Annotated in this window: 99 protein-coding genes and 1 riboswitch (2 of these 100 only partly in view); of the genes, 37 read left to right on the forward strand and 62 right to left on the reverse strand. The window is 70.6% G+C overall.

Annotated elements, in window-relative coordinates; all coding sequences use genetic code 11:
* The 3 genes from feoB to HJ588_RS17730 form a co-directional block, all read right to left on the reverse strand.
* Window positions 1-1,372, reverse strand: the 5' portion of a protein-coding gene (feoB, locus tag HJ588_RS17720) for a ferrous iron transporter B (RefSeq protein ID WP_171158114.1). The gene continues 566 nt to the left of window position 1, outside the view; only the first 1,372 of its 1,938 coding nucleotides appear in the window; its start codon is at window positions 1,370-1,372; its stop codon lies off the left edge, out of view.
* Window positions 1,372-1,677 (reverse strand): FeoA family protein, encoded by a 306-nt coding sequence (locus HJ588_RS17725; RefSeq protein WP_171158116.1) that lies wholly within the window; start codon window positions 1,675-1,677, stop codon window positions 1,372-1,374. Before HJ588_RS17725 ends, feoB begins: the two co-directional genes overlap by 1 nt.
* A 110-nt stretch (window positions 1,678-1,787) precedes the next feature.
* On the reverse strand, window positions 1,788-2,681 hold the full coding sequence (locus tag HJ588_RS17730) for a heme o synthase (protein WP_171158593.1): 894 nt from the start codon (window positions 2,679-2,681) through the stop codon (window positions 1,788-1,790).
* A 268-nt stretch (window positions 2,682-2,949) separates the two neighbouring features.
* Between HJ588_RS17730 and tkt the strand changes: the two genes are divergently transcribed.
* The 9 genes from tkt (at window position 2,950) to HJ588_RS17775 (ending at window position 14,254) form a co-directional block, all read left to right on the forward strand.
* The gene (gene tkt / locus HJ588_RS17735) at window positions 2,950-5,109 is read left to right on the forward strand and encodes a transketolase (protein ID WP_171158118.1); all 2,160 of its coding nucleotides are present in this window, start codon (window positions 2,950-2,952) and stop codon (window positions 5,107-5,109) included.
* Window positions 5,110-5,142: 33 nt separating this feature from the next.
* Window positions 5,143-6,258, forward strand: coding sequence for a transaldolase (gene tal / locus HJ588_RS17740; protein ID WP_171158120.1), 1,116 nt, complete (start codon window positions 5,143-5,145; stop codon window positions 6,256-6,258).
* Complete coding sequence (locus HJ588_RS17745; RefSeq protein ID WP_171158122.1) at window positions 6,255-7,886, forward strand: glucose-6-phosphate isomerase; 1,632 nt, start codon at window positions 6,255-6,257, stop codon at window positions 7,884-7,886. Before tal ends, HJ588_RS17745 begins: the two co-directional genes overlap by 4 nt.
* Entirely contained in the window at window positions 7,883-9,424 is a 1,542-nt protein-coding gene (zwf, locus tag HJ588_RS17750; protein ID WP_171158124.1) for a glucose-6-phosphate dehydrogenase, read from the forward strand. Before HJ588_RS17745 ends, zwf begins: the two co-directional genes overlap by 4 nt.
* A complete protein-coding gene (locus HJ588_RS17755; protein ID WP_171158126.1) occupies window positions 9,421-10,683 on the forward strand; it encodes a glucose-6-phosphate dehydrogenase assembly protein OpcA in 1,263 nt (420 codons plus the stop codon). The genes zwf and HJ588_RS17755 overlap by 4 nt, the downstream gene beginning before the upstream one ends.
* On the forward strand, window positions 10,680-11,417 hold the full coding sequence (gene pgl / locus HJ588_RS17760; protein WP_171158129.1) for a 6-phosphogluconolactonase: 738 nt from the start codon (window positions 10,680-10,682) through the stop codon (window positions 11,415-11,417). Before HJ588_RS17755 ends, pgl begins: the two co-directional genes overlap by 4 nt.
* Window positions 11,395-11,865, forward strand: a complete 471-nt coding sequence (locus HJ588_RS17765; protein WP_171158132.1) for a GNAT family N-acetyltransferase — start codon at window positions 11,395-11,397, stop codon at window positions 11,863-11,865. The genes pgl and HJ588_RS17765 overlap by 23 nt, the downstream gene beginning before the upstream one ends.
* Window positions 11,862-12,302: a VOC family protein gene (locus HJ588_RS17770; RefSeq protein WP_212756128.1), complete on the forward strand. Its 441-nt coding sequence runs from the start codon at window positions 11,862-11,864 to the stop codon at window positions 12,300-12,302. Before HJ588_RS17765 ends, HJ588_RS17770 begins: the two co-directional genes overlap by 4 nt.
* 95 nt (window positions 12,303-12,397) lie before the next feature.
* A complete protein-coding gene (locus tag HJ588_RS17775; RefSeq protein WP_171158134.1) occupies window positions 12,398-14,254 on the forward strand; it encodes an HNH endonuclease signature motif containing protein in 1,857 nt (618 codons plus the stop codon).
* Between the two features lie 154 nt (window positions 14,255-14,408).
* On the opposite strand, the gene srmL is transcribed toward HJ588_RS17775, so the two are convergent.
* A complete protein-coding gene (gene srmL, locus HJ588_RS17780; protein ID WP_171158136.1) occupies window positions 14,409-15,554 on the reverse strand; it encodes a PheS-related mystery ligase SrmL in 1,146 nt (381 codons plus the stop codon).
* Between the two features lie 411 nt (window positions 15,555-15,965).
* Here srmL and HJ588_RS17785 point away from each other — a divergent pair, with 411 nt between their 5' ends.
* From HJ588_RS17785 to HJ588_RS17795, 3 genes are read left to right on the forward strand one after another with little or no spacing between them, the layout of a single operon-like run.
* Complete coding sequence (locus tag HJ588_RS17785) at window positions 15,966-16,394, forward strand: ArsR/SmtB family transcription factor (protein WP_171158138.1); 429 nt, start codon at window positions 15,966-15,968, stop codon at window positions 16,392-16,394.
* Window positions 16,391-16,897: an SRPBCC family protein gene (locus HJ588_RS17790; protein WP_171158140.1), complete on the forward strand. Its 507-nt coding sequence runs from the start codon at window positions 16,391-16,393 to the stop codon at window positions 16,895-16,897. The genes HJ588_RS17785 and HJ588_RS17790 overlap by 4 nt, the downstream gene beginning before the upstream one ends.
* Window positions 16,897-17,349, forward strand: a complete 453-nt coding sequence (locus HJ588_RS17795; RefSeq protein WP_171158142.1) for a VOC family protein — start codon at window positions 16,897-16,899, stop codon at window positions 17,347-17,349. The genes HJ588_RS17790 and HJ588_RS17795 overlap by 1 nt, the downstream gene beginning before the upstream one ends.
* Window positions 17,350-17,398: 49 nt before the next feature.
* Here the strand turns inward: HJ588_RS17795 and HJ588_RS17800 are convergent, their stop codons facing one another.
* The 11 genes from HJ588_RS17800 to uvrA all read right to left on the reverse strand — a co-directional run bounded on the left by HJ588_RS17800 (window position 17,399) and on the right by uvrA (window position 30,378).
* Window positions 17,399-17,749 (reverse strand): RNA polymerase-binding protein RbpA, encoded by a 351-nt coding sequence (locus HJ588_RS17800; RefSeq protein ID WP_171158144.1) that lies wholly within the window; start codon window positions 17,747-17,749, stop codon window positions 17,399-17,401.
* A 40-nt stretch (window positions 17,750-17,789) separates the two neighbouring features.
* A complete protein-coding gene (gene secG, locus HJ588_RS17805) occupies window positions 17,790-18,032 on the reverse strand; it encodes a preprotein translocase subunit SecG (protein ID WP_171158146.1) in 243 nt (80 codons plus the stop codon).
* A 151-nt stretch (window positions 18,033-18,183) separates the two neighbouring features.
* A complete protein-coding gene (gene tpiA / locus HJ588_RS17810) occupies window positions 18,184-18,996 on the reverse strand; it encodes a triose-phosphate isomerase (RefSeq protein WP_171158148.1) in 813 nt (270 codons plus the stop codon).
* Complete coding sequence (locus HJ588_RS17815; protein ID WP_171158150.1) at window positions 18,996-20,198, reverse strand: phosphoglycerate kinase; 1,203 nt, start codon at window positions 20,196-20,198, stop codon at window positions 18,996-18,998. Before HJ588_RS17815 ends, tpiA begins: the two co-directional genes overlap by 1 nt.
* Window positions 20,199-20,203: 5 nt before the next feature.
* Window positions 20,204-21,199, reverse strand: a complete 996-nt coding sequence (gap, locus tag HJ588_RS17820) for a type I glyceraldehyde-3-phosphate dehydrogenase (protein ID WP_171158152.1) — start codon at window positions 21,197-21,199, stop codon at window positions 20,204-20,206.
* 217 nt (window positions 21,200-21,416) lie between these two features.
* Window positions 21,417-22,397 (reverse strand): DNA-binding protein WhiA, encoded by a 981-nt coding sequence (gene whiA, locus HJ588_RS17825; protein WP_171158154.1) that lies wholly within the window; start codon window positions 22,395-22,397, stop codon window positions 21,417-21,419.
* 70 nt (window positions 22,398-22,467) lie between these two features.
* Window positions 22,468-23,412 (reverse strand): gluconeogenesis factor YvcK family protein, encoded by a 945-nt coding sequence (locus tag HJ588_RS17830; RefSeq protein WP_171158156.1) that lies wholly within the window; start codon window positions 23,410-23,412, stop codon window positions 22,468-22,470.
* A gap of 7 nt (window positions 23,413-23,419) precedes the next feature.
* Window positions 23,420-24,307, reverse strand: coding sequence for an RNase adapter RapZ (gene rapZ / locus HJ588_RS17835; protein WP_171158158.1), 888 nt, complete (start codon window positions 24,305-24,307; stop codon window positions 23,420-23,422).
* Window positions 24,304-26,454 (reverse strand): excinuclease ABC subunit UvrC, encoded by a 2,151-nt coding sequence (gene uvrC, locus HJ588_RS17840; protein WP_171158160.1) that lies wholly within the window; start codon window positions 26,452-26,454, stop codon window positions 24,304-24,306. The genes rapZ and uvrC overlap by 4 nt, the downstream gene beginning before the upstream one ends.
* Before the next feature lie 109 nt (window positions 26,455-26,563).
* Window positions 26,564-27,103, reverse strand: coding sequence for a Rieske (2Fe-2S) protein (locus HJ588_RS17845; RefSeq protein WP_171158162.1), 540 nt, complete (start codon window positions 27,101-27,103; stop codon window positions 26,564-26,566).
* A gap of 77 nt (window positions 27,104-27,180) precedes the next feature.
* Window positions 27,181-30,378 (reverse strand): excinuclease ABC subunit UvrA, encoded by a 3,198-nt coding sequence (gene uvrA, locus HJ588_RS17850; protein WP_425483565.1) that lies wholly within the window; start codon window positions 30,376-30,378, stop codon window positions 27,181-27,183.
* Between the two features lie 61 nt (window positions 30,379-30,439).
* Between uvrA and HJ588_RS17855 the strand changes: the two genes are divergently transcribed.
* Genes HJ588_RS17855 through HJ588_RS17875 form a run of 5 tightly spaced genes read left to right on the forward strand, consistent with a single transcriptional unit; the run spans window position 30,440 to window position 35,776 of the window.
* Window positions 30,440-32,311, forward strand: coding sequence for a glycoside hydrolase family 15 protein (locus HJ588_RS17855; protein ID WP_171158166.1), 1,872 nt, complete (start codon window positions 30,440-30,442; stop codon window positions 32,309-32,311).
* Window positions 32,298-32,975, forward strand: coding sequence for an MBL fold metallo-hydrolase (locus HJ588_RS17860; RefSeq protein WP_171158168.1), 678 nt, complete (start codon window positions 32,298-32,300; stop codon window positions 32,973-32,975). The genes HJ588_RS17855 and HJ588_RS17860 overlap by 14 nt, the downstream gene beginning before the upstream one ends.
* 35 nt (window positions 32,976-33,010) lie before the next feature.
* The gene (locus HJ588_RS17865) at window positions 33,011-33,766 is read left to right on the forward strand and encodes a C40 family peptidase (protein ID WP_212756129.1); all 756 of its coding nucleotides are present in this window, start codon (window positions 33,011-33,013) and stop codon (window positions 33,764-33,766) included.
* On the forward strand, window positions 33,763-34,674 hold the full coding sequence (locus tag HJ588_RS17870) for an EamA family transporter (protein WP_343036787.1): 912 nt from the start codon (window positions 33,763-33,765) through the stop codon (window positions 34,672-34,674). Before HJ588_RS17865 ends, HJ588_RS17870 begins: the two co-directional genes overlap by 4 nt.
* Window positions 34,675-34,720: 46 nt before the next feature.
* Window positions 34,721-35,776 carry a tartrate dehydrogenase gene (locus HJ588_RS17875; RefSeq protein ID WP_171158171.1) on the forward strand — a complete coding sequence of 352 codons (1,056 nt, stop codon included), beginning with the start codon at window positions 34,721-34,723 and terminating at the stop codon, window positions 35,774-35,776.
* 64 nt (window positions 35,777-35,840) lie between these two features.
* Here HJ588_RS17875 and HJ588_RS17880 read toward each other — a convergent pair whose 3' ends face one another.
* Together HJ588_RS17880 and HJ588_RS17885 are read right to left on the reverse strand one after the other, a co-directional pair.
* Window positions 35,841-37,295, reverse strand: coding sequence for an MFS transporter (locus HJ588_RS17880; RefSeq protein WP_171158173.1), 1,455 nt, complete (start codon window positions 37,293-37,295; stop codon window positions 35,841-35,843).
* Window positions 37,296-37,328: 33 nt separating this feature from the next.
* Window positions 37,329-38,594 carry an aspartate aminotransferase family protein gene (locus HJ588_RS17885; RefSeq protein WP_171158175.1) on the reverse strand — a complete coding sequence of 422 codons (1,266 nt, stop codon included), beginning with the start codon at window positions 38,592-38,594 and terminating at the stop codon, window positions 37,329-37,331.
* A gap of 57 nt (window positions 38,595-38,651) precedes the next feature.
* On the opposite strand from HJ588_RS17885, the gene HJ588_RS17890 reads away from it, so the two are divergent.
* Window positions 38,652-40,130 (forward strand): NAD-dependent succinate-semialdehyde dehydrogenase, encoded by a 1,479-nt coding sequence (locus HJ588_RS17890; RefSeq protein WP_171158177.1) that lies wholly within the window; start codon window positions 38,652-38,654, stop codon window positions 40,128-40,130.
* 25 nt (window positions 40,131-40,155) lie between these two features.
* On the opposite strand, the gene HJ588_RS17895 is transcribed toward HJ588_RS17890, so the two are convergent.
* From HJ588_RS17895 to HJ588_RS17910, 4 genes are read right to left on the reverse strand one after another with little or no spacing between them, the layout of a single operon-like run.
* A complete protein-coding gene (locus HJ588_RS17895; protein WP_171158179.1) occupies window positions 40,156-40,827 on the reverse strand; it encodes a GntR family transcriptional regulator in 672 nt (223 codons plus the stop codon).
* Window positions 40,828-40,851: 24 nt separating this feature from the next.
* Window positions 40,852-42,114: a M20 family metallopeptidase gene (locus tag HJ588_RS17900; RefSeq protein ID WP_171158182.1), complete on the reverse strand. Its 1,263-nt coding sequence runs from the start codon at window positions 42,112-42,114 to the stop codon at window positions 40,852-40,854.
* Window positions 42,111-43,310 carry an aminotransferase-like domain-containing protein gene (locus HJ588_RS17905; protein ID WP_171158184.1) on the reverse strand — a complete coding sequence of 400 codons (1,200 nt, stop codon included), beginning with the start codon at window positions 43,308-43,310 and terminating at the stop codon, window positions 42,111-42,113. Before HJ588_RS17905 ends, HJ588_RS17900 begins: the two co-directional genes overlap by 4 nt.
* A 1-nt stretch (window position 43,311) precedes the next feature.
* Window positions 43,312-44,535, reverse strand: coding sequence for a M24 family metallopeptidase (locus HJ588_RS17910; RefSeq protein WP_343036788.1), 1,224 nt, complete (start codon window positions 44,533-44,535; stop codon window positions 43,312-43,314).
* Window positions 44,536-44,599: 64 nt separating this feature from the next.
* Here HJ588_RS17910 and HJ588_RS17915 point away from each other — a divergent pair, with 64 nt between their 5' ends.
* Both HJ588_RS17915 and HJ588_RS17920 read left to right on the forward strand, forming a co-directional pair.
* Window positions 44,600-45,577 (forward strand): NAD(P)-dependent oxidoreductase, encoded by a 978-nt coding sequence (locus HJ588_RS17915; protein WP_171158187.1) that lies wholly within the window; start codon window positions 44,600-44,602, stop codon window positions 45,575-45,577.
* A 4-nt stretch (window positions 45,578-45,581) separates the two neighbouring features.
* A complete protein-coding gene (locus tag HJ588_RS17920; protein WP_171158190.1) occupies window positions 45,582-46,562 on the forward strand; it encodes a pyridoxal-phosphate dependent enzyme in 981 nt (326 codons plus the stop codon).
* On the opposite strand, the gene HJ588_RS17925 is transcribed toward HJ588_RS17920, so the two are convergent.
* The 7 genes from HJ588_RS17925 to iolD are packed head-to-tail and all read right to left on the reverse strand — an operon-like array spanning window position 46,550 to window position 54,752.
* A complete protein-coding gene (locus tag HJ588_RS17925; protein WP_171158192.1) occupies window positions 46,550-46,906 on the reverse strand; it encodes a DUF3817 domain-containing protein in 357 nt (118 codons plus the stop codon). The two genes, HJ588_RS17920 and HJ588_RS17925, sit on opposite strands and share 13 nt — an antisense overlap.
* Window positions 46,907-46,935: 29 nt before the next feature.
* Complete coding sequence (gene uvrB, locus HJ588_RS17930) at window positions 46,936-49,053, reverse strand: excinuclease ABC subunit UvrB (RefSeq protein ID WP_171158194.1); 2,118 nt, start codon at window positions 49,051-49,053, stop codon at window positions 46,936-46,938.
* 57 nt (window positions 49,054-49,110) lie between these two features.
* The gene (locus HJ588_RS17935; RefSeq protein ID WP_171158197.1) at window positions 49,111-50,079 is read right to left on the reverse strand and encodes a Gfo/Idh/MocA family protein; all 969 of its coding nucleotides are present in this window, start codon (window positions 50,077-50,079) and stop codon (window positions 49,111-49,113) included.
* Complete coding sequence (locus tag HJ588_RS17940) at window positions 50,076-51,002, reverse strand: TIM barrel protein (protein WP_171158199.1); 927 nt, start codon at window positions 51,000-51,002, stop codon at window positions 50,076-50,078. The genes HJ588_RS17935 and HJ588_RS17940 overlap by 4 nt, the downstream gene beginning before the upstream one ends.
* Window positions 50,999-51,907, reverse strand: coding sequence for a 5-deoxy-glucuronate isomerase (gene iolB, locus HJ588_RS17945; RefSeq protein ID WP_171158202.1), 909 nt, complete (start codon window positions 51,905-51,907; stop codon window positions 50,999-51,001). Before iolB ends, HJ588_RS17940 begins: the two co-directional genes overlap by 4 nt.
* A complete protein-coding gene (gene iolC / locus HJ588_RS17950) occupies window positions 51,904-52,851 on the reverse strand; it encodes a 5-dehydro-2-deoxygluconokinase (protein ID WP_171158204.1) in 948 nt (315 codons plus the stop codon). The genes iolB and iolC overlap by 4 nt, the downstream gene beginning before the upstream one ends.
* Window positions 52,848-54,752, reverse strand: coding sequence for a 3D-(3,5/4)-trihydroxycyclohexane-1,2-dione acylhydrolase (decyclizing) (gene iolD, locus HJ588_RS17955; protein ID WP_171158206.1), 1,905 nt, complete (start codon window positions 54,750-54,752; stop codon window positions 52,848-52,850). Before iolD ends, iolC begins: the two co-directional genes overlap by 4 nt.
* 72 nt (window positions 54,753-54,824) lie before the next feature.
* On the opposite strand from iolD, the gene HJ588_RS17960 reads away from it, so the two are divergent.
* The 9 genes from HJ588_RS17960 to HJ588_RS18000 all read left to right on the forward strand — a co-directional run bounded on the left by HJ588_RS17960 (window position 54,825) and on the right by HJ588_RS18000 (window position 62,775).
* Complete coding sequence (locus HJ588_RS17960; RefSeq protein WP_171158208.1) at window positions 54,825-56,081, forward strand: threonine/serine exporter family protein; 1,257 nt, start codon at window positions 54,825-54,827, stop codon at window positions 56,079-56,081.
* 21 nt (window positions 56,082-56,102) lie between these two features.
* On the forward strand, window positions 56,103-56,855 hold the full coding sequence (locus tag HJ588_RS17965) for an SDR family NAD(P)-dependent oxidoreductase (RefSeq protein WP_171158210.1): 753 nt from the start codon (window positions 56,103-56,105) through the stop codon (window positions 56,853-56,855).
* Window positions 56,848-58,146, forward strand: a complete 1,299-nt coding sequence (locus tag HJ588_RS17970; RefSeq protein ID WP_171158213.1) for a cation:proton antiporter domain-containing protein — start codon at window positions 56,848-56,850, stop codon at window positions 58,144-58,146. Before HJ588_RS17965 ends, HJ588_RS17970 begins: the two co-directional genes overlap by 8 nt.
* 28 nt (window positions 58,147-58,174) lie before the next feature.
* A riboswitch (TPP riboswitch) is annotated at window positions 58,175-58,286 on the forward strand.
* A 36-nt stretch (window positions 58,287-58,322) separates the two neighbouring features.
* A complete protein-coding gene (gene thiO, locus HJ588_RS17975; RefSeq protein ID WP_171158215.1) occupies window positions 58,323-59,402 on the forward strand; it encodes a glycine oxidase ThiO in 1,080 nt (359 codons plus the stop codon).
* Entirely contained in the window at window positions 59,399-59,608 is a 210-nt protein-coding gene (thiS, locus tag HJ588_RS17980; protein ID WP_246242754.1) for a sulfur carrier protein ThiS, read from the forward strand. Before thiO ends, thiS begins: the two co-directional genes overlap by 4 nt.
* 1 nt (window position 59,609) lies before the next feature.
* Entirely contained in the window at window positions 59,610-60,383 is a 774-nt protein-coding gene (thiG, locus tag HJ588_RS17985) for a thiazole synthase (protein WP_171158218.1), read from the forward strand.
* Window positions 60,384-60,388: 5 nt separating this feature from the next.
* Complete coding sequence (locus HJ588_RS17990) at window positions 60,389-61,003, forward strand: thiamine phosphate synthase (RefSeq protein WP_171158220.1); 615 nt, start codon at window positions 60,389-60,391, stop codon at window positions 61,001-61,003.
* Window positions 61,004-61,102: 99 nt separating this feature from the next.
* Window positions 61,103-62,302 carry an MFS transporter gene (locus HJ588_RS17995; RefSeq protein ID WP_171158222.1) on the forward strand — a complete coding sequence of 400 codons (1,200 nt, stop codon included), beginning with the start codon at window positions 61,103-61,105 and terminating at the stop codon, window positions 62,300-62,302.
* A 41-nt stretch (window positions 62,303-62,343) separates the two neighbouring features.
* Window positions 62,344-62,775: a MarR family winged helix-turn-helix transcriptional regulator gene (locus tag HJ588_RS18000; RefSeq protein WP_171158225.1), complete on the forward strand. Its 432-nt coding sequence runs from the start codon at window positions 62,344-62,346 to the stop codon at window positions 62,773-62,775.
* Between the two features lie 3 nt (window positions 62,776-62,778).
* Here HJ588_RS18000 and lplAB read toward each other — a convergent pair whose 3' ends face one another.
* The 9 genes from lplAB to HJ588_RS18045 form a co-directional block, all read right to left on the reverse strand.
* Window positions 62,779-63,828 (reverse strand): lipoate-protein ligase LplAB, encoded by a 1,050-nt coding sequence (gene lplAB, locus HJ588_RS18005; RefSeq protein ID WP_171158227.1) that lies wholly within the window; start codon window positions 63,826-63,828, stop codon window positions 62,779-62,781.
* Window positions 63,829-63,941: 113 nt separating this feature from the next.
* On the reverse strand, window positions 63,942-65,378 hold the full coding sequence (locus HJ588_RS18010) for a DHA2 family efflux MFS transporter permease subunit (protein ID WP_171158229.1): 1,437 nt from the start codon (window positions 65,376-65,378) through the stop codon (window positions 63,942-63,944).
* Window positions 65,375-65,806 (reverse strand): MarR family winged helix-turn-helix transcriptional regulator, encoded by a 432-nt coding sequence (locus HJ588_RS18015; protein ID WP_171158231.1) that lies wholly within the window; start codon window positions 65,804-65,806, stop codon window positions 65,375-65,377. The genes HJ588_RS18010 and HJ588_RS18015 overlap by 4 nt, the downstream gene beginning before the upstream one ends.
* Window positions 65,807-65,850: 44 nt before the next feature.
* Window positions 65,851-66,927, reverse strand: a complete 1,077-nt coding sequence (locus tag HJ588_RS18020) for an ABC transporter ATP-binding protein (RefSeq protein WP_171158233.1) — start codon at window positions 66,925-66,927, stop codon at window positions 65,851-65,853.
* Between the two features lie 2 nt (window positions 66,928-66,929).
* Window positions 66,930-68,249, reverse strand: coding sequence for an ABC transporter substrate-binding protein (locus tag HJ588_RS18025; protein ID WP_171158234.1), 1,320 nt, complete (start codon window positions 68,247-68,249; stop codon window positions 66,930-66,932).
* A 27-nt stretch (window positions 68,250-68,276) separates the two neighbouring features.
* Window positions 68,277-69,176: a carbohydrate ABC transporter permease gene (locus HJ588_RS18030; RefSeq protein ID WP_343036789.1), complete on the reverse strand. Its 900-nt coding sequence runs from the start codon at window positions 69,174-69,176 to the stop codon at window positions 68,277-68,279.
* On the reverse strand, window positions 69,169-70,128 hold the full coding sequence (locus tag HJ588_RS18035) for a carbohydrate ABC transporter permease (protein WP_343036790.1): 960 nt from the start codon (window positions 70,126-70,128) through the stop codon (window positions 69,169-69,171). The genes HJ588_RS18030 and HJ588_RS18035 overlap by 8 nt, the downstream gene beginning before the upstream one ends.
* Window positions 70,129-70,196: 68 nt before the next feature.
* Complete coding sequence (gene coaE / locus HJ588_RS18040; RefSeq protein ID WP_171158237.1) at window positions 70,197-70,832, reverse strand: dephospho-CoA kinase; 636 nt, start codon at window positions 70,830-70,832, stop codon at window positions 70,197-70,199.
* A 10-nt stretch (window positions 70,833-70,842) separates the two neighbouring features.
* Complete coding sequence (locus HJ588_RS18045; RefSeq protein ID WP_171158239.1) at window positions 70,843-71,448, reverse strand: TetR/AcrR family transcriptional regulator; 606 nt, start codon at window positions 71,446-71,448, stop codon at window positions 70,843-70,845.
* A gap of 74 nt (window positions 71,449-71,522) precedes the next feature.
* On the opposite strand from HJ588_RS18045, the gene HJ588_RS18050 reads away from it, so the two are divergent.
* Window positions 71,523-72,065 carry a hypothetical protein gene (locus HJ588_RS18050; protein ID WP_171158608.1) on the forward strand — a complete coding sequence of 181 codons (543 nt, stop codon included), beginning with the start codon at window positions 71,523-71,525 and terminating at the stop codon, window positions 72,063-72,065.
* 507 nt (window positions 72,066-72,572) lie between these two features.
* On the opposite strand, the gene rpsA is transcribed toward HJ588_RS18050, so the two are convergent.
* Window positions 72,573-74,066, reverse strand: a complete 1,494-nt coding sequence (gene rpsA / locus HJ588_RS18055; protein ID WP_171158241.1) for a 30S ribosomal protein S1 — start codon at window positions 74,064-74,066, stop codon at window positions 72,573-72,575.
* Between the two features lie 179 nt (window positions 74,067-74,245).
* Here rpsA and HJ588_RS18060 point away from each other — a divergent pair, with 179 nt between their 5' ends.
* Window positions 74,246-75,079, forward strand: coding sequence for a class I SAM-dependent methyltransferase (locus tag HJ588_RS18060; protein ID WP_246242755.1), 834 nt, complete (start codon window positions 74,246-74,248; stop codon window positions 75,077-75,079).
* Here the strand turns inward: HJ588_RS18060 and HJ588_RS18065 are convergent.
* The 5 genes from HJ588_RS18065 to HJ588_RS18085 all read right to left on the reverse strand — a co-directional run bounded on the left by HJ588_RS18065 (window position 75,076) and on the right by HJ588_RS18085 (window position 79,477).
* Window positions 75,076-76,065 carry an NAD-dependent epimerase/dehydratase family protein gene (locus HJ588_RS18065; protein WP_171158243.1) on the reverse strand — a complete coding sequence of 330 codons (990 nt, stop codon included), beginning with the start codon at window positions 76,063-76,065 and terminating at the stop codon, window positions 75,076-75,078. The two genes, HJ588_RS18060 and HJ588_RS18065, sit on opposite strands and share 4 nt — an antisense overlap.
* Window positions 76,066-76,071: 6 nt before the next feature.
* Entirely contained in the window at window positions 76,072-77,139 is a 1,068-nt protein-coding gene (gene pgfA / locus HJ588_RS18070) for a cell envelope lipid trafficking protein PgfA (protein ID WP_171158246.1), read from the reverse strand.
* A gap of 63 nt (window positions 77,140-77,202) precedes the next feature.
* Complete coding sequence (locus HJ588_RS18075; protein WP_171158248.1) at window positions 77,203-77,778, reverse strand: D-glycero-alpha-D-manno-heptose-1,7-bisphosphate 7-phosphatase; 576 nt, start codon at window positions 77,776-77,778, stop codon at window positions 77,203-77,205.
* Entirely contained in the window at window positions 77,763-78,392 is a 630-nt protein-coding gene (locus tag HJ588_RS18080) for a D-sedoheptulose-7-phosphate isomerase (protein WP_171158250.1), read from the reverse strand. The genes HJ588_RS18075 and HJ588_RS18080 overlap by 16 nt, the downstream gene beginning before the upstream one ends.
* Window positions 78,392-79,477 (reverse strand): GHMP family kinase ATP-binding protein, encoded by a 1,086-nt coding sequence (locus tag HJ588_RS18085; protein ID WP_171158252.1) that lies wholly within the window; start codon window positions 79,475-79,477, stop codon window positions 78,392-78,394. The genes HJ588_RS18080 and HJ588_RS18085 overlap by 1 nt, the downstream gene beginning before the upstream one ends.
* 151 nt (window positions 79,478-79,628) lie before the next feature.
* On the opposite strand from HJ588_RS18085, the gene HJ588_RS18090 reads away from it, so the two are divergent.
* Window positions 79,629-80,780 (forward strand): acyltransferase family protein, encoded by a 1,152-nt coding sequence (locus HJ588_RS18090; protein WP_171158254.1) that lies wholly within the window; start codon window positions 79,629-79,631, stop codon window positions 80,778-80,780.
* On the opposite strand, the gene HJ588_RS18095 is transcribed toward HJ588_RS18090, so the two are convergent.
* The 3 genes from HJ588_RS18095 to HJ588_RS18105 are packed head-to-tail and all read right to left on the reverse strand — an operon-like array spanning window position 80,665 to window position 86,101.
* Window positions 80,665-84,534: an alpha-(1->3)-arabinofuranosyltransferase domain-containing protein gene (locus HJ588_RS18095; RefSeq protein ID WP_171158256.1), complete on the reverse strand. Its 3,870-nt coding sequence runs from the start codon at window positions 84,532-84,534 to the stop codon at window positions 80,665-80,667. The genes HJ588_RS18090 and HJ588_RS18095 overlap by 116 nt on opposite strands.
* Window positions 84,531-85,238 carry a class I SAM-dependent methyltransferase gene (locus tag HJ588_RS18100; protein WP_171158258.1) on the reverse strand — a complete coding sequence of 236 codons (708 nt, stop codon included), beginning with the start codon at window positions 85,236-85,238 and terminating at the stop codon, window positions 84,531-84,533. Before HJ588_RS18100 ends, HJ588_RS18095 begins: the two co-directional genes overlap by 4 nt.
* Complete coding sequence (locus HJ588_RS18105; RefSeq protein ID WP_171158260.1) at window positions 85,238-86,101, reverse strand: class I SAM-dependent methyltransferase; 864 nt, start codon at window positions 86,099-86,101, stop codon at window positions 85,238-85,240. Before HJ588_RS18105 ends, HJ588_RS18100 begins: the two co-directional genes overlap by 1 nt.
* A 66-nt stretch (window positions 86,102-86,167) precedes the next feature.
* Between HJ588_RS18105 and HJ588_RS18110 the strand changes: the two genes are divergently transcribed.
* The gene (locus HJ588_RS18110) at window positions 86,168-87,403 is read left to right on the forward strand and encodes a glycosyltransferase family 4 protein (protein ID WP_343036791.1); all 1,236 of its coding nucleotides are present in this window, start codon (window positions 86,168-86,170) and stop codon (window positions 87,401-87,403) included.
* Between the two features lie 148 nt (window positions 87,404-87,551).
* Here HJ588_RS18110 and HJ588_RS18115 read toward each other — a convergent pair whose 3' ends face one another.
* The 5 genes from HJ588_RS18115 to HJ588_RS18135 are packed head-to-tail and all read right to left on the reverse strand — an operon-like array spanning window position 87,552 to window position 95,764.
* On the reverse strand, window positions 87,552-87,704 hold the full coding sequence (locus HJ588_RS18115; protein ID WP_171158261.1) for a hypothetical protein: 153 nt from the start codon (window positions 87,702-87,704) through the stop codon (window positions 87,552-87,554).
* A gap of 59 nt (window positions 87,705-87,763) precedes the next feature.
* The gene (locus tag HJ588_RS18120) at window positions 87,764-89,527 is read right to left on the reverse strand and encodes an MmpA family trehalose lipid delivery protein (protein WP_171158264.1); all 1,764 of its coding nucleotides are present in this window, start codon (window positions 89,525-89,527) and stop codon (window positions 87,764-87,766) included.
* The gene (locus HJ588_RS18125; protein WP_246242756.1) at window positions 89,524-90,612 is read right to left on the reverse strand and encodes a glycosyltransferase family 4 protein; all 1,089 of its coding nucleotides are present in this window, start codon (window positions 90,610-90,612) and stop codon (window positions 89,524-89,526) included. The genes HJ588_RS18120 and HJ588_RS18125 overlap by 4 nt, the downstream gene beginning before the upstream one ends.
* Window positions 90,609-91,439: a glycosyltransferase gene (locus HJ588_RS18130; protein WP_171158266.1), complete on the reverse strand. Its 831-nt coding sequence runs from the start codon at window positions 91,437-91,439 to the stop codon at window positions 90,609-90,611. Before HJ588_RS18130 ends, HJ588_RS18125 begins: the two co-directional genes overlap by 4 nt.
* Entirely contained in the window at window positions 91,436-95,764 is a 4,329-nt protein-coding gene (locus HJ588_RS18135) for an alpha-(1->3)-arabinofuranosyltransferase domain-containing protein (RefSeq protein WP_171158268.1), read from the reverse strand. The genes HJ588_RS18130 and HJ588_RS18135 overlap by 4 nt, the downstream gene beginning before the upstream one ends.
* Window positions 95,765-95,908: 144 nt before the next feature.
* Here HJ588_RS18135 and HJ588_RS18140 point away from each other — a divergent pair, with 144 nt between their 5' ends.
* Window positions 95,909-97,195 (forward strand): oligosaccharide flippase family protein, encoded by a 1,287-nt coding sequence (locus HJ588_RS18140; protein ID WP_171158270.1) that lies wholly within the window; start codon window positions 95,909-95,911, stop codon window positions 97,193-97,195.
* 9 nt (window positions 97,196-97,204) lie between these two features.
* On the opposite strand, the gene HJ588_RS18145 is transcribed toward HJ588_RS18140, so the two are convergent.
* From HJ588_RS18145 to HJ588_RS18170, 6 genes are all read right to left on the reverse strand, one after another.
* Complete coding sequence (locus HJ588_RS18145; RefSeq protein WP_171158273.1) at window positions 97,205-98,908, reverse strand: hypothetical protein; 1,704 nt, start codon at window positions 98,906-98,908, stop codon at window positions 97,205-97,207.
* A gap of 4 nt (window positions 98,909-98,912) precedes the next feature.
* Window positions 98,913-99,743, reverse strand: coding sequence for a class I SAM-dependent methyltransferase (locus tag HJ588_RS18150; protein WP_171158275.1), 831 nt, complete (start codon window positions 99,741-99,743; stop codon window positions 98,913-98,915).
* 55 nt (window positions 99,744-99,798) lie between these two features.
* The gene (locus tag HJ588_RS18155) at window positions 99,799-101,841 is read right to left on the reverse strand and encodes an acyltransferase family protein (RefSeq protein ID WP_171158277.1); all 2,043 of its coding nucleotides are present in this window, start codon (window positions 101,839-101,841) and stop codon (window positions 99,799-99,801) included.
* Window positions 101,838-103,913 (reverse strand): acyltransferase family protein, encoded by a 2,076-nt coding sequence (locus HJ588_RS18160; protein WP_171158279.1) that lies wholly within the window; start codon window positions 103,911-103,913, stop codon window positions 101,838-101,840. The genes HJ588_RS18155 and HJ588_RS18160 overlap by 4 nt, the downstream gene beginning before the upstream one ends.
* Entirely contained in the window at window positions 103,856-105,811 is a 1,956-nt protein-coding gene (locus HJ588_RS18165) for an acyltransferase family protein (protein ID WP_171158281.1), read from the reverse strand. The genes HJ588_RS18160 and HJ588_RS18165 overlap by 58 nt, the downstream gene beginning before the upstream one ends.
* Before the next feature lie 124 nt (window positions 105,812-105,935).
* On the reverse strand, window positions 105,936-106,910 hold the full coding sequence (locus HJ588_RS18170; RefSeq protein ID WP_171158283.1) for a nucleotidyltransferase family protein: 975 nt from the start codon (window positions 106,908-106,910) through the stop codon (window positions 105,936-105,938).
* 81 nt (window positions 106,911-106,991) lie between these two features.
* Between HJ588_RS18170 and HJ588_RS18175 the strand changes: the two genes are divergently transcribed.
* Both HJ588_RS18175 and HJ588_RS18180 read left to right on the forward strand, forming a co-directional pair.
* Window positions 106,992-108,671: a hypothetical protein gene (locus HJ588_RS18175; RefSeq protein ID WP_171158285.1), complete on the forward strand. Its 1,680-nt coding sequence runs from the start codon at window positions 106,992-106,994 to the stop codon at window positions 108,669-108,671.
* Window positions 108,672-108,808: 137 nt separating this feature from the next.
* A complete protein-coding gene (locus HJ588_RS18180; protein WP_171158287.1) occupies window positions 108,809-109,393 on the forward strand; it encodes a hypothetical protein in 585 nt (194 codons plus the stop codon).
* A gap of 74 nt (window positions 109,394-109,467) precedes the next feature.
* Here the strand turns inward: HJ588_RS18180 and polA are convergent, their stop codons facing one another.
* Window positions 109,468-112,149: a DNA polymerase I gene (polA, locus tag HJ588_RS18185; protein ID WP_343036792.1), complete on the reverse strand. Its 2,682-nt coding sequence runs from the start codon at window positions 112,147-112,149 to the stop codon at window positions 109,468-109,470.
* Window positions 112,150-112,168: 19 nt separating this feature from the next.
* Here polA and HJ588_RS18190 point away from each other — a divergent pair, with 19 nt between their 5' ends.
* On the forward strand, window positions 112,169-112,624 hold the full coding sequence (locus tag HJ588_RS18190) for a PaaI family thioesterase (protein ID WP_171158291.1): 456 nt from the start codon (window positions 112,169-112,171) through the stop codon (window positions 112,622-112,624).
* 47 nt (window positions 112,625-112,671) lie between these two features.
* Here HJ588_RS18190 and HJ588_RS18195 read toward each other — a convergent pair whose 3' ends face one another.
* From HJ588_RS18195 to HJ588_RS18210, 4 genes are all read right to left on the reverse strand, one after another.
* Window positions 112,672-113,838: a DUF6596 domain-containing protein gene (locus tag HJ588_RS18195; protein ID WP_171158293.1), complete on the reverse strand. Its 1,167-nt coding sequence runs from the start codon at window positions 113,836-113,838 to the stop codon at window positions 112,672-112,674.
* Window positions 113,835-114,242, reverse strand: coding sequence for a YciI family protein (locus HJ588_RS18200; RefSeq protein ID WP_171158295.1), 408 nt, complete (start codon window positions 114,240-114,242; stop codon window positions 113,835-113,837). Before HJ588_RS18200 ends, HJ588_RS18195 begins: the two co-directional genes overlap by 4 nt.
* A 21-nt stretch (window positions 114,243-114,263) precedes the next feature.
* A complete protein-coding gene (locus tag HJ588_RS18205) occupies window positions 114,264-114,761 on the reverse strand; it encodes a pyridoxamine 5'-phosphate oxidase family protein (protein ID WP_171158297.1) in 498 nt (165 codons plus the stop codon).
* Between the two features lie 110 nt (window positions 114,762-114,871).
* On the reverse strand, window positions 114,872-115,343 hold the 3' portion of the coding sequence (locus tag HJ588_RS18210; RefSeq protein WP_171158299.1) for a GNAT family N-acetyltransferase. It continues 116 nt past the right edge of the window; the window shows 472 of its 588 coding nt (coding positions 117-588); its start codon lies beyond the right edge, outside the window; its stop codon occupies window positions 114,872-114,874.

Here is a 115,343-nt window from a genome sequence, read left to right on the forward strand (position 1 = left end):
CGTCCCAGACGGCGACCGCGACCGAGCGGGCCCGCGGCAGCCGGTAGCTCGGCATCTCCATGTAGAACGGCAGCACCGGTCCGTGCCGGCCGGTGAACTTCTTGAACAGCCAGGCGGTGCCCATCGCGGCGAGCGCGCCGCCGAGGTAGAGGCAGAACATCACCAGGCCCTGCGCGCCGACCGGCCCGAAGCGGGTCGACGGGTCGACGAGCAGCCCGACGAGCAGGACGTAGACGGTCAGCCGCGCGGAGCAGGTCATGAGCGGCGCCGCCATCATCGTGGCGATCCGGTCGCGCGCCGACGGCAGCGATCGTGTCGCCATGATGCCCGGTATGGCGCAGGCGAGCGCCGACAACAGCGCCACGAAGGCCCGGCCCTCCAGCCCGGCGCGCGCCATGATGCGGTCCATCAGGAACGCCGCCCGCGACAGGTAGCCGCTGCCCTCCAGCACGGAGATCATGAGAAAGAGCAGGACGATCTGCGGGAGGAAGACCAGGACGCTGCCCACGCCGCCGATCAGGGCGTTGGACAAGAAGGCCCCGAAGATGCCGTGCACGTGCTCGGCGGTGAGCCCGGCCAGCCAGTCGAAGCCCGACTGCACCAGATCCTGCAGCGGCGCCGCGAAGGTGAAGATGACCTGGAAGAAGAGGAACATCGTGACGAAGAACACCGCGGTCCCCCACACCGGGTGCAGCAGCACCGAGTCGATGCGGGCGGTGCGCCGGTCGGCCTCGGGCAGCCGGTAACCGGCCGCGTCGAGCACCGAGTCGACCCATTCGCGCAGCTCGGTGCTGTCCACCGGCGGCGGCACGATCGGCGACGCCCAGGACTCCGGGCGGCCGAGGGCCTCGCGCAGGGCACCGAGGTCGTCGCGCGCACCGGCCACGACCGGCACGACCTGCACTCCCAGTGCGCGCTGCAGCGCGGAGACGTCCACACTGCCCTGACGGCGGGCCAATTCGTCGCGGAAGGTGAGCACGACGGTCGTCGGCAGGCCGACCTGCAGCACCTGGGCCAGCAGCCCGAGGGAGCGGCGCAGCGTGGTCGCGTCGAGCAGCACCAGCACGGCGTCGGGCGTCTCGACGGTGGTATCCCCCGCGTCGAGCACCTGGGTGACGATCTGCTCGTCCGGGCTGATCGCGTCGAGGCTGTAGGTGCCCGGCAGGTCCTCCAGCACCAGCTCGCCGTCGGCGGTGCGGACGGTCCCCTCGAACCGCGCCACGGTGACGCCCGGGTAGTTGCCGGTCTTGGCGCGCAGACCGGTCAGTGCGTTGAAGAGGGTGGTCTTGCCGGAGTTGGGGCTGCCGACGAGCGCGACCCGTGCGGTGCCGCTCGCGACCTTGACCGCCGCACCGCCGTGGTGGTGACCCATCAGGCGTCGACGCGGATCAGCTTCGCCTGTTCCCGGCGCAGCGCGATCTCGTAGCCGGCCACCCGGAAGACGACCGGGTCGCCGAGCGGCGCCTTGCGGACGACGTCGACCGGCGCCCCGGGGGCGAAGCCGAGGTCGTGCAGCCGGCGGGTGGTGGCCGCGGGCGCGGCCGCGGCGAACCCGGTCACGACCGCCTCGTCGCCGACCCGCAACCCGGCCAGCGAGGCAGCGTCCGCCCCGGCTTCGGCGGTGGCTTCCACGGCCGGCAACTGCCGGCCGGCGAGGATCTCGGCGACGAGTGACATGGGCGACCTTCGAGAGACGATGTGGAACGTTAGGGAAGGCTACCCTGCCTTCCTGAAATGTCCACCGTCCCCGGCAGGTTCGCCGGACGGAATGCCCGACCAGTGCCCCATCAGTGCAGGGTCAGGTGCACCAGCGGGTCGATCGCGACCGCGACGAAGACCAGCGTCAGATAGCTGATCGAGTAGTGGAACAGCCGCATCGGCTTCAGCTCGGCGTATGACGCGCCGGCCCGCGCCTTGGCGAGCAGCGTGTGCGCCTCGCGCAGGAACACGCCGCCGGCGACGAGCGCGACCGCGGTGTAGATCAGGCCCATGCCGGCGACCGGCACCAGCACCAGCGTGGTGAGCACGGTGACCCAGCTGTAGATGACGACCTGGCGGGCGACGGCGACGTCCTCGGCGACCACCGGCAGCATCGGCACGCCGGCGCTGGCGTAGTCGTCGCGGAACCGCATCGACAGCGGCCAGTAGTGCGGCGGCGTCCAGAAGAAGACGATCAGGAAGAGCACGACCGCCGACCAGCTGAGCGAGTTGGTGACCGCCGACCAGCCGATGAGCGCCGGCATACACCCGGCGACGCCGCCCCACACGATGTTCTGCGAGGTACGACGCTTCAGCAGCAGCGTGTAGAAGCCGACGTAGAGCACGATCGCGGCCAGGGAGAGCGCCGCCGACAGCCAGTTGACGAGCAGCCCGAGCCACAGCACGGAGACGACGCCGAGCACCAGCCCGAAGGTGAGACCGGCCCGCGGGCTGATCGCGCCGGTGGCGAGCGGCCGGCCCTCGGTGCGGTGCATCAACCGGTCGATGTCGCGGTCGAGGTAGCAGTTGAGGGCGTTGGCCGAACCGGCCGAGAGCGAACCGCCGACGAGAGTGGCGAGGATCAGCCAGAGCGACGGCACGCCCCGGTCGGCGAGGAACATCACCGGGAACGTCGTGACCAGCAGCAGCTCGATGATGCGGGGCTTGGTGAGCGAGACGTAGTCGCGAATCACCGCGCCCATCGGGCGCTTTGGGCGAGAGCCGCGTTCGGCGTCGGCTCGGCCGTCGGCCGGGCGCGGCTCGATCGCGGTCACGTGTCTTCAGTCTCTTTCGTCGCTGCGGTGGTGCAGGTCGTCTCGCCATACGGCGACGGCAAGTCTAGCTCGCGTGAATACCCCTTCGAGCGGGCGGGTATCCGGGATTGACCACCCTGCGCGGGCACCGGCCGCGGGTCTAGGCTCGTGGCGAAAAGTCAATCATCGCCGACTTCCCTCGAAGGAGCAGTCCGTCGTGAGCCAGGACACCTCAGCCACCACCACGGGACGCGACGCGTCCCTGTCCGAGCCGATCGCCACCAATGCCGGCTGGACACCGACCGACGTGCGCGCGGTCGACACCGTCCGTGTCCTCGCGGCCGACGCGGTGCAGAAGGTCGGCAACGGTCACCCGGGCACCGCGATGAGCCTCGCGCCGCTGGCCTACCTGCTCTACCAGAAGGTCATGCGCATCGACCCGTCCGACCCGACCTGGATCGGCCGTGACCGCTTCGTGCTGTCAGCCGGGCACTCGAGCCTGACGCAGTACATCCAACTGTTCTTCTCCGGTTACGGCCTGGAGCTGAAGGACCTGGAGTCCCTGCGCACCTGGGGCTCGCTGACGCCGGGCCACCCGGAGTTCCGGCACACCGACGGCGTCGACATCACCACCGGCCCGCTCGGCTCGGGCATCGCTTCCTCGGTCGGTATGGCGATGGCGCAGCGCCGCCAGCGCGGCCTGTTCGACCCGGACGCCGCGCCCGGCACCAGCCCCTTCGACCACCGCATCTGGGTGATCGCCTCCGACGGTGACCTCATGGAAGGCGTGTCGGGAGAGGCCGGTTCGCTCGCCGGCCAGCAGCAGCTCGGCAACCTGATCGCCTTCTACGACCAGAACCAGATCTCGATCGAGGACGACACCGACGTGTCGTTCAGCGAGGACGTCGCCAAGCGTTACGAGGCCTACGGCTGGCACGTGCAGACCGTCGACTGGCGCACCGGCGACGCACCCGACAGCAACAGCAAGACCTACACCGAGAACGTCGACGAGCTGCTCGCCGCGATCGAGGCCGCCGAGAAGGTCACCGACAAGCCGTCGCTGATCGCGCTACGCACGATCCTCGCCTGGCCGGCCCCCACCAAGCAGGGCACCGGCAAGGCACACGGCAGCGCCCTCGGCGACGAGGAGGTCGCCGCGACCAAGAAGCTGCTCGGCTTCGACCCGGAGAAGAACTTCGAGGTGTCCGACGAGGTGCTGCAGCACGTCCGCAAGGTCAAGGACCGCGGCGCGCAGCTGCACAAGGAGTGGCAGGCCGGCTTCGACAAGTGGCGCGAGAGCAACCCGGAGGGCGCCAAGCTGCTCGACCGGTTGCTCGCGCACAAGCTCCCCGACGACTTCGACAGCGCCTTCCCGACCTGGGAGCCGGACCCGAAGGGCATCGCCACCCGTGCGGCGTCGGGCAAGATCCTCACCGCGCTGGCACCGGTGCTGCCGGAGCTGTGGGGCGGCTCGGCCGACCTCGCCGAGTCCAACAACACCACGATGGAGGGCGAGCCGAGCTTCCTGCCCGAGGACCGCCAGACCAACGAGTGGAAGGGCGGCCCCTACGGCCGCACCCTGCACTTCGGCATCCGCGAGAACGCCATGGGTATGGCGCTCAACGGCATCGCGCTCGAGGGCCTGACCCGGCCCTACGGCGGCACCTTCCTGGTGTTCTCCGACTACATGCGCCCGGCGGTGCGGCTGGCCGCGATCCAGCAGCTGCCGGTCACCTTCGTGTGGACGCACGACTCGATCGGCCTCGGCGAGGACGGCCCGACCCATCAGCCGATCGAGCACCTCGCGGCGCTGCGCGCCATACCGGGCCTGGCAGTGGTGCGCCCGGCGGACGCCAACGAGACGTCGGTCGCGTGGAAGACGATCCTGGAGCACTTCGACAACCCGTCCGGGCTGATCCTGTCCCGGCAGGCGCTGCCGATTGTGGACCGCAAGGAGTTCGCGTCGGCCGACGGCGTGGCCCGCGGCGCCTACGTGCTGGCCGACACCGACGGCACGCCCGACGTGATCCTGATCGCATCCGGCTCCGAGGTGAGCCTCGCGCTCGAAGGCCGGAAGGCTTTGGCGGACAAGGGTGTTAAGGCTCGTGTGGTGTCCATGCCGTGCCGTGAGTGGTTCGAGCAGCAGGACGACGCCTACCGCGAGGAAGTGCTGCCGGCCGCCGTCAAGGCACGCGTGAGCGTCGAGGCCGCCAGCCCCTTCGGCTGGCGCGACCTGATCGGCGACGCGGGCCGCACGGTGTCGATCGACCACTTCGGTGCCAGCGCGGCCGGCTCGGTGCTGATGGAGAAGTTCGGCTTCACGCCGGAGCACGTGGTCTCCGCAGCCGAGGAGTCCATCCAGGCCGCCACCCGCTGACTTCAATCTCTGCAATCTTCTAGGAGGCACGTGATGAGCAACGACAACACACAGGCACTGAGTGACCTCGGCGTCTCCATCTGGCTGGACGACCTCAGCCGCCCGCTGATCAACGGCGGCGACCTGCAGAAGCTGGTCGACGACAAGAACGTCGTCGGGGTGACGACCAACCCGACGATCTTCGCGACCGCGCTGTCGGACGGTTCGGCATACAACGAGCAGGTGGCGCAGCTGGCCGCCAAGGGTGCGACCGTCGACGAGGCGGTCTTCGAGATCACCACCCAGGACGTGCACAACGCCGCGGAGCTGCTGAAGCCGGTCTACGACGCCACCGACGGCCAGGACGGCCGGGTGTCGATCGAGGTTGACCCGGGGATCGCGCGCGACGCCGACGCGACCGCCGAGATGGCCGAGAAGCTGTGGGCCAAGGTCGACCAGCCGAACACGATGATCAAGATCCCCGCGACGCTGGAGGGTATCCCGGCGATCGTCAAGACACTCGCCGCGGGCATCAGCGTCAACGTGACGCTGATCTTCTCGCTGGAGCGCTACCGCGAGGTCATGAACGCCTACCTCACCGGTCTGGAGCAGGCCAAGGAGAACGGCCACGACCTGAGCAAGATCCGGTCGGTGGCCTCGTTCTTCGTGTCGCGGGTCGACACCGAGATCGACAAGCGGCTGGACGAGATCGGCTCGGAGGAGGCCAAGGCGCTCAAGGGCAAGGCGGGGGTCGCCAATGCGCGGCTGGCCTACCAGGCGTTCGAGGAGGTCTTCTCGACCCCGCGCTGGCAGACGCTCGCCGACGACGGTGCGCACGTGCAGCGTCCGCTGTGGGCCTCGACCGGCGTGAAGGACCCGGCATACCCGGACACGTTGTATGTCGTGGACCTCGCGGTCAAGGACACCGTCAACACCATGCCGCCCAAGACCCTCGACGCGGTCGCCGACCACGGCGCCGTCAAGGGCGACCAGGTGACCGGCCACTACGCCGACGCGGCGAAGGTGCTCGACGACCTGGAGAAGCTCGGGGTGAGCTACGCCGACGTGGTCGAGGTGCTCGAGAACGAGGGTGTCGACAAGTTCGACAAGTCCTGGGCGGAGCTGCTCGGCTCGGTCGACTCGGAGCTGAAGAAGGCGGCTGAGAAGTGAGCGAAGAGTCGCAGGCAGAGCTCACCGTCAGCGCGGTCGGCTCGGCGGCCGACGCGATCGCGACCAACGTGCCCGGACTGGTGTCGGACAAGTTCGCCAGCAAGCTCTTCGCGCAGGACCCGACGCTCTGGGGCCCGGCCGCGGAGGACGAGTCGAGCAAGCGGCTCTCCTGGGTCGGCCTCGCGTCGTCGTCGCGTCCGTTGCTCGACGAAATCGCCTCGCTGCGCAGCAAACTCACCGACAAGGGCGTCGACCACGTCGTGCTCTGCGGCATGGGCGGCTCGTCGCTCGCGCCCGAGGTGATCTGCGCGACCGCCGGGGTGCCGATCACCGTGCTGGACTCCTCGCAGCCCGACATGGTGCGCGCCGCGCTCGACGACCGGCTCGAGCAGACGGTCGTGGTGGTCTCCTCCAAGTCGGGTTCGACGGTCGAGACCGACTCGCAGCGCCGGGCGTACGAAGCCGCGTTCAAGGACGCCGGCATCGACCCGGCCGAGCGCATCGTGGTCGTGACCGACCCCGGCAGCCCGCTCGACAAGGAGTCCCGGGGGGCCGGCTACACCGTCATCAACGCCGACCCCGCGGTCGGTGGCCGCTATTCGGCGCTGACCGCCTTCGGCCTGGTGCCGAGCGGCCTGGCCGGCGCCGACGTCGGGCAACTGCTCGACGAGGCCGCGGCTGCGACGCCGATCCTCGCCGCCGATGACGAGGGCAACCCGGGGCTGCAGCTCGGCGCTGCGCTCGGCGGCACCAAGCCGCTGCGCGACAAGGTCGTGCTGATCGACGCCGGCACCAAGGCCGTCGGCTTCGGTGACTGGGCCGAGCAGCTGATCGCCGAGAGCACCGGCAAGGACGGCAAGGGCCTGCTCCCGGTCGTCGTCGGCGACTCCCCCACCGGCGACCAGCTCGACGACGAGCTCTGGGTGCGCCTGGTCGCCACCGACGACGACTCGCAGCCGCAGGGCATCGCGACCGTCGACGTGGGCGGCACCCTCGGCGCCGCGTTCCTGCTGTGGGAGGCCGCGGTCGCCGCGGCCGGCCGGTTGATCGGCATCAACCCGTTCGACCAGCCCGACGTGGAGAGCGCCAAGGCGGCGGCTCGCGAGCTGCTCGGCAAGGGCACCGGCTCGGCCGACGCCCCGGCGTTCACCGACGGTGCGGTCGAGGTGCGCACGGCCGGACCCGACTTTCTCGACGGCGCGTCGACCGTGCCGGAGGCCCTCAAGGCGCTGCTCGCGCAGCTGCCGGCCAGTGGCTACCTCGCGGTGATGGCCTATGTCGACCGCATCGCCGACCAGTCGCTCGCCGACGTGCGGATTCCGTTGGCGCGCAAGCTGAATCGGCCGGTCACCTTCGGCTTCGGCCCGCGCTTCCTGCACTCGACCGGGCAGTACCACAAGGGCGGTCCGGCGGACGGCATCTACCTGCAGATCACCACGGCGCCGGCCGAGGACCTGTCGATCCCGGGCCGGGAGTTCACCTTCGGCGACTTCATCGCCTCGCAGGCCGGCGGTGACGCCAAGGTGCTCGCCGACCACGGCCGGCCGGTGCTGCGGCTGCACCTGACCGACCACGACGCAGGCATCGCCCAACTGCAGCAAGCCATTGCGGAGGTAACCGGTTCATGAGCCCCGCTCGCGTAGCGAGGGGCAACAACCCGCTGCGGGACGCCGACGACCGTCGGCTCCCGCAGATCGCGGGACCCTGCGCTCTGGTGATGTTCGGCGTCACCGGCGACCTGGCCCGCAAGAAGTTGCTCCCCGCCATCTACGACCTGTCCAACCGCGGGCTGCTCCCGCCGGGCTTCTCACTCGTCGGTTTCGCCCGGCGTGACTGGGACGACCAGGACTTCACCAAGATCGTGTATGACGCCGTGCGCGCCGGCGCGCGCACTCCCTTCCGGGAGGAGGTGTGGCGGGGCCTCGAGGAGGGGCTGCGCTTCGTGCACGGTTCGTTCGACGACGACGAGGCGTTCGACGAGCTGGCGCGGCAGTTGCAGGAGCTCGACGAGCAGCGCGGCACCGGTGGCAACACCGCGTTCTACCTGTCGATCCCGCCCAGCGCCTTCTCCACCGTGACCTCCCAGCTGGAGCGCTCCGGCCTGTCGACACCGCGGCCGGGGTCCTGGAAGCGGGTGGTCATCGAGAAGCCGTTCGGTCACGACCTGGCCAGCGCGCGGGAGCTCAACAAGACCGTCGAGCGGGTCTTCCCCGCCGACGCGGTCTTCCGCATCGACCACTACCTCGGCAAGGAGACCGTCCAGAACCTGCTGGCGCTGCGCTTCGCCAACCAGTTGTTCGACCCGGTCTGGAATGCCAACTACGTCGACCACGTGCAGATCAGGATGGCCGAGGACATCGGCATCGCGGGCCGCGCCGGCTACTACGACGGCATCGGCGCGGCGCGCGACGTCATACAGAACCACCTGCTGCAGCTGCTCGCGCTGACTGCCATGGAGCAGCCGAATTCCTTTTCGGCAGACGAGCTTCGGGCCGAGAAAGAGAAGGTGCTGTCGGCGGTCCGGCTGCCGAAGGACCTGTCGACGGCGACCGCTCGCGGGCAGTACACCGCCGGCTGGCAGGGCAGCGAGAAGGTCAAGGGCTACCTGCAGGAAGACGGCATCGACCCCAAGTCGACGACCGAGACGTATGCCGCGCTGAAGCTCGACGTGCACAACCGCCGGTGGGCGGGCGTGCCGTTCTACCTGCGCACCGGGAAGCGGCTCGGCAAGCGGGTCACCGAGATCGCGGTGATCTTCAAGCGGGCCCCTGCGTTGCCGTTCACCGACACCGCGACCGAGGAGCTCGGGCAGAACGCGATCGTGATCCGGGTCCAGCCCGACGAGGGCACCACCATCCGGTTCGGGTCGAAGGTGCCCGGGGCCTCGATGGAGGTGCGCGACGTGACGATGGACTTCGGCTACGGCACCGCCTTCAATGAGTCGAGTCCTGAGGCGTACGAGCGGCTCATCCTCGACGTGCTGCTCGGCGACCCGCCGCTCTTCCCGCGCCACGAAGAGGTCGAACTGTCCTGGCAGATCCTCGACCCGGTGGAGCGCTACTGGGCACGCAAGGGCAAGCCGGAGGGTTACGAGGCCGGCACCTGGGGTCCGGCCAGCGCCGACCGGCTGATGGAACGCGACGGAAGGGAATGGCGACTGCCGTGATTGTGGATCTTCCCAGCACCACGACCAAGGACGTCAGCAAGCAGCTCGTCCGGTTGCGCGACGAGAGCGGTGCGGTCGCCCTCGGCCGGGTGATGACGCTGATCATCGTCACCGACGAGGAGGGCGCGGACGACGCGCTCGAGGCCGCGACCCACGCCAGCCGTCAGCACCCCAGCCGGATCATCGCGGTGGTCACCGGCAACCCGCGCGGCAAGAGCCGGATGGACGCCCAGGTCCGCGTCGGCGGCGAGGCGGGCGTGAGCGAGATCGTCATACTCCGCCTGCACGGGGAGTTGTCGAAGCACGGCGCGAGTGTGGTGACGCCGCTGCTGGCGGCGGACACGCCCGTGGTCGCCTGGTGGCCCGGCGCCGCGAACGACGTGGCGTCCTCCCCCATCGGCAAGCTCGCGAGCCGGCGCATCACCGATGCGTCGCTCGCGAAGGATCCGCGAAAAGCGTTGCAGCGCAGGCGTGCCGACTACGCACCGGGCGACACCGACATGGCCTGGTCGCGCAGCACGCGGTGGCGCGGGCTGCTCGCGACGGCTCTCGACCTGCCGCCCTACGAGCCGGTCACCTCGGTGACGGTGACCGGGGCATCCGACTCGGCGAGCAGCGATCTGGTTGCCGGGTGGCTCGCCGTACGCCTGAAATGCCCTGTGCGGCGGGCGCGTTCGCGTCCTGGCACCGGTCTGGTCAGCGTGCGCATGGAGCGCGCCTCCGGGCCGATCGACCTGGTGCGGCCGGATCGCCGTACGGCGACGCTCAGCCAGCCGGGACAGCCGATCCGGCGGCTGGACCTGACGCGTCCCGGCACGGCGGAGTCGTTGGCCGAGGAGCTCGGCCGGCTCGGCGAGGACGATCTCTACCGCGATGCGCTGGTGCGCGGTCTGCCGATGGTGTCCAACGTCAGCGTGACAGCCAGCAAAGCGGTCGCCTCCGGCGATGCACCGTCGCCGCAGAAGGCGGCCCGCGCCGCCCGCAAGCGGACCACGGACGGCCCGGATCTGACGGTGAAGCAGCTCGAGGAGATGCCGCTGCCGAAGGGGGCCCCGGCCGAGTCGCGTCGCCGGAAGGCGAAGAAGACGGCTGCGAAGGCTGCGGCGACGCGGAAGGCGGCCGCGACCCGGAAGGCCGCGGCGGGGAAGGCGGCCGCGAAGGCGCCGGCTTCGAAGTCAGCCAGCAAGAAGGCGACCGCCACAAAGGTGACCGGCAAGAAGGCCGCGTCGAAGGGCGCAGCCAAGAAGGCGACCCGATGACCGTCGAGCGGCGCGCGACCAAGGATGAGCTCGGCGCGGCGATCGCGTCGGCGCTGGTGTCGGAAATCGTTGCGGCACAACGTGATCGCGGCGTCGCGCACGTCGTACTCACGGGTGGTTCGATGGGTGGCCTGTCGCTCCAGGATCTGCCGTCGGCGTCCGGCATCGACTGGTCGAAGGTCCACTTCTATTGGGGCGACGAGCGATTCGTGCCGTCGGGCTCGGCCGACCGCAATGACGTCGAGGCGGACAAGGCCGCGCTCGACGCGCTGCCGGTGCCCCCGGAGAACGTGCACCGGGTGGCCTCCTCCGACCAGGCGCCCGACGCCGAGACCAGCGCGCGCGAGTACGCCGAGACGATCCGGGGCACCGAGGGTGACGGGATGTTCGATGTCGTGATGCTGGGCGTCGGGCCGGACGGGCACGTCGCGTCCCTCTTCCCGCATCATCCGGCACAGCGAACCGAGGGCGCCATCGCGGTCGCCGTGCACGACTCCCCCAAGCCGCCGCCGGATCGGGTGTCGCTCACCTTCGAGGCCCTCAACCGCAGCCGCCAGGTGTGGCTGATGGTCGCCGGCGCCGAGAAGGCCGATGCCGTGGCCGCCGCCCTGGCGCCCGGCGCGGACCGGTGGGATGTGCCGGCGAGCGGTGTGCACGGCACGGATTCGACGATCTGGTGGGTTGACGCGGATGCCGCGTCGAAACTGGACGATGGCGACGGTTCGGCGAGCTGACTTCGCCGACCCGCAGCTCGTGGGGTTCCTGAGCGCGCACCTCGCCGAGCTGGCACCCACCTCGCCACCGGAGAGCCGGCACGCCCTCGACATCGACGCACTGCGCGCCCCGGGCGTGCGGCTCTGGACCGCGTATGACGGTGAATCTCTTGTCGGCACAGTCGCTCTCGCTCCGGTTGACACCGGACACGAGGAGCTGAAGAGCATGCGCACCGACCCCGCCCGGCGCGGGCGAGGGATCGGTGCACTACTGCTCGATCACGCCCTGAGCGACGCTCGCTCGCGAGAGGTGACGCGGGTGTCCCTGGAGACCGGCAGCGCGGACTACTTCGCCCCGGCCCGGGCGCTCTATCGCCGGCGCGGGTTCGCCGAGTGCGAGCCGTTTGCGTCATACACGGTGGATGTGCATAGCACCTTCATGACGCTCGACCTGCGAGGGACGGCGTGAGCGGCAGCAACGTGGTCGGCGTGCTCGCCCGAGTGTTCGTCGATGATCTGGACGGCGCGGTCGACTTCTACACATCGCTGACCGGCGTTGCGGCACAACGGTTCTCGTTTCAGGACGTCGAGCTGGCGTGGGTCGGCAACTTCCTGCTGCTCGCCGGCGACGCTTCGGTTTACGGCGATCGGACCGCCACTGTTCTGGTGCACTCTCTCGCGCCGGTCATCCGCGATCTCGCCTCCTACGACGGTGCGATCATCGAGGGCCCGACAGCCGGCCCCAACGGTCGCCGGTTGATCGCGCGACACCCGGACGGGTCGGTGTTCGAGTACATCGAGGAAGCTGGTCATCCGGCGCCCTTCATTCCAGGAACGCCGGACGATTTCACGAGCGTGCGCCGCACCTCCCATTCCGCCACGCAACACCATCCCACCGGCCACTGACAAGTCTGCCGAATCCCACGAATCACACTGGAAACACATCGGATTCGTCGCGCCGGACCCTTCCCATGTGATTCGAACAGATGTATGGTTTCGGTATGTCGAACCTGCAGCACGCACTCACCGATCAGGTGATCGCCGCTGCCACCACGACCGAAGTGTTGGAGACGGCACAGACGCTGCTGCGCGCCGCGTTCGACAAGACCCGCGACGACACCACCAGCGCACGAGGCGACGGGTCGGACCTCTCAGATGACGAGCTCCTCGACCAGGTGCTCGCGACGCAGCGGGTGCAGAACTCCGCCTGGGCCACCCAAACGCTGCGGCTGGAGCAGCTGGCGCAGCGTGAGTTCGACAAGCACCCGGAAAGCCCGGACACGTGGACGCCGTTGGAGGTGGGTGCCCGGTTGGGGTGGACCGATCGGCAAACCAGCCTGCGACTGACCCAAGCGGTCGAGAGCGTGCGCTACACGCCGCAGCTGCTCCACCACGCCGGGACCGGCGAACTGGAGTCGCGGAAGGTGGTCGCGGTCAGCGACGCCCTCGCCGACGCAATCCCCGCAACCGACACACCCGGAGCACCCGACAGTGTCGAGGCACCTGAGTCACCCGAGGCGCCTGAATGTCCGGCCGACCTCGCCGCGATCGTCGAGGCCGAGATCCTGGCCAGTGACCCGGAGGCATCCACTTCGACGAAGCTGCGCCGGCGCGCGCAGCGCTTGTTGGTGCAGCACGCGCCGGTCGCGTCCGATCAGGCGTCCGCGGCGCGGCGGCGCGACTGCACCAACGTGACCGTCGAACCGCACTGGGAGCCGGGCATGTCCATGCTCACCGCCGTCCTGCCGTCGTTGGACGCGGCGAAGCTGATGGCCGCAGTCAACGCCCACGCCCGCCTGCTCCACGACTCGACCACCACCAGCAAGAGCCTCGGCGAATGCCGCGTCGACGCCCTGACGGACATGCTCCTGTCGAACGCGCAAGTGACGACCGAGCTCGTCTTGCACGTCCCGTTCCACCCGGACACCGCGCCGTCCACCAACGCGAGCCCGGGGACCGGCACCGGCGTGAGCGGGACCGAAGCGCCCGGCTCGCACGATGCCACGGGCACGAGTGACGCGACCGGCACGGGCGACGCGACGAGCGCGAGCGACGCAAACGGCACGGGCACGGGCGGTGGGGTTGGTGTGCTGGACCGACTGAGCATCATTGACGACGCAGCAGCAGCGAACGGCGCGGCGCCCGGGGTCGTCGGCGCGTGGATGTCGAAGGTGCGACCGCCCGGTCCGCCGAAGGTCATCCTCCCGGTCAACCGGAGGGTCCTCGATCTCGGCGGCTACCGACCGATCAGTGAGGCGGAACGCCAACTCCAAGCGATGTTGCTCGAAGCCACGCTAGGCACTGGCACCCGGCCACCGCCTGACCCAGCGCCATCGGCGGGTCCCGTACGCACCACTGATCTCACTGATACCCGGCGAGCCGGTGATCGAGCGTGTCTTCCCCACAGACTTCCCGCGCCCACCGTGGACCCGGTGCGTTACCGACTCGGCGATGTCCAGGTCCCGGGTGTCGGTGTCATCCCCGCCACCGTGATCCGTGAACTCACCCGTCTCCTCGGGGTGAAGCTCACCCGCGCCCTCGTGGATGCCGAGACCGGGATCGTCGCCGAAACCAGCTGCCACTCGTACACACCCGGCGCCGGGTTGGCGCGGTTCGTGCGGGCCCGTGACCAGCACTGCCGGTTCCCCGGCTGCACCCGACCCGCAAAACTCACCGACCTCGACCACGTCACCCCGTATCCGGACGGTCCGACCGCAGCCCACAACCTGCAGTGCCTGTGCCGGCACCACCACCGCGCCAAACACGAAGCCGGTTGGACTGTGTCCATGACAACTGATGGCGTGTGCAGCTGGACCAGCCCCGCCTGGCACACCTACACCACTCGACCCGCCGACTGAGGACTGCTGATCTCGATACGGCCTCGCCTAGCGGCTCGGCCTACTCGATCAGCACTCGGGGCGGGTTCGGGCTGCTCGACCAGCATGAGGAGGGCTCGACCTACTCGATCAGCGCACGGGAAGCGGCTCGGGCTACTCGAACAGCACGCCGGGGTCACGCCAACTCCACCACCTCACCGTCGTGCAGGGCCAGATAGACGTCGTTCCGGAGCGCGTTCGCCTCGGCAGCGGTCAGCGTTCTGTCGAGGGGACGGATGACCAGGCGCACCAACGCATTCACCTGGTTCGGCCGGAGACCGAGCCGCGCGCGTGCCGGCTCCGGCAGGTCCGCATACGCAGTCCTCGACAGCAACTGCACCGACTCGAGCTCGGGCGCGCGGTCACCAAGCGCAGCACGCACCCGGTCCCCGAGCAGCTCCTCGTCCGACCCGCTCGACAGCACCAGCGACAGATCCCGGCGCACCGCAGGCATAGCCGAAACCGGTTGATACGTGGACAGATCCAGCATCTGCCTCGCAATCCGCGGGTCGGTGGCGCGCAGCAACCGGATGTCGCCGATCGACTTGCGCAACATCAGCGCCCGATCGAGCCCGATTCCGACCGCGACACCGGCCCACTCCGCAGGCGAAAGTCCCGCGCGCCGAAGCAACCAGGGTGCGATCAGACCGCCCTCCGCAAGTTCCAGCCACTCCCCCTGACCTGCACCCGGCCCTCCACCCGACGCATCCGTCCGCCGAACGTCGAGCTGCAGCCCACCTTCGGTGTAACTGTGCGGCGAATCGACCACGCGCCACTCGCAACCCGGCAACGCAACCCCGGCCACGGCACCGAGCGTCGCGACCAGGTCGTCCCGGTGCACCGGTGACCGCGTCACCCGCCACAGGTCGAGTTGGTGCGGCTCCCCGGTGTGCGTGCGGTCGATCGCATCCCGCCGATAGGCAAGACCGGCCGCGGCATACAGCGCATCCGCCGGACCACCACGCTCCAAGTGCCGGGCAAGCGCCGGCGGCAGCATCGCGCTGGTGTGACTGCGGAGCATCACCGACGAGCTCACATAACGTGAATATCGTTCACTACGAGTGATATCCGACGGCGCGTAACCGAGCGCGTCATAGTTCGCGGCGGTCGAGACGAGCGCACTCTCCCGCAGCTGTATGACGGGACATCGCGCCAACTCGCGCACGCTCTCGACGAGCGCACCGAGCAGTTGCTGCATCGCGTGCGGCCCCTGCCCCGGGTCGGTCAGGTCCCGGATCAGGAGCGCGTCGATCAACTGGGTGGTGCTGAGACAGGTGGACATGGCAAATCCTTCCGGCAGTGAGGGGAATGAACGATCTCCCTCGGCCGGCCGCCCCGGTCTCAGCCGCGCGACGCGACGAGCCCGCGGCCGAGAACCGGCCGAGGGCAACGAAATCGCCGCGTGAGTGCCATGCGTGTCTCCTAGGTCGAATCGCACGCTAGCCGGGCGGCCGGACACCCGTCGACCGCTTTTTCGCGGCGGGACCGCGCCCGACCGATGATTCTCCGCTCCCGCGCAGGTCGGTAGGGGTGACACCCATCGTCGGCACGAAGGAGACCACATGTTCCGCGCCGCACCGCCGGCAACCCCTACGGGGCGCCCACTTCATTCAACCAACGGGTTGAACATGCGTGAGCCGCGTACTACGGTTCCGGTATTCAACCAATCGATTGAATACCGGAGGTGGCACCGATGGACGAACTGTCCCTGGTCTTCGCCGCGCTGGCCGACCCGACGCGCCGCGACATGGTCGCGAGGCTCACCGAGGCCGATGCCACCGTCAGCGAACTCGCCGCGCCCTACGACGTCAGCATCCAGGCGGTCTCCAAGCACCTGAAGGTCCTCGAGGACGCCGGCCTGGTCACCCGCAGCCGCGATGCCCAGCGCCGGCCGGTGCATCTGGAGGCGGAGGTCTTCGACCTGATGACCGCGTGGATCGAGCGATACCAGCAACGCGCCGAGCTGCGCTACCGGCGCCTGGACGCCGTGCTCGACGCGCTCAACGACACCGACAGCAACGACCCTGACAGCAAAGACTCTGACAGCACAGACTCTGGCAGCACAGACGCACACAGCAACGACACGCACACCGACACCACCAGGAAAGGACACGCATCATGAGCACCACCGACGCCACCGATGCCGCCGACATCACGGAGGCGGTCATCGAGGCGGACCCGAAGCTGCCGATCATCCGGATCACCCGTGATTTCAAGGCAACTCCCGCGCAGCTGTTGCGCGCACACACCGACCCGGAGCTCTACGCCCGGTGGGTCGGCCCGGACGACATGACCACCGAGATCGACTACTGGGACGCGCGCACCGGCGGCAGCTGGCGCTTTCTCAACCTGCGCGGCGGCGAGGAGTTCGGCTTCCACGGCAGCTTCCACGAGGTCAGTGACGACCGTGTCGTGCAGACCTTCACCTGGGAGGGTATGCCGGAGGGCGTCTCGCTGCAGACCCTCACCTTCGAGGACCTCGGCAACGGCCGCACCCGGCTGCACGCCCAGTCACTGGTCGACTCCTTCGAGGCCCGCGACGGCTGGCTGGCCAGCGGCATGGAGGTCGGCATCAACGACGGTTACGCAAAGCTCGACAACCTACTCACCCAAGGAGCCATCTGATGGACGCCAACACCCTCACCACCTGCCTGTGGTTCGACGATGACGCGCAGGCAGCAGCCGAGTTCTACACCGGCCTGTTCCCCAACTCCAAGATCGGCCAATCATCACCGATGACAGTCGAATTCACGGTAATGGGCCAGCCATTCCTCGGGCTCAACGGCGGCCCGATGCACGCCCGGAAATTCAACGAGTCGATCTCGTTCCAGGTCCCCTGCGCCGACCAGCAGGAGGTCGACCGGTTGTGGGCCGCGCTCGGCGACGGCGGCACCGAGAGCAACTGCGCCTGGGTGCAGGACCGCTTCGGTGTCTGGTGGCAGGTCATCCCGACCCGGCTGCCGGAGCTGCTGGCCGACCCCGACCCGGCGCGCGCAGAGCGCGCACTCCAGGCCATGTATCAGATGCGCAAGATCGACGTGGCGGCCTTGGAGGCGGCGGCGGACGCCACCACCTGAGCGATCACGCAAGAGAGCGGAAACCCGCCACTGGATCGTTACGTTGTGGCTACTTGATCAGGCCGCGCTGGCGCAGGGTGTCGAGCGCCTCGTCGAGGATGACCGCACCCTCCTCGTCGCTGCGCCGCTCCTTCACATACGCCAGGTGCGTCTTGTAGGGCTCTGCCTTCGGCGGCGCGGGCGGGTTCTCCTGGTCCTGACCGGCCGGGAACCCGCACCGCGGGCAGTCCCACGTCTCCGGCACCGACAGGCCCGGCTCCTGCGCGAAGCTCGGCCGGGTCTCGTGCCCGTTGGAGCACCAGTAGGAGACGACGACGCGTGGCGCGGCGTCACCACGCTCGGCCTCGCCCATGGGACCGGCGCCCACCCGGCTCCCGCGAATTGCATTGCCTCCGGCCACAATTGCTCCTAAACGCGTCGAGTTGTCGGGGGTGTGACGGTCACGCGAAGCGCGCGACCAGGCCGAGACCCACGATGGCGGCGAACCAGATCAGGCTCGCGATGATGGTCAACCGGTTGAGGTTGCGCTCGGCGATCGAGGAGCCGCCGAGGTTGCTGCTCACGCCGCCGCCGAACATGTCGGACAGGCCCCCGCCCTTGCCCTTGTGCATCAGGATCAGCAGCACCAGGAACAGGCCGCTGAGGACGACCAGTGCCTGCAAAGCGATGCGCAGCACGTCCACGCTGGAGACTCACCTTCGGTTGATTGCATGCGTATGGCGCTTCCGCGCCTCGGACAAGATTACACGTCGCATGGCGACCGCCCCGACAACGCCGGCCGACCATCCCGCCAACGTCGGCCGACCAGCCTGACGACGTGCGCCGGCCGGCGCGTCAGCCGACCATCCCCTGGTGCGCCTTGTACCGGCAGATGGCCGCGAACTCACCAGCATCCAGCGACGCACCGCCCACGAGGGCACCGTCGACGTCGTCCTTGGCCATGATCGAGGCGACGTTGCCGGACTTCACCGACCCGCCGTAGAGGAAGCGCACCTGGTCGGCGACGTCACCGGAGTAGAGCTCGGCGATCGTGTCGCGCAGCGCGGCGCAGGCCTCTTGCGCGTCGTCCGGGGTGGCGACCTCACCGGTGCCGATCGCCCAGATCGGTTCGTAGGCGACGACGAGCTTCGCGACATCCTTGGCCGGCACTCCCGCCAGGTCGGCCGTCAACTGACCGACGATGTAGGGGATCTGCTCCCCCGCCTGCCGCACCTCGAGCGGCTCGCCGACGCACAGGATCGGGACCAGGTCGTGCCGGAACGCGGCCTTGACCTTGGCGTTCACGGTCTCGTCGGTCTCACCGTGGATGGTGCGGCGCTCACTGTGCCCCACCACGACATACGTGCAGCCGAGTTTGGCGAGGAACGCACCGGAGATGTCACCGGTGTAGGCGCCGGAGTCGTGCGGCGACAGGTCCTGCGCCCCGAACTTCAGCTTGAGCCGGTCGCCGTCGATCAGCGTCTGCACCGACCGGATGTCGGTGTATGGCGGGAGCACCGCCACCTCGGTCTCGTCGTGGTCGTGCTTCTTGTCCCGCAGCGTCCAGTCGAGTTTCTGCACCAGCACGGTGGCCTGCTGGTGGTCCAGGTTCATCTTCCAGTTGCCGGCGATCAGCGGGGTGCGGCCGGCCTTCGTCTCCTTCGCCATCAGGACTCCAGCACCTCCAGGCCGGGGAGGGTCTTGCCCTCGAGGAACTCCAGGCTGGCGCCGCCACCGGTCGAGATGTGGCTGAAGGCGTCGTCGGAGAAGCCCAGCTGCCGCACGGCGGCTGCCGAGTCGCCACCGCCGACGACCGTGGTCGCGCCCTTCGCGGTCACGTCGGCGAGGGCCTGCGCGACGGCCTGGGTCCCCGCGGCATACGGCTGCATCTCGAAGGCGCCCATCGGGCCGTTCCAGAAGACCGTCTTGGCGGTGCCGATGGCCTGCGCGAACGCGGCGGCCGACTCGGGGCCGATGTCGAGCCCCATCCGGTCGGCGGGGATCGCGTCGGCGGCGACGACCTCGTGGTCGGCGTCGGCCGAGAACTCGGTCGCGGCGACGATGTCGGTCGGCAGCACGATCTGCACGCCGCGGTTCTCCGCGTCGGCCAGGTAGCCGCGCACCCGGGCGACCTGGTCCTCCTCGAGCAGGCTCTTGCCGACCTCGTGGCCCTGTGCGGCGAGGAAGGTGAAGACCATGCCGCCGCCGATGAGCAGCAGGTCGGCCTTGCCGAGCAGCGCCTCGATGACGCCGAGCTTGTCGCTCACCTTGGCGCCGCCGAGCACCACGGCATACGGCCGCTGCGGCTTCTCGGTGAGCTGCCGCAGCACGCCGACCTCGGTCTCGACCAGGCCGCCGGCCGCCTGGGGCAGACGCTCGGCGATGTCGTAGACGCTGGCCTGCTTGCGGTGCACGACGCCGAAGCCGTCGGACACGTAGACGTCGGCGAGGTGCGACAGCTGGTCGGCGAAGGCAGCGCGCTCGGCGTCGTCCTTGCTGGTCTCCCCCGGGTTGAAGCGGAGGTTCTCCAGCACCGCGACGTCACCGTCGTTCAGCCGGTCGACGGTCTCGTTGGCCGACTCCCCCACCGTGTCGGTGGCGAAAAGCACTGGGGTGCCGAGGAGTTCGGCGAGCCGGTCGGCAACCGGACGCAGCGAATACTTCTCCTCCGGCACGCCCTTCGGACGGCCGAGGTGCGCACACACGACGACCCGGGCGCCGGCGTCGCGCAACCGCTGGATCGTCGGCACGGAGGCGCGGACCCGACCGTCGTCGGTGATCGCGCCCGCGTCGTCCAACGGCACGTTGAGGTCGCTGCGCAGCAGCACGGTCTTGCCCTGGAGCTTGCCCAGGTCGTCGATGGTGCGCATCGGTCTCAGAGGTCCTTGCCGACGAGTCCGACGAGGTCGGCGAGGCGGTTGGAGTAGCCCCACTCGTTGTCGTACCAGCCGACGACCTTGACCTGGTTGCCGATCACCTTGGTCAGGCCGGAGTCGAAGATGCAGGACGCCGGGTCGGTGACGATGTCGGTGGAGACGATCGGGTCCTCGGTGTAGCGCAGGATCTTGCCGTCGGCGGCCTTCTTCACCGCGGCGTTGACCTCCTCGACCGTGGTCTCCCGGCCGGCCTCGAAGGTGAGGTCGGTGGCCGAGCCGGTCGGGGTCGGCACGCGCAGCGCGTAACCGTCGAGCTTGCCCTTCAGCTCGGGCAGCACCAGGCCGATGGCCTTCGCGGCGCCGGTGGAGGTCGGCACGATGTTGAGCGCGGCGGCGCGGGCGCGGCGCGGGTCCTTGTGCGGGCCGTCCTGCAGGTTCTGGTCCTGGGTGTAGGCGTGCACCGTGGTCATCAGACCCTTGACGATGCCGAACTCGTCGTTCAGCGCCTTCGCCATCGGGCCGAGGCAGTTGGTGGTGCAGGAGGCGTTGGAGATGATGTTGTGCTTGGCCGGGTCGTAGTCGCCGTCGTTGACGCCCATCACGATCGTGATGTCCTCGTTCTTGGCCGGCGCCGAGATGATGACCTTCTTGGCGCCCTGGTCCAGGTGCACCTTGGCCTTCTCGGCGTCGGTGAAGATGCCGGTCGACTCCACCACGATGTCGGCGCCCAGCTCACCCCACGGCAGGTTGCTCGGGTCGCGCTCGGCGAACGCCTTGAACGTCTTGTCGCCGGCGGTGATCTCGGTCTCGGTCGCGCTGACCTCACCCGGGAAACGGCCCAGGATCGAGTCGTACTTCAGCAGCATCGCGAGCGACTCGTTGTCGGTCAGGTCGTTGACACCGACGATCTCGATGTCGGCGCCGGAGGCCACGACGGCTCGGAAGAAGTTGCGGCCGATGCGGCCGAAGCCGTTGATTCCCACGCGGACGGTCATCTTCGGGACCCATCCCTTTCTGTTTGAACTTCTGTTTGAACTTGGCTCGATGGAGGCAGTAACGAAGCTGTTGAGCTCTGGGGTTGAGCTCTGGTGTGAACTCTGGGTCGAACTCTGGAGTGGATCGACGCCTCGACCCTAGAGGATGACTTGCCGGTAACCGGAACCAGCCCGATCGGCTGTCCGGCGACCGGACAGTAGGCGGGTCAGGTGCAGGTCAGCTCTCCAGCATCTCCTGGGTCAGGTTGGCGTCGGTGCCCGGTATGCCGAGCTCACTCGCGCGCTTGTCGGCCATCGCGAGCAGGCGGCGGATGCGGCCGGCCACGGCGTCCTTGGTCATCGGCGGCTCGGCCTTCTGGCCGAGCTCCTCGAGGCTGGACTCCTTGTGCTCCAGCCGGAGCCGGCCCGCCTCGGCGAGGTGATCGGGCACCTCGTCGCCGAGGATCTCCAGCGCCCGCTCGACGCGGGACCCGGCGGCGACCGCGGCCTGCACCGAACGCCGCAGGTTGGCGTCGTCGAAGTTGGCGAGGCGGTTGGCGGTGGCGCGCACCTCGCGCCGCATCCGGCGCTCCTCCCAGGCGAGGAACGCGTCGGTCGCGCCCAGCCGGGTCAGCATCACGCCGATCGCGTCGCCGTCCCGGATCACCACCCGGTCGACACCGCGCACGTCGCGCGCCTTGGACTGCACGCCGAGCCGGCGGGCGGCGCCGACCAGGGCCAGCGCGGCTTCCTGTCCGGGGCAGGTGATCTCCATCGATGACGACCGGCCGGGCTCGGTGAGCGAGCCGTGGGCGAGGAACGCCCCGCGCCAGGCCGCCTCGGCATCGCAGACGGCGCCGTTGACCACCCGGGGCGGCAGGCCGCGCACCGGGCGGCCCCGGTGGTCGATCAGGCCGGTCTGGCGCGCCAGCGCCTCGCCGTCCTGCACCACCCGCACGATGTAGCGGCTGCCCTTGCGCAGCCCGCCGCTGCTCATCATCAAGACCTCGGGTGTTTGACCGTAGAGGTCGGCGATCGCCTGCCGCAGCCGGCGGGCCGCGGCGGCGGTGTCGAGTTCGGCCTCGATCACGATGCGGCCGCCGATGATGTGCAGGCCGCCGGCGAACCGCAGCATGGCCGAGACCTCGGCCTTGCGACAGCAGGTCTTGGTGACGGCATACCGGCTCAGTTCATCCTTGACGGCTGCGGTCATCGACATACGAATTCAATTCCTCGCTGTAGCAGGCGGTGCCGTCATCGTACGGCCAAACAGTTGAATAGTGGACCGCTCACTCCACCACATCCCGATAGGCCGCCGCCAATCGGAGGCTGTCGTGCGCACCCGGCTTGTCGGTGTCGGCGACATCGGCGAAAACCACTTCCGCGCCTAGCGATTGGGCGGTGCTGCGCAACTGGTCGCCGTGGTCGCCGACCACCGACGGGTCGGCGAGGACGACGTCGAGATGCAGGTCGGGCGCGTGGGCGGCCAGCACCTCGAGGTGGTCGGAGGCGCTGAAGCCGACGGTTTCGCCGGTGTTCATCACCATGTTGAGGGTGACCAACCGCTTTGCGGTGGTGTGCACGAGCGCGTCGCGCAGGTCCGGCACCAGCAGATGCGGCATGACCGAGGTGAACCACGACCCCGGCCCGAGGATCACCCAGTCGGCGTCGTAGACCGCCTCGACCGCCTCCTGGCAGGCGAGCGGCGGGTCGGGATGCAGGCGTATGCCGAGCACCCGGCCGCGGGTGGTCGCCACCTCCACCTGTCCGACGATGTCGGTCACCTCGTCGGGTGCGTCGGGGTCGGCGCCGAGCACACTGGCCTCGATGCGCAGCGGCTCGGCGGCCATCGGCAGCACCCGCCCGCGGGCGCCGAGCAGCCGGCCGACGAAGTCGAGGCCGGCGATGGGGTCGCCGAGCAGGTCCCACAGCGACGCGATGATCAGGTTGCCCAGGGCGTGTCCGCCGAGCGGCCCCTCGCCGGCGAAGCGGTGCTGCAGCGCGTCGCGCCATTGCAGCCCCCACTCGGAGTTGTCGCAGAGCGCGGCCAGCGCCATACGCAGGTCACCGGGCGGGAGAATGTCGAACTCCTCGCGCAGGCGGCCGCTGGAGCCGCCGTCGTCGGCGACCGTGACGATCGCGGTGATCTTGTCGGTCACCAGTTGCAGCGCCTGCAACGACGCGAACAGGCCGTGACCGCCGCCGAGCGCGGCGACTGCGGGACGCGGACTCATCGCGCGTTCACTCCCGCCCGAGGTCGCGGTGCACCACCAGCGACTTCACCGAGTCGGAGTCGAGCCGGGAGGCCAGCGCCTCCGCCATCGCGACCGAGCGGTGCTTGCCGCCGGTGCAGCCGACCGCGAGGGTGACGTAGCTGCGGCCCTCGCGCAGGTAACCCGCGGTCATCGGTTCGAGCAGCGCGAGGGTGCGGTCGAGGAACTCCTGCGCACCCGGCTGGGCCAGCACGTAGTCGGCGACGACCGCCTCCTGGCCGGTGTGCGGGCGCAGCTGCGGGTTCCAGAACGGGTTGGGCAGGAAGCGCATGTCGAAGACCAGGTCGGCGTCGAGCGGGATGCCGTACTTGAACCCGAACGACATCACCGCGATGCGCAGCGCCGGGCCGTCGTCGCCGCCGACGAACTCGCGCACCTTGGCGCTCAGCTGGTGGACGTTGAGGCCGCTCGTGTCGATGAGTATGTCGGCAGTCGCGCGCAGGTCGCGCAGCGTCTCGCGCTCCTCCTGGATCCCGTCGAGCAGCCGCCCCTCCCCCTGCAACGGATGCGGCCGGCGTACCGACTCGAAGCGCCGCACCAGCGCCTCGTCGGTCGCGTCCATGAAGATGACCGTCGGGCGCCACCCCTTGTCGCGCAGGTGGTCCAGGCCCTCGCGGAAGTCGGTGAAGAACGCGCGCGACCGCACGTCGACGACGGCGGCCAGCTGGGGCATCTCCTCGTTGTCGCGGGAGATCAGGTCGGCCATCGAGACCAGCAACTGTGGCGGCAGATTGTCGATGACGTACCAGCCGCCGTCCTCCAGCACGTTGGCCGCCGTGGTCCGTCCGGCACCGCTCATGCCGGTGACGACGATGAGCTCCGCCGAACGGGCGGACGGCTCGTCGAGGTCGGTCATCCGGTGGTCTCCTGGTTCTGTTCCGGGGTGGTCGGGTCGGTGGTCGGGTTGGTGGTCGGGTCGGTCGACACATCGGGTGCGTCGGTGCTCCCGTCGTCCAGCACCTCGCCCGTGGTCAGGTTGACCGCGGGTGCGGCGCCGTCATCCTCTCGCAGGTGCGCGTGGATCGTCGCGGCAAGCGCCGGACCGATGCCCTTCACGCCACCGATCTGCTCGACGGTCGCCGAGCGCAGCCGCTTCACCGACCCGAACTCGCGCAGCAACGCCTTACGGCGCACCTCGCCGAGACCCGGTATGCCGTCCAGCGCGGAACGCGTCATCGCCTTGGACCGGCGCTGCCGGTGGAAGGTGATCGCGAAGCGGTGCGCCTCGTCCCGGACGCGTTGCAGCAGGTAGAGCCCGTCGCTGGTGCGCGGGAGGATGACCGGGAAGTCGTCGTCCGGCAACCACACCTCCTCGAGGCGCTTGGCCAGGCCCACCACCGCGACGTCGTCGATGCCGAGTCGCTCCAGCGCACGGGCCGCGGCGTCGACCTGCGGCTTGCCGCCGTCGACCACCACGAGCTGTGGCGGATAGGCGAATCGCTTGGGTTTGCCGGTGGTTTCGTCGATCGGGCCGCTGGCGACGGCCGGGCCCTCCTCGATGACGGTGGTCCCGTCGTCGCCAGTGTTGCTGGTCTCGTCGCTGTCGCCGGTGTCGTCGAGCTCGATGTCGCCGGCATTGTCACGCTCGTCCAGGTAACGCCGGAAGCGCCGGGTCAGCACCTCGTCCATCGCCGCGGTGTCGTCCAGCCGCACCGAGCCGTCCGGCTGCGGGGTGCCGCGCACGATGAAGCGCCGGTATTCGCCCTTGCGGGGCAGGCCGTCCTCGAAGACGACCATCGACGCGACGACGTTGGTGCCCTGCACGTGGCTGACGTCGAAACACTCGATGCGCAGCGGCGCCTGGTCGAGCGACAGCGCCTCCTGCAGGTCCTGCAGGGCTTGGCTGCGCGCCGTCAGATCGCCGGCGCGGGCCACCTTGTGCCGGGCGAGCGCCTGGGTCGCGTTGCGCTGCACGGTCTCCATCAACGTGCGCTTGTCGCCGCGCTGCGGCACGCGCAACTCGACGCGGGCCCGGCGCAGACCCGCCAGCCACTCCTGCATCGCCTCGGCGTCCGGCGGCAGGACCGGCACCAGCACCTCGCGCGGCACACCCTCGGGGGACTCCCCGCCATACACCTGCAGCAGGAGGCGTTCGACGACCTCGGCGACCCCGAGATCGCCCTCGCTCTGCTTGTCGACGACCCAGCCGCGCTGCCCGCGGATCCGGCCGCCGCGGACGTGGAAGACCTGCACGGCGGCCTCGAGCTCGTCGTCGTCGATGCCGAAGACGTCGGCGTCGGTGGCGTCGCCGAGCACGACCGCCGACCGCTCCAGGGCCTTCTCCAGCGCCTGCAGGTCGTCCCGTCGCCTGGCCGCGGTCTCGAAGTCGAGTTCCGCACTGGCGGCACGCATTTCGCGCTCGAGACGCTTCACGAAGCGGCTGGTGTTGCCAGCCATGAACTCGCAGAAGTCCTCCGCGATCTCTCGGTGCTCCTCCGGCGTCACCCGGCCGACGCAGGGCGCCGAGCACTTGTCGATGTAGCCGAGCAGGCAGGGGCGGCCGACCTGCCCGGCGCGCTTGAAGACGCCGCTGCTGCAGGTGCGCACCGGGAAGACGCGGAGCAGCTGATCGAGGGTCTCGCGGATCGCCCAGGCGTGCGCGTAGGGCCCGAAATACCTGGTGCCCTTGCGTTTTGCGCCACGCATCACCTGCGCGCGCGGAAACTCCTCGCCCATCGTGACCGCGAGATAGGGATAGGACTTGTCGTCGCGGTACTTGACGTTGAAGCGCGGGTCGTACTCCTTGATCCAGGAATACTCGAGCTGTAACGCCTCGACCTCGTTGCGCACGACGGTCCACTCGACACTCGCGCCGGTGAGCACCATCGTGCGGGTGCGCGGGTGCAGCGCGGAGATGTCCTGGAAGTAGGACGACAGGCGGCTGCGCAGCGACTTGGCCTTGCCGACGTAGATCACCCGGCCGTCCTTGTCGCGGAACCGGTAGACACCGGGGTCGACCGGGATCTCCCCCGGCTTCGGGCGGTAGGTCGACGGGTCTGCCACCCACCCAGCTTATGAACCGGCGCCCACACCCGACGCTTCCGGGGCGTGCACAGGTCGCGTGCACAGGTCGCGACCGTTGCGGGTTGTGCACGGGGCTAGGGCACCTCGATCAGGAGATGACGATCGTGCTGCCCTGGACGGTCGCGGTCTTGGCGGGCAGCGGCTTGCTCGCCGGACCCTGCAGGACCGAGCCGTCCTTGATGCTGAACTCGCTGCCGTGACAGGGGCACATGATCTTCTCGCCCTGCACCTGCGTGACCGGGCACCCCTGGTGGGTGCAGATGTTGCTGAACGCCTTGAAGCTGCCGGCGGTCGGCTGGGTGACGACCGCCTTGAGGTCGGCGTCGATCACCCCGCTGCCGACCGGCACCTTCGAAGTCGGTATGCCGGCAGCCGCGCCCGCCGAGCCGCCCGTGGAAGCACCTGCGCCCGAGCCGCCCGACGCAGCTGCGCCCGCCGAGGACCCGGCCCCGGCCGATGACCCGGACGAGCCCGATGACCCCGACGAGCCGCAGCCGGTCAGCAGCGCAGCCGCGACCAGGCCGCCGCCGAGGCCGGCTGTGCGCAGCACCAGCCGCCGTTCGGGCTCCGCGGCGGCGTCGGCGAGGTGGTCCGGGGACTGCGGGGCGTTCTGCGCGCGATCGGTCATGCACCCATCATGGCCGGTTGACCCGCCAATCGGGTGCTCGACAACTGCGAGTTTGCTGAGCGGAGGGTGCTGGGCGGCTACTTCTCGGCCGCCGCCTTTTTCGCCGCAGCTTTCTTCGCGGGCGCCTTCGCAGTGGACGACTTCGGAGTGGACGCCTTGGCAGTGGACGCCTTGCCAGTGGACCCCGCAGTGGACGCCTTCGCCGTGCGGGTGGTGCTCCGCGTGGTGGTGCGCGCCTGCGCCGCGGCGGTGCGCTTGGTCGCCGCCGGCTTCGCCGACGTGCTGCCGCCCGTGCCCGTGCCGTTGCCCGCGCCCTTCCCGGCCGGCTTCTTCGCGCCGGCCGCCCGGCTCTGCGACGGACGCTCGGCCGCACCCTTGGCCAGCAACGGCGCAAGGAACTGGCCGGTGTAGCTCTCAGGCACCTGCGCGACCTCCTCGGGCGTGCCGGTGGCCACGACCGTGCCACCGCGGAAGCCGCCCTCGGGTCCCATGTCGACGATCCAGTCGGCGGACTTGATCACGTCGAGGTTGTGCTCGATCACCACCACCGTGTTGCCCTTGTCGACCAGCCCCTGGAGCACCCCCAGCAGCTTGCGGATGTCCTCGAAGTGCAGACCGGTGGTCGGCTCGTCGAGCACATAGATGGTCCGGCCGGTCGACCGCTTCTGCAGCTCGGCGGCGAGCTTCACCCGCTGCGCCTCGCCACCGGAGAGCGTCGGCGCCGGCTGACCGAGCCGGACGTAGCCGAGACCGACGTCGACCAGAGTCTTCATGTGCCGGGAGATCGCCGGCACCGCCGCGAAGAACTCGTTGGCCTCCTCGATCGGCATGTCCAGCACGTCGGCGATCGTCTTGCCCTTGAAGTGCACCTCGAGGGTCTCGCGGTTGTAGCGCGCGCCGTGGCACACCTCGCACGGGACGTAGACGTCCGGCAGGAAGTTCATCTCGATCTTGATGGTGCCGTCGCCCTGGCAGTTCTCGCAGCGTCCGCCCTTGACATTGAAGGAGAACCGCCCCGGCTGGTAGCCGCGGACCTTGGCCTCGGTCGTCTCGGCGAACAACCGGCGGACGTGGTCGAACACCCCGGTGTAGGTCGCCGGGTTGCTGCGCGGGGTGCGACCGATCGGGCTCTGGTCGACGTGCACGACCTTGTCGAGCTGGTCGAGCCCCTCGACGGTGCGGTGCCGGCCCGGCACGTGACGTGCGCCGTTGAGCTGGTTGGCCAGCACGTTGTAGAGGATCTCGTTGACCAGCGTCGACTTGCCCGAACCCGAAACGCCAGTGACCGCAACGAGATTGCCGAGCGGGATGCTGACGTCGATGTTTTGCAGGTTGTGCTCGCGCGCACCGCGGACGGTGATCTCCCGGCCGTCGTGCGGGCGACGTATGGCGGGAGTCGCGATCTCACGCCGTCCCGCGAGGTAGGCGCCGGTGATCGACTCGGCGTTGTCGAGCAGCTCGCGCACCGGGCCGGAGTGCACCACCTTGCCGCCGTGCTCGCCCGCACCGGGGCCGATGTCGACGACCCAGTCGGCGGTGGCGATGGTGTCCTCGTCGTGCTCGACCACGATCAGTGTGTTGCCGAGGTCGCGCAACCGGGTGAGGGTCTCGATCAGCCGGTGGTTGTCCCGCTGGTGCAGCCCGATCGACGGCTCGTCGAGCACGTAGAGCACGCCGACCAGGCCGGAGCCGATCTGGGTGGCGAGCCGGATGCGCTGGGCCTCACCGCCGGACAGGGTGCCGGCCGGGCGGTCCAGCGACAGGTAGTCGAGGCCGACGTCGAGCAGGAAGCCCAGCCGCGCGTCGATCTCGCGGATCACCCGCTCGGCGATCTGCCGCTCGCGCGCGGTGAAGTCGACGCCGTCGAGGAAGCCGGCCGACTGCGAGATCGGCAGGGCGCACACGTCGGCGATCGACCGGCCGCCGATCGTCACCGCGAGCGACTCGGGCTTGAGCCGCGCACCGTGACAGACCGGGCACGGCACCTCGCGCATGTAGCCCTCGTAGCGGTCCCGGCTCCAGTCGGACTCGGTCTCGGCGTGCCGCCGCTTCACGAAGGGGATGACGCCCTCGAAGCCGGTCGAGTAGCTGCGCTCCCGGCCGTAGCGGTTGCGGTACTTGACGTGCACCTTGTGGTCCTGCCCATGCAGCAGGGCCTCCTTGGCCCGCTCGGGCAGCGCGTGCCACGGCGTGTCGAGGTCGAACTTCAGGTCGTCGGCAAGCGCACCGATGACGCGCAGGAAGTAGTCCGACGACTGCGAGCCCTGCGCCCAGGGCAGGATCGCGCCCTCCCGGATCGACTTGTCCTCGTCGGGGATGATCAGCGTGACGTCCACCTCGAGCTCGGTACCGAGGCCGGTGCACGCCGGGCAGGCGCCGAACGGCGAGTTGAAGGAGAACGACCGCGGCTCGATCTCGTCCATCCCGAGCGGGTGGTCGTTGGGGCAGGCCATCTTCTCGGAGAAGCGCCGCTCGCGCATCGGGTCGTCGACCTCGAAGTCGACCATCTCGGCGATCATCACCCCGCCGGCGAGCCCGAGCGCGGTCTCCACCGAGTCGGTGAGGCGCTGCTTGCCCGAGGTGTCGCCGGCCCGCGACACCAGGCGGTCGACGACGACGTCGATCGAGTGCTTCTTCTGCTTGGCGAGCTTCGGCGGGTCGGCGAGCGACACCACCTCGCCGTCGACCCGGGCCCGCGAGTAGCCCTTGCCCTGCAGCTCGGCGAACAGCTCGAGGTATTCGCCTTTGCGGGCCCGCACCACCGGTGCGAGCACCTGGAAGCGGGTGCGGTCGGGCAGTTCGAGCAGCCGGTCGACGATCTGCTGCGGGGTCTGCCGCTGCACCGGCTCGCCGCAGATCGGGCAGTGCGGCCGACCGGCCCGGGCGAAGAGCAGTCGCAGGTAGTCGTAGACCTCGGTGATCGTCCCGACGGTCGAGCGCGGGTTGCGGTTGGTCGACTTCTGGTCGATCGACACCGCCGGCGACAGGCCCTCGATGAAGTCGACATCGGGCTTGTCCATCTGGCCCAGGAACTGCCGGGCGTATGCCGAGAGCGACTCGACGTAGCGTCGCTGTCCCTCGGCGAAGATCGTGTCGAAGGCGAGCGACGACTTGCCGGACCCGGACAGCCCGGTGAAGACCACGAGGGCATTGCGCGGCAGGTCGACCGAGATGTCGCGCAGGTTGTGCTCGCGGGCGCCGCGAACGCGCAAATGGTCATGGCCCCTGCCGGAAACGGGCAGGGTGGAAGTAGTCGGCGAAGGCACGGGATCAATGCTAGGTCCGACCACCGACAGCCCTCCGCGCGAGGCATACCGCTCGGCATACGCTGCCGGGATGAACGCGCCCACGCCGATCGAGGAATACGCGATCATCGGCGACACCGAGACCGCTGCCCTCGTGAGCCGCCAGGGATCCATCGACTGGCTGTGCCTGCCCCGCTTCGACAGCGCCTCCTGCTTCACCGCTCTGCTCGGCGGTCCCGAGCACGGCCGCTGGTTCCTCGGGCCGGACGGTCCCGCGGACAGCCACCGCCGCTACATCGGCCGCTCCTCGGTGCTGGAGACGGTGCACGAGACCGCGACCGGCATCGTCAAGGTCACCGACCTGATGCCGCTCGGGCCGGACCGCGCCGACATCGTGCGCATCGTCGAGGGGCTCGACGGCGAGGTCGACATGCGGCACGACTTCGTGGTGCGTTTCGACTACGGCCGGATCCGTCCGTGGATGTCGCACGAGGCCGGGCACGAGGAGGACCACGACGTGCTCGTCGCGATCGCCGGCCCGGACATGCTGCTGCTGCGCGGCAGCCGGCTGCCCCACGCCGTCGACGGACACCATCAGGACCTGTTCACCGTGCACGCCGGCGAGCGGCTGCAGTTCGACCTGTCGTGGTTCAGCTCCTGGAAGCAGATCCCGCCGCCGCTGGACATCCCGTCGCGGGTCACCCGCACCATCGAGACGTCGCAGAAATGGGCGTCGCACTCGACCTACGAGGGCCCCTATGCCGACGCCGTCGTCCGCTCCCTGCTGATCCTGCGACTGCTCACCGACACCCGCCGCGGCGGCATCGTCGCGGCGCCGACGACGAGCCTGCCGGAGGACTTCGGCGGGGTGCGCAACTGGGACTACCGCTTCTGCTGGCTGCGCGACGCGTCGCTCACCCTGGAGGCGCTGCTCAAGGTGGGTTTCCTGGAGGCGACCAGCCTCTGGCGCGACTGGCTGGTGCGCGCCATCGCCGGTGACCCCGAGGACATGCAGATCATGTATGCCGTCGACGGCGGCCGCAATCTGCCGGAGCGGGAGCTGACCCACCTGCCCGGCTATGCCGACTCGCGCCCGGTCCGCATCGGCAACGGCGCGGTCGACCAGAAGCAGACCGACGTGCTCGGCGAGGTGATGATCGCGCTGCAGATGGCGCGCGACCTCGGCATGCCCGAGTCGGAGCACGCCTGGCGGGTGCAGCGCGCGATGGTCGAGGAGCTCGCCGAGCACTGGGACGACCCCGACAACGGCATCTGGGAGATCCGCGGCCCGCTGCGGCAGTTCACCCATTCCCGGGTGATGGTGTGGGCCGCGTTCGACCGCGCGGTGCGCGCTGTGGAGGAGCACGGCCTGGACGGCCCGGTCGACAAGTGGCGCAGGCTGCGCGACCAGGTCCGCGAGGAGGTGCTCACCCAGGGCTTCAACACCGCGGAGAACACCTTCATTCAGCACTACGACACCACCGAGGTGGACGCGAGCCTGCTCGTCATACCGCTGGTCGGCTTCCTGCCGGGCGACGACCCGCGCGTGCTCGGCACGATCGAGCGCATCGAGCGCGACCTGATGCACGACGGGCTGCTGCTGCGCTACCGCACCGAGGCCGGCGTGGACGGGCTGCCGGGCACCGAGCACCCGTTCCTCGCCTGCAGTTTCTGGCTGGTCTCGGCGTATGCCGCGGCCGGCCGCCTCGACGAAGCCCACGAGCTGATGAGCAGGCTGCTCGGCCTCGCCAACGACGTCGGGCTGCTCTCGGAGGAGTACGACCCGACCGAGCACCGGATGGTCGGCAACTTCCCGCAGGCGTTCAGCCACCTGACGCTCGTCGGCGCCGCGGTGGCGATCGCCGAGGCGGAGGCGCGGCGCGGGATCTCCCCCGCCCACCGCGACACGACAGAGCGCAGCACCGACGGAAACGATCGAAAGGACGATCATGACGACCGCTGACCCCTATGACGGCAACGTCACCCCCGGAGACGCGCCGGCCGGCCGGGACCTCGGCGTCGCCCGGCTGACCAAACTCAGCGTCTCCGGCATGCACAACAACGTCTACCTGCTGACCGACGCCGCGACCGGCGAATCCCTGCTGGTCGACGCGGCGAACGACTGGCCGGCGATCGCCGCGATGATCGACGCGGACGGCGGGACGGTCACCCAGATCGCGACCACGCACCGGCACGCCGATCACACCGGCGCGCTCGCCGAGGCCGTCGCGGCGACCGGGGCGCGCACCCTGGCCGGCGCCGACGACGCCGGCGAGTTGCCGGTCCCGGTCGACGTGCCGCTGTCGGACGGCGACACCGTGCAGGTGGGAGGGCTGACGCTCGACGTCATACATCTGCGCGGGCACACGCCCGGGTCGATCGCGCTCGCGATCACCGATGCCGACGGCCGGCGGCACCTGCTCACCGGCGACTCGCTGTTCCCCGGTGGCGTGGGTGCGACCGACCACTACGACTACCAGTCGTTCCCGCAGCTGATCGACGACGTCGAGCGCCGGATCTTCGGGCGCTACGACGACAGCACGTGGATCTATCCTGGCCACGGCAACGACACGACTCTCGGCGCCGAGCGCCCGCAGCTGCAGGAGTGGCGCGCCCGGGGGTGGTGAGTGCGCGAAGGGGGATGAAGGTGTTTGATGGCTCGGTGATTGATGACCTGGCCGGAGCAACTACGGCAATTGTTGACGTGGGGGTGACCGGCCTCTGGTCCGGCCCGAACGCGCCCCGCTCGGTCGACGCGCCGTTGACCGCGGACGCACCCGACCATGACCGCTGGCTGGACTCCCTCGACGCCGCGCCGGCGCGCGAGGACAGCCGGCACGGTCTCTACGGCCGCTACGACTCCGAGGTGCTGCGCGGCGAGCCGGTGGTGATCGCCGAGCGCGGCCCGGACGGCTGGAGCAGGGTGATCTGTCCGTGGCAGCCCAGCCACAAGGACAGCACCGGCTACCCGGGCTACGTCCGCACCGCCCACCTGCGCGAGGTGGGCGGCGTGCCCACCGACGAGCCCGCCACGGATCGCGCGTTCAGCCGCGAGGCTCTGCTCGCCGAGGCCCGTCGTCACATCGGGCTGGCCTACCTGTGGGGTGGCATCTCGCCCGCCGGGCTGGACTGCTCCGGCCTGGTGCACTACGCGTGCCGCACGCTCGGGTTGCTGGTGCCGCGCGACGCCGGCGACCAATACCTCGCGTGCGACGACATCCCGGTCGAGGACGCCGAGCCGGGTGACCTCTACTTCTTCGCCCACCCCGACAAGCCGATCCACCACGTCGGCATCGCGACCGGAGGCGGCCGGCTGCTGCACGCCCCGTCCACCGGACAGGTCGTCGTCGAGGAGGAGATCCCCGAGGCGCGCCTTCGCACGCTGGTCGCCGCAGGACGCATCAAGCCACTTCGGTGAGCACCGGCCGGCCGTCGAGCAGCGGCGCGGGGACGATCGTCCCCGCGCCGCTGCTCGTGCTGGGCGGCATCGTCTCGGTGCAGTTCGGCGGAGCGCTCGCGAGCACCCTGCTGCCGCTGGTCGGCGTCGCCGGCTCGGTCGCGCTCAGGCTGGTGCTCGGCGCCGCCATACTGCTTGCCTGGGCGCGGCCGTCGTTCCGCGGCCGGGACCGCGCGGACTGGGCCACCGTCGGCGCGTATGCCGCAGCGCTCGGCGCGATGAATCTCTGCTTCTACGGCGCACTCTCCCGGCTGCCGATCGGTGTCGCCGTCACCGTGGAGTTCGTCGGGCCGCTCGTGCTGTCGGCGGCATTGTCGCGGCAGCGCCGCGACCTGCTGGCGGTGGGCTGCGCGGCGATCGGCGTGGTGCTGGTGTCGGGTGCGCTGTCGACCGACCTGGGCTCGCTGGACCTGGTCGGCATCGGGCTCGGTCTCGCCGCGGGTGCCTGCTGGGCGGCATACATCATCACCTCGGGCCGCACCGGGCAGCGGTTCGACGGTCTCGACGGACTGGCGATCGCGATGGTGCTGGCCGGGTCGGTCGTCCTCCCGTTCGGCGTATTCGAAGCCGGCACAGCGGTGTTCAGCGGCGAGGCACTCCTCAAGGGCGTCGGCATCGCAGTGCTCTCGTCGGTGCTGCCCTATTCGCTGGAGCTCATCGCACTGCGCCGCCTGCCGGCGAACGTCTTCGGCATCCTGCTCTCGCTGGAGCCGGCGGTTGCCGCGCTCGCCGGACTGCTGGTGCTCGGGCAGCGGCTCTCCCCCGACAAGCTGCTCGGCCTGGCCCTCGTCGTCGGCGCGAGCGTGATCATCCTGGGTGCGCGGCGCCCCGGGCCGGGCCGGGACGAGACGGGTCTTCGGGACGTATGACGACGCGTGTGACGATGAGTGTGGCGATGCGCCGTACCATCGCCGGATGACCGACAGCTACACGATCGACGTCATCCCCGGCGACGGGATCGGCCAGGAGGTCATCCCCGCCGCGACGGCCTGCCTCGACCTGGTCGCCGAGCGCCACGGCTTCGCGCTCCACTGGCGCGACCGCGAATGGGGTTCTGATTACTACAGATCCACCGGTCGCATGCTGCCGGTCGACGGGCTGGAGCAGCTCTCGACGGGCGACGCGGTCTTCCTCGGCGCGGTCGGCGACGTGGACATCCCGGACGACGTCACGCTGTGGGGGCTGCTGATCCCGATTCGGCGCGAGTTCGAGCAGTACATCAACCTGCGGCCCAACCGCACGCTGCCCGGCGTCCCGTCACCCCTCGCCGGGGACCGTCAGCTCGACGTGCTGGTCGTGCGCGAGAACGTCGAGGGCGAATACTCCGAGATCGGTGGCCGCTTCCGGCGCGGCCGGCCCGACGAATTCGCGCTCCAGGAGGCCGTTTTCACCCGCCAGGGCATCGCACGGGTGACGCGCTTCGCCGCGGAGCTGGCCGCCGGGCGCACGGGCCGGCTGGTGTCGGCGACCAAGTCCAACGGCATCATCCACACCATGCCGTTCTGGGACGAGGTGGTGCGCGAGACCGCGGCCGACTTCCCGGGCGTGACCGTGGACAAGGTGCTGATCGACGCTCTCGCCGCGCGGGTGGTGTCGGCGCCGGAGAGCCTCGACGTGATCGTCGCGTCCAACCTCTTCGGCGACATCCTCTCCGACCTCGCGGCCGCGGTCGCCGGCTCGCTCGGGGTGGCCCCGAGCGCCAACCTCAACCCCGAGCGCGAGCACCCGTCGCTGTTCGAGCCGGTGCACGGCAGCGCACCCGACATCGCCGGGAAGGGCTGGGCCAACCCGGTGGCGGCCATCTGGGCCGGCGCGATGATGCTGCGTCACCTCGGCCGCCCGGAGGCCGCCGACGACCTGGAGTCCGCCTTCGGCGCGGTCCTCGCGGGCGGCACCCGCACCCGCGACCTCGGCGGCTCGGCGAGCACCGGCGACTTCACCGAGGCGGTGCTGGTCGCACTGCGGGGCTGACGGTCGCAGCTCGCCGCAGTGCAGCTAGTGCAGCTCAGCGCCGACCGGCTCGGGTCAACTCAGCTCAGCCTCGCCGCCGGCCGCGAGTGCCGAGTTCCCTTGAGACGTCACGGATTCCGGAGACGTTGTGGATGCCGGCGCGGTCGCGTTCGCGCTCGGCGTCCGCAGGCACGGGCTCCGGTTCCTGGCACGGGATCGACCGGCCGCGCAGCGACGCTCCGGCTGTCTCCGGCACCTTCACCAGCGCGATCATGCCGACGACCATCGCCAGCATCATGTAGAAGGCCGGCATGTAGCGGTTGCCGGTCCAGCTGACCAGCGCGTCGTCGACCGACGCCACCGTGCCACCGAAGGCAGCCGTGGCGACGTTGTAGCCGATCGCCATACCGGCGTAGCGCACGTGCGCCGGGAACATCGCCGGGAAGGTCGCGGAGATCGTGCCGAGCTGCGGCAGGAAGACCAGCCCGAGGATGGTGAAGCCGGCGATCGCGCCGAGCAGCCCCTGACCCATCAGCCAGAAGCACGGCAGGGCCAGCACGAAGATCGCGGTCAGCGAGAACCACCACATCGGTTTGCGGCCGACCCGGTCCGACATCGCGCCCGCGATCCAGATCAGCGCCATCATCACCAGCTGCCCGATCAGCACCACAATGTCCGACTGCGTGCTGGAGATGCCGAGCGAGGAGCTCATGTAGGTCGGCATGTAGGTCAGCAGCGTGTAGTCGGCGATGTTGAGCGCGATCACCAGACCGAACAGTTTGAGGATCGGCTGCCAGTACTGCTGCAGCAGGTCGCGCAGCGCACCGGTGGCCGCCTGCTCGGTCTGCTGCTTGTCCTCGAGCTCGCGGAAGACCGGGGTGTCCTCCATGCGGGTCCGCAGATAGAGACCGACCAGGCCGAGCGGCAGCCCGATGAGGAACGGGATGCGCCAGCCCCAGGAGTTCATCGCCGACTCGTCGAGGGTGGCCCGCAGGATCAGCGTGATGACGATGCCGCCGCTGAAGCCGAGGAGAGTGCCGAACTCCAGGAACGACCCCCAGAAGCCGCGTCGCTTGTCGGGGGCGTACTCGGCCATGAAGGTGGCGGCGCCGCCATACTCCCCGCCGGTGGAGAAGCCCTGCACCACGCGCAGCACGATCAGCGCGATGGGCGCCCAGATGCCGATGTTGTCGTAGCTCGGGATACAGCCGACGAGGAAGGTGCCGACCGCCATCAGGATGATCGTCAGCGCCATCACCCGGTTGCGGCCGATGCGGTCGCCGATCGGGCCCCAGAAGATGCCGCCGAGCGGACGCAGCACGAACGACACCGCGTAGACGAGCAGGGTGGCCAGCTGGCCGTAGCGGCCGGGGAAGAAGTTGGTCGTCAACTCGGCGACCAGATAGGCGTAGACGCCGTAGTCGTACCACTCGGTGGCGTTGCCGATCATCGAGGCGCCGACCGCGCGGCGCAGGGTCTTGGTGTCGACCGGTTGGTCCGGGGTGCCCGGCTGGTCCGACACGGTTCCTTGTGCTGACATGTGCTCCTCCTTGAGCATCCGCGGGCGAAGAGATCAGTCGGTGCCGCCACCCAGCACGGAGTCGACCGACTCCGACCACAGCGCAGCGGCCTCGTCCACCTCCTGTTCGCTCACCACGAGTGCGGGGATGAAACGCACGACCTCGCCGTACGGGCCGCAGGTGAGCAGCAACAGCCCCCGCCGCGCCGCCTCCTGCTGCACGGCAGCCGCCGTCTCACCGTCGGGTTCGCCACTCGCAGAACGGAATTCGTTGCCGATCATCAGGCCCATCCCGCGCACGTCGTGTATGCCGTCATACCCGCTCGCGGTCCGGCGCAATCGCCCGATCAGCTGCTCGCCGCGCTCGGCGGCGTTGGCCACCAGCTTCTCGTCCTCGATGACGTCGAGCGTCGCGATCGCCGCGGCGCAGGCGACGGCGTTGGCGCCGTACGTGCCGCCCTGCGACCCGGGCCACACCCGGTCCATCAGCTCCGCAGGGGCGGCGATGCCGGAGAGCGGGAAGCCCGACCCGATGCCCTTGGCGGTGACCAGGATGTCCGGCGTCACGCCGAAGTGCTCGTGCGCCCAGAAGCGGCCGGTGCGCCCCCAACCGGTCTGCACCTCGTCGAGGATCAGGAGGATCCCGTGCCGGTCGGCCCGCTCGCGCAGGCCGGCGAGGAAATCGGGGTTGGCCGGCACATAGCCGCCCTCGCCGAGCACCGGCTCGACGAGGAACGCCGCGGTCTCGTCCGGCGCGGTGAGCGTCTGCAGGGCGAAGTCGAGCTCCTTCAGGGCAAAATCCGTCGCCTGCTCGACGCTCCACCCGTAGTGCGTCGGGTTCGGGAACGGCGCGACGTGCACCCCACCCATCAGCGGCGAAAAGCCTGCGCTGTAGCGGGTGTTCGAGGTCGTCATGGTGGCGGTAGCCACCGTGCGGCCGTGGAAACCGCCGTGGAAGACCATGATGTTGGGGCGGCCCGTCGCCTGCCGGGCGAGCCGCAGCGCCGCCTCGATCGCCTCCGAGCCGGAGTTGGCGAAGAACAACCGGTCCAGCTCAGGTGGCAGCACCTCCCCGAGCCGCTCGGTGAGGGTGAGCAGCGGCCGGTGCATGACGGTCGTGTACTGCGCGTGGATCAGCCTGCCGACCTGCTCCTGCGCGGCGGCCACCACCCGCGGGTGGCAGTGGCCGGTGCTGGTGACACCGATCCCCGCGGTGAAGTCGAGATATCGGCGGCCGTCCTCGTCATACAGGTTGACGCCCTCGCCGTGGTCGGCGAGGACTGGGGTCGCCTGTTTCAGTGCGCCGGAAAGCTCAGTCATGAATCCGCCTCTTGGTAGATTGTCGACAATCAGATTAGCGCACACGGGAGCTTTCACATGGATTTGCGAAACATCGGCGCCTCGGGCAACGCACGACTGCTCGCCGACACGCCCACCGACCTGCTGATCGACGGCGCCTGGATGCCGGCCGAGGGCGGCGCGACCTTCCCGGTGAGCGACCCCGCGACCGGCGAGGAGCTGGCGAGGGTCGCCGACGCCTCCCCCGCCGACGGGCGCCGCGCCCTGGACGCCGCGGTGGCCGCGCAGCCGGCGTTCGCCGCCACCGCGCCGCGCGATCGCTACGACGTACTGATGGGCGCCTACCAGCTACTGATGGAGCGGATCGACGACCTCGCCCTGCTGATGACGCTCGAGATGGGCAAGCCGCTTGCCGAGTCGCGCGGCGAAATCACTTACGCCGCAGAGTTTTTCCGGCACTTCGCGAGTGAGGCGCTGCGGATCGACGGTGGCTATCAGCAGGCACCGGCCGGCAACGCGCGCTTCCTGATCGCCAAGCAGCCGGTCGGGCCGTGCCTGCTGATCACCCCGTGGAACTTCCCGATGGCGATGGGCACCCGCAAGATCGGGCCGGCGATCGCCGCCGGCTGCACCAGCGTGGTCAAGCCGGCCCATCAGACACCGCTGTCGATGCTCGCGCTGGGCGAGATCCTCCTGGAGGCAGGGCTGCCGGCCGGCGTCGTCAACATCGTGACGTGCACGTCCGCGGGCCAGGTGATGGAGCCGCTCATCCGCTCGGGCCGGGCTCGCAAGCTGTCCTTCACCGGGTCGACCGCCGTCGGCAAGGTGCTGCTCGAGCAGTGCGCGGACCAGGTCCTGCGGACCTCGATGGAGCTCGGTGGCAATGCACCGTTCATCGTCTTCGACGATGCCGACCTGGACGAGGCGGTCGCCGGCGCGATGGCGGCGAAGATGCGCAACATGGGTGAGGCCTGCACCGCGGCGAACCGCATCTACGTGCAGCGGACCGTGGCGGAGGACTTCTCACGCCGCCTCGCCGACGCGATGAGCGCCCTGCGGGTCGGGCCGGGCGCCGAGGACGGCGTGCAGGTCGGTCCCCTCATCGATGCCGCGGGCCGCGACAAGGTGATCGACCTGGTGGCCGACGCGAAGGACCGCGGCGCCCGCGTGCTGACCGGCGGTAGCGCACCCGAGGGCGCCGGATTCTTCTATCCCCCAACGGTTTTGGTCGACGTGCCGGGCGACGCACGGATGGCGCGTGAGGAGATCTTCGGTCCGGTCGCGTCGATCATCCCGTTCGACACCGAGGACGAGGTGGTGGCCGCGGCCAACGACACGGCATACGGGCTGGTCTCCTACGTGTTCACCGGCGGCCTGCGACGTGCGCTGCGGGTCGCCGAGGCGCTGGAGTCCGGGATGGTCGGCCTCAACCAGGGCGTGGTGTCCAACCCGGCCGCACCCTTCGGCGGCATCAAGGAGTCCGGGCTCGGACGCGAGGGCGGTGCGATCGGCATCGAGGAGTTTCTCGAGGTGAAGTACATCGGCATCAGCGTCTGAGCGAGCCGCTGGATGCCGGGTCGCGCTACCGGGCCGTCAGGCGCTCGACCGCGTCGGCCATGTGCAGCTGAAGGAGCCGGTCGGTCTCAGCCGGATCACCGTCGATGAACGACTGTGCGATTGCTCGGTGTTCGGCCACCCGCACCTCGTCGCCCTCGTAGGTCGGATCGAGCGCGTGGATGCCCATCCGGGTCTCGGTGAGCAGCGTCCGGTGCATCCGCGACAGCCGAGGGCTGCCGGCGAGACGGACCAGCAGGTCGTGGAACTCGATGTCGGCGGCACCGACACCGGTCGGGTCGTCGGCCTCGGCGGTCGCGCTCATGGCGTCGGTGATCTCCATCAGCGCCGCGCCCGCCTCCTGGGCGTCACCGCGGTGGATCTGCTCCGCGGCCGCCCGCTCGACGGCCTGCCGGGCGACATACATGTCACGCACCCGCTCCGGCGTCATCTCGATCACGAACAGACCCCGGTTGCGGATCGACAGCAGCAGTCCCTCCTGGGTGAGGCGCTGCAACCCCTCGCGAAGCGGGCCGCGGCTGACCCCGAGCTGCCGCGCCAGGTCGGCCTCGCCGAGCTGGCTGCCGGGCGGCAGGTCGCCGCGCTCGATCGCGTCGCGCACCCGGTCGGCGACCATCGCCGCGGTCGACTGGCGAAACACCGGCTCGAGTGGGCGTCTTTCGGCCTCCGCGCTGGTCATCTCCCTGCTCTCCTCATCCTCCGGTCAGCACATTACTGGCTCGTATGGCGCAGGCCCGCGCCCCACCACGCCGCCGAGCAGGCGGATCGCGACTCGCACGTAGGTGCGCGCGGCCACGAGCAGCTCCCCGATCGGCACCGACTCGTCCGGCCGATGGGCCTGGTCGTTGACCGATCCGGGTCCGAGCACCACAGTGGGCACGCCGAGGTCGCGGCTGACGAAGCCGCCGTCGCACGCGGCGGTCCAGCCACCCGGCGGCCGGCCGGGCCCACCGGATCGCGCGAGCGACTCGTCCACGACCGTCACGAACCGGTCGTCCGCCGAGGTCTCGAAGCCGGGCATGCTCATCGGCAGCTGCACCTGCACCGTGAGGTCGTCCCGCTCCAGCCCCAGTCGCTCGATGCGGGCCACGACCTGCGCGAGCACGGCCTGCGGGTCCTCACCGGGCAGCAGTCGCCGGTCGGCCTGGACCCGGCAGGCGGCGGGGACGATCGCGGTGCCCTGTCCCCCGCTCACGATGCCGACGCTCCAGGTCGCCGGGCCCGCGAGCGGGTGTGGCGTTGCTGCGAGTTCGTCGTTCCACGCCCGCAGCGATTCGATGACCCGGGCTGCCCCGTAGATGGCGTTCCGCCCGTCCGAGGGCCGGCCGGCGTGCGCCGCCCGGCCGTGCACGGTGATGTCGAGGTAGCAGTCGCCGCGGGCCGCGACGATCGTCTGCAGATCGGTGGGCTCGGCGGTGATGCACCCGAGGTAGGCAGGGTGCGCTCCAGCCGCCATGAACCTGCGGATGCCGAGGCCGCCCTCCTCCTCGTCGACGGTCGCCGCCAGCTCGACCCGGCCGGTCAGGGCGGTGCCGGTCTCTCGCGCGCCGCGCTGGACCGCGTCCATCGCGACGACGCACGCGGCGAGACCGCCGAGCATGTCGCTGGTACCGCGGCCGAGGATGCGCCCGTCCCGCACGTCGCCGCCGAACGGATCGACCGACCAGCCGTCGCCGACCGGCACGACGTCGGTGTGCCCCAGCAGCAACAGCCGCGCCCCGTCGCCACCGTCGGTCGTGGCCAGGACGTTGTCCCGCCCGGGCGCCGCCGGGTCGGTGCGCACCGACAGGCCCCGGTCCCGGCAGGCGGCGACGAGCGCGGCGACCCTGGCCTCCTCCTCGCCCGGCGGGTTCTGTCCGCGACAACGCACCAGGGTCTGGGTCAGTGCGACCAGGTCCGCCTCGTCGACCAGCGACAACGCGGTCCGGGTCAACTGCGAAACCTCTTCTGCTGCAACGTCACTCATCGCCGCGAGCCCATCCGGTCGACGGCTCTGCGCAGCCGGGCGATGCCCTCGCGGATGCGGTCGGGCGTGCTGGACGCGAAGCACAGCCGGAGCGCATTGGGGAAGCGCTTGCTCGGCGAGAACGCATTGCCCGGGATGAAGGCGACGCCCTCGGCCAGGGCGATCTCGAAGAGCGCCTCGGTGTCGACCTCGCCGCCGAAGGTCACCCAGAGGAAGAAGCCGCCCTCGGGGTCGGTCCAGCGCGCCATACCGTCGAAGTGCTCGGTGAGGGCGTCCTGCATCGCCCGCTTGCGCGCGCCGTACGCCGTCCGCTGCGCGATCAGGTGCTCGCCCAGGTGGCCGCCGGCGAGGAAGCCGCCGACCAGGCGCTGCATCGGCAGGTTGGTGCAGGTGTCCATGGCCTGCTTGGCGTTGATCAGCAGGTGCTGCAGCGCCGGATCGGCGTCGACCCAGCCGACGCGCAGGCCGGGCGCGATGATCTTGGAGAAGGTGCGCACCGCGAACACCAACGGGTCGCCGTCCGCGAGCGTCAGCAGCGACGGGATGTCCGTGCCGGCGAAGCGGAGCATGCCGTAGGGGTCGTCGTCGATCAGGACGCTCCCCCATCGGCGGCTCAGCTCCAGCAGCCGCTCCCGGCGCTCCCGCGACAGGGAAGCACCGGACGGGTTCTGAAAGGTCGAGATCGCATAGATCGCCTTCGGCGTGCGCCCCGCCTGCTCGACGAGCTCGGCGAGCCGGTCGACCTGCAACCCGTCCTCGTCCACCGGCGCCTCGAGCAACTCGGCCTGATAGGACAGTGCGGTCGCGGATCCGTTGGTGTACGTGGGTGATTCGACGATGACGAGGTCGCCGGGGTCGACGAAGAGTTTGAACGCGAGGTCGAGTCCCTGCATGCCGCCGGCGGTGATCGTCAGCCGTTCCGGGGTGGTGGGTTCGCCCGTCTCGGCGAGCGCACCGAGCAGTGCTTCGCGCAGCATCGGGTCGCCTTCCGTGGCGGCGTAGTCGAACGCGTCCGGCCGGCCGAGCTGATCGTCGGCGATGCCGTGCAGGATGCCGGCCGGGATCGCCTCGGGCGCAGGGCTGCCCATCGCGAAGCGCACGATGTCGTGCCGCTGCTGGGCCAGCAGGGACGTGCTCGAGTCGATGACCGAGCCGACCAGGTCGGTGGTGCGGGTTGCCAGGGGCAGCGTGCTCATGTCACTCCTTCGCCGTCAGGCCGCGGGGCACATCGGTCAGCAGGTCGGGACCGTCCGGTCCCACCAGCAGCGACTCCGAGGTCTCATAACCCCAGCCATCCATCCACATGCCGAGGATGATGTGGAAGGCCATGTCCTGCTCGATCTCCGTCTCGTCCTCGGCCCGCACGCTCATCGTGCGCTCACCCCAGTCGGGCGGGTAGCCGATGCCGATCGAGTAGCCGATGCGCGACTCCTTGGAGAGCCCGTACTTCCCGATGGTGTCGGTGAAGGCCCGGTGTACGTCGCAGGTGCGCATGCCGGGACGCAGCTGCTCGAGCAGCGCGACCATCCCCTCGTTGGTCGCCTCCGCACAGTCGACGAGCTGCCGCGGCGCCTTGCCGAGTACGACGGTGCGCGCGAGCGGCGCGTGGTAGCGGTGGTAGACGCCGGCGAGTTCGATGGTGGTCGCCTCGCCGCGCTGCAGCTCCAGATCGCTCCAGGTCAGGTGTGGTGTGCCCGCGGTCTCCCCGGTCGGCAGCATCGGCACGATCGCCGGGTAGTCGCCGCCGAGCTTGCGGGCGCCGAGCGCCTGGGCGTGCTGGATCTCGGCGACCACGTCGCACTGCCGGCGCCCGGGTTCGAGCTCGCGCAGTGCGGTCTCCATCACGCACTGCGCGATTTCCCCTGCCTTGTGGAGCTTTTCGCGCTCCAGCGCCGACTTGCGCACCCGCACCCAGTTGACGAGTTCGTTGCTGTCGACGAGGGCCGATCGCTTCAGCCCGGACTGCAGCGCGAGGTAGCTGCGCACCGAGAAGAAGTGGGCGTCGAGCTCCGCCGCGACATACTCCTCGGGGTCGTCGACGAGCACGCCGAGCTCGAGCGCCCGGTCGACGACCCAGTCGAACGGGTGCACGTCGGAGCGGTTGACCAGGTGGTCGGGGTAGCCGTGGATCCGGTCCCGCGGGAGGAACGCCGTGTAGTGCGCGCCGGCGGCGTCCATGGTGCGCGTGAACAGGTGGCAGTCGCCCTCGGCCGGGACGATCAGGCACTGCGGCATGTAGAACGACCAGGCGTTGTAGCCGGTCAGGTAGTAGAGGTTGGCCGGGTCGGCCACGACCAGGCTGCTGAGGGATCGCTGCGCCATGCGGTCCTGCACGGCGCGCAGCCGGGTGCGGTATTCCTGCTCGGGGAACGGCCGGGAACGCAAGGTGCCGGATGCGGCGGCGGGGGACGTCTGGCTCACCCGATCATGGTGCATCTCGAAATGATTGTTGACAATCTTCACGCGCTCCCTCTTGAGTGAGCAGGTGACTTCGCCACCCACGATCCTGGTGCTGACCACTCCTGACCTCGGCGTGCCGGCCGAGCTGGGGACGCTGGGGCCCCGCACGACGATCCGGGCGACCGACGCGGCGGGCCTCGCCGATGCGATCGCGGGCGTCGACGCGCTGCTGCTCTGGGACTTCTTCTCCCCCGCGGTCGCATCGGCCTGGCAGCGTGCCGATCGGCTGCGATGGATCCACGTCGCGGCCGCCGGGGTCGACCGCCTGCTCTTCCCGCAGTTGCAGGAGTCGGACGTGGTGGTGACCAACGCGCACGGGGTCTTCGACCGGCACATCGCCGAGTTCGTGCTCGCCTCACTGCTGGCGCACACCAAGCTGCTGCACGAGAGCCGGCAGCTCCAGCAGGAGCACGTATGGCGGCACCGCGAGCCGCTCCCCCTGCACGGCACCCGGGCGCTGGTGGTCGGCACGGGTGGCATCGGCCGCGGCATCGCCCGGCTGCTCGGTGCCGTCGGCGTCGAGGTGACCGGTGCCGGGCGAACCGCTCGCACCGGAGACGGCGACTTCCGGACGATCCTGCCGAGTGACCAATTGCCCTCGTATGTCGGCGAATTCGACCACATCGTCAACGTCACTCCACTCACGCCGCAGACGCGCGGACTGTTCGATCGGCAGGTGTTCGACGCGATGCGGCCCACGGCATACTTCGTCAACGTCGGGCGCGGGGCGAGCGTGGTCGAGGCCGACCTGGTCGACGCGTTGCGCGCCGGCTCACTCGCGGGAGCAGCGCTGGACGTCTTCGAGCAGGAGCCGCTGCCCGCCGACTCGCCCCTCTGGGACGCGCCCGGAGTCGCGATCTCGCCCCACCTGTCCGGTGACGTGGTCGGCTGGCGGGCGCAGCTCGCCGCCCAGTTCGTGAGGCTGGCCGACCGTTTTCTGGACGGCGACGATCTCCCCGACCCGGTCGACAAGCGGCTCGGCTTCGTGGTGCCGACGAGGTGACCCCGTGACCGACGCCGACCTGCCCGGTCTGCCCGACCTCCTCGACCTGCCCGACCTCGCCGCGATCCGGCGAGCGGCCGGCCGGATCCGCGGCGACGTGCGCCGCACCAGCCTAATGACGAGCGCGCAGCTGTCCGACCGCACCGGTGCCGACGTGCGGCTGAAGCTGGAGATCGAACAACCGACCGGCAGCTTCAAGGTGCGTGGTGCGGCCAACGCGATCCGCGCCGCGACGGAGCGCCGCCCGGTGCCCGGACTCACGACCGCGTCCACCGGCAACCACGCTCGGGCGGTCTCCTACGTGGGGGCGCGCCTCGGGCTACCCGTCACCGCATTTCTCGCCGCCGGCGTCCCGGCCGACCGGGTGCGCGCGCTCGAGCAACTGGGCGCGACCGTCGACCGCTCCACCGCCGACCAGACCGCGGCGATCGACGCCGCGGCGACACTGGCCGCAGAGCGGGGCTATGAGTTCGTGCCGCCGTTCGACCACCCCGACGTCATCGGCGGCCAGGGCACGATCGGACTCGAGCTGTGCGAGGACCTGCCCGACCTCGACGTCGTGCTGGTGCCGGTGTCCGGCGGCGGCCTGATCGCCGGCATCGGCTTGGCAGTCACAGCGATTGCGCCGCGGGTGCGGGTGGTCGGCGTGTGCGCCGAGCGCGCCGACGCCATGCGCCGTTCGCTCGCCGCGGGCCACCCGGTGCCGGTGCCGGAGGTCGACACCGTCGCGACCTCGCTGCTCGGTGACCTCGGCCCGGACAACCGCTACACGTTCCGAGCAGCGCAGACGGTCATCGACGACCTGGTCACGGTCGACGACGATCAGCTCCGCGCCGCGATGGGACGCCTGCACGCCGAGGACGGCCTCGTCGTGGAGGGCGCCGCGGCGGCAACGGCGGCCGCACTGTGGGCGGCGGGTGACCGGTGGCGAGGACGGCAGGTCGCCGCGCTCGTCACCGGCAACGCGGTGGCTCAGCGGCCCTGACGGCCGGCGAGCAGGCCCTTGCGCTCGGCGCGGCGCTCGAACCAGATCGTCATCAGCGGCGGGATGCTGCTGACCAGCCCGAGCAGCGACTCCTTGCCGGGCCACTTGTGGCTCACGGAGACCCAGATGAGGCTCAGCACGTAGAGGATGAAGATCGTGCCGTGGATCGGCCCGAAGATGCGCACGCCGAGGTCGCCGGACTGCACGATCCACTTGAAGAACATGCCGATCAGCAGACCGATCCAGGACACCGCCTCGGCGAACGCGGTGATCTTGAAGGCCAGTGCGGCCTTGCCGGCGGCGGCGCGCGGGCGCGTGTCGTGGTCGTCAGCGGTTGCGGTCATGCCGACATCCTACGTGGCGTAGTAGATCGCTACTTGGTCGCCTCGGTCATCTGCCGCAGCTCCTTCTTGAGGTCGCCGAGCTCGTCGCGCAGCCGAGCCGCGAGCTCGAAGTGCAGGTCGGCCGCCGCCTGGTGCATCTGCTCGGTCAGCTCCTGGATCAGCCCGGACAGGTCGGACGCGGGCAGTCCGGACACCCGGCCCCCGGTCGCGACGTCGGTGTCCGCGGCCGCCGCGCCGCGGCCGTTGCCGCGCTTGGGGCTCTTGCCGCGCGACTGCACCCGGCCGCTGCCGATCAGCCCCTCGGTGTCGGCGTCCTCGCGCTGCAGCATGTCGGTGATGTCGGCGATCTTCTTGCGCAACGGCTGCGGGTCGACGCCGGCCGCCTTGTTGTAGGCGAGCTGCTTCTCCCGGCGCCGGCCGGTCTCGTCGATCGCCTCCTGCATGGAGGGGGTGATCGTGTCGGCATACATGTGCACCTGGCCGCTGACGTTGCGAGCTGCGCGGCCGATGGTCTGGATGAGCGACCGCGCCGAGCGCAGGAAGCCCTCCTTGTCGGCGTCGAGGATGCTGACCAGCGACACCTCCGGCAGGTCCAGACCCTCGCGCAGCAGGTTGATGCCGACCAGCACGTCGAACTCGCCGAGTCGCAGCTCGCGCAGCAGCTCCACACGGCGCAGCGTGTCGACCTCGGAGTGCAGGTAGCGGACGCGGACCCCCTTCTCCAACAGGTAGTCGGTCAGGTCCTCGGCCATCTTCTTGGTCAGCGTGGTCACCAGGACCCGCTCGTCCTTCGCGGTGCGCTCGTTGATCTCGTGCAGCAGGTCGTCGATCTGGCCCTTCGTCGGCTTCAGCACGATCTCCGGGTCGACGAGGCCGGTCGGGCGGATGACCTGCTCGACATACTCACCGCCGGCCTTGGCGAGCTCGTAGTCGCCCGGTGTCGCCGACAGATAGACGGTCTGGCCGATGCGCTCCAGGAACTCCTCCCAGCGCAGCGGCCGGTTGTCCATCGCGCTCGGCAGGCGGAAGCCGTGATCGACCAGCTGCCGCTTGCGGGACATGTCGCCCTCGTACATCGCGCCGATCTGCGGGACGGTCTGGTGCGACTCGTCGATGACGAGCAGGAAGTCCTCGGGGAAGTAGTCGAGCAGGCAGTTGGGGGCACTGCCCGGCCCGCGGCCGTCGATGTGCCGCGAGTAGTTCTCGATGCCGGAGCAGGACCCGACCTGGCGCATCATCTCGATGTCGTAGGTCGTGCGCATCCGCAGCCGCTGGGCCTCCAGCAGCTTGTTCTGCTTCTCCAGCGTCTTGAGGCGGTCCTCCAGCTCGGCCTCGATCGAGCTGATCGCGCGCTCCATCCGCTGCGGCCCGGCGACGTAGTGCGAGGCGGGGAAGACATACATCTCCTGCTCCTCGCGCACCACCTCGCCGGTCAGCGGGTGCAGGGTGTAGATGCGCTCGATCTCGTCGCCGAAGAACTCGATGCGGATCGCGAGCTCCTCGTAGACCGGGATGATCTCGACGGTGTCGCCCCGCACCCGGAAGGTGCCGCGGGTGAAGGCCAGGTCGTTGCGGGTGTATTGCATCTGCACGAACCTGCGCAGCAGGTCGTCGCGGTCGATCCGCGATCCGACCTTGAGCGCCTGCATCCGGTCGACGTACTCCTGGGGCGTGCCGAGGCCATAGATGCACGACACAGACGCGACCACGATCACGTCGCGCCGGGTGAGCAGCGAGTTGGTCGCGCTGTGCCGCAGACGCTCGACCTCGTCGTTGATCGACGAGTCCTTCTCGATGTAGGTGTCGGTCTGCGGGATGTACGCCTCGGGCTGGTAGTAGTCGTAGTAGGAGACGAAGTACTCGACCGCGTTGTTGGGCAGCAGCTCGCGGAACTCGTTGGCCAGCTGCGCCGCCAGGGTCTTGTTGGGCGCCATCACCAGGGTCGGGCGCTGCACCTGCTCGATGAGCCAGGCGGTGGTCGCCGACTTGCCGGTGCCGGTGGCGCCGAGCAGCACGGTGTCCTGTTTGCCGGACTTGACCCGCTCGGCGAGGTCGGCGATGGCGGTGGGCTGGTCACCGCTCGGGGAATATTCGGAGACGACTTCGAACGGCGCAACCCGGCGCTGCAGATCGGTGGTTGGGCGCATAGCGTCAATCTAAACGTCGGCACCGACACGGCGATTCCCGAAGGGGCAGATCGACGCTCAGCGGTAGAGCGCGGGACGCTCCATCAACTCGACCGGCACCGTCGCGCCGCCGTCGGCCAGCGCCCGCACGCCCGCGTCGCAGACCGCGGCCGCGGCATACCCGTCCCAGGCGGTCGGGCCGTCCTGCACCCCGCGGGTGACAGAGCCCGCCCACTGCCGCAGCTCGGCGACGAAGGCCGGGCCGAACCGCGCGTTGTGGTCCATCCCCTGCGGCCCGTCGCCGAGCCGCATCGTGCCGGTCTCGGCCACTACCTCGCAGCCGACGTCGTAGGAGTGCCGGTTGTTGACGAAGATCTCGACACCGACCCACACCCCCGAGGCGCTGGTGAGGACCAGCACCAACGGGTCCTGCAGCTGCGTGCACCGGTGACGGGTCGGGCGCGGGCGGTCGACGCGGGCCGAGCAGATCTCCTCGCCGAGCAGCCACCGGACGATGTCGATGTCGTGGATGCCGGTGTCGGTGATCGACATCTCGCGGGTGTAGCGCTCGGGCACCCGCGGGTTGTGGTGCCGGCTGTGCACGATCAGTGGCGCACCGAACTCGCCGGACGCCACGGTGTCCCGCAGGTGCCGGTATGCCGCATCGAACCTGCGCATGAAGCCGACCGTCACGAGCCGTTCGCCGCGAGCCTGCTCGGCCCGCATGATCTCGGCGCAGTCACCCGCCGAGGGAGCCAGCGGCTTCTCGCAGAAGACCGGCTTGCCCCTCTCGATCGCCGTGATGACGGCAGGGGCGTGCGCCGGCCCGGAGCTGCAGACCAGCACGGCGTCGACCTCCCGCGCGGCGATCAGGTCGCGCGGGTCGGCGAAGGGGACGGCGCCGAACTCGGCGGCGACCCGAGCAGCGTGCTCCGGATCGAGGTCGCTCACCCCGGTGATCTCCACGCCCGGCACCTGCGTGGCCAGCCGGGTCAGATGTGACCGTCCCATCGCACCCAGGCCGATCATGCCGACGCGCACCGTCATTCCTGCTCTCGCGCTTGCGGATTCGCGGGATCCCCGAGCCCGTGCGCTGCGAGATAGCGGCGGGTGCGGATCGCGTTGGGCAGCGGGTATGCCGAATCGCACGGATACATGTCCTGCTCGCAGATGCAGTAGAGCGGCTTGTCGAGCGCACCCAGCGCGTCGATGACCGAGGGCAGGTCGGGCTCGCCCGCGGGTGGTGCGACCGACGCGTGGTGGGCGACGGCCTTCGCGAAACTCCAGTCCTCGTCGTGCGCTCGGCGCACGACGGCCGGATCCATCGCCTTGATGTGCACGTAGGAGATGCGGTCGGGATAGCTGCGGATCAGGTCGAGGTTGTCGCCCCCGCCATACACGATGTGACCGGTGTCGAGGCAGAAGCCGACGTATGACGGGTCGGTCGCTCCGAAGACGCGATCGATGTCCTCCCGGGTCTCGATGTGCGAGTCACCGTGGGGGTGCAGCACCAGCTGCAGACCGTAGTCCTCCTTCATGATCCGCCCGAGGCGGTTGGCGTTGTCGACGTAGAGCTCCCACGCATGGGCGGAAAGGGTTCTCTCGTCGATGAATTCGCCGGTGTGCTCGTCGCGGAACATCGGCGGAAGGTGCACGACGAACTCCGCACCGAGAGCGGCGTGGGTCTCGGCGATGGCCCGAAAGGTGCGCTCGGTGTCCGGCCAGGCCTCCGCCTTGTGCAGCACACCCCACCCGGTGCCGGCGACGACTCGCATGCCGCGAGCGTCCAGCTCCGCTCCGAGTCGTGCGGGATCGGTCGGGAAGTAGCCGAAGGGCCCGGTCTCGAGCACCGAGAAGCCGGCCTCGGCCATCTCATCGAGGGCCGTCTGCCACGGGATCTGCCGGGGGTCGTCGGCAAACCACACGCCCCATTGGTCCGGGCAGACGCCGATCGTGAGCTGCTCGATCATCGGCCGCTCCCCTCCTCACGACCGAACGGCAGTCGTGCGTCTACGGATTCACCCTTCCACGTGGTGCGCACCCACGCGTGCGCGGGATCGTCGCGGATCAGCCAGACCCGTTCGTCATCCGGTCCGGCCATCACGTTGAGGTAGTAGAGGTCGTAACCGGGCGGCGCCATGGCCGGGCCGTGCCAGCCGTGCGGCACCAGCAGCACGTCGCCGTTGCGGACCGGGACGCGCACGTCGATCGGCCGGTCGTCCGTGCCCGAGATGCAGCAGTAGCCCATCGGATCCGACGCGGGCGGGGCAGTCGACGCGGCACGTGCCTCGAAGTAGTAGATCTCCTCCAGCTCCGACTCCTCGCCGGGCCGGTGTTCGTCGTGCTTGTGCGGCGGATAGGAGCTCCAATTGCCGGACGGGGTGATCACCTCGCAGGCGATGATCGAACTCCCCGGCATGACGTCGGGGGTGCCGAAGTTGTGCACCTGACGCGAGCACGCGCCGGCGCCGCGCAGCTCGATCGGCACCTCGCTGCCCCGGACGACGGCGAACGGCACGTCGGCCTTGGCGCGGGCGGCACAGAGCGCGACCCGGACGTCGCCGACGGCGCGCAGGAGGAAGGACCGCCCCCTCGGCAGGTAGGCGCAGTCCGCGACGCCGTGGAAGACCGACGCTCGGCCGGCGAGAGTCTCGCGGCGGCCGTCGGCCTCCACCTCGACGTCGCCCCCGGACAGCGGCAGCACGATGTATTCGTCGGCGCCGGACACGATCCTTCGAGTCTCGCCGTCGGCCAGGTCGGCGACCAGCAATCCAGTGTGTTTCCAGGCACTTCCGTCGGGCCGGATCGCCACGTCGTACCCGTCCTCCCGGGACAAGCCGAGCGGACGGAACCACCCGCCTGCGTCGAGGCTCATCGTCGTCCACCCGCGTCCTCGACGAAAGCATCGAGCTCGGCGCTCGTCGGCATCGCCGCGCTGCACTCCAGGCGGGCAGCGACCATGGCTCCGGCGGCATTCGCGCGACGCACCGCATCGACGACCGGGAGGCCGTCGAGCAGACTCGCGCAGAACGCTCCGCCAAAGGCATCGCCTGCGCCGAGGCCATTGACCACGTCGACCGAAACCGCTGGTATCACTTCGGATTCACGATCGGTGCGGACGAGCACACCGCGTGGCCCCTGTTTCACGACGGCGATGCGCACACCTCTGTCCAGCAGGGCGGCCGCCGCCCGCTCCGGATCTCGCTCCCCCACTGCCACCTCGCACTCGTCGCGGTTGCCGATCGCGATCGTGCAGTGCGAGAGCGCCTCCCCCGCCGCCGCACGCGCATCGCTGACGTCGTCCCAGAACATCGGCCGGTAGTCGAGGTCGATCACCGTGTGGTCGGTCCGCCGACGCACCTCCCAGGCGTGCCGGTGGGCGTCCCGGCTGGGCTGCCGCGACAACCCGGTGAGGGTCGACCAGTAGATCGGGACCGCACGCACCACATCGGCGGGGATCTCCGCGGGCTCGATGCACAGATCGGGCGCGATCGGCAATCGGTAGAAGTACAAAGGGAATTCGTCTGGCGGGAAGATCTCGCAGAAGGTCACGGGGGTCGGCAGGTCCGGCACCGCGACCACCCACTCGTCGTCGACGCCGAAGTCGCGGAGAGCGCGGTGGACGAATCGACCGAAGGGATCATTCCCGGTGCGGGTGATCACCGCGGCGCGCTTGCCGAGCCGGGCCGCGGCCACCGCGACATTGGTGGCGCTGCCGCCCAGGAACTTGCCGAAGGTCTCGACGTCCTCCAGACGCGACCCGACCTCGCGTGGATAGATGTCGACCCCCACCCTGCCGATGGTGAGCACCTCGATCACAGGTAGTCCCGCTGCTCGCTCTTGGCAGCCTCGTAGGCCGCGCGAGCCGCCTGCGTGCCGGCCACGTCACTCACCTCGGCCACCGGCACGTCCCACCATGCGGTGCTCGGCGGATGCGGCCCGTAGAGATCGGTCTCGATGTAGAGCACGACCGGGCCGTCGAGCCGTGCGGCCTTCTCGTAGTTTGCCCGGAACTCCTCGATCCCGTTGCACCGCAACACCTCCACGCCCCAGCTCGCGGCGTTGGCGGCCAGGTCGAACGGCACCTGCTCGCCGTCGAGACGCCCGGTCCGCCGATCCCTCATCCGGTATCGCGTGCCGAACCGTCCGCTCCCGACGGACTCGCTCAGCGCGCCGATCGACGCGAAGCCGTGGTTCTGCAGCAGCACGACGATCACCTTCAGTTGCTCGGCGACGATCGTGGCGAGTTCCATCGGCAGCATCTGGTAGGAGCCGTCGCCGACGACAGCCACGACCTGACCCTCGTCGCCCTTTGCCATGCGCACGCCCATCGCCGCCGGGATCTCGTAACCCATGCAGGAGTAGGCGTATTCGAGGTGATACTGCTCCGGCGTGGACGCTCGCCACAAGCACTGCAGGTCCCCCGGCATCGAGCCGGCGGCGTTGACCAGCACATCGTGCGGACCGAGCAATGCGTTGAGCGCACCGAACACCTCGGTCTGCGCCGGCAACGGCTCGTGATCGAGGTGATAGCAGTCGTCGACCACTTGCTGCCATTGCGCGCTGCGCTGCCCGATCTCGGTGCGATAGTCCTCGTCGATCACGTAGCCGTCGAGCGCCGTGCGCAGCGCGGTCAGGCCCGCTCGCGCGTCGGCGACGAGGGCGATCGCGGAGTGCTTGGCCGCGTCGAGGGCCAGTACGTTGAGGTTGACGAACCGCACCTCGGGGTCGGCGAAGACCGTGCGGCTCGCGGTGGTGAAGTCGCTGTAGCGGGTGCCGACCCCGATCACCAGATCCGCCCGGCGAGCGATCTCGTTGGCCGCACCGCTGCCGGTCGCCCCCACTCCCCCGACGGACGAGGGGTGGTCCCAGTTGACCGCACCCTTACCCGCCTGGGTGTCGGCCACGGGAATGCCTGTCTCCGTGGCGAATTCGCGCAACGCCTCGGATGCTTCGGCATACACCGTGCCACCGCCGGCAATCACCAGGGGTCGCCGGGCGTTGCGGATAGCGGCCACAGCGCGCTCGACCGCCGCCGGCTCCGGCTCCTGCCGCGCCACGTGCCAGGTCCGGTCGGCGAAGAACCCGGCCGGCCAGTCGTGCGCCTCCGCCTGCACGTCCTGCGGCAGACACACCGTGACCGCGCCCGTCTCGGCAGGATCGGAGAGCACCCGCATCGCACCGAGCAGGCTCGGCACCAGTTGCTCCGGCCGGCTGACCCGGTCCCAGAAGCGCGAGACCGGCCGGAAGGCGTCGTTGACCGAGATATCCGGGCTACGAGGGTCTTCCAGCTGTTGCAGGGCTGGGTCGACGGCGCGGGTCGCGAACGTGTCGGAGGGGAGCAACAGCACCGGGAGACGGTTCGTCGTCGCCAGCGCGGCGCCGGTGACCATGTTCGTCGCGCCGGGCCCGATCGACGTGGTGACGGCGAGCGTTTGGAGGCGATGTGCGGTCTTGGCGAAGCCCGTGGCCGCGTGCACGGCACCCTGTTCGTTGCGCGCCAGGTAGTAGGGCATGTCGTTGACCCCATCGGCACCCGCCCGCAGTTCGGCCTCGTGCAGCGCCTGCCCGATGCCGGCGACGTTGCCGTGCCCGAAGATCCCGAACATCGCGGGGATCAGCCTGCGGCGCACGCCGTCCCGCTCGGTGTGCTGCGCAGCGAGGAAGCGCACAACCGCCTGGGCGACGGTCAACCGCACCGTCCCGTCACCGGTTGCCATACCTCACCTCTCTCGTGGGCCCTTCGAACCTCGCTGACCTCATTGTGGTCACACCTCCGCCATCATGTGCGTATGGCGATCGACCCGACCCGTGAGGTGTTGCTGCGGATCGGTGGCGCACTGCTCGCCGGGGCGGCCCCGGTGCCCGACGTCGAGGCGCAACTGATCGCGCTCGGCCACCGCCTCGGAGCTGCCGAACCGCGGGTGGCGGCGACCCCGACCGCCGTCTTCGTCAGCGTCGACGCCACGCACGACATGGCGCTGCAGACCGTGCACGGCTCGCTCCGCTTCGAGCAGATGTCGCGGGTGCAGGACGTCATCGACCGGTTGATGCGCCGCCGGATGCGCGCCGCGGAGGCGCTCGTCGCACTCGACGACATCGAGGCCATGCCGTCGACGCGGGCGCCCTTCCTCTGCGACCTGGCCGTGGTGCTGATCGGCATCGGCATCTGCTGCATCCTGCAGCCCACCTGGCGCGACCTCGGGGTCACCGCGGTGGCGTCGCTGCTCGTGGTCGGGCTGGTCTGGCTGAGCCGCCGGATCACCCTGGTCGGCACCCTGCTGCCACTCCTCGCATCCTTCGGGGTGGGCCTGCTCGTCCTGCAGGCCGACCGGCTGTGGCACCTCGACGGCACGTTGCGCACGATGGTGAGCGCGATCGCCGTGCTGCTGCCCGGGTCGGTCATCGTCACCGGTATGTCGGAGATCGCCTCCGGCGCAGCCGTCGCCGGCACCTCGCGACTCGTCTCCGGGATGGTGCAGCTGATGCTCTTCGCCGTCGGGCTGTTCGCCGCGGTGTCGGTGAGCAGCGACAGCCTGGACGTGCTGACCAACGTGCGCGCGCAGGAGCTGGGACCGCTTGCGCCATACCTCGGAGTTGCGTTGGTGGGCCTCGGGATCGTGCTTAACGTCGCCGCGTCGCGCAACGCGATCCCCTGGATCTTCGCGGTTCTCGCCCTCACCTTCGCCGTGCAGTCGACCGTGCAGTGGCTCGGCGGGGTGACCCTCGGCGGCCTCGCCGGCGCGATCGTCGCCTCGCTCGGGGCCGCGCTCGTGCACCGCTTCAGCGGCCGCCCCCTGCGCCTGGTCGTCTTCCTGCCCGCCTTCTGGCTGCTCGTGCCCGGCAGTCTCGGACTGCTCAGCACGGCCGAACTCGCCGCCGGTCACGACGGGCTGGCTGCCGTCTCGACCGCCGTCAGCGCGGTCGTGGCGGTCGCCGCCGGCACCCTCATCGGGAGTGCCGCGGGCCGTGCGCTCGACCGCCGACTCGACCCGGCGCCGCCGGAACTCCCCGAGCCGGTGGACGTCGCCGACGTCGACCGCCATTGATGCGCCTATAGATTGGGACGTATGACGCGACGCATCATCATCACCGGCGGCGGCACCGGCATCGGTCGCGCCGTGGCCCACCGCCTCCTCGTCGAAGAACCCGAACTCATCCTCGTCGGCCGGCGCGCGGACGTCCTGCAGTCCGCCGCCGACGAGCTCCGCGCGGTCGACGAGCAGGCCGACGTCACGACACGCAGCTGCGACCTCACCGACGCGGCGACCGTGCAGCAACTCGCCGACGATCTCGCCGGCGGTCCCGCCATCGACGTGCTGGTGGCGAATGCCGGGGGCAACTACGGGGTAGGAGCGGACGGTGATCTCACTGCCATCGCCCATGCCTGGCGCGCCGACTTCGACGGCAACGTGCTGTCCGCGGTGCTGCTCACCCATGCCCTCCTGCCGCACTTCGCGCGGCCTGGCGGCCGGATCGTGGCGATGAGCTCGATCGCCGCCCTGCGCGGCTCAGGGTCCTACGGCGCGGCCAAGGCCGCGGTCAACGCGTGGGTGCTCGACCTGGCGAATTCGCTGGCCTCCGAAGGGATCACCGCCAACGCGGTCGCACCCGGATTCGTCCCGGATACCGAGTTCTGGGCCGAGCGACTCGCCGCCGACCCGGACCTCGCCGCGTCCAGGGTCGGGACCATCCCGATGGGCCGGGCCGGCACACCGGACGAGGTCGCGGAGGCCGTCGCCTACCTCGCGTCGCCGGACGCGGGCTGGACGACCGGGCAGATCCTGCAGGTCAACGGCGGCACCCTGCTCGGCCGTGGTTGAGGGCCTCACCTTCCTGCTGCTCGGCATCGGCTTGTTGCTCGGTGTCGTGCTGCCCAATCTCGTGGCGGGCCGGGCGATCTCGGCGCCGCTGGTCCTGGTCGCCTTCGGCGGCCTGATCGGTCTGCTGCCCTTCCCGGACGGTGTGTCGCTCTCTCCGCTGGACCACCCCGAGATCACCCAGCACATCTCCGAGATCACCGTGCTGATCGCGCTCACCGGCGTCGGCCTCGCGCTCGACCGCCCTCTCACCTGGGCGAGGTCGACCTGGCGGCGGTGGTCGACGACCTGGCGGCTGATCTTCATCGCGATGCCGCTGACCATCGCGGCGACCGCGTGGCTCGGTTGGTGGGTGGCCGGCCTCGCGCCGGCGACGGCGTTGCTGCTCGCCGCGGCCCTGGCCCCGACCGATCCGGTGCTCGCCGCCGACGTGCAGGTCGAAGGGCCCACCACCGACCAGCACCCGGACGAGCTCGACGAGGAGGACGAGGTGCGCTTCGCGCTCACCTCCGAGGCCGGCCTCAACGACGGCGCGGCCTTCCCGTTCCTGTACGCCGCGATCGCGGTGCTGGCCGGCGGCTCGATCTGGTCCTGGGCGCCGCAGTGGATCGCGTGGGACCTGATCGCACGGACCGTGATCGGCGTCGTCGTCGGCTGGATCGTCGGTATGGCGTTGGCACGCATCGCATTCCGCGCGCCGAAGAACCTGCGCGTCTCCCGGCTGGGCGACCCGCTCCTCGTGGTCGCCGCTCCGTTCATCTCCTACGGACTGGGCGAGATCGCCCAGGGCTGGGCGTTCCTGTCGGTCTTCGTGTGCGCGGTCACGATGCGCTCGGCGGACCCGACCCACGAATACCACGAGGCCATGCACGGTGTGATCGAGCGGCTCGAGCGGCTCTTCACGCTCGTCATGCTGCTGCTGATCGGCGCCTCGCTGACCAACGGCCTGCTCGGCGACCTGACGCTGTCCGGCGCCGCGATCGGCGTGCTGCTGGTCTTCGTCGTACGGCCGGTGGTGGCGTGGATCTCGTTGTGGCAGCGCAAGGCCCAGGACTTCTCGGGTCCCGGCCACCTCGGTCCCCGCGAGCGGATCGCAGTTGCCTTCTTCGGCGTGCGCGGCATCGGCACCATCTACTACCTGGCCTATGCGACCGCACACCACGACTTCCCGGGCAGCGACCGCCTGTGGTCCATCGCGGCCTTCACGATCGCGTTGTCCGTCGTAGTGCACGGCGTTGCCGCGAGCCCGATGGTCGGGCGCCTCGACCGGATGCGAGGCGCGGCAGCCGCCTGATCGCACGTCGGCGGTGTGTTAGCGTCGTCATGTCCTTCGCGGGAGTCCGGTGGACCGGACTGAGAGGGGGCTGACGCCGCCCCGACCGTCACCAACTTGATCCGGGTCATGCCGGCGCAAGGAGAAGCCATGGCGACCAATCACCTTCCGCACCTTCGGATCTCGCCCCTTCCGCAATGACCTCCGTCGCCGTTCTCGGCGGTGGCGTGATCGGGCTGTCGGCCGCCTGGGAGCTCGCCCGGCGCGGCGCGGACGTGGTGCTGGTCGACGTGCCGCTCCCCGGGCGCAGCTCGCCCGTGGCAGCCGGGATGATCTCGGCCGCCGCCGAGGTCGACTACGGCGAAACCGGGCTGTGGGAGCTGACCTCGCGGTCGCAGGCGCAGTGGCCGGGCTTCGCCGCCGACCTGGAGCGCGCCGCCGGCCGGCCGGTCGGACTGCGCCGCACCGGCACGCTGCTGGTCGCGACGGACCGCGACGAGCAGCTGCGTCTCGAGCGGCGGCTGAAGCTCCTCGCCGACCTGGGCGTCGACGCCGACCGGCTTGACCGGCGCGAGTTGCGGCGCAAAGAGCCCGCGCTCGCTCCCTCCGTGCGCGGAGCGGCCTGGCTGCCCGACGATCTCTGCGTCGAACGCGGCCAGGCCCTCGCGGCGCTGCGGGCGGCGGTGACCGCAGCCGCTGTGCGGACGGTCGAGGCCGAGGGCCGGGTGCTGACCCGCGACGGCCGGGCCGTCGGCGTCGAACTGGCCGACGGCCTGGTTGCTGCCGATCACGTGGTGCTCTGCGGCGGCTGGCGCAGCGCGGCGGCCGTGGATGCCTCCGCGGCGTTGCCCGACGTGCGTCCGGTCAAGGGTGAGCTCATCGACCTGGAGCTTCCCGCACCAGCCGTGACGAGCACGGTGCGGGCGGTTGTCGACCGCGTGCCGGTCTATCTGGTGCCCCACGACGACACGCGGCTGACCGTCGGTGCCACGAGCACCGACGTCGGCGCCGACACCGCCCCGACAGTGCGGGCCGCGCTCGAACTGCTCAGCGCCGCAACGACTCTCGTGCCAGAGCTGCGTGACGCGCGGATCGCCGCGCACCGCGTCGGTCTGCGCCCGGCAAGCGCGGACAACCACCCGTCGATGGGCGTCTCGCCGATGCCCGGGCTCATCCTCGCCACCGGTCACTATCGGCACGGCTTCCTGCTCGCGCCGCTGACCGCATCCATCGTCGCCGACAGCGTCATGGCGGCACGCACCGAAGGAGACTCATGATGGCCGACACCTTCCGCCTGAACGGCGAGGAGCGACCGTTGCCCGCCGAGGCCACGGTCAGCCGCATGCTGGCGTCGGAGGGGTGGGACGGTGCGTGGTTCGCCGTGGCTCTGGACGGCGCAGTGGTCCCGTCCTCGCAATGGCACTCCACCACGGTCGCCCCCGGCGCCGAGGTCGAGATCGTCCGTCCCGCGCAAGGTGGCTGAGATGACCTCGGACACCTGGGAGTTCTCGGGTCGCAATCTCACCAGCCGGCTACTGCTCGGGTCGGGTGGCGTCTCGTCGGCGGCGGTCCTGTCCGCATGCATCGCCGAGAGTGGCACCGACGTCGTCACCGTGTCCATGCGTCGGGCCGGCGCCTCGGCCACGAGTGGTCTGCTTCCCGCCATACAGGCAGCGGGCGTGGAGGTGCTGCCCAACACCGCCGGTTGCCGCACCGCGCGCGAGGCGGTGCTCACCGCGCAACTCGCGCGGGAGGCGTTGCGGACCGACTGGGTCAAGCTCGAGGTGATCGCCGACGACCGCACGCTGCTGCCCGATGTGCTCGAACTCGTCGACGCCGCAGAGCAACTCGTGGACGACGGCTTCCGAGTGCTGCCCTACACCACGGACGACCTCGTGGTCGCCCGTCGGCTGCGCGACGTCGGCTGCGCGGCAGTCATGCCGCTCGGCTCGCCCATCGGCTCCGGGCTCGGCATCCGCAATCCGCACGCGATCGAGCTGATCTGCGGCGAGATCGAGCTCCCGGTCGTGCTCGACGCCGGTCTCGGCACGGCATCCGACGCGGCACTGGCCATGGAGCTGGGCTGCTCCGCGGTGCTACTGGCGACCGCCGTCACCCGCGCCGAGCGTCCCGAGCTGATGGCGGCGGCGATGCGTGACGCGGTCCGCGCCGGTCGCGCGGCGCACGACGCGGGCCGCATCCCGAGAAGCTCTCTCGCGCGGGCATCCTCACCGACCACCGGGATGGTCGGCAGGTGAGTGCCGTGCCGTCCCTGATGTTGGTCACCGACCGGCGACAGGTTGGCCGCCGGCGGCTTACCGACGTCGTCGGCGCGTGCGTGGCCGGCGGCATACGCAACGTGTTCCTGCGTGAGCGCGATCTGCCGCAGGCGGAGTACGACGAAGTCCTTGCCACAATGCGGCGCGACATCGCGGACCGGGCAGCGATCTTCACCCGTTCGCCCGATCCGCGCGCAGCCGGCTGCCAGCTCAGCTCGTCGGACCGTCTCCCGTCGCCCCGGCCGCCGATCGTCGGCCGCTCGGCGCACGACGCCGACGAGCTGCGTCGCGCGATCGACGAGGGCCTCGACTACGTCTTTGCCGGTCCTTACGCCGAGTCGGCGTCGAAACCCGGCCACGGACCCGCGCTCGGTGCACGGGGCATCGAAGCCTTCGTCCGCCTCCCCGGCGCGCCACCCGTGATCGCGATCGGCGGCGTGCGTCCCGCGGATGCACCGGACATCGCCTCTGCGGGCGGACACGGGATCGCCGTGATGGGCCCGCTCATGCGGGCAACCGACCCGACCGACCTCGCCGCCGAATACAGCAGAGCTGCAGCCGTTTTCGTCGGCGTGCCTCATCCGTCAGAGCCCATGTGACCACCTCCCACTCCACGGGCAATCCCAACGCGCACAGATAATTGACACTGACAAGTAGTCTCTCTATGGTTGACACAGTCAACAAAAGAGAGGTTGTCGATGAGCACTGTCGCGGAGCGCAACACCCAGAGTCTGCGGATCGGCCGAGCACACCCCTGGCGCATCCCTGTGCTCGTCGCGGCGGTCGTGATCGCCGGCCTTGCGGCTCGATCGCCCATCACGGCGGTGGGTCCGCTCGGCGATCGCATCGGCAACGCCTATGGACTGTCACCGACCGCGATCGGGGCCCTGACGACGGTCACGATGGTCGTCTTCATGCTCTGCTCTCCGTTCTCGACGACACTCGGCCGGCGATGGGGCATCGAGATTGCGATCGTCGCCGGCTTCGCGCTCAGCGCCGTGGGCGTCGGGCTGCGCACCTACCCCGCCGCCTGGGCGCTGTATGCCGGCACCGTGCTGCTCGCCGCAGGCCTCTGCCTGCCGAACGTGTTGCTGCCCATGGTGATCCGGCGTGACTTCCCGGGATCGGTCGGCACCATGACCGCCGTCTACACCTCGATGATGACCGTCGGTGGCGCCCTCGGCTCGTGGACGGCGTTGCCGCTGACCCGGCTGTGGGGCTGGCACGCCGGGCTTGCCGGCATCGGCGTCGTCGCCGTGCTGGCGGCCTTGGCGTGGGCACCCTTCGAGCGCGAGCACCACCGGCCGGGTCCGGATGACCAGCCGACCGGACGCAGCTGGCGCAGAGCGCTCGGCTGGCAGGTATCGCTCTTCTTCGGCATGCAGTCGCTGCTGTTCTACTCCTCGGTCGCCTGGCTCGTGCCGATCCTCGTCAGCAAGGGACTGACGACCGGGTCAGCGGCCACGCTGCTCAGCCTCTTCACGCTGATCGGGCTGTTGCCCGCGATGCTCGTGCCGCCACTCGCCTCCCGCGCGACCGACCAGGTCGCGGTCGCCGCCGGCATCGGCGCGCTGCAGATCCTCGGCGCGCTCGGCATCGTCCTGCTCACCGGACCCGCTCTGGTGGTCGCCGTGCTCGTCACCGGCATCGGCCTCGGCGCCGGAATGCCGCTCGGTTTCGCGTTCTTCGGGCTTCGCACCCGCGACGGTCACTCCGCCGGCGACCTGGCCGGCATGGCGCAGTGCGTCGGCTACGGCGTCGCGGCGCTCGGTCCGGTGGTCATGGGTCTGTTGCACCAGTGGACCGGCGACTGGGGCCTCGCACCGTGGTTCCTCGTGCTCGTCGGCGGCGGCACGCTGGCCCTGGGTATGCTCTCCGGACGTCGCCGCCTGCTCTGAGGCGGCACCACGCCGACCGCGCGAAGGAGCGCTCGATCCGGATGCTGCCCGACGGCCTGCAGGGAGACGGACGCGACGCCTGGCGCGAGTTCCTGCGCGTTTCCCGCCTCATGGACGATCACCTCAGCGCGCTGCTGCACCAAGAGCCAGTCAGCACAGGGGAATTCGGGGTGCTGATCGGTCTCGCGGAGCTTGGCGACAGCGCCCGGATGTCCGACCTGGCCGGGCACGTCCTGATGTCGCCGAGCCACCTGTCGCATCGCGCGGCACGCCTGGAGCGCAAGGGCCTGTTGCGGCGCACCAAGTCCCCCGACGACGGCCGGGAGACCTACGCGGAGCTGACCGCGCAGGGCCGGGCCCTCATCGACCGGTTGCTGCCGCCATACGCCGCCGCCATCGAGGAGAAGTTTCTGGCCCACTTCTCCGACCGGCAGCGCAAGGACCTCGCCACCTGGATGCGCCGGGTCGACTGACCCTCACGGCACCCGATGGGTCCACTCCGGGGTGCCGAACTTCTCCGCCACCAGGGTGCGAGCGCGGGCGAGTTCGTCGTCGGTGTATGACGATTCGGCACTCGCGTAGTGGGCGAGGAACGACGTGCGGAAGCTGTCGATGATCGCGTCCCGCGCCATACCGGTCTGCGAACGCATGGGGTCGACCCTCTTGTTCGCGCTCTTGGTGCCCTTGTCCGACATCTTCTCCCGGCCGATGCGCAGCACCTCCAGCATCTTGTCGGCGTCGATGTCGTAGGCCATCGTCACGTGGTGCAGCACGGCACCGTCGGCGAACCGCTTCTGCGCGGCTCCGCCGATCTTGCCCTTCTCCGACGCGATGTCGTTGAGCGGCACGTAGTGGGCGTTGATGCCGACCTCGGCCAGCGCGGTCATCACCCACTCGTCGAGGAAGGCATAGGACCGCTCGAAGCTCAGCCCCTCGACCATCGACGATGGCACGACGAGTGAGTAGGTGATCGTGTTGCCCGGCTCCATGAACATCGCGCCACCTCCGGAAATCCTTCGCACCACGTCGATTCCGTACTTCGCGGCACCATCGGAGTCGATCTCGTTGCGGTAGCTCTGGAACGACCCGATCACCACCAGCGGTGAGTCCCAGTCCCAGAAGCGCAGGGTCGGGCGGCGCGTCCCGGCCGCCACCTCGTGGGCGATCACCTCGTCGAGCGCGACGTGTTCGACCGGCGGCAGTGTGGTCGCCGGGATGACGTCGAAGGTGTGGTCGTCCCAGCCGGTCGCCTTGCCGAGAGCACGCCGCACGGCAACTCCGATGGCGTCGGCGTTGAACCCGATCAGCTGCACGGCCGGGTCGAGCGCGCCGGTGATGGCGGCGGAGAGCTGGTCGACGGAGGCGTCGGCCGGCAACCCGGTCAGCGCTGCGTCGATGTCCTCGAGTGCGTCGTCCGGCTCGAGGAAGAAGTCACCCGACACCGAAACCCTTGCCAGACGCCCGGATTCGACTTCGACGTCGACCGCGACGAGTTTGCCGCCCGGGACCTTGTATTCACCACGCATGCCCTGCTCCTACTTCGCCTCGTCGCGACGTGCAACGGCTCCCCGCACTGCCCGGGACTTTCGAGACTACCTTTCTGCCGTGTCCAGGCCTCCGGCGCCGTCCTGCCACGAGGTCACGATGCGCCGAGCTCCGCGGCCACCCGGTCACGGGTCCGCAGCGCCCGCGCACTGGTGACCGCGAAAGCGATTGCCACCAAGGCAATCCCGCAGAGAGCAACCACCACCCAGGCCCCGCGGGACGCCGCGGCGAGGCCGGTCGTCAGATCTCCCTCGAGGTTGCCGAGCGCGATCGCGGGCAGCACGGCGACGCCGAGCGACGTGCCGACCTGGCGGCTGGTCGATGCGATCCCGGCCGCGACACCCGCCTGCGCGCGCGGCATGCCGGACACCGCGGCATTGGTGATCGGTGCGTTGATGAAGCCGACGCCGACGCCGAACAACACATAGGCGACGCCGAGATACCACAACGAGGTCGAGTTGTCGGTGCCGAGCAGGAGCAACCCGCTCACCCCGACTCCGACGCCGGCCAGGCCCATCGGCAGGCGCGGGCCGCGTGAGCCGACGAGCTGACCGGACACCGGTGAGAAGATCGCCATCGCGATCGCCATCGGCAATGTCATCAGGCCGGCCTGCAGCGGCGACATACCCCGAACGTCTTGCAGATAAAGGGTGTTCAGGAAGAGGAACCCGGCAAACGCGCACATCCCGATCACCGCGCTGAACACCGCTCCACTGAACGGCATGCTGCGGAAGAAGCGGGGGTCGAGCAGCGGCTCCCTCCTCCGCAGTTCGTATGACGCAAGCGCCGCTCCGGCGGCCACCGCCACGGCGACGCACCCCAGCACCGGCACCGACGTCCAGCCGAGCTCGCGGCCCTCGATGATCGCGTAGGTGACGGTCGCGAGGGCGACGATCACCAGGAGCTGGCCGACGGGGTCCAGGCGCCGCATCCGGTCGGCCCGCGACTCGGGCACGAACAGCGCTGTGAGCACGATCGCGGCGACGACCACCGGCAGGTTGAGCCAGAAGATCGCCCGCCAGCCCACGGCGTCGACGAGGGCGCCGCCGATCACCGGACCCAGCGCCATGCTCAGCCCCACGACTCCGCCCCACATGCCGATCGCCTGCGCACGCTCGCGCGGGTCGCGGAAAGTGTTGGTGATGATGGACATCGCCACCGGGTTGAGCATCGAACCGCCGACTGCCTGCAGTATGCGGGCGGCGATCAGCATGCCCGGGTCCTGGGCCAGGGAGCAGAGCAGCGACCCGACGCCGAAGATCAGCAGACCGATCTGGAAGACCTTGCGCCGTCCGAGCCGGTCTGCGGTCGAGCCGGAGAGCATCAGCAGACTGGCGAGCACGAGCGTGTAGGCGTCGATCACCCACTGCAGCTGGCTCGCGCTGGCGGACAGATCGCGACCGATCGCCGGCAGCGCGAGATTGACCGCCGTCGTGTCGACGCCGACGATGAAGAGACTGAGGCAGCAGATCGCGAGGATGCCGAGGCGCCGCCGCCGGGTGAGCTCCTCGTCCGCCGATGGGGCCGTCACTGGTCGACCGCCGCCCGCATCTTGTCGATCAGCCGCGCCAGCTCACGACGCTCGGCGGCGGACAGTGCTGCGATCGGCGCCGGCAGCACCCCCGGAAGGTCGCGCAACCGCTCCAGGAGCGCACGGCCGGCATCGGTGATGTGCACCAGCCGCACCCGGCCGTCGGTGTCGCTCGCGACCCGCTCGGCGTAGCCGCGCTCGACCAGGTCTCCGACGATCACGGACACCGCCGGCGCGTCGACATGCATCATCTCGGCGAGTTCCCGCTGCGTGCGGGCGTGATCCTCGATGCGCCGCAGCAGCCGGAAGCGGCTCCACGGCATGGCCATCTCGTCCTGCAGCAGCGTCTGCGCGAGACCCTTGTGATCCATCACGAGCGCCATCAGGCCCAGCCAGACGGCGATCGGGGTGATTTTAGTTGTGCGCATACAATAATTGTACGCACACAACTAAAAGCGGGTGTTCCCCGGGACTACCTCCGGTCGCCGGTTGCGGCGTCGAAGAGGTGCAACTCCCCCGCCACCGGCGAGATGCGGATCAGGTCGCCGGTCTCCGGACGCCCGCTCTTGGGCAGCCGCACCGTGATGCGCGGCCCGTCCGGATCGCCGTCGGGCCGCCCGTAGACGAACACCTCCGCGCCGAGCGATTCCACCAGCTCGACCCGCAACGGGATGGCGTTCTTCTCCAGCTCCGACGCGACGGTCCACGACTCCGGCCGGATGCCGAGCGTCACCCGGCCGGCGTCGCCGATCCGGGCACGGTCCAGCGGCACGCTCGCACCGAGCAGCTCCGCCCTACCGTCGCGCACGTCGGCGTCGAGCAGGTTGATCGCGGGAGAGCCGATGAATCCGGCGACGAAGGTGTTGACCGGTCGCTCGTAGAGCGTCTCCGGTGTGTCCACCTGTTGCAGCACGCCCTCCTTGAGGACCGCGACCCGGTGACCCATCGTCATCGCCTCAACCTGGTCGTGCGTGACGTAGACAGTCGTGACGCCCAATCGCCTTTGCAGTGCTGCGATTTGGGCGCGGGTCGACACGCGCAACTTGGCGTCGAGATTGGACAGCGGCTCGTCCATGCAGAAGACCTTGGGGTTGCGCACGATCGCGCGCCCCATCGCCACGCGCTGCCGCTGCCCGCCGGACAGCTGCCCCGGTTTGCGCCCGAGCAGCGGCTCCAGCTCCAGGATCTTCGCCGCCTCCAGGACGCGCTCGTGCGCCTCGGCCTTGCTCACTCCGGCGTTGCGCAGGGCGAACGCCATGTTCTCCTCGGCCGTCATGTTGGGATAGAGCGCGTAGCTCTGGAAGACCATCGCGACGTCGCGGTCGCGCGGCCGCACGCCCTTCTGGTCGTGCCCGTCGATGAGCACCCGGCCGCCGTCCACCGGCTCGAGGCCGGCGAGCATGCGCAACGTGGTGGACTTCCCGCAGCCGGACGGGCCGACCAGCACCAGGAACTCACCGTCCTCGATGTCCAGCGTGACGCCGTCGACCGAGGGACGGTTGTTCCCCTTGTGCACCCGGGTCGCCCCGTCGAAGTAAACCGATGCCATCGTTACGACTTCAGCTTCTGCTTCACCTGGGAGTCGTATGCCGCGGTGATCGTGCCGCCCAGCGCGCTGAACGTGGACCGGACGTCGGAGCCGGCCACGATCTTGTCGAGCGCCTGGCCGATGTCGGCCCCGCCACCCGGCACGAACACGCGGGCGTAGTCCTGCGGGCGGGTCTTCGGCAACTGGTCGACGGCGACCTTGAAGTTCGGGTTCTGCTTCAGGTATGCCGCCTCCGACGGCTCCTGCAGCGCCGAGGTGCGCACGGGCATGTAACCGGTCGCCTGGGTGAACGTCGCGGTGTTCTTGGCGTTGGTCAGGAACTCCACGAATTTCGCGGCGTTCTTCTGCCGCTCGGCGGAGATACCCGACGGGATCGCGACGCCCGCACCACCGGTCGGGCAGCACTTGACGCCACCCGGGGCGGGCACGAAACCGACGCCGAGCTCGAACGGCAGATCCTTGAATCCGCCCAGGTTGCCGGTGGATTCGAGCAGCACCGCACCGAGTCCGGCGCTGAAGTCGCTCGCCGAGTCGGCCGAGGTCTTGACGTACTTCTTCTTCGCCCAGTCCTGCAGCACCTGACCGGCCTTGACCGTCCCGGCCTCGGTGAAGGTCGGCGTCCACTCCTTGGAGTAGCCGCCGCCGTACGACCACGCGATCGCCTGGAACGTCCAGTCGAGGTAGTTGGCGCCGTCGTCCAGGATCAGCGCGCTCTTGCCACCGCCGATCGCGCTCTGCAGCTTCGGCGCCCACTGGGTGAACTCGTCCCACGACTGCGGCGACCGGTCCGGCAGGCCGGCCTTCTTGAAGACGTCCTTGTTGTAGTAGAAGACGACCGTCGAGCGGGCGTACGGGATCGCGTAGTGCTTGCCCTGGTAGAGGTAGTCGGCATACAGGCCCTCGACATAGTCGCTCGTCGACAGGCCGTTCTGCGCGAAAAGCGCTCCCACGTCAGCAAATCGGTTGTTCAGCGCGAAGTTGAACCAGGTCACGTCCGAGGCGACCACGACGTCGGGCAGGCTGCCGCCGGCCAGGGCCGCGTTGAACTTCTGCGCAACCTCCTCGTAGTCCTTGCCCGCGTCGGTGAGCTTGACCTTCAGCCCGGGGTTCGCCTTCTCGCAGTCGGCGATGATCTTCTGCTCGGTCGCCTTCGACTTCCCGGGGTGGTTGCTCCAGAAGTCGATGGTGCTGGACGAGCCGCCGGCCTTGGCACTGCCGGAGCTGCTGCCCTCGGACCCGGTGCCGGCGCAGGCGGCCAGACCGGTCGCGAGTGCCGCACCACCGGCAACCCCCAGGAAGCCGCGGCGAGTGAGGTCGGACATGTGGATTCTCCTTAGAGTGAACGGTTTTCAGCCCTTGACCGCACCGGCGGTGAGGCCCTTGATCATGTGTCGTTGCAAGGCGAGGAAGACGATCAGCACCGGCAGCATCGCGAGCACCGTCGCCGCCATCACCGGCCCCCAGTTGGTGATGCCGTCGTTGTTCTGCAGTTGGGTGAGACCGATCGGCAGGGTGCCGACCCGGCTGTCGTCGGACATCAGGAACGGCCAGAGATATTCGTTCCACTCGTTGACGACGGTGATGATCGAGAACGCGATCAGCGTTGGCCAGGACATCGGCAGGACCACCCGCCACAGCAGCTTCAGCGGACCGGCGCCGTCGAGCCGTGCCGCCTCGATGATCTCGCCCGGCACGGAGAGGAACTGGTTGCGCATCAGGAAGGTGCCGAACGCGACGCCCGCCAGCGGGATGATGATGCCCTGATAGGTGTTGCGCCAGCCGAGCTGGCTGACCAGTGCGTAGTTGGAGATCACCGTGATCTGGTTGGGCACCATCAGCGCGGCGATCACCACCAGGAAGACCAGGTTGCGGCCGGGAAAACGCAACAACGACAAGGCGTATGCCGAGATCACTCCGAGCACGATCTTGGCGACCGACAGCAACAGGGTGATGATCACCGAGTTGCGGAAGAAGGCCCAGAAGTCGATCTCGGTGGTCGCCGACTTGTAGCCCGCGGTCGTCGGGTGCGCCGGCCACCACTGCGCCGGCTGGGTGTAGATGTCCGGCTTCTCCTTGAACGAGGTGATCACGATCCAGAAGAGCGGCAGCGCCACCAGCAGGAAGATCGCGACCATGCCGAGGTAGCCGGCGATCTTCATCCCGACGCCGCCGAAGCTCGCGGCCTCGGCCTGGTGTGCTCCGGCGGGCTTCTCGTTGGGTTCGAACCCGGTAATAGCGTTCTCAGTCACGGCGCATCCCCCGATCCATCACGCGCACCTGGACGACGGTGACGACCAGCAGGATCAGGAACATGATCGTCGCGATCGTCGCGCCATACCCCGCCCGGCTGTTGACGAAGGTCTCCCGATAGACCTGGTAGACCAGCGTCGTCGTGCCGTAGCCCTGCGGGCCGCCGCGGGTCATCACGTTGATGATGTCGAAGACCTGCACGGAGTTGAGCAGCACGGTGATCGACAGGAAGAACGTCGTCGGGCGCAGTTGTGGCAGAAGGACTTTGGTGAACCGGCGCCATGCGGAGGCGCCGTCGATCTCGGCCGCTTCGTCGAGGTCGGCGCGCCGCCCCTGCAGCGCGGCAAGGTAGATCACGAATGTGTAGCCGAGGTTCTTCCAGATGTAGGTCGCGGTCACCATGAACAGCGCCCAACCGGGTCGCTGGTAGAAGTCCGGCACGGAGAGGCCGACCCGGTCGAACAGGTCGCGGATCATCCCGAAGTTGGGGTCGAAGACGAACTGGAAGGCGATGCCGACCGCGGCACCGGAGATGACGAACGGCGCGAAGATCGCCGAGCGCACCAGGTTGCGGCCGCGCAGCTGCTGGTCGAGCAGGATCGCCAGGCCGAGCCCGAGCGCCATCGAGATGCCCACGGTCGCCACGGTGAAGATCAGCGTGTTCTTCAGCACCTGGTGCGCGTTGGGGTCGTGCCACCAGGTCGTGTAGTTGTCGAAGCCGATGTAGTGCGCGACCGGCGCCGAGATGTTCCAGTCGGTGAACGACAACCGGATGTTGTCGGCAAGCGGGCGGTAGGTGAAGATCACCAGCAGCGCGAGGTTGGGCAGGAGCAGGAGCGCCGCCAGCAGCCATTCGCCGTACGGCCTACCGCTGCGCTTGGGCGGTGCGCCGACGGGCTCGGGTGGTCCGGACCGCACTGGCGCCGGCGAAGATTGGGGCGTCGCGGTCACGAGCGGAAAGTGTCACGGTCGGGGGTGGGCACCCGGTGAACGATAGTGGTCTCTCAGCTGACGTGGGGTTAACTTCCGGATGCTTCCCGGGCTTTGTCCACCAGCTTCGCGTTGTATGGCGCAAGCCGCTCCCGCCAGAGCGAATCCACCTGCGCGAGCAACTCCTCACGCGTGCCGTTGTTGTCGAGCAGCACGTCGGCGACCGCGCGCCGCTGCTCGTCGGTGGCCTGCGCGGCGATGCGGGCCCGCGCATCCTCCGGCGTCATCCCCCGGTCGCGCACCAGCCGCTCCAGCCGCACGTCCTCCGCCGCGTCGACGATCAGCACCAGGTCGTAATTGCCGGCGAGACCGGTCTCGACCAGCAGCGGCATGTCGTGCACGACGATCGCCTCACGGGGTGCGGCGGCGCGCGCCTGCGCGGTGAGGTCGGCGATGCGCGGGTGGGTGATGCGCTCCAGGTCGCGACGCGCATCGGGGTCGGCGAAGACGATCGCGCCGAGCGCAGCGCGGTCCAGCGAGCCGTCCGGCTGGAGCACCTGGTCGCCGAATCGCACTGCGATCTCTGCAAGTCCGGGTGTGCCCGGCGCGACGACCTCGCGCGCCAGCCGATCGGCGTCGATCACGACGGCGCCGAGCTCGGTCAGCCGGGCCGACACCGTCGATTTGCCGGAGCCGATGCCGCCGGTCAGTCCCACGAAGAGCACGCCGCCGACTCTAGTCGTCGACGGCCGCGGCGGGGCTGCCGGCCAGCTGCTGCAGGTGCGCGGTGAGCGCAGCCCGGATGCGGCGTGCACCGAGGCGCGGCTCGAGCGTGCCGTGCAGGGCCAGGCCGTCGGTGAGCGCGTGCAGCCGAGTGGTCTCGGTGGCCACGTCGAGGTCGACCCCGTAGACCTGCTGCACCGTGAGCACGCACGACTCCATGAGACCGCGGAGCCGGGTGTGCACCTGGCGCCATACCGCGCCGAGGCTCTCGTCGGTGCGAGCGGCCATGGTGAGCGCGAGCCACACCTCCGACTCGGCGCGCCGGGCGGCATCCAGTGGCAACACGGTCTCCAGCAGCCGCACCAGGCCGGGCAGGTCGGTCGCGTCGGCGCCGAGGCGGCGCACCCGCTCCCCGACCCGGTCGGCCAGCGTCTGCATTGCGAAGGCGACGAGCGCGTCCTGGCCCTCGAAGTAGTGCCGGACCGCGCCGACCGACCGGCCGGTCTCGGCGGCGACCGTGCGCACCGACAGCGCGGCGTATCCGTCCCGGCGGATCACCCGCCACACCCCATCGGCGATCTCCGCGCGGCGCTCCTCATGATCCACGACCTTCGGCATGCTGCTTTTTTATCACACTCGTGCTATTTTGTGGTTACAGCACAGTCGTACTACAAAACGAAGGGAACGTGCCGATGCTGATCGGGGTCATCATCGCGTGCGAGATCGGCTTCTGGGTCTTCCTGCTCGCCGGTCTCAGCGCCCGTTATCTGTTGCGCCGCAAGCGGTTGTCCGGTGTCCTGCTCGCCCTCGCGCCGGCGGTCGATCTCGTGCTGCTCGTCGCGACCGTGCTCGATCTGCGTGGCGGCGGCGCCGCGAGCACGCCGCACGCCTTGGCGGCGGTCTACCTCGGGGTCTCCGTCGGCTTCGGCCACCGGATGCTGCGGTGGGCCGACGAGCGGTTCGCCCACCGTTTCGCCGGCGGTCCGGCACCGGCGACCAAGCCCCGGTATGGCGCCGCGCACGCGGCCGCCGAACGCTCCGCGTGGTTCGCGCACCTGCGCGCCTGGGCCGTCGGCTGCGCGCTGCTCGGCCTGGCGATCGTGGCGATCGGCGACGCGAACCGCACCGAGGTGCTGCTCAACACCGCCCGCCTGTGGACGCTCGTGCTCGTGATCGACGGCATCATCTCGTGGAGCTACACCGTCCGCCCGAAGGCGGCTCCGCGCGGGACGTGACGCGGTGGGGAGGTGGCGCGTCGCGTGCACACCCCGCAACCGTCGCGACTTGCGCACGCCGACGCGCATCTCGTAAGCGGAAGTGCGGCTGACGTCACGGTCGCTTACGAGACGAACAACCAGCCCCCCGCGACTCGTAAGCGGAAGTGCGGCTGACGTCACGGTCGCTTACGAGACCGGGCCCGCGTGCGCAGCCCGCGACCGTCGCGACTTCTGCACGCCCCCAGCCCGACCCGCGTACACACCCCGCAACCGTCGCGACTTCTGCACGCCCCCGCGCGTCTCGTAAGCGGGAGTGCGGCTGGCGTCACCCTCGCTTACGAGAACGGTGCCGCGTGCACACCCCGCGACCGTCGCGACTTGCGCACGCCCGTGCGCATCTCGTAAGCGGGAGTGCGGATGACGTCACGGTCGCTTACGAGACCACGGGCCCCGCCCCCAAGCAGCAACGCGAAAGCCCCTGGAAACCAACGGTTTCCAGGGGCTTTCGGCGTCACGCGAGCCGGATCAGGCGCCGGTCAGCTTCTCACGCAGCGCGGCAAGCGCCTCGTCGGAAGCCAGCGTGCCCTCGGCCGGGGCCTCCGGCGCGGCGGACGAGCTGCTGCTGGAGCTGCTCGAGCCGGAGTCGCTGCTCTCCGAGGAGTAGGAAGTCGCACCGGACGCGGCGTTGGCCACGGCCTCGGCGTCGTCCTTGCGCGCCTGCTCGATCTGCGCCTGGTGCGCCTCGTAGCGGGCGTGCGCCTCGGCGTACTGCTTCTCCCACTTCTCGCGCTGCGACTCGAAGCCCTCGAGCCACTCGCCCGACTCCGGGTCGAAGCCCTCGGGGTACTTGTAGTTGCCCTGCTCGTCGTACTCGGCGGCCATGCCGTAGAGGGTCGGGTCGAACTCGACCTGGCCCGCGGCGGCGTCGTTGGCCTGCTTGAGGCTCAGCGAGATGCGGCGACGCTCGAGGTCGATGTCGATGACCTTGACGAAGATCTCCTGGCCCACCTGCACGACCTGCTCCGGCAGCTCCACGTGGCGCTCGGCCAGCTCGGAGATGTGGACCAGACCCTCGATGCCGTCCTCGACGCGGACGAACGCACCGAACGGCACCAGCTTGGTGACCTTGCCCGGCACGACCTGGCCGATGGCGTGGGTGCGGGCGAAGTGCTGCCACGGGTCTTCCTGGGTCGCCTTCAGCGACAGCGAAACACGCTCGCGGTCCATGTCGACGTCCAGCACCTCGACGGTGACCTCGTCGCCGACCTCGACAACCTCGCTCGGGTGGTCGATGTGCTTCCAGGACAGCTCCGAGACGTGCACCAGACCGTCGACGCCACCGAGGTCGACGAACGCACCGAAGTTGACGATGCTGCTGACGACGCCGGTGCGGACCTGACCCTTCTGCAGCTCCTTGAGGAAGGTCGTGCGGACCTCGCTCTGGGTCTGCTCCAGCCACGCGCGGCGGGACAGCACCACGTTGTTGCGGTTCTTGTCCAGCTCGATGATCTTGGCCTCGATCTCCTTGCCGACATACGGCTGGAGGTCGCGCACCCGGCGCATCTCGACGAGCGAGGCGGGCAGGAAGCCGCGCAGGCCGATGTCGAGGATGAGGCCACCCTTGACGACCTCGATGACGGTGCCGGTGACGACGCCGTCCTCTTCCTTGATCTGCTCGATGGTGCCCCAGGCGCGCTCGTACTGTGCGCGCTTCTTGGACAGGATCAGCCGGCCTTCCTTGTCCTCCTTCTGGAGAACCAGGGCCTCGACGTCGTCGCCGACGGCGACGACCTCGTTGGGGTCGACGTCGTGCTTGATGGACAGCTCACGCGAGGGGATGACGCCCTCGGTCTTGTAGCCGATGTCGAGCAGGACCTCGTCCCGGTCGACCTTGACGATGACACCCTCGACGATGTCTCCGTCATTGAAATGCTTGATCGTCGCGTCGATGGCGGCGAGCAGCTCCTCCTCCGACCCGATGTCGTTGACAGCGATCGGCGAGGTGGTGGTGGCAGTCATGTAGTAGGAAACCTTTTGGTGGGCTAGTTGATGGACAGATGGTCGAGCAAAATGCGCACACGCGTGCGCTGCTCTACCCTACCGACCCGTCCACAGCCCGGTCAAAGCCGGCGGTGACCAGCCGATCCGTGACCACATGTGACCACATGTGACCACGTGTCCTGGACACATGTGGTGGTATGACGCACGTGATGGACAGCTTCGGGGTCGGTCGCCGCGGTGCCGGACGGGAGGAGACCCGCTCGGCCAACCGCCGCTGGTGGGACGACGAGGCCGTCCCCTATTACGCCGAACACGGCGACTTCCTCGGAGATTCCGACCTGGTGTGGGGTCCGGAGGGGCTGACCGAGTCCGAGCTGCGGCTGCTCGAGCCGCTCGCCGGCCGCGACGTGCTGGAGATCGGTGCGGGCGCGGCGCAGGGCGGCCGCTACGTCCAGGGGCAGGGCGCCCGGGTGGTCGCGACGGACCTGTCCGCCGGGATGCTGCGCCAGGCGGCGCTCATCGACCGCGACGCGTCCCGCCCGGTGCCGCTCGCCCAGTGCGACGCGATGGCCCTGCCGTTCGCCGACGCGTCGTTCGACGTGGTCTTCACGGCATACGGGGCGGTCCCGTTCGTGGCCGACAGCGCGGCGGTGATGTCGCAGGCGGCGCGGGTGCTGCGGCCCGGCGGCCGGCTGGTCTTCTCCACCACGCACCCGATCCGCTGGGCGTTTCCCGACGTGCCGGGCGTCGCCGGCCTGGTCGCCGACCGCCCCTACTTCGACCGCACGCCGTATGTCGAGCAGGACGACACCGGCCGCGCCACGTATGTCGAGCACCACCGCACCCTCGGCGACCGGGTGCGCGAGATCGCCGCGGCCGGCCTGGTGCTGGTCGATCTGGTCGAGCCGGAATGGCCCGCGCGCAACACCGCCGAGTGGGGTGGCTGGTCACCGACCCGGGGCCGCATCATCCCCGGCACGGCCATCTTCGTGGCGCAGAAGCAGCCGTCCCGCGCCGGGGCGGACCTTTAGCGCTCGTGCCCCGTGAGGATCTCGGTGGTCGCCTCCGGCGAGAGCACCGGCTCGGCGGCCGCGTGGTCGCGGAACCAGCCGATCGTGCGCCGCAGGCCGTCCTCGATCTGGATCTTCGGCTCCCAGCCGAGCAGCTCGCGAGCGAGCGTGGTGTCCGGGCGTCGCACGGTCGGGTCGTCCACCGGTCGCTCGATGTGGGTGACCGCAGAGCCCGAATTGGCAAGTTTCACAATCCATCCCGCGAGATCGACCATCGAGATCTCGTGCGGGTTGCCGATGTTCACCGGGCCCGGGTGACCGGTCGACGCCATCGCGAGGATGCCGGCGACCAGGTCGTCGACGTAACAGATCGACCGGGTCTGCAGACCGTCACCGGCGACCGTCACCGGCTCGCCGGCCAGCGCCTGCCGCACGAAGTTGGGGATGGCGCGGCCGTCGTTCGGACGCATGCGCGGCCCGAAGGTGTTGAAGATCCGCACGATGCCGGTGTCGACGCCGTGGCTGCCGCGGTAGGCCAGGGTCAGCGCCTCGGCGTAGCGCTTGGCCTCGTCGTAGACACCCCGCGGGCCGACCGGGTTGACGTGGCCCCAATAGTCCTCGCGCTGCGGGTGCACCTGCGGGTCGCCATACACCTCGGAGGTGGAGGCGAGCACGAACCGGGCGCCCTTGTCGCGGGCCAGGTCGAGCGCGTGCCCGGTGCCGACCGAGCCCACCCGGAGCGTCTCGATCGGCATCCGCAGGTAGTCGACCGGTGAGGCCGGGCTGGCGAAATGCAGCACCAGGTCGACCGGGCCGTCGACGTCCAGGCCGGCGGTCAGGTCCTGCTCCAGCAGGGTGAACCGGCCCGAGTCGTGCAGGTGCCCGACGTTGGCCGGGCTGCCGGTGCAGAAGTTGTCGACCGCGACGACCTCGTCGCCGCGCTCCACAAGGGTCTGCGACAGGTGCGAGCCGAGGAAGCCCGCACCGCCGGTCACCACGGCCCGCACGCCGACCTACCGATCGTCGCGCGCGGCGTGCCGGGACGAGCGCAGGCCCGCGTCGGTGGCGTCGGGGTCGTCGTCGTACGCGACGGTGTCGTCGTCATACGCACGGTCGTCGGCGTAGTCGTCGTCCGCGGCGCGGCGGTCGGCGGCGCGGTTGCGCCCGAGCAGCGCGGCGAGCACGACTCCGCCGATCAGCAGCAGGACCCCGAGGATGCCGAGGATCCACGGCGCCAGCTTCAGCGCCTTCAGCTGCATCGACTTGGTCTTGTAGTCGTCAACGTTCTTCTTCACGGTCGCGTCGTCGAAGATCGAGTTGGTGGTCAGCACCTGCACCGACTTGTCGTTCGCCGGGTTGGTCAGCCACTGCTTCTGCGCCTCACCGACCTTGATGAACGCACCGGTCTCGGGCTCCACCCAGATCGTGCGGTCCACCGAGTAGGACCAGTCGGCGGTCACCCCGGGGCTGTCCTGCGCTCCGCCGAAGAGGAAACCGGGGGCGTCCTTGGTCGGGGTCGCCTTGAGGGTCTGCCGCGGCACGGAACCCTCGAACCGGTAGACGCTCAGCCCGTTGAGCTTGTCGGTGCCGGCGTACTTCATGTCCATCGGCTTCATGATCGACGCGTCCCAGTACTGGTACGTCTTGCCCTTGTCGACGCCGAACGGGAACTTGACGGTGTAGCCCTCGTGCTTGACCGGCTTGCCGTTCTGCGAGTCGTTGCAGCAGTTGACCGGCAGACCGGTGTGCCGGTCGACCGCGATCCGCTCGGTGACCGCCTGCTGCGGCGTCTTGGTCTGCGGGATCGTCGAGAACTGGTTCTTGTCGAAGACCACCACGTTGTCGCCGTGGTCCTCGCTCGCCGGTTTGTCCACCACCGCGGTGATGCGCGTGGTCAACGTCGCGCGCTGGAATTTCAGCGTGCCGGCGTCGAAGAGGTAGGCGTTCTTGTCGACCGCAACCTGGCCGGTGTTCTGATCCATCGGGATCACGGCGAGTTTGTCGTAGGCGTAGAACTTCAGCAGTAACGCCATGGTCAGGAAGAACGCACCGAAACCGATGACTATCGCGGACTTCCGCACTGTGGCCCTCCGGGGGTGTGATCTGGAACTTACCGGACAGTAGCAGGAACTGTGCGACTTGTGTCACACCGTCCGCTGCGAGCCGGAAACGATGTGCCGCACCACGTCGAGCAGCGGCACCTCCGGACCCACCCGGTATGACGGGACGCCCGCCGCGGCGGCCGCCTCCAGGTCGCCGGGCTGGTCGCCGATCAGCACGCATCGGGCGGGCCGTGCCCAGCCGGCGCGGGCGAACGCGCGCAGCAGCAGACCGGGCAGCGGCTTGCGGCAGTCGCAGGTGCCCGTCTGGTGCGGGCACACCTGGATCGCGTCCAGGTGGGCACCGGCGGCGCCGAGGCGCTCGGCCAGGGCGCGGTGCACGGCCAGCAGCTGCGCGCGCGACAACTGCCCCGTCGCCATACCGCGCTGGTTGGTGACCAGCACGACCGCGCACCCGGCCGCGTTGCAGCGTCGCACGGCCTCGGCGGCGCCGGGCAGCAGCTCCAGCGCGGCCGGGTCGGCGATGTAGCCGGGACGGTGCACGTTGAGCGTGCCGTCGCGGTCCAGGAAGACGACGTCGAAGGGTGCGCCGGGGGCCGGCCGCCCGATGGGTGCGGTCTCCTCACCGAGGAGTTCGGCGGTGGTCAGCTCTCCCGGCATACGACGTCGACCGCCTCGCACCAGGTGTGGGTCCACAGCATGTGCACCTCCTGGATGCGCGGGGTGTCCGTGCTCGGCACGACCAGCACGTGGTCGGCGGCGCCGTGCAGGTTGCTGCCGCGGGCGCCGGTCAGCGCGATGGTGCGCAGCCCGGCGTCGCGGGCCACCTGCAGGGCGCGCAGGATGTTGGGGCTGGCGCCGCTGGTGCTCATCGCGAGCAGCACGTCGCCCGGCCGGCCGAGCGCGGAGACTCCGCGGGCGAAGGTCTCCTCGTAGCCGTAGTCGTTGCCGACCGCGGTGATCGAGCTCAGCGACTCGGCGAGGTTGACCGCGGGCAGCGGCGCACGATCGTGGATGCACTTGCCGATGAACTCGGCGGCGATGTGGCTGGCGATCGCGGCGCTGCCGCCGTTGCCGGCGACCAGCAGGGTGTGCCCCTCCACCAGCGCGTTCAGCAGCGCCGTGCCGGCCGCGTCCACCTGCTCGACGAGCCGCGGGTCGGTCAGCTCCTCGACCAGCTTGGCCCAGGAGGCGATCCCCTGTTGATGCTGTATGGCGATCGCGGGCCCCCGCCGCTCGGGCCCGACGTCGTGCAGCGCGTGTCCGGTCGGCATCAGTGCTGTCCTCTCCAGGTGGTCATTCCGTGCTGGCTGAAGGTGATCTCCGACAGGGTCAGCCCGAGTCGCAACAACTCCTGGGCGACGATGTGCCGGCGCTCGAACTCGCAGACGAAGATCAGGTGGCCGCCGCCGCCCGCGCCGGTGACCTTGCCGCCGAGCGCGCCCGCGTCGAGCGCCGTGGTCACCGCCTCGTCAATCAGCGGGGTGCTGATGCGGTCTGACATCTTGCGCTTCTGCGCCCACGCCTCCCCCAGCATGCGGCCGAACTCGTCGACCTCGCCGCGGACCAGGGCGACCTTCATCCGCTCGGCGAGCACCTTCTGTGCGCGCAGGCCCTCGAGGGCGTCGCTGTTGCCGCCCTCGTAGCGGCTGCGCTGGTCCTCGATGATGTGGTCGCTGACCCGGGTGTTGCCGGTGAACGCCAGCAGCATGTTGTGCTCGAGCTCGTGCGCGGTGTCGTCGCGCACCCGCAGCGGGTTGACGATGACCTCGTCGGGCTTGAACTCGATGAAGTTGAAGCCGCCGAACGCCGCGGCGTACTGGTCCTGCGAGCCGCCGGGGATGCCGAGGTCCTCGCGCTCCAGCCGGTAGGCGAGCTCGGCCACGTCATACGGCGTGAGGTCGAGACCGCAGTGCTGGGCGACCAGCCCGATCACCGAGACCATCACCGCGCTGGACGAGCCGAGACCCGACCCCGGCGGTGCCTGGGTGTGCAGGAACAGGTCGAACCCGCCGGACGGCCGGGCGCCGTCGATGTTGCGGATCCGCCCGATCGCCGCCTTGGGCAGGTCGAGCTTGCCGTCGAACTCGACCGGGTCGTCGACCCCGAAGCCGATCGACATGCCGTAGTCCAGCGACTGGACGGTGATGACCCCGTCCGAGCGCGGGCGCAACGTGCTGAACGCGAAGGCGGAGATGGTCGCGGACAGCACCGCGCCGCCCTCACGCTGCGGGAACGGCGTCACGTCGGTGCCGCCGCCGGCGAACGAGATCCGCAGCGGGGCACGGGCACGGAGCACGGGTCTGCTCGGATCGACCGCATCGCGGTCCGGCAGCAACCGGTCGTCGGTCGCGGTCATGATGGCCGTCCTGAGTCTTCGGTGGGGCGGGAATGTCGGGAATATCGGGAGTACTGTCGGGTCGTCCAGCCCGCTGGCGCCCCCGCGCCAACGGCCCTGCGCAACGCGCCGTGTGGCGCTCGTCATACAAATCTACTGCAGAGTAGGCATTGTGCATCGGTATCGGTTGATCGACGGGTTGCGGGCTGCAGCGGCCTTGCTGGTGCTGACCGCGCACGTTGCCTTCTGGACCGGTGCCTCCAACCTCGACGTGGTCGGCGCCGTGCTCGCCCGCGGCGACGCCGGGGTCGCGATCTTCTTCGCGATCAGTGCGTTCCTGCTGCTGCGCCCGTGGCTGCGAGCGGCCGCCACCGATGGTCCGCGCCCGGACGTGCAGGTGTATGCCGTGCGCCGCGTCGCCCGGATCGCCCCGGCATACTGGCTCGCCCTCGCCGGGGTGCTCGCCGTCGCCGCCCTGTGGCCGGTCACCGGCGGGCTCGGCGGCATGGCCAAGGTGGTGCAAAACGTCTTCCTGCTGCAGGCCTACACCGGCAACACCTACCAGGGCTTCAGCCAGACGTGGAGTCTCACCACCGAGGTCGCCTTCTACGTGCTGGTGCCGTGGCTCGGCAGCGCGCTCGGCCGGTCGGTGCGTCGCTCCAGGCGCGGCACCTACCTGCGCCTCGCGGGGATCGCCGCGCTCGGGGTGGCCGCGCAGGGCGTGACCGCGGCCTGGACGGCGGCCGATCCGGCCTCGCACGCCGGCGCCCTCGGCATGAGCTTCGTCGGCCACGCCGCGTGGTTCGCGGCCGGTGCGGCGGTGGCGGTGGCGCTGGAGACCGGGGACCTCGAACGCCTCCGGGCGGTCGGGACCGGCACCTGGTGGAGCGCGGCCGCGGTGCTGCTGCTCCTTGCCTCCACCGGCATCGCCGGGCCGTGGGACCTGCGCGCCCCGACGGTGCCGCAGGCGCTCGCCAAGGAGGCGCTCTACGCGATCATCGGCGGCCTGCTGGTGCTCGGTGCCGCCCGCGGCCCGTCCGACGATCGCTGGCGGGCGGTCGCCGCCTCACCGGTCACCCGGTTCGCCGGGGACATCTCCTACGGGGTGTTCCTCTGGCACCTGCCGGTGATCCAGCTGATCTACGTCATCGGCGACCAGCCGATCTTCACCGGGTCGTTCGGCGCGGTGCTCTTCGCGACGCTGATCTTCAGCGTGCTGATCGCGTGGGCGTCGGCGACGCTGGTGGAGCTGCCGATCCTGCGCTGGGCGCACCGCGCGACGTCGCGTGCTCGACCAGCGCGCGAGCCAGCACGGCAAGGGTGAGCGTGCCGAGCAGCTGACCGGCGATCGCTCCGGCCGACTTCGCGTCGACGACCCCGAAGAACGCGAGCGCGACCCCGGCCAGCACCAGCGCCCCCAACGCCGTATGCCGCAGCAACCGGCTCGGCACGGCCGCCGCGGCCAGCCCGGCGAGCAATCCGGCCGGCCCCGCGACCAGCCCGCCGACCACGACCGCGAGCACGCCGCCGGCGATTCTGGCCGAGGTGGGGACTTCGCTGGTCGAGCAGGCCGAAGCACCGCTGGTCGAGTAGGCCGGACTGTCGCTGGTCGAGTAGGCCGGAGTGTCGCTGGTCGAGTAGGCCGAAGCGCTAGCGGAGGCCGTATCGAGACCAGCTGGCCTCGATACGCGGCCGGCTCGTCCCTCGCCGCCCGCTACTCGACCAGCACCATCGCGGCCGGCTCGTTCCTCGCTTGTCGAGTAGGCCGGACTCTCGCTGGTCGAGTAGGCCGGACTGTCGCTGGTCGAGTAGGCCGGAGCGCTAGCGGAGGCCGTATCGAGACCAGCTGGCCTCGATACGCGGCCGGCTCGTTCCTCGCCGCCCGCTACTCGACCAGCACCCTCTCGACCAGCAACCCTTCGGCGGCACAGCCACGCGGCCGCGAGGTAACCGGCGAGCAACGCGAGCGCGGCCACTCCCCCGGCCAGCAGCCCGGCGCGCTGCGGGGTGGTCGGGGTGAAGGTGAGAGTCAGCCCCTCGGCGCCACCGGCGGGCACGCGGAAGCCCTGCCGCCACCCGTCGACCTCGACCGGCTGCAGGACGCGACCGTCGCCGTCGGTCGCCCGCCAGCCGGCGTTGAAGCCCTCCGTCAGCGCGACGACACTCGTGTCTCCCGCACCGACCGAGATCGTACGACGACCCGAATCCCCTTGCGCCGCAGTGATTTTGCGGGTGGCCGACGGTGCGGCGCCCTCGGGCACGTGGCCGATCAGTGCGAGCTCGGGTTGTAGCCCGGATGCGCCGGCGACGACGACCGTGGCCTCGCCCGTCGCGGGCAGCCGCACCTCGCCGCACGGCTGGGCGGGGATGAGCCGGCGTTGTTGCAGGTCCTGCGCGCTCGGACTCGCCCGCAACGGGATGCGCGTCGTCCGACCACCGACGGTCACGGTGACCGACCCGGCCGCCCCGCACTCCCCGCTCACTACCACGTCGCCCGCCGGCGGCCGCAGCCAGACGGTCGCCGGGAACACGACGTCGCCTTCACCCGCGAGCTGCACCCGCCGGGTCAGCGTCGCGCCGTCCTCGGTCTCGTGGGTGAGCAGCAGCGCCTGACGGGTCAGGTCCACCGGTTGCGGCAGGTCGAGCACGGACCCGAGGCCGACCCCGGGCAGCTGTAGCTCCCGGATGCCCATGATCGGGTCCGTGACACCGTCCGGCGCGATCAGCCGGACCGCGACCGACCCGGCGCGCGACGGTGGCACCGACACGGTGACCTCGTCGCGCCCGCGCACCGGCACGACCTGGGTGCGGCCACCCACCTGCACCTGCACCTCCCGCGGCAGGTTCGCGCCCTGCTGCGGTGCGGCCAGTGCGATGCGCACCTCGCGCACGGTCCGTCCGCCGAGCTCCCCGCCGAGCGTCGCCGTCGTCTCGTGGTCACCGGTCAGCCAGGCCGTGCCCGGGTTGCCGTCGAACGCGGCGTAGGCGCCGGCCTGCGGACCGACGTAGGCGCGCGCGAACGGGTCTGCGCCCGAGGAGGATTCGGTCACCGAACGCCAGCCGATCCACACGCGGGCCGGTTGGCCGGCCGGGTCGGTGGCGGGTGGCAGGTCGCGGGCACCGATGCGGTCGGGCGTGTGGTCGGAGCGAGTCAGGGTCGGGCTGTAGGCCCGCGCCGTCGGGACGCCGTTGTTGTAGGCGCGCCAGCGCATGGTGTCGGTCACCACGTCCGGGCGGTCACCGGCGCCGGAGGCCGGCTGCAGCCACTCCCTCGGCGAGAGCAGCCCGGCGGCCTTGAGCGCGAAGCCGGCCTCGGGTCCGCCCGCGACGCGGAGCGGGGTGGCGGCATACGCCGTCGCGCGGGCACCGGTCGCGGGCGTCACGTCATACACGGTCAGCGCGGAGGCGCCGGAGCCGTAGGTCGCCGCGACCCGGAAGCCGGGTGAGCTGCGCAGCGTCTTCTCGATCTGCTGCCACGGCAGGGCCTGCACGCTGGGTGCGAGATCGTGGCGCAGCACGAGGCGGGTGATGCCGAGCCTGGCGAGGCCGTCGGCGAGGCTCGGCTGCGGCACTCCGCTGGCCGCCAGGCGGTCGACGGCGTCGAGGATGCGGGTCGAGGCGGGTATGCCGAGCGGCGCCGCGGCGCGGGTCACCACCGGTGATGTGGCGAGCGCCGACAGCGGCTCGTCGGTCGTCGCTCCCCACGTGTAGGTCGAGGTGCGCGAGTTGGGCAGCAGCATCGTCGAACCGCCGGATGCGCTTGCGGCAGCGTCGATTTCGTGTGCGACCTGGGTCCAGGGACGTGGCACCGCGGAGTAGGCGTCGATCGCGCCGACGCGGCCCTGCCAGATGGGGGTGGCGGCCGCGCCGACGAGCACCGCGAGCGCCGCCGGCAGGAAGCGGTCCCGCGCCCGGCGCGAGACGGTGACCCGCTGCAGCACGGCCGCGAAGCCGATGGCGAGCGGCAGCCGCAGCATCGGGTCGGCCTTGTGCACGTTGCGCAGCGGCGCCAGCGCGCCGTCGAGCAGCCCCCGCACGTCGTCGGAGAGCGGACTGCCGACCGTGCCGCCGTGCCCGAGCGCCATGAACAGCGTGGCGCCGACCAGGCATCCGAGCGTCCACCGGGCCAGGTGACCGCGCTGCCGCAGCAGACCCCAGGCGCCGATGCCCGCGACCGCGCAGGTTGCGAGGATCGCGGTGATCGACTGGGCGAGCACCCAACCGCCCTGCCACACCGGATGATCCGCGCTGTCGAGGATGTAGGCGATCCAGTCGTTGGCCCCGCGCAGCACGTTGGGCACCGAGGTGACCGCGGTGGTGATCGAGGCGGTCTCGATGTAGTCGAGGAACGGATAGGCGTAACGCCCCAGCACCAGCAGCGGCAGCAGCCACCAGAGCGCGCCGAGGATCACGGCCGGCAGCCACCAGACCAGCCGCCGCCGGCCGACCGGGTGGGTGACCAGGTAGGCGAACGGCAGGGCGAGCACGATCCCCGAGGCGGTCGCGTTGACGCCGCCGAGCGCGGCGGTCAGCACCCCGGCGAGCGCCACCTGCCGGATCAGCACCGGCCGGGGCAGGTCACGGTCGGTGAGCGGCAGCACGGCGAGCACCAGCCAGGGCGCGAGCGCCATCGGCCACGCCTCGACCGAGATCACCGGCAGCACGGTGAGCATCCGCGGCGAAAGCGCGTAGGTCGCGGCCGCGAGCAGCGCCGGCACGGCGCCGGCGACGCCGAGCCGCCGGATCAGTCGGTCGGCGCCGGCGAACGCCACGACCAGCAGGAGACTCCACCAGATCCGCTGGGTCGCCCACGCGGGCAGGTCGAGCGACCGCGCGACGCCGAACACCGGGCCCATCGGGAAGAGGTAGCCGTAGGCCTGGTTCTGCAACTCGCCGAGCCCGGCATGGGTGTTCCAGGCGTCCAGCGCTCGGCCGAGGTAACGCCAGGGCGAGATCGTCAGGTCGATCTTGGTGTCGGGCTCGGTGCGCCCCGGTGAGACGAGCCAGGGCAGCAGGCCGATCGCGATCACCGCGAGCGCCCACTGCACCCGGTGTATGGCGGAGCGCTCTGCCGTCATCGGCGCCGCAGGATCAGCAGCAGGTTCCAGGTGACGAACTCCCGCAGGCCGGGCACCCGCAGGATGTGCCGGGCCGTGTCGGGCAGGTAACGGGGTCGCGCGACGAGCAGGTCCACGTCCGGCTGCTGCCGCGCCCAGCGCAGCCCCTGCGCGATGCTGACCCGGAACAGCGTGCGGTCGATGGTGTTCTTCGGCGGGTGACCGTTGCGATGCTCGTAGCGCCGGGCGGCGCGCTGACCGCCGAGCCAGTGCCAGGGCGAGGTCTCGTGACCGCCCCAGGGCGAGAGCCAGTTGGTGTAGGACAGGAAGACCAGGCCGCCGGGGCGCACCACCCGCACCATTTCGTCGGCCGCGTGTTCGGGCCGGCGCACGTGCTCCCAGAGGTTGGAGCTGAAGACCAGGTCGACGCTGCGGTCGGCGAACGGCAGGGCCTCGGCCGTGCCGACGACTCCCCCGTCGCGCACCGACGGCACTGCCGGGTCGTGGTCGATCGGCACGTAACGCACTCCCGCCGAACGGAATTCGTGCGCAAACTCGGCCGGCCCGGCACCGACGTCGAGCATGGTCGCACCGGAGAGGTCGGTCCATTCGGCGAGCAGTTCCCGCGAGTCGCGGGCGAGCGCGCCGTAGAACACCTCCGGCCGGGTCTGCTCCACGGTGAAAGCACGGAACAGCCGCACCGATCGTCCGATGCCACGATCCATCAGGCGGGCTTCCGGGCGGTGAGGTGCAGGGTCGGGCGCAGCGCGGGCCGGGCCGCGCGGGCCGCCAGCACGAGCGGGGCGCTCGCCATACCGGCGAACAGGACGGGACGCTCGCCGAGCACGCCGTGCGGGCGCGGGCGGGGTCGCAGCATCCGGGTCAGGCTGCCGACGTCGGTGGTCAGGCTGTCGAGGGCCGGGCGGGTGATGCGCACATCGACCAACCCTACGGAGGTGGCGGCCCGGCGCAGACTCTCGGCCGTGAAGAAGCGCACGTGTGTCGGGTCCTCGAGCATCCACCAGGCCTGCCCGTAGAGCCGCAACCCGTCGCTGTCGCCCGCCGGAGTGAGGAATTGCGCCGTGCCGCCCGGCTCGAGCAGATCGGCGGCGACCTGCAGGGTGCGCAGCGGATCGGTCACGTGCTCCAGCACGTGGATGCCGTAGACGAGGTCGGCGCGCACCCGGTCGGTGTCCACCTGCTCGACGCCGGTCGCGTGCAGGTCGCCGCGGCGGCGCACCTCGGGGTCCACCGCGAGCTCGAGCTGGTCGGGGTCGGCGCCCGCGACGGCGGCCCCCGCGTCGAGGAAGCGGCGCAACATGCTGCCCGTGCCGTAGCCGATCTCGAAGACCGACCGCGGCGCCGGGCCGGACGCAAGCAGCCGGTAGGTCAGCGCGAGACGCCACCGGTCGAGGGTCGGTTCGCCGCCGTACGCGTGATCGCGGTGGCCGGCGGGCGCGGCGTCGAGGTCGCGCAGCAGGTGCCCGCAGCGCGCGCACCTGTGCAGCGTCGCGCCGCCGCGAAGGACGAACGCAGCCGTCGGACCGCCGCAGATCTCGCACGATCTGACACTTGACCGGACACTCATGTGACTTTGGTTACCTTTGAGTAGGAATCGGCGCTACTCTAGCGGCCGACCGGAGGAGACAAAGCCGTGCGTAGTGAAGAATCCGGGCCGGATCGGCCCATGCGGGTGCTCTATCTGTCGTGGCGCGATCGGGACAATCCCGAGGCGGGCGGCGCCGAGACGTTCACCGAGCGCACGGCCGAGGTGCTCACCGAGATGGGCGACCGGGTCACCATCTTCACCTCCCGATTCCCCGGCGCGTCGCCGACCGACCGGCACGGCAATGTCGACATCGTCCGCCGGGGTGGTCGCTTCACCTGCTACCCGCTCGGCCTCTGGTATGCCGCTCGGCACCGCCGCGACTTCGACGTCGTGCTCGACGTGCAGAACGGCGTGCCCTTCTGGGCGCCGCTGCTCGCCCGGCGGCCGGTCGTGAACATCACCCATCACGTGCACCGCGACCAGTGGAGCGTCATCTTCGGGCCGCGGCTGGCGAGACTCGGCTGGTTCCTGGAGTCGCGCATCGCGCCGGTGGTCTACCGCCGGTCCCGCTACGTCACCGTGTCCCAGGCCAGCCGGGACGACCTGGTCGAGCTCGGCATCGACGCCGACCGCATCGACATCGTCTACTCGGGCAACGACCGCCCGGCAGCGCTCGAGCAGTCACCGGTGCACGACCGCAGCGACACCCCGGTGCTCACCGTGCTCGGCCGGCTGGTCCCGCACAAGCAGGTGGAGATCGCGATCGACATCGTCGCCGAGCTTCTCCCGGCATACCCGCAGCTGCGGCTGGACGTGATCGGCGCCGGCTACTGGCACGAGGCGCTGGTCCGCTATGCGACCGACCGCGGAGTGCTGGACCGGATCGACTTCCACGGATTCGTCGACGACGACACCAAGCACCGGCTGCTCGGGCGCTCCTGGCTGCTGCTGATGCCCTCACACAAGGAGGGCTGGGGCCTGACGATCGTCGAGGCGGGCCTGCACGAGACGCCGGCCATCGCGTTTGCGCACGCGGGCGGCCCGACCGAGTCGATCCTGCACGGGGAGACCGGGTTGCTCGCGCTCAACCCGCAGCAGATGAGCGAGCAGGTCGGGGTGCTGCTCGGCGACGAGTCGCTGCGCTCGGCGCTCGGCCGCGCCGCTCGTGGACACGCGCTCGGCTTCGACTGGCAGCGCAGCGGGCGGGCGCTCGCGGCGACGCTGCGGTCGGTGCTGGGCCACGCCCCGCGCCCCCAGCAGCCCGCGGGGCGGCCGCGCCGGCTGCGGTCGGTCCACGAGATCGCGGCCGATCACCGGGAGGTCGGTGAGGGCGCCGCTTGAAGCGATCAGGCGTGACGGCCCGGCCCGGCGCGCCACTTCGGCGTCCGGGCATGACGAAAGGCGGCCACCCCGGTGCGGGGTGGCCGCCTTTGCGTTCGAAGTCCGGCGTCGTCGCCTGTCAGGCGATCAGTCGTGGCCGGTCAGGCGATCACTGGTTGTAGTCGATGTTCTGCGAGAACTTCTGCGGCTGGGTGATCGAGCCCTGCTGGGCGATCAGTCCGAAGATCGCCACTGCCGCGAGCAGCGCACCCACGATGGCGCCACCGACGTTGTACGCGACCTTCTTGTTTCCCTCGCCCATCGACTTGGCCCTCTCTCGTCTGACGTTGCGCCCTTGCCGTGCACCACTATAGCGGCAAGTTACCCCCGAGTCAGTCCTCTGACATCACTTCTTGACACGGTACCAAGAATCGCGCGACCCGCAACCAGGACGACCGCCGCCGCCGCGAGCAGCCAGCCGAGGTATCGCTCGGGGCCGCGCGAGTGCCGATCGGGCGTCGCGACCGGGCCCAGGTCGTGCAGCCGCAGGGTGCCGTCGCGGGCGAGCACGCGCGTGCCGGTGAGGTCCGGCATCCCCGCCGTGGTCGGCTGATCGGTCTGCACCAGCACATATCGCACGCCGGCGGAGCGCAGCACCGCGAGCGGGTCACCCGCGCCGGCGAGCGCCCGGCCGACCGCGGCCGCGTCGGGGTCCTCCCCCGGCACGTCCCGGCCGCCGGCGAGCGGGAGGCTGTCGTTGACCAGCACCCGGCGGTCGAGCAGCCGCTGCCACGGGTCGAGCACGACGACGTCGTGGTCGAAGGCGTAGCGGCGGTAGAGATTCCATGGGAACACCGCGACGCCGCCGGGCGGCAGCCGGTCGATGCGCTCCTGCATCGAGCTGTATGACGCGGGGTAGCTCACGGCGCGCCACGTCCCCCCGGCGCCCCACGCCGGGCCGGTGAGGGTGATCACCGGCCAGAGCGCCACGATCGCCGCGACGCCGAGCGCCGTCGCCCGGCCGCTGCCCACCCGCGCACCCGCGTCGCGCACCCGCTCGGCGAGGCGGCCGGCGAGCACCGCGACGAACACCATCCAGAGGCCGACGAACTTCTGTGCGTCGCGCAGCAGCCCCCCGCCGGGCACGTCGGTGACGACCGCGGTCATCACCTCGCGCAGGCCCGGCACCGCGGTGGCCGCCGCGAGCAGCAGGCCGACCAGCCCGGCGACGCCGAGACCGGCGAGCGCGGGACTGAGCCGCCATACCCGATCGCGGACGGCGAGCGCCAGGCACAGCAGGACCACGAGCAACGCCAGCCCGGAGGTCACCGGCGACTCGCGGCCGGCGAACCAGACGCCGGAGTTCCAGATGCCGCCGCCGGTGAGCAGCGAGCCGATCACACCCCACGGCGTGTCGGGGCGGGACATGAAGGCCTCGACCCCGGCGCGGCTGCTCTCCTGCGACGGCGCGAGCACCAGGTAGGCGTACCACCAGGTCGCGTTGGCGAGCAGGAAGACCAGCAGCGCCCAGCCGAGATCGGCCAGTCGCCGCCGCACCGGTTGCGTGTCGCCCGGCACCGCCAGCGTGCACAACACGGCGATCAGGCCGAGCACCGCGCCGGTGGAGCCGGTGGCCGCAGAGAGCAGCAGCCAGACGCCCAGCCGCACCGGTGCCCGCGGGCTGCCCTCCCGGCAGGCCGCGGCCGCCGCGACGAGGAACGGCAGGCAGGAGTAGCCGAGCAGATAACCCCAGTGCCCGATCGCCAGCCGCTCGGCGACATACGGGTTCCAGGCGGCGGCGAGCGCGGCCGCCGCGGCGCCGAGCCGGGTCCGCGACAACGCACCGACGCCGGCGCCGACACCGGCGAAAACCACCAGCAGCACAAGCTTTTCGACCACCCAGCCCGGCATGAGGTGGGAGAGGAGGGCCACGACGAAGTCGTTCGGGACGGCGCGCGGCACCGAGCCGTCGACGCCGAGCGTGCGGTCGCCGAGGGGCAGGCGCGGCACGAAGACCAGGTCGTAGAAGAGCAGGTAGCCGGGCCGCAGCCCCGGACCGAGGGCGAGCAGGCCGCACGCCAGCCCGACCAGGCCGCCGATCGTCCGCTGGCCAAGCCGCGCTCCCGCTCGGTCCGGCGCGGTCATCGCCCGGCGTGAGTCTCGATGTCGGCGAATGCCTCGCCCATCCGCACGCACTGGGTGGCCAGGTCGTGGTCGGCGACCATGCGGTCCCGGTTGACCACGCCCACTCGCAGGCGGCGGTCGGCGTCGGTGAGGAAGGTCAGCAGACCGTCGGCCAGCGCCTCCACGGTGTCCTCGACCATGAGGTTCGGGGGCTGCACGGCCTCGTCGTTGGTGCCGCACCGGGTGGTCACAACCGGCAGGCCGCACGCCTGCGCCTCCAGGTAGGCAAGCCCGAGCTGCTCGGTCCACTTCCAGGTCGGCCGCGGGGCGGTGCAGAAGACGGCGGCGTGGCGCAGCAGGTCGGCGACACCGTGCGCGTCCAGCTGCCCGGCGAGGGTCACCCCGGCGGAGGGGTCCGCGGCCGCCGCGGCCACCCGGTCGCGCAGGGGCCCGTTGCCGGCGACCACCAGCCGCGCCTCGGGCAGCTGCCGGCGCACCAGCTTCATCGCGTCCAGCACCCGGTCGATGCCCTTGTTCGGGGCGAGTGGCGAGACGAATGCCACCGTCGGCGCGGCGGTCGGGTGATCGGCCGGGGCGAAGATCGTGGTGTCGACGCCGGGCTTGACGACCCGGATCTTGTGATCGGGAAAACCGTTGTCCAGCAGGTGTTCTCGCGCGGCGTCCACCATGCAGAGGAAGAGGTCGGCACCGCGCGATGCCGCGACGGCCCGGTTGTAGGGCGGCACCTTGTAGAGCGGCTGGTCGGGCAGGTTCTCCCAGGTGATCACCGCCTGCAGCGGACGACGGTCGCGGCGCCACCCGCTCGCCTGGCCGGTGACGAGCGAGCACAGCTCGAGCGTCGTCACCCAGTCGTATGCCGAGGGCTCCTGCTCGTCGAGGCCCCGCACCCAGGCGAGCGCCCCGGCCTCGATGAAGCGCTTGACCGGGCGCCGGTAGGTGCTCGGCACCCAGGTGATGTCGCCGACCGGCTCCTGCGCGGCCAGCGCGGTGACCGACGTGCCGGGCATCCGGCTCATCCAGTAGAGCTCGCGGCGGGGCCGCTGATCGGGCAGCGACACCCACAGCAGGCGGCGCGGGGAGCTCATCGGGTCGCCTCCGCGCGGTCGCGGCGCCCCCGGCGCGCGCCGAGGGCGTAACCGACGGCCTCCAGACTCCGCAGCACCACCATGCCGCCGGCGTGCGCCGGATCGGCGGCGAGCCGTCGCCAGTTGGCGGCATACGCCTTGAGCACGGCGCGGCCCTGCTTGCCGACCGCACCGTCGTGCTGCCCGGCGAAGGCCGGAATGCTGCGCCCGTAGTAGTAGCGCTTGCTCAGCACGTCGCCGACCGTGAGCCGCCCCTCGTCGTGGTCGACGATGATCGGGGCGAGCTCGATGCGCCGGCCCTCGGACCGCATCCGCAGCCTCAGGTCGGCGTCCTCCGGGCCGGACATCGCCAGGTGGAAGCCGCCGTCGCCGAGCAGGTAGTCGCGGCGCACCAGCCGCGGGTTGTGCAGCCAGGGCTGGTCGAGGTAACACTCGCGCTCGAGGGCGCGGCACGCGGTCCAGAAGCCGCTGCCGATGGTGCGCTCGGGCAGCGCGACACCGGTGGCACCCGACCGCAGGGCGGTCGCGACCGCGACCTCGACGCTGCGGGGCGGCAGCACCATGTCGCTGTCCAGCCACAGCACCCACTGGCCGGTCGCCTCCGCGATGCCGAGGTTGCGCTGGGCGGAACGCTCCGGTCCCCCGGTGAACGTCTCGTCGGCGAATTCCCTTGCAATGGAAGCAGTTTCGTCGGTGCTGTGGTTGTCGACCACGATGAGTTCGATGCGCGGGTAGGTCTGCGCCCGCACCGACGCCAGGCATGCGCCGATCGTGCGGGCGTTGTTGCGGGTCGGCACGACCACGCTGACCAGGGGCTCTTCGCTCACGTCGGGTCATCCTCCGGGTGTGTGGACTCGACCGGTGCGGCGATCCGCTCGCGCAGTGCACCGGCCAGGCCGATCACCAGCCCGGCACCGGCAAGATAGTGCGGCCACATGCTCTTGGTCACCCCGTCGGCGCTGATCTGGCCGCGCAGATCGCCGAGCGCGACCAGGTAGACCGCCATCGAGGCCAGCAGCAGCACCGCGCCCGCCGCCTGCAGCCACCAGGACGGCACTGGGCGGCGACGCAGCAGCACGACGACCGCGGCGCCCGCGACCAGGCCGGCCCAGCCGACGAAGAAGCCGCCGAGCAGCACCAGCGTCACCTCGAGCACGGGGCGCGGCAACCGCCCACGGACCCGGGCGAGTATGCCGGGCCGAGCCGCTCCCGCGGCAGTCTCGCGGGAGGCAGCGTGAGCGGGCCGGTGCGCGGGCGCGTGGGCGCGTGCTGCGGCACTGCCCGCCACGGCACCGTCGTCGCGAGCAGTGTCGTCGCCGGCCGTGTTGTCACCGGCAGTGTCGTCGTCCCGCTCGGGACGGCCCGCGCCGCTGCCCCACTTGCGGCGGAAGAACGGGAACACCGCGAGCGCGACCGCGCCGAACACGGTGAAGACGCTCACCCCGAGGGCGATGTCGGCGATCAGCTGCGGGGTGTAGCGGATCTCGATCGTGTACTTGCCGGCCTTCGGCAGACTCCAGCCGGCCGAGTAGCCGTCGACCAGCTGCGCGGGCCCGAGGTCCTTGCCGTTAGCGGTGGCGCGCCAGCCGCCGGCGATGCTCTGCCCGAGCACCACGGTCGCCGGCCCGGAGGTGGTGACCGTGAGCAACTTATGGGTGGCCGAGTCGTCGCGCACGGTGGTGACCGGCTGCGCGGGTTTGGCGGCGGCACGGTCGTAGTCGTCGTCGAACTGCAGCGAGTCGAGGGTGAAGCCGGAGACCGGCTCGATGCGGTGCTGGCCCTTGGTGAGGCGCAGGGTGCCGCAGCCGACCCAGTCGCCACCCTGTGTGGTCGGGCCCTGCAACTGGCCGGCCGGCCGCATCCGCAGCGGCTTGCCGTCGACGGTCGCGACCTGCACGCACCGCGGGTCCTCGGGACCGGCCGCGGCGATGGGGCCGGGCACGATCGCGGGGCCCATCGTCATACCGGTGTCGATCGTCGGGAATTTCGGCGGGATGCCGCCGCGCTTGCCGGCCGTGTCGTCGACGGTCATCCGCACCGTGCTGCCGCGCAGCGGCTTGCCGTCGACCTCGGGCACCGCGATGTCGGTGGTGCCGTCGCGGTCGAGCGTGCCGCTGGCGACGTTCTTGCCGTCGACCGAGATCGTCACGCGGCGGGCGTAGGCGTTGTCCCTGCCGTCCGGGTTGCCGTTGCCGGGCCGCTGGGTGATCCGCACCGAGCTGATCTCGCGCTCCGGGCCGCCGATCTGCCACCATGCATCGGCGAGGTTGCTGCCCGGCTGCCAGGCGGTCGCGCCGTCGGCGTCGGCAGCGGCGGAGGCCCGCACGTCCGGGTTGCTGAAGTAGAAGCCGGAGGACCGCGCGCTCTGCGTCGAGGGGTAGCCCGCGAGCTGGTCGTAGACCGCGTCGAAGGAGCCGGTGACGCGGATGGCCGCGGTGCTGTCGAAGGTGCGGTCGTCGGGCAGGCTGACCTGCCGGCGGAGCGCTGTCTCGGCGTCGTCGCTGGTCGAGGAGCTACCCTGCTGGCGGGTGAGCAGCACGTGCAGCGGGGTGGCGTCGAACTCCGCACGCTGGGCGGGCGTGAGCCCGGCGTAGAGCGCGTCGTAGGTCAGCGGGGTGCGCGCGACCCGGCGCGCGAGCTGGCCGGGCATCTGGATGTCGCTGATCCCGACCAGGTTGTACCCGCCGCCACGGGTCGAATCCACCGTGACCGTCACCGTTTTCGCGGAGACGCCGCCGAGGTCGAAGTCGGCGTAGCCGGCATCGGGCAGCCGCTTGGTGACCGCGTTGCCGCCGGCGCGCACGGTCACCTTGTCGATCCGGCTGGTGCCGACCTGCGCCTGCTTGATCCGCATCGTGTTCAGCCGCACCGGTGCCGGCTGGGTGATGGTCAGCGCGTTGCCGGCACCGCGGTCGAAGTCGCCGAACAGCCACGCGGTGTCCGGGTCACCGTCGAGGGCGTTCTCCGGCACGGCATACGGCAGGTCGAAGAACGCGCCGCCCTGGGAGGTCGCGCTCACGAGCGCGCCGTCGCGCTGGAGAACGGTTTGGTCGGCCGGGTTGTCCCCGAGCGTGCGGGTGGCACCGAGCGGCTGGTCGGCGGCGAGCAGCGCCCCCTCGTTGTTGGCGAGCCGGTTGGTGATCGCGTCCCGCCGGGCGTTGGTGTCGGTGAGCACGAGCGTGTGGTCGCCGCCGAGCGAGGCGGCCAGCTGCGCCGGCGAGAGGTCCTGCGCGTAGCGGAAGGACGGAGTGGCACCGAGCAGGCCGCCAGCCACCATCGCCGGCACCGACCAGCCGTCACCCGCCACCACCAGGGAGTTGTCGGCCGGCTCGACCCGGAGCGACGTGCGGGGGTCGGTGACGGCGTACTGCTGCAACGGTGGCAGCAGCTGCTCGCCCGCGGAGATGGCGTCGGTGTTGCCCGCGAAGACCCACTCACCCTCGCTGCCGAAGTTGCGCACCCCGCGCAGGCCCTTGTCCTCGTTGGTGATGCCGGCCAGCTGGGCGGGCCGCAAACCGCCGGTGTCCTCCCAGATCGTGTCGTGGCGCATCAGCACGGTGTCCGCGCCCAGGTAGCGGGCGTAGGTCGACATCGTGCCCGGCGGCACCACGGAGTTCTGCACGGTGGCGTCCAGCGACTGCAGGAAGTTGCCGCCCGGCGCCGACGCGTTCGGGGTCGTCTCCGGGATCACCACCTGCCGGGTGAAGAGCGAGTTGGCGACGTCGTCCGGCCGGTCGACGGTCCACCGGTAGGCGGGCCGGGTCTGGCCGGGCATGAAGAGCACCCCGGCCCGCGGGTCGCCCTTGTTGATCGACGCGGCGGCGTTCTTCCAATAGGCCGGGATGTCCATCGGCGAGGTGTAGAGCCGGTTGGTGAGCGCCGGCAGCGTCCAGGCGAAGACGAGCAGCGCGGCGAGCGCACCGGTGATCGGTGCGAGCCCCTCGCGGCGCATCAGCCGCGGGGCGACCGCGACGACGCCGGCGGCGATGGCGAGCGCGAACCCGAGGGCGAGCACCGCGCCGACCTTGTTGGTGGTCCGGAACGCGCCCATCGCCGGCAGGTCGAGGAACCACTGGTAGACGTAGCCGAACGGCGACGCCGGGCGCGCCGCCGACGGGAAGACGCCGACCATCAGCACCGCCGCGATCGCCACGCTGAGCGCGGCGAAGATCCGCGCGGCGCCGCGCAGCCAGCGCATCGAGACCAGGGCGAGCGCCGGCCAGAGGATGGTCAGCACCATCACCACCGGGCTGGTCAGGTAGACCGCGTCCTGCGGCACCCACGCCCCGTGGCTGTCCTGCCCGTAGAGCGACCACAGCCCCACCCCGCGCAGCACCTCGGGGTATGACGAGACCTTCGCGATGCCGGTGAGTGTCTCGGACTCACCGACGATCTGGTTGCCGGTCGAGATCGCTCCCGCACCGGGCACCAGCCAGTAGACCGACACCCCGACCACGAACAGCGCGCACCGGCCGAGCACCGCGACCAGGTGCTGCCACGGCGTGCGCCATACCCGCAGGGCGGCCACGCAGATCGGCAGCAGCGCCAGCAGTCCGAACAGCGGCACGACCGCGACGTTCATCCCGCTCATCGCGAAGAACGTCAGCCCGAAGACCGCGGGCCAGGCCCAGTTGCCGGGGCTCCACCAGCGCCCGGCCGCCGGCCGCTGCACGGCGCGGACGAAGACGAGCACGTTCCACGGCAGCAGCGCCATCGGCAGCGCGATCGCGAGGGTGGTGCCGGCCTGCACGGTGTAGGGGTTGGCGAGCATGACCACGCCGGCGGCGAGGCCGCCCCACTGACCGGCCCTCGGCACCAGGCGCCGGGTCAGCCGCGCGGTGCCCCACGCGGTCGCCAGCCACAGCGCGAAGTGGAAGATCTTGAACGTCCACTCCGGCGACAGCCCGATGCCGCGCAGCGCGGCCGTGACGAGCAGCACCGGGACCAGGCCGACGTTGAAGTTGGGCGACCCGAGGTAGGGCGACGACGTCCACGCCGAGAGGTACTGACCGATCATCCGCCCGGGCGCGAGGTAGACCTCGGGCTTGATGTCGGTGTGGAACGAGCCGAGCCCGTTCAGGGCGACGATCAGGGCCAACACGAGGGTCAGCCCGGCAACCGTCAGGCGGTATGCCGTGACAGGTCGGCGCAAGACGGTCGGCTCCCAAGAGACTGGTCGGCAGGGTCGGATCGTGGGCTGAGCCACAAAGTGACGATCAATATAACTGCTGAGTAACCTGAGTCACGTCATGGCTCACCTGTGAGATCCGATCCCGAACGTCAGGCCGCCCGCATCGTGTCCGATCGCCCCCGCCGCAGACCCGCCGTCCGCAAGACGGCACTCGGTGCGCTGCTCGGCATCGCGATGGGCCTTTCCAACGTGCTCGGCTACCTGGTCGTCATGCTGCTGTCGCGGCCGCTCGGGCCGGCGGCGTTCGGCGGCTACACCGCCCTCTCGACATATGGCGTGCTGCTCTCGATCCCGGCCGGTGTCTTCCAGGTGGTGGTCGCGCGCCGGCTGTCCGGCAACGACAGCAACCACACCAACAACAGCACTCACGGCGACACCGGAAACCCCGCGACCTCCGCGATCGGGCCGGCACTGCTGATCGGTGCCGGCTGCTTCGTGCTGACGGCCGCGATCGCGCCGCTGCTCAGCCGCCTGTTCCACCTGCCGTCGGCGGCGCCGGTGCTGCTCGGCGCGATGCTCGTGCCGATGATGGTGACCGGCTGCTTCCAGGGCATGCTGCTCGGCCGGCACCGGCTGCGGGCGCTGTCGGCGCTCTATCTGGTGACCGCGCTGACCCGGGTGGTGGCCGCGGTGGTGTGTGCCGCGCGCGGCTTCGGGGTGACCCAGGTCTTCGCCGCGATGCTCGTCGCGGGCTCGGTGTCGGCGCTGTTCGGGGCGTGGCTGTGCCGGGCCGACCTGCGCTCGCTGCCGATGACCGGCCACGAGCTGGCCGGCGAGATGCTGCGCTCGAACAGCACGCTCGCGGCATACATCGCGCTGACCAACGTCGACGTGCTCTTCGCCCGCCATTTCCTCACCCCGCACGACTCCGGCGGTTACGCGCTCGCCTCGACCTTCGGGCGGGCGGTCTGCTGGGGCACCCAGTTCGTGGCGCTGCTGGTCGTGCCGCGGATGCAGCGGCACGGCGCGACCCGTGCCCTGCTGCGGGCCAGCGCGGTGGTCTTCGGCATCGGCGTGGTCGGCTTCGGCATCGTGGCGATCTCCCCCAGCGGCTGGATCACCGTCGCGGGCGGCGCGGACTACCGGGAGTTCGGCGGCCTGGCGCTGCTGTGCGTGCTGCTCGGGATCGCCTGGGCGGTCGCGCAGGTCTGGTTGTTCAGCGAGATGAGCACCAACACCGGCGCGTTGGGCGCGCTGACCTGGGGCGTCATCGTCGCCGAGTGCCTTGCGCTGGCGCTCTGGTGGCACGACTCCCCCGAGCAGATCGCGATCGTCTGCCTCGTCGGCGCGCTGGTGATCGCGCTCGGCGGGCTGCTGCGGGTGACCCTGCAGCACCGCACCCGCATCGAGCTGACCGAGGAGTCGGCGGTCGCGGTCGCCGACCGCGCCTGAGCGGCCGGCTCAGCCCACCCACACGGTGGTCACCGTGTCCGGTGCGCCGTGGAATCTCACCTGCCCGAGCCTGATGCCGCCCTGGGGCGCCGGACCCGCGGCCTTGCCGTTCACGATGTCGATCAGCACGATCTGGACCGCCGCCCTCGGCGCCCGGTCGCGCAGCCGGAAGTCGGTGTCCTCGGGCTGGGGCCAGGGGGTGAGCGCATAGGTCGGGTAGCCCGCCGCGGGCAGCAGGTAGGCCAGCGCCTGGGTGAGGCTGGCAAAGGGCAGGAAGCCGTCGCCGTCGACCCGCACGGGCGTGCCGGGTGGCACGTGCTTGCGCAGGTAGCCCACCGCGAGCGAACCGACGCCTCGCGCCTGGTCCGAGTCGTCCCACTTGTAGCTGCCGAGCCCGGCGACGCCCACGAGCAGGCTGACCACCACGAGCGCGGCGGCGACCGCCGAGGGTGCCCGGCCGGGGCCGGTGGTGCCGAGCCGCCCGAGCAGCGCCGTGAGGTGGGGCCACGCCGCGAGCAGCAGCACCGACCAGCCGAACGCGACGATCGCGAGCAGCGCGACGAACCAGTAGGTCGGCACGTAACCGGCCCTGATGTTCCAGGTCGACAGCCCGAAGGAGACGAAGGCGAGCACCCAGACGACGCCCCCGGTGCCGACCACGCCGAGTCGCACGCGGCGTCCGGAGCGCCGGGCGGCGACGAGCGCGACCAGCTCACGCACCAGCAGCGCGACCATTGCGAGCGCGAACACCACGCCGCACACCACCGTGACCGCGGTCGGGGACGGCATCGCCACCGCCCGCGCGAAGGGATAGAGGCCGGGCAGCGGCGTCAGGCCGCTCAGCACCGCGCCGGTGATGTCGAGGGTGCCGATGCGCGCCCCGGCCCCGCCGCTGGTGGCGTATGACGCGAGCTGCTGCAGGTTGTTGGGCCGGTGCTGACCGAGCTCGACCAGGCTCGGCAGCCACACCAGCAGCAACGCCCCGGCCGCGACGAAGCCACCGATCACGCTGCGGCGAAAGCGCGTCGACTCGATGCCCGCGCGCACGCGGACCGCGCCCACCACGAGCAGCACCGCGCTCAGCGCCCCGACGAGCACGACGTTGGCCAGGTTGGCCTGCGCCACGTAGGAGGCCGCCACGACATACAGCCAGGCGGGAGTGGGGCGGCGGGCCAGCAACGCCCAGGCGCAGAGCAGCATCAGCAGCGCGGGGAAGGCGGCCGGGTAGGGGTTCAGCGGGCGCACCACGCCGCCGATGCCGAGCAGACCCTGCATGCAGACGGCCGCGCCGGTCATGATCAGCAGCAGGGGCGTCCCGCCGATGCGGCGCGCCACCCAGAGGCAGCCGAGCGCCGATGCCGCCACGATGGCGAGGCTGCCGAGCAGGATGCCGGCCGGGCGCTCACCGACCAGCACGTTGAAGGGTGCCATCAGGTAGAACTGCATCGGCCCGGGCTGGTGGGCCGCAAGGGCCGGGTCGGTGACCCCGGTCGTGGAGCGCATGCCCATCGTGGGCGGATGCGCGCTGAAGACGTCGTGCACCTTGGCGGCCAGCAGGCCCTCGTCGCCCTGCGGGGTCCAGCCCCCGACGACCAGCCGGACATACGCGATCACCATGGGCGCCAGCACCGCGCACCCGCACGCGGCGCCGACCAGCTTGCGGCCGCGCGAGGCGGCCGCGTCGATCCTCGTGCTCAGCTCCCCCGAACCCAAGAAATCAGCCTCCGTCGATCGCCCGTGACCGGCCCATCACCACGCCCGCGACCTTCTTGGCCACTCCCGGGAAGCGGCTGCCGACCGCCCACGCGGCACTGTTGAGCTGCTTCTGCAGCGTCGTCTGGTAGACCCGCAGCGCCTCGTCGGCCTTGCTGAGCCCCCGCTTGGCCCCAGTGCGGCGGAAGACCAGCGCGTGCAGCCCGTTGGCCCACCGCGGGTCGTCGGCGTGCGCTGCGTCCCAGGTGGCGACGATCTGCCAGCCGGGGTGCCGGCGCAGGAACATCCGGTGCGCGCGCTGCACGACCGGCCAGGTCGCGTCGTCGACCAGCACCAGCGCCTCGTCGGCGAGCAGCGGCTCGGCCACCGCAAGGGCCAGGTAGTGCGCCAGGACGGTGTGTTCGCCGTCGTAGAAGTAGATGCCGACCGGCTTGTCGATCAGGCCCGGCTGCGCCATCAGCTTGAAGCAATCGCCTTCCAGCAGGTGCACTGTCGCGCCCCCGGCACGGGTGCGCAGATTGTCCTGGAGTTCGGCCCGAGCCTCCTGGCCCGCCATCCCGAACTCCAGGAAGTTCTCCATCGCGTAGAACGTCTTGTCGGCGTTGCCCTGGGTGGCGCCGACCAGCGAGCGGCCCTTGAACGTGCCGACCTCGAGGTAGGCCTCGTCGTCCGGCAGCAGCGACGCGGCCAGGTTGAGCACCGCGAGCTCGTTGGGGCTGGTGAAGCCGGTGACCTCCGCACCGATCTGCGCCCAGCGCGGGTCGGTCGGGTCGGTGTCCTGCGGGTCACCCGGGAAGACGGTGCCGAGGGCGTCGAAGAATCGCGAGGTCTGCATGAGCGCACAGAGTAACGCTGATCACACCAAAAGTTACCGACGGGTCAGGAGCGTCTCATTGCGACACCGACCGGCTGGGCAGGGCGGGGCCGTAGAGGCGTTGCAATTGCGGCGTGAAGTGCCGCCACCAGGTGGCGGTGCCGGCCTTGTCGAAGTGCACCCCGTCGGGCCGCAGCACCTGCCCGTCGATGGTCGCCCGGTAGCGGCCGCCTGGGCAGAGCCAGGCCCGCTGCTCCAGCACGGCGGTCTTGGGGTGGGTGCGCGCGACCTCGGCGATGACGTCGTTGACGGCCTGTTGCCGCCGGGGGTCGTTCTGTTCGGTGGCACTCAGCGCGTCCAGCCGCTGGTTGACGCCGGGCAGCGCCGCCGCGCCGGTCGCACCGCGCCGGTCGTAGCAGGGCACGTCGGCAAGGGCCACGGGGAACTGGCCGTTGCCGCCCGCGACGTCCACCGCCCGGCCGTATGCCGCGACCATCGCGCTGCGCCACTGCGGCGTGCCGACGGTCAGCAGCCTGCCGTCCACCCACCGGTCGAAGAGTTCGGCCGAGCCCGACATCACGATCGCGAGGCGTGGCCGGGTCTCGCGCACGAGCGCCGACCAGCGTGGCGCCCAGCCCGTGCACTGCGGGGCCACCCCGGTGCGTTCGCCGGCGACCTGCAGGTCCTGGGGCACCGCGACACCGCACCCGAGCTGGGTGCTGGAGCCGACGCTCAGCTGCGGGAAGTCCCGCTGCGGGAAGTACTTCCAGAGGGTGAACGCGACGGAGTCGCCGAAGACGTCGACCCGGTCCTGCCCCGGACGCATCGGCCCGGTCACCGTGCTGATGCTGCCGGGCAGGGCGGTGCCGAAGATCGGGTCACGCGCGCCCGCGGTCGACACGAAGGACGCGGTCAGGCCGACCGCCAGCGCCGTACCCGCCGCGATGACGCCGCCGTGCGGGAGGAGCCGGCGCAGCGCACGCCGGCGTATCGGTCGCTCGACCGCCCAGTCGAAGGCGAACGCGACCACAAACACCACGACCATCCGCAACGCCACCAGCGGCACTCCGGTGAGGCCGGTGCGTTCGGGGTCGAGGATCAGGAAGAGCGGCCAGTGCCAGATGTAGAGGCCGTAGACCCGCTTGCCGATCTCGACGATCGGCCGCCAGGACAGCGCCCGGGCGATGCGGCCGTCCGGGGAGACGGCCAGCTGCCAGCCGAGGCTGATCGCGGCGAGGCCGGTGACGAAGAAACCGCCGTAGAAGACCCACTGGCTGCGGTCGTCGACGAAGAACGGCGCGAGGAAGAACCAGCCGAGCCCCGCGGTCGCCGCGGCCGCCGCCAGCGTGGTGACCTTGATCGGCAGACCGGCCAGCACGATCGAGCGGCGGGCGCGCCCGCTGCGTCGTTGCCGGTCGGCGGCGATCTTGAGGCCGACCGCGAGCGCGCAGCCGAGCAGCAGCGCTTGCGCCCGGGTGAACGAGTTGTAGTAGACGTTCGAGGGGTCGGTGTAGGGCTGGTAGAGCACGGCCATGAGCACGGCCGACCCGGCGGCCAGCGCCACCAGCACCGTCGGCAGGAAGCGCAGCCGTCCGCCGCGCAGGGTGAGCCAGCCGAGGAGGAACAGCGGCCAGACGACGTAGAACTGCTCCTCGATCGACAGCGACCAGGTGTGCAGCAGCGGCGACACGGTCGAGCCGGTCTGGAAGTAGGACTGGTCCTCGTGCAGGAAGCGCCAGTTGGACCAGAACGTCAGCGCCGAGACCATGTCCCACCGGAACCGGCCGAGCGTGGTCGGGTCGGCGAGCCACTTGGCGTATGCCGCGGCGAGCAGCACCACGCCCACCATCGCCGGCAGCAGCCGGCGGGCCCGCCCGGACCAGAACTCCAGCAGCGGCACCGTCCCCCACCGGTCGTACTGCCGCAGCAGCAGCGAGGTGATCAGGTAACCGCTCAGCGCGAAGAACATGTCGATCGCGAGGAACGACCCGGCGAGGGCGCTCCAGCCGGCGTGGTAGAGCAGGACGATCAGCACGCCGATGCCGCGGATGCCGTCGACGGCCGGCTGGTAGTGCATGGCGTTACGGGCGGTGCTGCCCCCGGTGGCCTGGGCGCTCACGAGCCGCCCTTGCCGATGTGCAGCACCGAGGTCAGCAGCCACGCCCACACGCTCGGGGTGATCTGCTCGGAGAAGTGGATGCCGTCGCCGTAGACCGGCATGCCGGGCAGCGTGCGTGGGCGGCCGCCGGCGCAGACGGCCGACCGGACGTCGGCGACCGGGACGTTGCGGCGCCCGGCCCAGGAGGCGAGGTAGGCGTCGATGCGGTCGGCACTCTTCAGCTCCGCGAGCACTTTCGGGTCCTTCTCGCGCAGCGCGGTGAGCAACTCGTTGGCGGCCGGGATCGAGGAGTCGTCACGGCACGACTGGTTGGCGATCACCACGCGCATGCCGGCCCGCTCCCCCGCCGAGCGCACCCGGTCCAGCGCCGCCCCGATCGCGGCCTCGAACGCCGGGTCGCCCCACCACCGTCGCGCGCCGTCGATCGTGTGCCGGAAGCCGATCAGCACGCTCGGAAAGATCACCAGCACGTCGGCGTCGGAGGCCCGCAACCGCTGCTCGAGCTTCTTCTTCCCGTCGCGGCAGTCGGCCGGGTTGGGACTGGACCCATCGTTGATCGGGTTGATGTAGGGCTGGTCGAGCAGATCGCATCCGGGCACCGCCACCGACCTGGCGGAGACTCCCGCGAACTGCTTCTTGGGGAAGTTCTGCGTCAACAGGTAGGGCACCGAATCGCCATACAGTGCAACGGTGTAGGGCTTCTCGGGTTTGCTGTATGCCGGCTGCCCGCTCACGAGCGGCACGACGCGCACCGGTGCGTCCGGCGGCGGCGGGGCAGCGGCGGACGCCTTGGCCCCGACACTCACCCCGACCGCGCCGAGCGCGAGCGCGACGACGCAGGCGACCGCGACCGAGCGCGCGGTGAGCAGCTTGCCGGCGATCGCACGCAGGCCCTCCCGCCGGACCGGCAGCTCGAGTCGCTGGTAGGACAGCACCGCGATGCCGATGGTGAGCGCGAAGCCGAGCACGACCCGCACCACCGCGCCCTGGTCGGGCATGGCCTGCGCCAGCCAGAGCCCGATCGGCCAGTGCCAGAGGTAGCACCCGTAGGAGATCCGGCCGAGCGCGGCGAGCGGCGGCACCGCGAGCACCCGCTGCAGCGCCCCGATGCGGTCGTCGGCGACGGCCCAGACCCAGGCGACCATCGCGATCGAGAGGGCGAACATCCCGCCGCGGGTCATCAGCTCGGTCTGCGGATCGGCGACGACGAAGCCGATGACGCTGATCGCGAGCGCCGCCCAGCCGACGTATTGCACCGTCTGTGCACCCGGGCGCGGCAGCGGCGCGCGGTCGCCGGCGGCCCGCGGCGCCAGCCAGGCGCCGAGCGCGGCTCCGAGCAGCAGCGACTGGGCGCGGGTGTCGGTGCCGTAGTAGGTGTGCGAGCGGGCCACGTCGGTGCCGACACCGACATACGCCATCCAGACCGCCGACACCACGGCGAGCCCGAGGAAGACCGCCACGAGAGCGCGGCGGTTCTTCAGCCAGGCGGTGAGCCCCAGCACGAGCAGCGGCACGACGACGTAGAACTGCTCCTCGACCGAGAGCGACCAGGTGTGTTGCAGCAACGACGGCTCGGTGAACTGCACGAAGTACTGGTTGCTCTGCGCGATGAGCCGCCAGTTCATGAAGTAGCCCATGGTCGCGAGCACGTCCCAGCGCAGCGGGGCCCGCTGGGCGTCGGAGGCGAAGAGGAATCCCCAGACCAGCACGGTGAGCAGCAGGGCCCCGAGCGCCGGGAAGAGCCGGCGCGCGCGGCGGGCGTAGAACGCGCCGAAGCGCAGCTTGCCGGTGGTGACCCGCTCGGCGACGAGCAGCCGGACGATGAGGAAACCGGACAGCACGAAGAAGACGTTGAGCGTCAGCCAGGCGCCGTGGAGCGCGCTGACGCCGAAGTGGTAGGTGAGCAGGAAGATCACCAGCACCCCGCGGATCCCGTCGAGGGCCGGCAGGTGCGGCGCGGGCGCCGGCACGGGCGGCCCAGTCGGCACGGTCGGTGCCGGCGGATCGGTGGCGGTCACGGCGTGCCCGCGGGCGTGCCGGGCACCCAGCGCGCGATCTGCGGCATCAGCCACTTCCAGAAGGCCGCCGCGCCCGCCTGGGTGTAGTGCACACCGTCGTCCCGCAGCTGGACACCGTTCACCTTCTCGGTGAAGGTGCCGGTGGGACAGACCAATTGGTTCGTGTCGGCGAGGTGCACCTGGTCCGGGTGCTTGGCCGCGAACTTCGCGAGGATGTCGTTGACGGCCGCGGCCCGGCGCGGGTCGTTGCGGTCGGTCGCCATGTTGACGCCGTTGACGACGTACTTCGGCTGGCCGAGGCACGGCACCTGGGGTATGACGATCGGCAGCTTCTGGCCGCCCGCGGCCTTCTGCATCGTCTGCAGCCCCTCCTCGAGGCGGCCGAGCAGGTAGTCGGTGTAGGCCGGGGTGCCGACGGCGAGGTTCTTGTCGCCGACGTAGTGGTCGAACACCTCCCACGGGCCGAGGGTCCAGACGACGACCTTCGGCTTGGTGGCGCCGACCCCGTCGGACCAGTGCATGAAGATGTTGTCGCAGCCCTTCTCCTCCGGCTGCCGCTTGCCGCTCACGATGACGTTCTGCTCGGCGGTGCCGCAGCCGAAGTCGACGTTGGCCGTGGGTTTGACGTCCGGGAAGGTCTGCCGCGGGAAGTTGTAGCCCAGGCTGAAGCCGACCGAGTCGCCCACGATCAGCAGCGGATACTTGCCGTCACCGGCGCCGGTGACCACCGTGTTGGAGCCCGCCTGTGCCGCCGGCGCCAGCCGCAGGCCGTTCACCGAGAGGGCGATCACCATGGCGGTCGCGGCGACCGCGGCCAGCGGCACCACCGTGCTGATCCGTCTGCCGAGCCGGCGCAGCGCGCCCTTGCGGATCGGGTTCTCCACCAGGTAGTAGGACCCGGCGGCGAGCAGGAAGGTGGCCGCGAACCGGGCGATCTGCAGCGGCACGCCGGAGATGTGCAAGTGCTCAGGGGTCATCACCACGAACAGCGGGAAGTGCCAGAGGTAGAGCCCGTAGGACAGCATCCCGATCCAGGCGAGCGGCCGCCACGAGATGGTCCGCGCGACCGAACTGCCCGGCAGCAACTCCACCGAGAGGATCAGCAGCGCGAACATCGCGTCGAAGAGCAGGTAGCCGCCGTAGAACACCCAGCCGCTCGCCGGGATGAAGAAGAACCAGAAGAGGGTGAGAGCCGCGATCGTCCAGCCGAGCACCATGATCTCGGTGCGCCGCCTGGCGGTGAAGGCGGCGAGGCGTTGCCGCGGCACCATCGACAGCGCGACCGCGAGCACCGCGCCCACCAGGATGTCCTGCATGCGGGTGTCGGTGCCGTAGTAGACCCGCGACGGGTCGCCGCCCGGCACATACACCAGCGCCATCACCAGCGCGGAGAGGGCCGCCAGACCCACCATCACGCCGAGGATCTTGGCCTTGCCCCGCGGCCCGAACGCCTTGAACAGCACGATCATCAGGATCGGGAAGATCAGGTAGTACTGCTCCTCGATGCCGAGCGTCCAGGCGTGTTTGAACGGCGACTCGACCGCAGTGCCGAACTGCTCGAAGTAGGACTGGCCGGTGAAGATCATCCGCCAGTTGGCCACGTAGAACAGGGCCGCGAGACCGTCGCCCTTGATCGTCGCCGGCGTCTGGTCGCCGAAGATGCGCGGCACCGCGAGGGACACCACGACCAGCATCAGCAGCAGCGCCGGCAGCAGGCGCTTGGCCCGCCGCGCGTAGAAGCCGACCAGGTCGATCGAGCCCCACCGGTCGAGTTCCTTCAGCAGCAGGCCGGTGATCAGGTAGCCAGACACCACGAAGAAGACATTGACCGACCAATAGCCGCCCGTGACCCAGTCGTAGGGCACGTGGAACAGCATGATCGTCAGCACCGAGACGGCACGCAGGCCGTCGAGCGCCGGGCGGTAACCGCCGCCGGTGGGTCGTGGGCTCATGGGGAGGTCGGCACGTCCGTCGCGTGATCGGGGGAACTTAACGTCGCGTCAGCATAAACGAGTGAGAGCGCCGTCACACGCCAGGCGTACCGGCCAGTAGGACGACCGGTAACAAATCGCCCGCTCAGCGCCGCCCGGCGAGCAGCGACGCGGTGACCACCGTGTCCCGCAGCTGGGTGCCGTCCGGCACGACCACGTCGTGCGGCACGACGCACCGCTCCAGCCGCGCGCCGGCACCGATGCGCGCGCCCGGCAGGACCACGGTCGCGTGCAGCGCGGCATCCTGCGCGACCTCGGCGCCCTCGTGCACGCTGCTGCCACCGTCGACCCGGGCCGACGCCGCGACCTGCGCGGTCGCCGCGACATACCGCTCGGGGTCGCCGGCGGGTGCGGCGGGCAGCCGGCCGCTCACCGCGTCACCGCTCGCGTCGCGGTAGGCGAAGGGATCGCCGACGTCGCGGAAGTAGCCGTCGTCGACGTGACCGAGCACCGGCACGCTGTCCTCGACCAGGCGCGGGAAGACGTCGCGTTCGAGCGACGCCGGGCCGGCCGGCAGCCCCCGCAGCAGGTCCGCGTCGATCACGTAGGTCCCGGCATTGACCGTGCCCGGCCCGCTGCCGGTCTTCTCGGCGAAGTCCAGCACCCGGCCGTCCGGGGCCAGCCGCACCGAACCGTATGCCGCGACGTCCGGCACCGCCCGCACGTGCAGCGTGAGCGGGTAACCCTCCGCGGCGGCGAGCTGCCGGCGCAGGTCGTGGCTGGAGAGCAGGTCGCCGTTGAGCACCACGACGCGGCCGGCGCCCGGCACCAGCCGGGCCGCGGCGGCGGCCGCTCCGCCGGTGCCGAGCGGCTCGTCCTCGGCGAGATAGGACAGCGAGAGCCCGTGGTCGCCGCCGTCGCCGAGCACCCCCGGGAAGTCGGCCGCGCGATATCCGGTCGCGACGACCACCCGCCGCACACCGGCCGCCGCGAGGCGGCGCAACTGGTAGCCGACGAGCGGCTCACGACCGAGCGGCAGCAGCGGTTTGGCCGCGTGGTCGGTCAGCGGGCGCATCCGGGAGCCGACGCCACCGGCCAGCACCACCGCCGACACATCCATGAGATGCATTATGCGCACCGCCGGTACCAACGGGTAACGTGCGCGGAACATGTGGGGCCGCCGATCGCGAGAGGAGTGAGTATGCCGGTGTCCGTCGCGCGGCGGCTTCGGCTCATCGCTCACTCCCCCGCCACCTACCTGGTGCTGATCGCGCTGGTGCCGCTGCTGTTGGCCTACCTGCGCACGGCCGCGCACGGCTGGTCGCCCGAGGGTGACGACGCCGTGATCGCCGACCGGATCCGGATGGTCTTCAGCACCAACCCACCGGTGATGGGCCAGAACTCCACCTCCGGGCTGCAGGCCGGCAAGGTCGACAGCCACCACCCCGGCCCGCTGGAGTTCTACCTGGCGGCGCCGGTCGCGCTGCTCTTCGGCTTCCACAACCTCGGCATCCTCACCGCCGTCGTCGTGCTGAACGGCCTCGCCATCGCCGGCACCGTGCTCATCGCCTGGCGCCTGCGCGGGCCGCGCACCGCGATCCCGATCGTCGCCGCCGTCGTGGTGCTGCAGTGGGTGCTGGGGCCGGAGGTGCTGGTCCGGCCGCTCAACACCTATGTCGCGGCGCTGCCGGCGCTGCTGGTGCTGGTCAGCGCGTGGGCCGTCCTCGACGGTTACCTCGCGATGCTCTGGGTGTATGTCGTGAGCGCCTCCTACGTGGCGCAGGCGAACCTGGCGTTCACGCCGTTCGTCGTCGGGCTCAGCGTGGTGCTCGCACTGGTCGGTCTGGTCCGGGTGCTGCGCCGCCACGACGGCCCGGGCCGGTCGCCCGACGCACGCCGCAGATCGCTGCGTGCGTGGGCCATCGCCGGCGGGGTGCTGCTGCTGGTGTGGTTGCCGTCGCTGCTCGAACTCGTGCTCTACTCCCCCAACAATCTCGCGCAGCTGTGGCGCTACCGCAGCGAGTCGCAGGCGGACGGCACACCGTGGTCGCGGGCCTTCGCCTACCCGCTGGGGCAGCTCGGCAGCCTCGGTTTCGGCCGGTTCACCGCGGGCAACGGCGCCACCCGCGGCGGACTCGCCGCGTCCTGCGGTGCGGTGCTGCTGGTCCTGACCGCGCTCGGGGCATTCGGCGGGCGGAAGCTGCCGCACACCGCGGGCAGCACCGCGTGCGGGGTCGCGCTCGCCGCGGTCGCCGCCGAAACCTGGGGGCTGACCTACATGGCCGGTATCCCGGTCGCCTACTGGACGATGCCGGTCTTCGCCATCGGGGTGTTCCTGATCGCGGCGCTCGCCATACGCGGGTGGGAGCTGGCGCCGGAGCACGTGCACCGCTTCCACCTCGGTCGCACCGGCTGGGCGTCGGTCGCCGCCGGCGGCGTGCTCGTCGCGGTGTTCGCCTCCGTCGGCGCCACCCCGCCCAACTGGACGGCGATGGACCGCGCCCGCACCGCGACCGACCGGCTGATCCCCTACCTCACCGAGCACGTCGCGCCCGGCTCGCGGGTCAAGGTCGGCGGCGATGGCTTGACCGCGCTGACGATGAACTCGGCGGTCGGCTTCCAGCTGGACCGGCGCGGCTACCACGCCTACTACCTGCTGGCCCGCAAGACGGCCGAGGACACCGACGACTACCACGTCGACCGGGCCGACCGGCTGCCGCCGGACGCCTACGCCCGGGTGAGCCTGGTCGAGCGCACATCGGGCGGCGGCTGGAGCTCGCCGCAGCCTCCGGGCAGCCAGGCCGTCGACCTGGTGCCGGCCGATGCCGGCGGTCCCGCGGTGCGCGCGTTCGTGACCGTGCCCGACCAGCTGCGGCCCTGATCCGCCCTTGTCCCGGCGCTGATCCAGCCCTGATCGGGCACCGATCCGGCGCGGATCCGGCCCCTTCGCGACACCGCCGCACAGCTCGCGGCCGTAAGTTACCCCGGCGAAGCTCACTCGTGAGTAACATGCCGACCATGGCCGAGGAGTTCGAGACCCGCACCGTCCTGTCGTTGCGCACCGGCACCAAGATCTGCGTGCTCATCGCACTCGGTCTGCTGGTGGGCGCCGTCTACTTCTACTTCGTCCCCATCACGGGGGTGCGCACCAACACCGGCTCGGTCTTCGGGTGCGGTTCGGCGTCCAGCCCCGCCACCGGCGGCTTCGCCGAGGGTGCGTGCGGCAAGGTCGCCGACGTCTACAAGTACCGCGCGATCGCCTGCATCGTGCTCGCCCTGCTGACCGCGGTCGTCGGTGGTCTGCTCTTCGGCGCCGACCGGCGCCAGGAGACGCGCGCGGTCCGCACGGATGTCGACCGGCGCCACGACGACGACGAGTCCGGCCGGGACCGGCACCGCGCCGACGACCGGGCGGACCTGGCGGACCGGGAGGAGCGACCGCGCCACGGGCGGGACGAGTCGCCGGCCGCCGAGACGGTCACCGGCACCCAGACGACGAGAGTCACCGAGACCACCACGGCGACCGACAGCGCCGCCACAACCGACGCCGAGTCGGCCACAACCCGCGCCCAGCGGCGCGACTCGGACGGCAAGCGCTACTGAGCAGGTCCGCGCTACCGAGCAGGCGGGCGCTGCTGAGCAGGTAAGCCGCTACCACTGAGCCGCCAGGCGGCCGCTCAGTGCGCGGCCGCGTGCCAGGAGTTGCCGACGCCGACGCTGACGTCGAGCGGCACGTCGAGTGCGACGGCCGCGCCCATCTCGCGACGCACCAGCTCCTCCAGCTGCTCCCGCTCGCCGGGCGCGACCTCGAGCACGAGCTCGTCGTGCACCTGCAGCAGCATCCGGGACTCGAGCCGCTCGGTGCGCAGGGCGTCGTCGACCCGCAGCATCGCGAGCTTGATCACGTCGGCGGCGCTGCCCTGGATGGGCGCGTTCAGCGCCATACGCTCGGCCATCTGGCGACGCTGCCGGTTGTCGGACGTCAGGTCGGGCAGGTAGCGGCGGCGGCCGAGCATGGTCTCGGTGTAGCCGGTGCGCCGCGCCTCGTCGACGACCTCGCGCAGGTAGTCGCGCACCCCGCCGAAGCGGGCGAAGTATTCCTCCATCAGTGTGCTGGCCTCGCCGGTGCTGATCGCCAGCTGGCGGGACAGGCCGTATGCCGAGAGCCCGTAGGCCAGGCCGTAGGACATCGCCTTGACCTTGGCCCGCATCTCGGCGGTGACGTCCTCGGGCGCGACGGCGAACACCCGGGATCCGACGAAGCGGTGCAGGTCCTCGCCGGTGCGGAACGCCTCGATCAGGCCGGCATCACCGGACAGGTGGGCCATGATCCGCATCTCGATCTGGCTGTAGTCGGCCGACATCAGCGCCTCGTAGCCGGAGCCGACGACGAACGCCTCGCGGATGCGGCGGCCGGCCTCGGTGCGGATCGGGATGTTCTGCAGGTTGGGGTCGGTCGAGGACAGGCGTCCGGTCGCGGCGATCGTCTGCTGGTAGGTGGTGTGGATGCGCGCGTCGTCGGCGATCGACTTGATCAGCCCCTCGACGGTCACCCGCAACCGGGACGAATCCCGGTGTCGTAGAAGGGCTTCCAGGAAGGGGTGCTCGGTCTTGGCGTAGAGCTCGGTGAGCGCGTCGGCGTCGGTGGTGTAGCCGGTCTTGGTCTTCTTGGTCTTCGGCATCTGCAGGGTCTCGAAGAGCACCACCTGCAGCTGTTTCGGCGAGCCGAGGTTGATCCGCTCCCCGTCGATCGCCTCGTAGGCGTCCTCGGCGGCCTTGTCGAGGGAGTCGGCGTAGTCGCGCTCGAGACCGTCGAGCACGTCCGGGTCGGCGTAGATGCCGAAGCGCTCCATCTGGGCGAGCACGTCGATCAGCGGGAGTTCGATGTCGGCGAGCAGCGTGGTGCCCTCGGTGCGTTGCAGCTCCTCGTCGAGCGCGGCGGCCAGGTCGAGCACCGCCCGGGCCTGCACCATCGCCTCCTGCGCCGCGGAGTCGTGGCCGTCGAGGTCGAGCATGCCCTGCGCCGGGTCGTCCTGCTCGGGCCGCAACTCCCGGCGCAGGTGGCGCATCACCAGGTCGGACAGGTCGTAGGCGCGCTGATCGGGCCGCACGAGGTAGGCGGCGAGCGCGGTGTCGCTGACCAGCCCGGCGAGCGGGAGGCCCGCCGCGTGCAGCGCCTGCATCGGCCCCTTGGCGTCGTGCAGCACCTTGCTGCGGGTGGGGTCGGCGAGCCACTCGCGGACGGCCTGCTCGCCCTCGCTCGGCAGCGTCTCCAGGTCGATGTATGCCGCCCGGCCGTCCTCCTCGCCGCCCACGGCGATCGCAAGGGCGTGCACGTCGCCGGTGCCGCGCGCCCACTGCCCGAGCACGTGCACCCCGGCGCGCTCCTCGGTCGACAGCTGCGACTCGACCCACTCGGCGACGTCGTCCGGCGCGAGCACCTGACCGTCGACCTCGATGCTGCCCTCGGCCTCCTCGCCGGCGGCGTCGAGGGTGGCGAACAGCCGCTCACGCAGCACCCGGAACTCCAGGCCGTCGAAGACCTGGTGCACCTGGTCGCGGTCCCACACCTGCCGCTGCAGGTCCTCGACCGTCACCGGCAACTCGACGTCGCGCACGAGTTGGTTGAGCCGCCGGTTGCGCAGCACCCCGTCCAGGTGCTCGCGCAGCGCGTCGCCGACCTTGCCCTTGATCTCCCCGACGTGGTCGACGATGCCGGGCAGGTCGCCGTAGAGGTTGATCCACTTGGCGGCGGTCTTGGCGCCGACGCCCGGCACGCCCGGCAGGTTGTCGGACTTCTCGCCGACGAGTGCGGCGAGGTCGGGATAGCTGGCCGGCGGCACCAGGTAGCGCTCCTCGACCTTGGCCGGCGTCATGCGCCACAGGTCGGAGACGCCCTTGGCCGGGTAGAGCACGGTCACCTTGTCGGTGACCAGCTGCATCGCGTCGCGGTCGCCGCTCACCACCAGCACCTCGTCGAAGCCCTGCTCCTCCGCCTGGGTGGACAGGGTGGCGATGAGGTCGTCGGCCTCCCAGCCGGCGAGTTCGACGTAGCGGATCTTCAGCGCGTCGAGGATCTCGTGCACCAGCGAGACCTGCCCCTTGAACTCGTCGGGGGTCTGGGCGCGGCCGGCCTTGTACTCGGCGTACTCCTCCGCCCGGAAGGTCTGCCGGGAGACGTCGAAGCACACCGCGACGTGCGTCGGGTCCTCGTCGCGCAGCACGTTGATCAGCATCGAGGTGAAGCCGTAGACCGCGTTGGTGGGCTGACCGGTGGTGGTCGAGAAGTTCTCGACCGGGAGGGCGTAGAAGGCGCGGTAAGCCAGGGAATGACCGTCGAGCAGCAGCAGGCGTTTCACGCGTGCCACCCTATGGGCCATGACCGACAACGCAGCCACATCCCCCACCCCCGCCGGCGGCACCGACCTGGTGACGTTCTTCAACGAGATGAATGCCGGCACGCTCGGCGAGAAGATGGGCATCCACTTCGTCGAAGCGACCCCGGAGCGGATCGTGGCGACCATGCCGGTCGAGGGCAACAATCAGCCCTACGGACTGCTGCACGGCGGCGCGAGTGTGGTGCTCGCCGAGACCCTCGGCTCGGTGGGCGCGGCGCTGCACGCCGGCGAGGGCCGCATCGCGGTCGGGCTCGACATCAACGCCACCCATCACCGCGGCGCCCGCTCCGGCCTGGTCACCGGCACCGCCACCGCGCTCTCGCTCGGGCGCACGCTCGCGTCGTACGACGTCGTGATCACCGACGAGGACGGCAACCGCCTCTGCACCTCCCGCATCACCTGTCTGCTGCGCGACACCGCACCCAAGGCCCAGTAATCCCGCGCGTGGGCGCCCGCATCCCGTGAGCGACCGTGACCCTGGCGTCACTCCTGCTGACGGTTTGCGCGCCCGGCCGACTCCTGCCGCAGCCGCGCGGCCTGCCGGATCAGATGATCGCGCTCCGGCACGCTCGTCGCGAGGTCGGCTGCCTCGGCGTACCACCGTGCGGCCGAGGCCAGGTCGCCGGCGGCCTCGACCAGGTGCGCCCGCGCCGCCGTATGACGAGGCAGCCTCGCGTCGAGCCGGTCGAGCTCGGCCAGCCCGACGAGCGGCCCCTCGGCCTCTCCCAGGGCGACGGCCCGGTTGAGCCGCACCACAGGGGAATCGGCGATGGCGAGCAACTCGTCGTACCACTCCACGATCTGCACCCAGTCCGTCTCGGCAGCACTCGCCGCGTCCGCGTGCAGCGCTGCGATAGCCGCCTGCGCCTGATACTGGCCCAACCGGTCCCGCGCGAGGGCAGCCTGCAGCACCCCGACGCCCTCGGCGATCAGTGCGGTGTCCCAGCGCGCCCGGTCCTGCTCGGCCAGCGGCACCAGCCTGCCGGAGGCGTCCGTGCGCGACGCGCGGCGCGAGTGGTGCAGCAGCATCAGCGCGAGCAGCCCGGCCACCTCCGGGTCGTCCGACAGCGACGCCAGTTGCCGGGTCAGCCGGATCGCCTCGACCGCGAGCTCGACGTCGCCGCCGTACCCCTCGTTGAACACCAGGTAGAGCACCCGCAGCACGGTCTCGAGCGACCCCGGTCGGTCGAGCGGCACATCCGCGACCGTGCGCTTCGCCCGGCTGATCCGTTGCGCCATCGTCGCCTCCGGCACCAGGTGCGCCCGAGCGATCTGGCGGGTCGTCAGACCACCGACGGCGCGCAGCGTCAGCGCGACCGCCGACCCGGGCGACAGCGACGGATGAGCGCAGAGGAAGTAGAGCCACAACGAGTCGTCCATGCCGTATGCCGGGCCGGTCACGGCCGCAGAGTCGACCGCGAATTCTCTTGCTGTGCGCGATGATTCGGCCCGCCGCGCGTCGAGGAACTTGCGCCACGCGACGGTGACGAGCCAGCCCATCGGGTCGCGCGGCGGGTCGCCCGGCCAGGACTCGAGCGCCTTGAGCAGCGCCTCCTGCACGGCATCCTCGGCCGACGCGAAGGCCGCTCCGCGCCGGACGAGCACCCCGATGACCGCGGGCACCAGGTCCCGCAGCTGCGTCTCGTTCACTCGGTCAGATCAGCCGAGTCGTCGAGGAACGGCCGCAGCTCCAGCCACTCCCGGATCGGCTTGCCACCGGCGCCGGGGGCGTCCGACAACTCACCGGCCAGTTCGACCGCGCGGTCGTAGCTCTCGACGTCGATGATCATCCACCCGGCGATCAGGTCCTTGGTCTCGGCGAACGGCCCGTCGACCACGGGCGGCTCCCCCTCGCCACCGGCCCGCACCCAGGTGCCCTGCGGCGACAGCGCCTGGCCACTGACGAACTCCCCGGTCTGCTCCAGCCGCTCGGCGAAGTCGTCCATGTACTTCAGGTGCGCGGCGAGTTCGTCCGGTGTCCACTGGTCCATCGGCACGTCGTTCGGTGCGGCCGGCGCGCCGCGATAGTGCTTGAGCATCAGATATTTGGCCATGGTCGGGTTTCCCTTCCTGCCTCAGGCATCTTGCCGCGCGGCGCGTGCCCGGACCAGTTCCTCGACGGCGCTGGGCAAGGTGTGCTCGAAGTCGATCAGCTTCGCCCAGGTCGGGGTCACGACGATCCGCACCATCGCCGGGTAGAGCGAGCGCACCTCGGCCTCCCACTCCACCCGCTGTTCGTCGCTCATCCGGTAACTGCCGTTGATCTGCAGATACTCCTCGGGGATGCCGTCCACGAGGTCGAGTTCGACGGTGCCCCGAATCAGCAGGATCTTCGGCGGGTGGACCTCGGTGTCGATCGTCAGCGCCACCTGCGGGTTGCGCCGCAGCGAGGGCAGCTTGGGCGCGTTGGTGCTGGTGCACAGCACCAACGTCGAGCCGTTCCAGGCGAACGCGATCGGGATGCACCGCGGAGTGCCGTCGACCGCGACATACGCCAGGCGCGCAATGTCGCGGGCCAGTAGTTCCGCGCTGCCCGGACGGTTCAGGACCTCGGTGACGTCTTGTTGGTCCATCGTCTTGCTCCTGTTCCAGAGGTGTCGGGCCGCCGTGGTGGGCGGCTCGTACCCCTGGGACGGAGCAGCCCGGAGGTTCTCGACATCCTCCGCGAAACTTTTCCGGCCGGTTACTCCGCCGACGAGGAGGCCATCGCTACCCGGGTGCGGGAGCGGGCGCGCAGCGACCGCCTGCGGCGTACTGCCTCCGACACCGACGGACCCTGGTGGCTGCCCGCCAGCCGGCGACGCAGCGCGGCGGCGGTCGTGGTGCGCTCGGTGACCACCGACGCGAAACCGAGCCGGGCGAAGAAGCGGTTGGCGTCACGGCTGGTCGCCGGCACGCAGGAGACGATGTCGGACGCGCCCAGGTGCTCGGCGTATGACGCCACCATCGCCAGCAGCGCCTTGGCGACCCCGCGCTGGCGCCGCCCCGGCTTGACCCAGAGTAGGTCGATCCAGACCGCGATGTCGTCGTTGAGCGCACTGACCGGGCCGTGCATGACGACGGTGAAGCCGACCGGCTCCTCGTCGATGGTCGCGAGGTAGATGCGCACGTCCTCGCGCTGACACGAGACCCGCAGGCGACCCTCGCGGATGGCG

Source organism: Flexivirga aerilata (assembly GCF_013002715.1).
In the GTDB taxonomy this organism is placed as follows: domain Bacteria; phylum Actinomycetota; class Actinomycetes; order Actinomycetales; family Dermatophilaceae; genus Flexivirga; species Flexivirga aerilata.

Coding starts and splice junctions, on each gene's coding strand:
- HJ588_RS17725 (WP_171158116.1), bottom strand. CDS start 1,677: ATGTCACTCGTCGCCGAGATCCTCGCCGGCCGGCAGTTGCCGGCCGTG.
- HJ588_RS17730 (WP_171158593.1), bottom strand. CDS start 2,681: ATGGGCGCGGTGATTCGCGACTACGTCTCGCTCACCAAGCCCCGCATC.
- tal (WP_171158120.1), top strand. CDS start 5,143: ATGAGCAACGACAACACACAGGCACTGAGTGACCTCGGCGTCTCCATC.
- zwf (WP_171158124.1), top strand. CDS start 7,883: ATGAGCCCCGCTCGCGTAGCGAGGGGCAACAACCCGCTGCGGGACGCC.
- pgl (WP_171158129.1), top strand. CDS start 10,680: ATGACCGTCGAGCGGCGCGCGACCAAGGATGAGCTCGGCGCGGCGATC.
- HJ588_RS17765 (WP_171158132.1), top strand. CDS start 11,395: ATGGCGACGGTTCGGCGAGCTGACTTCGCCGACCCGCAGCTCGTGGGG.
- HJ588_RS17775 (WP_171158134.1), top strand. CDS start 12,398: ATGTCGAACCTGCAGCACGCACTCACCGATCAGGTGATCGCCGCTGCC.
- srmL (WP_171158136.1), bottom strand. CDS start 15,554: ATGTCCACCTGTCTCAGCACCACCCAGTTGATCGACGCGCTCCTGATC.
- HJ588_RS17785 (WP_171158138.1), top strand. CDS start 15,966: ATGGACGAACTGTCCCTGGTCTTCGCCGCGCTGGCCGACCCGACGCGC.
- HJ588_RS17790 (WP_171158140.1), top strand. CDS start 16,391: ATGAGCACCACCGACGCCACCGATGCCGCCGACATCACGGAGGCGGTC.
- HJ588_RS17795 (WP_171158142.1), top strand. CDS start 16,897: ATGGACGCCAACACCCTCACCACCTGCCTGTGGTTCGACGATGACGCG.
- tpiA (WP_171158148.1), bottom strand. CDS start 18,996: ATGGCGAAGGAGACGAAGGCCGGCCGCACCCCGCTGATCGCCGGCAAC.
- HJ588_RS17815 (WP_171158150.1), bottom strand. CDS start 20,198: ATGCGCACCATCGACGACCTGGGCAAGCTCCAGGGCAAGACCGTGCTG.
- gap (WP_171158152.1), bottom strand. CDS start 21,199: ATGACCGTCCGCGTGGGAATCAACGGCTTCGGCCGCATCGGCCGCAAC.
- whiA (WP_171158154.1), bottom strand. CDS start 22,397: ATGTCGATGACCGCAGCCGTCAAGGATGAACTGAGCCGGTATGCCGTC.
- HJ588_RS17830 (WP_171158156.1), bottom strand. CDS start 23,412: ATGAGTCCGCGTCCCGCAGTCGCCGCGCTCGGCGGCGGTCACGGCCTG.
- rapZ (WP_171158158.1), bottom strand. CDS start 24,307: ATGACCGACCTCGACGAGCCGTCCGCCCGTTCGGCGGAGCTCATCGTC.
- HJ588_RS17845 (WP_171158162.1), bottom strand. CDS start 27,103: ATGACCGATCGCGCGCAGAACGCCCCGCAGTCCCCGGACCACCTCGCC.
- HJ588_RS17855 (WP_171158166.1), top strand. CDS start 30,440: ATGAACGCGCCCACGCCGATCGAGGAATACGCGATCATCGGCGACACC.
- HJ588_RS17860 (WP_171158168.1), top strand. CDS start 32,298: ATGACGACCGCTGACCCCTATGACGGCAACGTCACCCCCGGAGACGCG.
- HJ588_RS17875 (WP_171158171.1), top strand. CDS start 34,721: ATGACCGACAGCTACACGATCGACGTCATCCCCGGCGACGGGATCGGC.
- HJ588_RS17880 (WP_171158173.1), bottom strand. CDS start 37,295: ATGTCAGCACAAGGAACCGTGTCGGACCAGCCGGGCACCCCGGACCAA.
- HJ588_RS17885 (WP_171158175.1), bottom strand. CDS start 38,594: ATGACTGAGCTTTCCGGCGCACTGAAACAGGCGACCCCAGTCCTCGCC.
- HJ588_RS17890 (WP_171158177.1), top strand. CDS start 38,652: ATGGATTTGCGAAACATCGGCGCCTCGGGCAACGCACGACTGCTCGCC.
- HJ588_RS17895 (WP_171158179.1), bottom strand. CDS start 40,827: ATGACCAGCGCGGAGGCCGAAAGACGCCCACTCGAGCCGGTGTTTCGC.
- HJ588_RS17900 (WP_171158182.1), bottom strand. CDS start 42,114: ATGAGTGACGTTGCAGCAGAAGAGGTTTCGCAGTTGACCCGGACCGCG.
- HJ588_RS17905 (WP_171158184.1), bottom strand. CDS start 43,310: ATGAGCACGCTGCCCCTGGCAACCCGCACCACCGACCTGGTCGGCTCG.
- HJ588_RS17925 (WP_171158192.1), bottom strand. CDS start 46,906: ATGACCGCAACCGCTGACGACCACGACACGCGCCCGCGCGCCGCCGCC.
- uvrB (WP_171158194.1), bottom strand. CDS start 49,053: ATGCGCCCAACCACCGATCTGCAGCGCCGGGTTGCGCCGTTCGAAGTC.
- HJ588_RS17935 (WP_171158197.1), bottom strand. CDS start 50,079: ATGACGGTGCGCGTCGGCATGATCGGCCTGGGTGCGATGGGACGGTCA.
- HJ588_RS17940 (WP_171158199.1), bottom strand. CDS start 51,002: ATGATCGAGCAGCTCACGATCGGCGTCTGCCCGGACCAATGGGGCGTG.
- iolB (WP_171158202.1), bottom strand. CDS start 51,907: ATGAGCCTCGACGCAGGCGGGTGGTTCCGTCCGCTCGGCTTGTCCCGG.
- iolD (WP_171158206.1), bottom strand. CDS start 54,752: ATGGCAACCGGTGACGGGACGGTGCGGTTGACCGTCGCCCAGGCGGTT.
- HJ588_RS17960 (WP_171158208.1), top strand. CDS start 54,825: ATGGCGATCGACCCGACCCGTGAGGTGTTGCTGCGGATCGGTGGCGCA.
- HJ588_RS17965 (WP_171158210.1), top strand. CDS start 56,103: ATGACGCGACGCATCATCATCACCGGCGGCGGCACCGGCATCGGTCGC.
- thiO (WP_171158215.1), top strand. CDS start 58,323: ATGACCTCCGTCGCCGTTCTCGGCGGTGGCGTGATCGGGCTGTCGGCC.
- thiS (WP_246242754.1), top strand. CDS start 59,399: ATGATGGCCGACACCTTCCGCCTGAACGGCGAGGAGCGACCGTTGCCC.
- thiG (WP_171158218.1), top strand. CDS start 59,610: ATGACCTCGGACACCTGGGAGTTCTCGGGTCGCAATCTCACCAGCCGG.
- HJ588_RS17995 (WP_171158222.1), top strand. CDS start 61,103: ATGAGCACTGTCGCGGAGCGCAACACCCAGAGTCTGCGGATCGGCCGA.
- HJ588_RS18000 (WP_171158225.1), top strand. CDS start 62,344: ATGCTGCCCGACGGCCTGCAGGGAGACGGACGCGACGCCTGGCGCGAG.
- lplAB (WP_171158227.1), bottom strand. CDS start 63,828: ATGCGTGGTGAATACAAGGTCCCGGGCGGCAAACTCGTCGCGGTCGAC.
- HJ588_RS18015 (WP_171158231.1), bottom strand. CDS start 65,806: ATGCGCACAACTAAAATCACCCCGATCGCCGTCTGGCTGGGCCTGATG.
- HJ588_RS18020 (WP_171158233.1), bottom strand. CDS start 66,927: ATGGCATCGGTTTACTTCGACGGGGCGACCCGGGTGCACAAGGGGAAC.
- HJ588_RS18025 (WP_171158234.1), bottom strand. CDS start 68,249: ATGTCCGACCTCACTCGCCGCGGCTTCCTGGGGGTTGCCGGTGGTGCG.
- HJ588_RS18045 (WP_171158239.1), bottom strand. CDS start 71,448: ATGCCGAAGGTCGTGGATCATGAGGAGCGCCGCGCGGAGATCGCCGAT.
- HJ588_RS18050 (WP_171158608.1), top strand. CDS start 71,523: ATGCTGATCGGGGTCATCATCGCGTGCGAGATCGGCTTCTGGGTCTTC.
- rpsA (WP_171158241.1), bottom strand. CDS start 74,066: ATGACTGCCACCACCACCTCGCCGATCGCTGTCAACGACATCGGGTCG.
- HJ588_RS18060 (WP_246242755.1), top strand. CDS start 74,246: ATGACGCACGTGATGGACAGCTTCGGGGTCGGTCGCCGCGGTGCCGGA.
- HJ588_RS18075 (WP_171158248.1), bottom strand. CDS start 77,778: ATGCCGGGAGAGCTGACCACCGCCGAACTCCTCGGTGAGGAGACCGCA.
- HJ588_RS18080 (WP_171158250.1), bottom strand. CDS start 78,392: ATGCCGACCGGACACGCGCTGCACGACGTCGGGCCCGAGCGGCGGGGG.
- HJ588_RS18085 (WP_171158252.1), bottom strand. CDS start 79,477: ATGACCGCGACCGACGACCGGTTGCTGCCGGACCGCGATGCGGTCGAT.
- HJ588_RS18095 (WP_171158256.1), bottom strand. CDS start 84,534: ATGACGGCAGAGCGCTCCGCCATACACCGGGTGCAGTGGGCGCTCGCG.
- HJ588_RS18100 (WP_171158258.1), bottom strand. CDS start 85,238: ATGGATCGTGGCATCGGACGATCGGTGCGGCTGTTCCGTGCTTTCACC.
- HJ588_RS18105 (WP_171158260.1), bottom strand. CDS start 86,101: ATGAGTGTCCGGTCAAGTGTCAGATCGTGCGAGATCTGCGGCGGTCCG.
- HJ588_RS18115 (WP_171158261.1), bottom strand. CDS start 87,704: ATGGGCGAGGGAAACAAGAAGGTCGCGTACAACGTCGGTGGCGCCATC.
- HJ588_RS18120 (WP_171158264.1), bottom strand. CDS start 89,527: ATGACCGCGCCGGACCGAGCGGGAGCGCGGCTTGGCCAGCGGACGATC.
- HJ588_RS18125 (WP_246242756.1), bottom strand. CDS start 90,612: ATGAGCTCCCCGCGCCGCCTGCTGTGGGTGTCGCTGCCCGATCAGCGG.
- HJ588_RS18150 (WP_171158275.1), bottom strand. CDS start 99,743: ATGCAGACCTCGCGATTCTTCGACGCCCTCGGCACCGTCTTCCCGGGT.
- HJ588_RS18165 (WP_171158281.1), bottom strand. CDS start 105,811: ATGAGCCCACGACCCACCGGCGGCGGTTACCGCCCGGCGCTCGACGGC.
- HJ588_RS18170 (WP_171158283.1), bottom strand. CDS start 106,910: ATGGATGTGTCGGCGGTGGTGCTGGCCGGTGGCGTCGGCTCCCGGATG.
- HJ588_RS18175 (WP_171158285.1), top strand. CDS start 106,992: ATGCCGGTGTCCGTCGCGCGGCGGCTTCGGCTCATCGCTCACTCCCCC.
- HJ588_RS18180 (WP_171158287.1), top strand. CDS start 108,809: ATGGCCGAGGAGTTCGAGACCCGCACCGTCCTGTCGTTGCGCACCGGC.
- HJ588_RS18190 (WP_171158291.1), top strand. CDS start 112,169: ATGACCGACAACGCAGCCACATCCCCCACCCCCGCCGGCGGCACCGAC.
- HJ588_RS18200 (WP_171158295.1), bottom strand. CDS start 114,242: ATGGCCAAATATCTGATGCTCAAGCACTATCGCGGCGCGCCGGCCGCA.
- HJ588_RS18205 (WP_171158297.1), bottom strand. CDS start 114,761: ATGGACCAACAAGACGTCACCGAGGTCCTGAACCGTCCGGGCAGCGCG.